Source organism: Ideonella margarita (assembly GCF_038066635.1).
Classification (GTDB): Bacteria; Pseudomonadota; Gammaproteobacteria; order Burkholderiales; family Burkholderiaceae_C; genus Ideonella; species Ideonella margarita.
The window spans coordinates 339,417-452,895 of the sequence record NZ_JBBUTI010000004.1 but is presented as its reverse complement, the minus strand read 5'-3'; the positions used below and the strand labels follow the sequence as shown (position 1 = coordinate 452,895).

The following is a 113,479-nucleotide window of genomic DNA, read 5'->3' as shown; positions in this document are numbered from 1 at the left end:
CTTGCCGTCGGCCACGGCCACGCGCTCACCGGCGCGCAAATCATCGAGGGACTTGCCGCTGAGCTTGCCGTAGCCCTCGAACTTCCGCACCGCGTAGTTCACGTCGCCGTTGTCGGCGCGGTAGGCCAGGCCCTTTTGCTCCAGCGTGCTGATGAGCGAGAGCATCTCCGGCACGTATTCGGTGGCACGCGGCTCGTGGTCAGGCGACTGGATGCCGATGGCGGCAACGTCAGCGCGCATGGCGGCGATCATCTCGTCCGTCAGGGCGCGGATCGACATGCCGCGCTCTACCGCCCGGCGAATGATCTTGTCGTCGATGTCGGTGATGTTGCGCACGTAGGTCAGCGGATAGCCGCTGGCACGCAGCCACCGTTGCACCACGTCGAACGCCATCATCATGCGCGCGTGCCCCATGTGGCACAGGTCGTAGATGGTCATGCCGCACACGTACATGCGGACATTGGCAGGATCGATCGGAGCGAACGGCTCCACGCGACGGTTCAGCGTGTTGTAGATGCGCAGGGTCATCAAGCAGGAAATCGGGAAAGGCGGGTGAGGCGCCCGAACCGGCTCAAGCCGTGTCCAGGGCGGATCCGCTGGTAGAAAGCGCAACTCCGGCACCGCAACATCCATGCGGCAGCAGTGCGGTGGCCGGGGTCGTTAGAATCGTTTGAGTATAGCGAAGGAGTTTGCCGACGTGATCCCTGCCCACCCCACCATGACCCTGACCCGCACCCTGCGTGCCACCGCTGCGGCCGCCCTGCTGGCCGCCGTTGCGCTGCACCCTGCCCTGGCGCAGAAGGTGCGCCTGAGCACCAGCGCCGGCGACATCGTCGTCGAGCTCGACAAGGAAAAGTCGCCCCGCACGGTCGACAACTTCGTCCAGTATGTGAAGGCCGGCCACTATGACGGCACGATCTTCCACCGCGTGATCGACAACTTCATGATCCAGGGTGGCGGCATGAAGGCCGACATGACCGAGAAGCAGACGCGCGCACCCATCCCCCTGGAAAGCCGCAACGGCCTGCAGAACGTGCGCGGCACGATCGCGATGGCCCGCACGAACATCCCTGACTCGGCCACCTCGCAATTTTTCATCAACGTGAAGGACAACGCCTTCCTGGACGCCGGCCCCGGCAAAGACGGCTATGCCGTGTTTGGCAAGGTGGTCAGCGGCATGGAGGTCGTTGACCAGATCAAGGCGACACCCGTTGCCACCAAGGGCCCCCACCAGAACGTACCGGTGCAGCCCATCCTCATCAAAAAAGCCTCGCTGGAGAACTGAAAAAATGACCAAGACTGTTGAACTGACCACCAGCGCCGGTGTGATCCGCATCGAACTCGACGACGTGAAGGCGCCGATCTCGGTGGCGAACTTCCTGTCTTATGTGAACAAGGGCCACTATGACGGCACCGTGTTCCACCGCGTGATCAAGAACTTCATGATCCAGGGCGGCGGCATGACGGCCGACATGAGCCAGAAGCCGACCGACGCTGAAATCAAGAACGAAGCCAACAACGGCCTGAAGAACGACAAGTACACCCTGGCCATGGCGCGCACCAACGCGCCGCACTCGGCCACGGCGCAGTTCTTCATCAACACCAAGGACAACGGCTTCCTGAACCACACCGGCGAAAACGCGTCGGGCTGGGGCTACGCCGTGTTCGGCAAGGTGGTGGCTGGCACCGAGATCGTTGATGCCATCGAGAAGGTGCGCACGGGCCGCAAGGGCTTCCATGATGACGTGCCGGTCGACGCCGTGACCATCGAGAAGGCTGTCGAGATTGCCTGATCAGGCACCGACGGACGGCGCAGCCACGCTGCTGCGCCTGCCTGCGGGCATGCAACGTCTGGAGTTCATCTCTGACCTCCACCTGAGCCCCGAACTGCCGCGCACCTGCGCGGCTTTTTTCGCTTGGCTGGAGCAGAGTGACGCCGATGCCCTGTTCATCCTCGGCGATCTGTTCGAGGTATGGGTGGGCGACGATATGCTCAGCCAGGCCTTCGAGCAGGAGTGCGCCGCAAGGATGGCGCAGGCAGCCCGCCGGCGCCCGCTGCATGTGATGCATGGCAACCGCGACTTCCTGCTCGGCGACGCCTTCATGGCCGCCACAGGATGCGTCAGCCTGAATGACCCGACGCTGCTCGTCAGCGACTTCGGAAAGGTGCTGCTCACCCATGGCGACGCCTTGTGCACCGACGACACCGCCTACCAGGCGTTCCGGGCGCAGGTACGCACCCCGGCCTGGCAAACCGCCTGGTTGGCGCGGCCATTGCCCGAGCGCCTGATGATCGCGGCGCAGATGCGCGCCGCCAGCCAGGAGCACCAGCAAGGCCAGGCACCCGCCGACTGGGCCGACGTGAACCCCGTGCTGGCCCAGGCGTGGCTGGCGAAAGCGCAGTGCACGACCCTGCTGCACGGCCACACCCATCGCCCCTGCCATGAGCATCGCCCTGAAGGCTGGGAGCGACTGGTGCTGAGCGACTGGGACCTCGACCAGGCGCACAGCGTTGCGCCGCGCGGCGACGTGCTGAGCTGGTCGGCAGGCGGGTGGCAACGCCGCCCCTGCACGGCACCGGGCTGACCTGACCTGCATGGCCCTCATCGACTGGTTTGTGCGCTGGCGCGAGCGCCGGCAACTGGCGCGGCACGCCATTCCGGATGAACTCTGGGCCCTGGTGACCGGCGCCTACCCGTTCCTGATTTCAGACGCAGCCGACCCTGCTGCCAGCGCACTCCGCCGGCTCGTCAGCCTGTTCCTCGCCCGCAAGGAATTCATTGGCGCGCAGGGCCTGGTGGTGGACGACACCATGGCCGTGGTGATTGCCGCACAAGCCTGCCTGCCCATCCTGCACCGACCGGAAGGTTTGGCGGCCTACGACGGCTTCATCGGCATCGTGGTCCACCCCGACGAGGTGGTGGCCCGCCGCGAAGACATCGACGATGACGGCGTCGTGCATGAGTGGGACGAACACCTGACCGGCGAGGCCATGCAGGGCGGGCCGCTCATGCTGGCCTGGTCAGACGTGGCCCAGGCAGGCAGCCTGGCTGAAGAGGCTTACAACGTCGTGATCCACGAATTCGCGCACATCATCGACATGGCTGATGGCGAGGCGGATGGCGTTCCTCCGCTGCCAGGAACTGCCTCACGCGCGGCCTGGCTGGCCGTGATCGAGCCGGCCTTCGACGATTTCTGCCGCCGCGTGGACAACGGCGAAAGCACCGTGATTGACCCGTACGGGGCCGAGGCGCCTGAGGAGTTCTTTGCCGTGGCCTGCGAAGCATTTTTCACCGCGCCGCAAGCGATGCGTGCCGAGTTGCCTGCACTGTATGGCCTGCTCAGCGACTACTTCCGGCAGGATCCTGCGAGCGCAGGTCGAGGCTGACGCTGGATCCGCATTTTCCGATCACCCACGAAAAAAGGGGCGCTTGAAGCGCCCCTTTTGCTTGAGATGGGGCGGCTAGCTGCCGCCCTGCAGCCTCAAAGCGCCGCGGCTTCCGCCTTGGGCTTGTCGCCACTCTTGCCCGAGGGCTGGATGTCGAGCGTCGTGTTGCCGTCGGCATCCAGGTCCACCGTCAGGCGACCACCATCCACCAGGCGACCGAACAGCAGCTCGTCGGCCAGCGCACGACGGATCGTGTCCTGGATCAGACGCTGCATCGGGCGAGCGCCCATCAGCGGATCGAATCCCTTCTTGCCCAGGTGCTTGCGCAAGGTGTCGGTGAAGGTGACCTCGACCTTCTTCTCGGACAGCTGCTGCTCGAGTTGCAACAGGAACTTGTCCACCACCCGCAGGATGATGTCTTCATCCAGCGACCGGAAGTTCACGATGGCATCCAGGCGGTTGCGGAATTCCGGCGTGAACAGGCGCTTGATGTCACCCATTTCATCGCCCTGCTCACGCCGGGTGGTGAAGCCGATCGTCGACTTCTGCATGGTCTCGGCACCCGCGTTCGTCGTCATGATGATGATGACGTTGCGGAAGTCGGCCTTGCGCCCGTTGTTGTCGGTCAGCGTGCCGTGGTCCATCACCTGGAGCAGCACATTGAAGACGTCCGGATGGGCCTTCTCGATTTCGTCCAGCAGCAGCACGCAATGCGGCTTCTTGGTGACGGCCTCGGTCAGCAGACCACCCTGGTCGAAGCCCACATAGCCCGGGGGCGCGCCGATGAGGCGGCTCACGGCATGGCGCTCCATGTACTCCGACATGTCGAAGCGGATCAACTCGATGCCCAGGATGTATGCCAGTTGCTTGGCCACTTCCGTCTTGCCCACGCCCGTCGGGCCGCTGAACAGGAAGCCGCCGATCGGCTTGTCTGCCTTGCCCAGGCCGGATCGGGCCATCTTGATGGCTGCAGCCAGCACGTCAACGGCAGGATCCTGACCGAAGACAACCGCCTTCAGATCACGCTCCAGCGTCTTGAGCTTGCCCCGGTCGTCGCTCGACACGCTGGCCGGCGGGATGCGGGCAATCTTCGCCACGATGTCTTCGACCTCGTTGCGGGTGATGGTCTTCTTCTGCTTGCTCTTGGGCAGGATGCGCTGGGCAGCACCGGCCTCATCGATCACGTCGATGGCCTTGTCGGGCAGATGACGGTCATTGATGAACTTGGCTGACAGCTCGGCAGCCGCCTGCAGGGCACCCAATGCGTACTTCACGTTGTGGTGCTCTTCGAAGCGCGACTTCAGGCCCTTGAGGATTTCCACGGTCTGCTCGACCGAAGGCTCAGGCACGTCGACCTTCTGGAAGCGCCGCGACAGGGCCGCGTCCTTCTCGAAGATGCCACGGTACTCCTGGAACGTGGTCGCACCCAGGCACTTCATGGCGCCGCTCGACAGGGCCGGCTTGAGCAGATTGCTCGCGTCCAGGGTGCCGCCCGAGGCCGCACCGGCACCGATCAGCGTGTGGATCTCGTCGATGAACAGGATCGACTTCGGGCTTTCCTTCAGCTGCTTCAGCACGCCCTTGAGCCGTTGCTCGAAGTCACCGCGGTACTTGGTGCCTGCCAGCAGCGCACCCATGTCGAGCGCGAACACGGTGGCGTCGGCCAGCACTTCGGGCACGTCACCCTGGGTGATGCGCCATGCCAGGCCTTCCGCGATGGCGGTCTTGCCCACACCGGCCTCGCCAACCAGCAACGGGTTGTTCTTGCGACGGCGGCAGAGCACCTGGATGACGCGCTCGACTTCGTGATCGCGGCCGATCAGCGGGTCGATCTTGCCTTCCTTGGCCAGCACGTTCAGGTTGGAAGTGAACTGGTCGAGCGGCGAGCCCTTGGCGTCACCACCCTCTTCCTTCTCGCCCTCACCGGAGCCGCCACCACCACCTTCATTGCTGCCCTTGGCAGGCTCGGGTGGATCAGACTTCTTGATGCCGTGCGCGATGTAGTTCACGACGTCCAGGCGAGTCACGCCCTGCTGGTGCAGGTAATAGACCGCGTGGGAATCCTTTTCGCCGAAGATCGCGACCAGCACGTTGGCGCCGGTCACTTCCTTCTTGCCGCCGCCCGTGGACTGCACATGCATGATCGCGCGCTGGATCACGCGCTGGAAACCCAGCGTGGGCTGGGTGTCCACCTCTTCGGTGCCACCCACGGTGGGCGTGTTCTCGCGGATGAAGCCGGTCAGGCTCTTGCGCAAGTCGTCAATGTTCGCGGCACAGGCCCGCAACACTTCGGCGGCAGACGGGTTGTCCAGCAGGGCCAGCAACAGGTGCTCGACGGTGATGAACTCGTGACGCTGCTGGCGTGCCTCGACAAACGCCATGTGCAGACTGACTTCCAATTCCTGAGCAATCATGCGGCCTCCATAATGCATTGAAGCGGGTGTCCGGCACGTCGCGCCGCGGCGAGTACCAGTTCGACTTTAGTTGCGGCAACGTCCTTGCTGAAGACGCCGCAGACGGCTCGACCGTCGTGGTGGATCTTCAACATGATTTGGGTTGCTGCGTCGATATCAAGTCGAAAATATTCCTGCAGCACCATCACCACGAATTCCATCGGCGTGAAGTCGTCATTGAGCATCACAACCTGGTACATCCGGGGCGGCTTGGTGCGTGCAGCCTTGCGTTCAGCCACCACCGAACCTTGCCCGTTGTCAGGCTTGCTGATCACGGGTTGATCGGGTGGGGGCGTCGGTCGTTTCGAAGGCATGAATTCAGTATAGCCAGTTGGGATTCCCTGCACACTTGACGCCCATGGTGCCCCGGTTCAGACATGGGGCATGCTGCGAAAAGCGATCCCAAGGACCATGATTTGTACCGATTTTCGCTTTTGGAAAGTACCGCCCCATTTGTAGCATTGACACGGCAAAACACAGGAAACCAGAATACGCCTCATAAGCCGGATACCGGCATCAGGAGAGGACTGAAATGGAAATGATCGGCACTGTGAAGTGGTTCAATGACGCCAAGGGCTTCGGGTTCATCAACCCGGACAACGACGCAAGCGACGTCTTCGCGCACTTCTCGGCCATCCAGATGGACGGGTTCAAGACCTTGAAGGAAGGCGAACGCGTGAAGTTCGAGCTGGTGGAAGGCCCCAAGGGCAAGCTGGCACAGAACATCCGCACCGCTGATGTGGAGGTCTCCCGCGAAACAGAGAAGTAAGTGTGACGGGGTCTGTCATCCCCCGTGCAAAGCAAAAAGCCCGCAATTGCGGGCTTTTTGCTTTGGCGATGGGTTTTTTTCGTTTCGCCCTTTGCCTTTTGTCTTGCGCATCAGCACGCAAGCGCTGGCCCCACATCAAGCCTCACATCTGGTCGACCATCACCTGCCCGAACCCGGAGCACGACACCTGCACCGCCCCATCCATCAGGCGGGCGAAGTCATAGGTGACACGCTTGGTTTCGATGGCGGCCTCCAGCGAACGGAGGATCAAGTCAGCGGCTTCGGTCCAGCCCATGTGGCGCAACATCATCTCGGCTGACAGGATGCTGGAGCCCGGGTTGACATAGTCCTTGCCAGCATAGCGCGGCGCGGTGCCGTGGGTCGACTCGAAACAGGCCACTGAATCCGACATGTTGGCACCGGGCGCGATGCCGATGCCGCCGACCTGCGCTGCCAGTGCATCCGAGAGGTAGTCGCCATTCAGGTTCAGCGTGGCCACCACCGAGTACTCCGCCGGCCGCATCAGGATCTGCTGCAGGAACGCATCGGTGATCGCGTCCTTGATCACGATGTCCTTGCCGGTGCGCGGATGATTCAGGCGCATCCACGGCCCGCCGTCGATCGGCTCGGCGCCGAACTCACGCGCGGCCAGCGCATAGCCCCAGTCCCGGAAGCTGCCTTCCGTGAACTTCATGATGTTGCCCTTGTGGACGATCGTCACGTTCGGCTTGTCATGGTCGATGGCGTACTGGATGGCCTTGCGCACCAGGCGCTCGGTGCCTTCGCGCGACACCGGCTTGATGCCGATGCCCGACGTGTCCGGGAAGCGGATCTTGTTGGAGCCCAGCTCGTTCTGCAGGAAAGCGATCAGCTTGCGGGCCTGCTCACTGCCCGCGGCGTACTCGATGCCCGCGTAGATGTCTTCCGAGTTCTCGCGGAAGATCACCATGTTGGTCTTCTCGGGCTCCTTCAGGGGCGAAGGCACACCCTTGAAATACTGCACCGGCCGCAGGCACACGTACAGATCCAGCTCCTGGCGCAGCGTGACATTGAGTGAGCGGATGCCGCCGCCCACCGGCGTGGTCAGCGGCCCCTTGATGGACACGAGGTAGTTGCGCAGCACCTGCACGGTCTCGTCAGGCAACCAGACGTCGGGTCCGTAGAGGCGCGTGGCTTTCTCGCCGGCAAACACCTCCATCCACTGGATCTGCCGCTCACCGCGATAAGCCTTGGCGACCGCGGCATCCACCACCTTGATCATGACCGGCGTGACATCCACACCCACGCCGTCGCCCTCGATGTACGGAATGATGGGACGGGCCGGAACGTTGAGCGAAAAGTCAGCGTTGGCGGTGATCGGTTGACCACCTTCGGGCACATCGATGTGCTGGTACATGCAGTAGGACTCCAAGCGTCTGTCTGACGCGGTTCGCCGAAGCAGAAATTCTAGTTCAGCGTGGGAGTGCAACTGAGGCGTGACTCACCGCTCAAGCACCCGGGTCAGCTCAGGCAATAGTCGATCAGCTTGACCCACAGGCCATGCCCGAGCGCCCAGGCCGAAGCCCCCGCCAGCGCAGCGCCGGAAACACGCACCGCCAGGCTGACGATGCGCGCGTCCAGTTGCCGGCCGCGTCCGCCCAGGCGCAGCCACAAGGCCGGCGCCAACCCCAGCGCGATCGATGAGGCCAGCGCAAAGACGGCCATGACGGCCGCGCCGCCCCAGGGCCCATTGGCCAGAGCCGCCACCATCAAGGCCGATTGCAGCAGGCCGCAGGGCCATGCCCACCAGACGGCGCCCACCGCGGTGGCGCGGGTCGGGCCGTTCATGCGTTGCCAGCCGCCCTGCCCGCTGGCGCGCGGCGTTTGCCGGCCCAGCGATTCCAGCCATTCCGGTTGTCGCCCCTGCCACAACAGCCACAGCCCCAGCGCCAGGGCTGCCAGATGAGCCAGCGTCCAGAGTGGGCGCAGCGCGGGTGTCCAGGCGCCCAGCCAGGCCAGCGCACTCACGCTGGAAGCCACCACGGCACCTGCAGCCGTGTACCCCAGCAAGCGCCCGAGGTGAAAGCCCGCCCAGGCACCCGCCGGGCGCCCGCTGCCGCAAGCCGCCACGGCCGCCGCGCTGGGGCCACTGCACATGGCCACGCAATGCACGGAGCCAGCCAAGCCCATCAACAGGGCGCTCAAAAGCAAAGCGAAGTTCACCCTCAGATGATGCGCGAAAAACGCTCCCGAACACGGTCGGCCTGCAAATGCCGGTCAAAGCACATGGCGATGGCGCGCACGAAGAACCACCCCGCTGCCGTGATCTGGATAGCGCCCGGAGTCACCGTCACCAGACCCATGTCAACGTACGGCTGCAGCTGCGAGAGCTCATTGCGGAAGTACTCGTTGAAGCTGATCAGGTGCGCCAGCTCGATCGATTCGAACTCCAGCCGACCCTGGCACATCAGCGCCATGATCACGGCACGGCGAAGCAGGTCATCACGCGTCAATGCCAAGCCGCGCACCACGGCAAACTGGCCTTGGCGGATGGCGTCGTAATACTCGGGCAGCGTCTTCGCGTTCTGGCTGTAGGTGGCGCCCATGCGGCCGATCGACGACACGCCCAGCCCGATCAGATCGCAATCAGGCTGCGTGCTGTAGCCCTGGAAGTTGCGATGCAGCCGCCCTTGCCGCTTGGCCGCCGCCAGTGAATCGGTGGACAGCGCAAAGTGGTCCATGCCGATGTAGGTGTAGCCGTGGCCCAGGAAGCCACCGATGGCGCCCGACAGCATGCTGATGCGGTGCTCAGGGGGCGGCAGCTGGCTGCCATCAATGCGCCGCTGCGGCTTGAAGCGCGAGGGCAGATGCGCATAGGCATACAGCGCGATGCGGTCAGGCCGCCACTCGCCGATCTGGTTGATGGTGCGGGCGAAGGTCTCGGGCGTCTGCTTCGGCAGGCCGTAGATCAGATCGACATTGATCGACTCGAACCCCAGTTCGCGGGCGCACACCATCAGGCTCTGGATGCTCTCGGGCGACTGCACCCGGTGCACGGCCTTCTGCACCTCGGGGTCCAGGTCCTGCACGCCGAAACTCAAGCGATTGAAGCCGAGCTGCCGCAGGTGCGCCAGGCGTTGCGGGTCAGCGGTGCGCGGGTCGACCTCGATCGACACCTCGGCCCCCGGGGCGAGCCGGAAGCTCTTCTGCAGGAACGCCATCACCCGGCTGAGCTCGGCGTCACTCAGGAAGGTGGGCGAGCCACCACCGAAGTGCAGCTGCGACACGTTCTGCACGCCGCCCAGCGCCTGTGCATGCAGGGCCACTTCGGCCTCCAGCACATCGAGGTATTCGGTGGCGCGCTCATGGTGTTTGGTGATCACCTTGTTGCAGGCGCAGTAGTAGCACACCGATTCGCAGAACGGGATGTGCACATAGATGGACAGCGGCTTCTTGCCGCCCACCATGGCGCCCTCGGCCCGCTGGTGCAGAGCGCCCAGGTAATCGGCCGGACCAAACGCCTCCACGAAGCGATCAGCGGTCGGGTAAGAGGTGTAGCGCGGGCCCGGCACGTCGAAACGTTGCAGCAGGTCCACTGGCAGCGGCGTGGCCGCTTCAAGGATGTGATTTGCCATGGCCGTGATGGTGCCAAAGCACACTGCAGCGGCCTTGATCTGGCTCAAGGGTGCGGCGCGGCGCCCGTCCAAGAATGGCGCATCGATTGAGGAAGATCATGCTGCCCACCTGCTCCCCGCACGACCTGTCATGCCCTTCGGCCCCTGAGGCCGCGCACGCCATAATGAAAGCCATGACCACCGACACCCAGCGCGTGAAGGCCGACGCCTTCAAGGTCGCCTGCTCCAGCTGCAACTTGCGTGAACTGTGCCTGCCCGTCGGGCTGGCCAGCCCCGACCTGGAGAAGCTCGACAGCCTGGTGGCCAACCGCCGCACCGTGGCGCGCGGCGACACCCTCTTCCGCTCGGGCGACGAGTTCCAGTCTCTCTACGCCGTGCGCACCGGCTTCTTCAAGACCTGCGTGTCGTCCGAAGACGGGCGCGACCAGGTCACCGGCTTCCAGATGGCGGGCGAGTTGCTGGGCCTGGACGGCATCAGCAATGACCGCCACTCCTGCGACGCAGTGGCACTGGAAGACTCCCAGGTGTGCGTGATTCCGTACAGCCAGCTGGAAGAGCTGTCGCGCGAGTTCACCGACCTGCAGCACCAGTTCCACAAGATCATGAGCCGCGAGATCGTTCGCGACCACGGCGTGATGCTGCTGCTGGGCAGCATGCGCGCCGAGGAACGACTGGCTGCCTTCCTGCTGAACCTGACGCAGCGGCTGCAGGCCCGGGGGTTCTCGGCCTCTTCATTGATCCTGCGGATGACGCGCGAGGAAATCGGCAGCTACCTGGGCCTCAAGCTCGAAACGGTAAGCCGCACGTTCTCGAAGTTCCAGGAAGAGGGCCTGCTGGAGGTGAAGCAGCGCCAGATCCGCATCGTCGACCAGGCTGGCCTGCAGCAACTGGTGAACGGGGCTGGCGGCGCCTGCTGAACGCGGATTCCGGTGGGCTCCATCGGAGCCAACCCACCATGAACAAGGGCCGCATCGAGCGGCCCTTTTTTGTTTCAGCTCAGGCGCTGTGCCCGGGGCCGGTCAGCGGCTCGTCGAAGTGGTCAGCGGGCATGGTCAGCAGCAACTGCGACAAGGCCCCTGAGGTGGCGATCACGGCCCAGAAGACGAAGAACGAGACGCTGTAGACGGCCTTCGGCGACCACTCGATGGCAGCACCGCCAAACCACATCAGCGTGCCCGGATCAACCACCGAGAACACCAGCATTTCAAGCACCCCTGCCATCAGGAAAGCCGGCCAGAGGATGCCGACGGTGCGGACGCTGAACGGTGTCTTCGGGGTGCTCATGGTGTTCTCCTGAAGGACTAGGGCTTGGGCGTAGCGGCGTGGTTGCGGGCCTGCATGGCGGGTGTGTTGCCGTCGGCACCGTCCTTGATGTTGACGGTGACGCTCGGGTCGTCGCGGTCCAGTACCGGGTCAGCCCCGCGCACTGCGATGACCGCCGTGGTCAGGCTGGCACACACCACCACCACGGGCCCGCCCACCACCAGCCACATCATCGGATGGCGGAACCACGCCTTGCCACTTTGGGCCGGCGCAGCAGGGCTTGCAACAGGGGAAATCTCGGAGGTCGACATGCTGTGTTCCTGCGTCCGCTCAGCGCGGCACGATGAAGGTTGATTTTTCGCTCAGGGTGATGGCGGATGGCGCCCCCTCCCCTGGCACACGTTCGATCTGGAAATGGATCGGGTGGGCACCGGCGCCGGCCTGCTGGCTCGATTCATACGGCACCTGCACCGACACCGTGATCCACCGCGCCTCGGCCGGCAAGACCTCCACCACCTCAGGCACACCCACCAGCTTGATGCCGGTCAAGCCGTCGACATGGATGCGGTAGTGCTGCACGCGCTCGGCGGCGTTCATGATCTGCAGGCGGTAAACGTTCTCGATGCGCCCATCCTCCACCTGCCTGGCCAGCGAGGCGCGGTCACGCACCACGTCCACGCGGAAAGGATCACGCAGCGCAATGCTGGCCACGAAGGCACCGCAGATGATGGCGAGGATGGCCGTGTAGATCAGCACCCGCGGGCGCAGCACCCGCTTGAGGATCTGCTGTTTGTCGAGATGCTGGGACAGGCTGTTCTGGGTGGCGTAACGGATCAGGCCGGGTTGATAACCCATCTTGTCCATGATGCCGTCGCACACGTCAATGCAGGCGGCACAGCCGATGCACTCGTACTGCAGGCCCTTGCGGATGTCGATGCCGGTCGGGCAGACCTGCACGCACAGGCCGCAGTCGATGCACGAACCCAGACCCAGTTGCGCCGGGTCAGCCTTCTTGGAGCGCGGGCCACGCGGGTCGCCCCGCTCGCTGTCGTAGCTGATGATCAGGGTGTCGTGGTCGAACATCACGCTCTGGAAGCGCGCGTACGGGCACATGTACTTGCAGACCTGCTCACGCATGTAGCCGGCGTTGCCGTAGGTGGCAAAGCCGTAGAACAGCACCCAGAACCATTCCCACGGCCCGAAGCCGAGCGTCATCGCCTCGGCGGCCAGCGTCTTGATGGGCGTGAAGTAGCCAACGAAGGTGAAACCGGTCCAGAGGCCGAACAGGATCCAGACCGATTGCTTGGCCGTCTTGCGCCAGAGCTTCTCCAGCGTCCACGGGCCTTCGTCGAGGCGCATGCGCTGGGCGCGGTCGCCCTCGATGCGCTGCTCGAACCACATGTAGATCTCGGTGTACACCGTCTGCGGGCAGGCGAAGCCGCACCACAGGCGCCCTGCCACGGCCGTGAACAGGAACAGCGCGTACGCCGAGATCATCAGCAGACCCGACAGGTAGATCAGGTCTTGCGGGTAGAGCACCAGACCGAAGATGTAGAACCGGCGCGAAGCCAGGTCAAACAGCACGGCCTGGCGGTCGTTCCAGACCAGCCAAGGCAGGCCGTAGAACACCAGTTGGGTGATCCACACCAGGGCCCATCGCCAGGTGGCGAACAGGCCGGTGACGGCACGCGCGTAGATCTTCTTCTGTTTCTGATAGAGCGAGACCACGGTCCCGGACTTGTCCGCGTCGTCAGTGACGGCGGCGGCGTTGGATGCAGGCGTGGTCTCACTCATACAGATTCATCAGATCACTGCGCAGCGACCTTGGTGGCCTGGCTCAGGTTCCAGACATAGGCGGTCAGCACCTTCAGCTGCTCCGGCGTGAAGCGGTGGCCTTGCGGCGGCATCACGTTGGTCTTGCCGTTGTTGACCATGGCCACGATGGCGGGTTCACCCCAGCCGTGCAGCCAGACCTTGTCGGTCAGGTTCGGGGCGCCCATCAGCGGGTTGCCCTTGCCGTCTGCACCGTGGCAGGCCGCGCACGCCGCGAACTTGGCCTTGCCCAATTGGGCCGCGACCGAGTTGTGCGGGCTGTCCGACAGGCTCAGCACATAGTTGGCCACGTTGCGCACATCTTCCGAGGTGCCCACTGCAGCAGCCATCGGAGGCATGACGCCCTGGCGACCTTCCTTGATGGTCTTCTCGATGTACTCGGGGCCGGAGCCGCCCAGCCAGTCACTGTCGGCCAGGTTCGGGAAGCCCTTGCTGCCGCGTGCGTCAGCGCCGTGGCACTGGGCGCAGTTGTTAACGTAGAGGCGCTCACCGATGGCCATGGCCTGCGGGTTCTTGGCCATCTGCTCGGCGCTCAGGTTGGCGAAGCCGGCGTAGACGGGCGCCATGGCGGCCGCTGCCTTCTCGTTCTCACCCTTGAGCTGCCCCACAGCCGACCACTTCAAGGTGCCTTCGCTGGCACCCAGGCCCGGGTACAGCGACAGGTAGATCGCCGCGAACACGATGGTCAGGATGAACAAGCCCATCCACCAGCGCGGCAGCGGGTTGTTCATCTCCTTCAAGTCTTCGTCCCACACGTGGCCGGTGGTGTTGTCATCGGCCATCTTGACGCGCTTGCTGGCCACCGCCAGCACGAACACGCAGAAGGCCAGGCCGCCGATGACGATGCCCGCCACGAACAGCGACCAGCCATTGCTGAAAAAGTCACTCATGTCATTTACTCCTTGAGCGGGGGGCACCAGAAGGCGCAACCCGCCGTGTCTCATGGGCGATCGGAGGTTCCGACGGGCGCATCGTCGTCCAGGAACGGCACCTGGGCGGCGTCATCGAAGAAGTCCTTGCGCTTGCGGCTCCAGGTCCAGAGCATCAGCCCCAGAAAGAGCACCAGCGAAACCAGCGTCACGACGCTGCGCATCACGTTGATGTCGAAGTCCATCGAAAACTCCTGATCTCTCACTTGCGGGCCGTGCCCAGCACCTGCAGGTAGGCGATGACGGCTTCAATTTCCGTCTTGCCCTTCACCGCGTCGCCCGCCTGGGCGATCTCGTCGTCGGTGTAGGGCACGCCCACCATGCGCAGGGCCTTCATCTTGTCGCCCATGTCAGCCGGGTTCACCTGGTTGGCCAGCAGCCAGGGGTAAGCAGGCATGTTCGACTCGGGCACAACGTCACGCGGGTTGTTCAGGTGAACACGGTGCCATTCGTCAGAGTAGCGGCCGCCCACCCGGTGCAGGTCAGGGCCGGTGCGCTTGGAGCCCCACTGGAACGGGTGGTCGTAGACGAATTCACCAGCCACCGAGTACGGGCCGTAGCGCAGCGTTTCTGCACGGAACGGACGCACCATCTGCGAGTGGCAGCCGTAGCAGCCTTCGCGCACGTAGATGTCGCGGCCAGCCAGCTGCAGCGCGGTGTAGGGCTTGAGGCCTTCCACCGGTTGCGTCGTCGAGCGCTGGAAGAACAGGGGCACGATCTCGACCATGCCGCCGAAGGCGATCGTGATCAGGATCAGCACGATCATCAGGAAGTTGCTGGTCTCGATCCTCTCGTGACCACTGGGCTTGCGGTTGTCAGCCATGTTGTTTTACTCCTCGATCAGGCGTGAGCGACCACAGCAGGGATCGCCTGTTGCGTCGTCTTGCCGTTGACAATCGTCATGAACGTGTTCCAGCCCATGATCAACATGCCGCCCAGGTAGAGCGCGCCACCCAGCACACGGATCACGTAGAACGGATAGGTCGCCTTCACGCTTTCAACAAAGCTGTAGACCAGGGTGCCGTCCGGGTTCACCGCACGCCACATCAGACCCTGCATCACACCGGCAATCCACATCGCGGCGATGTAGAGCACGATGCCGATGGTGGCCACCCAGAAGTGCAGCTCGATGGCGCGGACGCTGAACATTTCCTTGCGGCCGAACATGCGCGGGATCAGGTAATACAGCGCGCCGATCGACACCATGCCCACCCAGCCCAGGGCGCCGGAGTGCACGTGGCCCACGGTCCAGTCGGTGTAGTGCGACAGGGCATTCACCGTCTTGATGGACATCATCGGACCCTCGAAGGTCGACATGCCGTAGAACGACAGCGAGACGATCAGGAACTTCAGGATCGGGTCGTCACGCAGCTTGTGCCAGGCACCCGACAAGGTCATGATGCCGTTGATCATGCCGCCCCAGCTCGGCGCCAGCAGCACCAGCGAGAACACCATGCCCACGCTCTGTGCCCAGTCAGGCAGCGCGGTGTAGTGCAGGTGGTGGGGGCCCGCCCACATGTAGGTGAAGATCAGGGCCCAGAAGTGGACGATCGACAGGCGATACGAGTACACCGGACGCTCGGCCTGCTTGGGGATGTAGTAGTACATGATCCCCAGGAAGCCGGCGGTCAGGAAGAAGCCCACCGCGTTGTGGCCGTACCACCACTGCACCATCGCGTCTTGCACGCCGGCGTACACCGAGTAGCTCTTGGTCAGGCTGACCGGCACAGCCGCGCTGTTGACGATGTGCAGCAGGGCCACGGCCAGGATGAAGGCACCGAAGAACCAGTTGGCCACGTAGATATGGCGGATCTTGCGGGTACCGATCGTGCCGAAGAACACGACGGCGTAAGACACCCAGGTGACGGCGATCAGCAGGTCAATCGGCCATTCCAGCTCGGCGTATTCCTTGCCCGAGGTGTAGCCCAGCGGCAGCGTGATGACCGCCGCGATGATCACCAGGTTCCAGCCAATGAAGGTGAACCAGGCCAGGGCCGGCGCGAACAGGCGCGTCTGGCAGGTGCGTTGCACCACGTGATAGCTGGTGGCGAACAGCACGCAGCCGCCAAAAGCAAAGATCACCGCGTTCGTGTGCAGCGGGCGCAGACGACCATAGGTGAGGTACGGGATGCCGAAATTCAGCTCGGGCCATGCCAGTTGGGAAGCAATGATCACCCCCACCAACATGCCGACGATGCCGTACACCACTGCCGCTACTGCGAACAGGCGTACGACGCTGTCGTGATAGGCCGGTTGTGCCGGCGCGGAACTACTTGCCATCGAAGGCCTCCTTCTTCTTGGAACTTGCTAACTGGGATTGTTCGGGAACCAACACCGCCGCTGATTGATCGACGTCAACGGCGTCACCCGGTTGTTGCAGAATTCGCTCACCTTCCCGCTCGAGATCGTCGAACTGGCCCCGGTTCAGGGCCCAGCCGAAGACGCCGATGATCATCAAGACCAGCACGGCTGAAAGCGGGATAAGCAGATAAAGAATGTCCATGGTGCGGCCTGCTGATCAACGGGCCAGCCGCATGGCGTTGGCAACCACCAGCAGCGAACTCAGTGCCATGCCCAGGCCGGCAGCCCAGGGCGGCAGATAACCGGCCAGCGCCAACGGGATGCAGGCCGCGTTGTAAACGGCAGCCCAAATCAGGTTCTGGCGAATCACGTTCAACGTGCGGCGCGCCAGTTGCACAGCCACCACAACATCCTGCAAGCGGTTCGACACCACGACCGCGTCGGCATGCGCCCGCGACACCAGCGCGCCCTGCCCCATCGCAAACGACACATCGGCCAGGGCCAGCACCGGCGCGTCATTCACGCCGTCGCCGACCATGCCCACGCGCTCACCGCGGGCCTGCGCTTGTGCAATCGCACAACGCTTGTCGTCTGGTGTGGCGTGGCCTAGGTAGTCCGACAGGCCGAGGCGTTGCGCCATGCTGGCCGCACGCGCCGGGCTGTCACCCGACAGCAAGCCCAGGGTCAGGCCGGCAGCCTTCAGACCGGCCACGGCGGTGACGGCGTCGGCGCGCAGTTGCTCATCCGCTTCAAAGCGCCAACGCGGCTGGCCTGCCGGGCCGAACCAGGTGACCAGTGCAGCGCCGCTGTCGGCCGTGTGTTCCTCGGCGCTATCCAGCGTCGATGTGACCTGCCCGGCACCCTGCACCCAGGCGAGTGAGCCCAGTCGCCAGGCCGTGCCGTCTGGCGCCACAGCCTCCAGGCCTTGGCCCGGCAACTCGTTCACGTCACGCCACACCCAGGCGCTGGCGCCGTCTTCATCGACGAGCAAGTCACTCTGAGCCACGGCCTGTGAAAGCGGATGGCGAGACCACCCTGCCAGCACCTTCGCGGCCGCCAAGGCGCCTGGCACCGGCGCGGCGTTGGTGGCCGCCAGCGTGTCCACCACCTGCTGCAGCATCGGGCGGTCTTCGGTCAGCGTGCCGGTCTTGTCGAGGTAGAGGCGCTTCAGGCCGGCCAGCGCCTCCAGCGCGTCCATGCGTTGCAGCATCACCCCGCGGCGCGCGAGTGCGCCGGTGGCTGCCACCAACGCGGCCGGCGCTGCCAGCGAGAGTGCGCACGGGCAGGTGACGATGAGCACCGACACGGCCACCCACACCGCCCGCGACGGATCAATCACCGACCAGACAGCGGCCGCACCCGCGGCCAGCAGCAACACGGCCCACAGGAACGGCCCCGCCCACCGGTCAGCCCGCCGTGCCCAGGCGGGGCGCTGGGTGAGTGCGTCGCGCATCAGGCTGACGATGGCCGCGTACCGCGTATCGGCGCCCACCTGCTCGACCAGCATGCACACGGGCGCGCCCACGTTCGCGCTGCCGCCCACCAGGTTGTCGCCGGATTGTTTGAGCACCGGACGCGATTCCCCGGTCAATACCGACTCATCGACCTGCGTCTGGCCTGCCGTCAGGCGGCCATCGGCCGGAAACGCCATGCCCAGCGCCACCTGCACCACATCGCCCCGGCGCAGGCGCTGCACGCTCACCAGCTCGGTCTGACCATCGGCGCCGAGGCGCAGCGCGGTTTCAGGCATGCCGGACACCGACTTTTCCAGCGCTTCCGCAGCGCGATGGCGGGCCGTCAGCTCGAGGAACCGTCCGCCCAGCAGAAAACTGACGAACATCGTGAACGAGTCGAAGTACACCTCGTGGCCAAACGGCCCCTGCGGATCAAAGGTGGCACCGGAGCTGGCGACGAAGGTCACGGCCAGGCCGATGGCCACCGGCACATCCATGCTGATGCGGCGCGCCTGAACGCTGTGCCAAGCCCCGCCAAAGAACGGGCCTGCGGCAAACAGCAGTGCCGGCAAAGAGACCAGCCAGCTGCCCCAGTTGAGCAACTGGCGCAAGTCTGGTGCGAGGCTGCCGTCGGTGGCCACGTAGCTCGGCGTGGCGAACATCATCACCTGCATGGCGCAGAAGCTGGCGACGAACAGGCGCCAGAGTGCGGTGCGGCGCTCCTTGCGGCGCAGCTCGCGGGCTTCGGCGGCGGCATCGGGCACGGCGTCGTAGCCGGCACCGCGCACGGCACGCACCAGCGCCGAGACCCGCGTGCGCGCCGGGTCCCAGGTGATCTGCGCCCGGTGGCCTGCGGCGCTGACCTGCACATCGAGCACGCCGTCAACCTTGGCCACGGCGGTCTCGATCAAGCCGGCACAGGCGGCACAGACCATGCCGCCGATCTGGAAAGAGGATTGCCCTCGGCGCTCACCACCGGCAAACTCGGTCCAGCGCGTGAAGCGCTGCATCTCCACCGGATCGTCTAGAACGTCCAGTTCGGAGCCTGCCTGCGGCAAAACGTCGGAGCTTGTTATCGTGGCGGTCATGGGATCGAACAACTGCCGACACGGTGCTCGGCAACTTCTTCCGATAATCTAGCCTGAACCCCGGGTTAACGACATGACATTTATCAAGACCAAGACCCTTCGCCGCCTACTCGGCGTCGCTTTGATGGCACTCGGTGTTCACCTCGTGGCCGAGGCCCAGGACGCCCCGCAGCGCCTGCCCGTCATCACCCTGCAGGCCGGCATGCACAACATCTCGGCGCAGTTGGCCAAGACACCGGAGCAGCGCCAGATCGGCCTGATGTTCCGCAAGGAGATGGCCAGCCACGAAGGCATGCTCTTCGCGTTTGAAGTGCCTGCCACCCAGTGCTTCTGGATGAAGAACACGCTGCTGCCGCTCTCGGCGGCCTTCGTGGCCGACGACGGCACCATCGTCAACATCGAAGACATGGCACCACAAACCGAAGCCTCGCACTGCTCGAAGAAGCCCGTGCGCTTCGTGCTGGAAATGAACCAGGGCTGGTTCGCCAAGCGCGGGTTGAAGGCGGGCAGCAGGCTCACCGGGCCCGCGTTTTCGGGCTGACTTCTCCAGCCCGGCGCGGCACGGCTCAGGCCGCCAGCGTGATCGTGAACCGCAGGCCGTCCACGTCCGGCCTTGACGCCACGACGATCTGACCACCCAGGCGCTGCACCACCTCACGGGCGATGGTCAGGCCCAGGCCCGTACCCCCGTCGTTGCGCAGATCCGCCCGATCACCGCGCCAGAAGGGCTCGAACAGGCGGCCAAGCTGATCCTGCGGCACGCCCGGCCCGTTGTCCTGCACGATGATCTGCGCGCCGCCTTCCGGCAGGCTGCTCACCCGCACCTCGATCAGGTTACCGCCGTAGAGGCAGGCGTTGTCCAGCAGGTTGTTCACCACCTCGCCCAGCCACAGCGCATGCGCTCGGGCCAGCACCGGCTGATCGGGCGCGTCCAGCGTCATCGTTCGGCCCTGCTTCAGGCTCTGCAGCACCATCGGCTCAGCGGCCTCGCGCAGCAAGGGCACCACATCCAGCGTCTGTTGTTCGGCGTCCACGGCCAGCGCCGTTTCCGAACGCGCCAGGCTGAGCAACTGCCCGATCAGGCGGCTCAGGCGGTCGGTCGATCGCCCCAACTGAGACAACAGCGGGCGCCAATGGCCGTCAGGCATGCCCGGTGAGGCGGCCAGCTCCTGGCTCAGCGTCTGCGCAAGCACGCGGATGCCCGCCACCGGTGTGCGCAGCTGGTGGGCCGCATCAGCCACGAAGCGTCGCTGCAACAAGATGGCCTGCTCCATTTCGGCCAGCAGCAGGTTGATGCGGTCGATCAGCGGGGCGGCCTCCTTGGGCACATTGCCCATCGGCAAGGGCCGCCAATCCTGGGTATCACGCCGGGCCACCTGCGATGCCACCTCCCGCAGGGGTTGCAGGCCACGGCGAATTGCCCAGCCAATCAAGCCGAAGGTGACGCTGCCCAGTGCCAGGGCGGGCAGCACGATGGAGAGCTGCAGGTCGCGCATCAGGGCCTGCCGCTTGCGGCGCGTCTCGACCACCACGATGGACACGCTGCGGTCCAGCATCGGCGAGGTCACCGAAAACACCACGCCGCGAACGGGCTCGGCATCAAAGTTGGCATCAAACACGCGCGGCTGCTCGAAGCTCTGCTGCCGCAACTCCGTGTCCGGCAGCGGCACCCGCGCATCGCCCGCCAGCGCATTGCCGTCGGCGTCGACCATGACGAAGCCGTTGCGGTCCTCGCGGTCCCAGGTCAGGATCTCCATCGTCTGACGACTCAGATCGAGCAAGGGCCCGCGGTCAGACCAGGTCAGCTTGGCTGCCAGCGCACTGACCTCGTCCTGCAAGCCGCGATCAAAGGCCAGGTTGGCGCTGGTCTTGGCGAGCGAGTACGAGCCGATCACCGCTGCCAGCAGCCCGACCAGCCAGCTCCACAGCAGCGGCCGCAGCAACTGGCTGCGCACGCTCGGCCCGCTGCGCGGCACCTGCATGCTCATTCGGAGAGGTCCGCGGACGCGCCCACGTCACTGGCCTCCATCACGTAGCCGAAGCCACGCACGGTGCGGATCACCACGCCCAGCTCGCCGAAACGCTTGCGCAGGCGGTGCACATACACCTCGACCGAATTGCCGCTGAAGTCAGACTCCCAGGTCGAAAGCTTGGCCACGATCGCGTCCTTGGCCACGACGCGGCCGGCCTTCTGCATCAGCATTTCGGTCAGGGCCAGCTCACGCGGGCTGAGTGCCACGCGCTCTCCGGCGTGCAGCAACTCCTTGTGAGTCAGGTCGAGCGTCAGGCCGCCCAGCACCAGGGTTTCGTCGATGCGGCCTTCAGACCGGCGCTTCAGTGCGCGGATGCGCGCCAGCAACTCGGGCAGATCGAAGGGTTTGACGAGGTAGTCGTCGGCGCCGGCATCGAGGCCACGCACGCGGTCGTTCAATTCATCGCGGGCGGTCAGCAGCAGCACCGGCATGCGCGCCCCGCGGGAGCGCCAGTGCCGCAGCACTTCCATGCCGTCGCGGCGGGGCAGACCCAGGTCGAGGATGCAGAGGTCGTACTGCACCAGCAAGCCCTCGCCCATCGCGCGCTCGCCGTCGCTCAGCACATCGACCTGCCAGCCTTCGCGCTCAAGGCCGCGCGCCACGCCCAGGCTCAGCGCCGGGTCATCTTCCACCAGCAAGATACGCATGCCCCACCCGTTGTCCAACTGCCAAAACGGGAGAGCGTACCAAACAAAAAGGCCGGCGCTGGGCCGGCCTTCTGAGTCAGGGCAAGAACCCGTCTCAGGCGAAGTTGGCTTCGGCGAAGGACCAGTTGACCAGCGAGGTCAGGAAGGTCTCGACGAACTTCGGACGCAGGTTGCGGAAGTCCACGTAGTAGGCGTGTTCCCACACGTCGATGGTCAGCAGGGCCTTGTCGCCCGTCGTCAGCGGGGTGCCGGCGGCGCCCATGTTGACGATGTCGACCGAGCCGTCGGCCTTCTTCACCAGCCAGGTCCAGCCGGAACCGAAGTTGCCGACGGCGCTCTTGGTGAAGGCTTCCTTGAAGGCAGCGTACGAGCCCCACTTGGCGTTGATGGCGTCAGCCAGGGCGCCGGTAGGCTCACCGCCGCCGTCCTTCTTCAGGCAGCTCCAGAAGAACGTGTGGTTCCAGATCTGGGCAGCGTTGTTGTAGACCGGGCCGGTCGAGGCCTTGACCACGGCTTCAAGGTCCTTGCCAGCGAACTCGGTGCCTTCAACCAGGTTGTTCAGGTTCACGACGTAAGCGTTGTGGTGCTTGCCGTGGTGGTATTCCAGGGTCTCGCGGCTCATGTGCGGAGCGAGGTCGTCGAGGCCGAACGGCAGCGAAGGCAGGGTGTATGCCATGGGAAGTCCTTTCAGGGGTGGTTCAACGAATGGGGCGCATTGTAGGCACGCCCATCTATTCCAGCCGCGCCGAGGGGCTTGGCCCGTTCAGCGTCACATCATCAACTTGCACCTGGGCGTGGCCGTCTGCCCACACCGCGCGCAGGCCTTGGCCCGGCGTCAGGCCGGCGGCCGACACGCGCGGCAAGCCGTCCGCATCCTCCATCCAGGCGTAGCCCCGCGCCAGCACCTGGCGGGGGTCGAGCGCCTGCAGCCTGGCGGCCTGCCGGGCCAGGCGCGTATCGGCTGCCAAACGCTGGCGCGTGCCGGCGCGCACCAGCCGCTCGCCCTGCAGCTGCAAACGCTGCTGCGCCCGGCTTACCGCCGTACGCAAGGCCGCTTCATGGCGCTGCGCCAGCAGGTCGAGGCGGGATGCCTGCAGGCGCACCGCCTGTGCCGGCCGCTGCAGCCGCAGCGACACGGTGTCGAGACGCTGCGCTGCCGCGTCCAGCCGCTGGGCCACGCGCCGCTGCAGATGGGCGGCGCGTTGCTGCAGCCCGCTGAGCAGATCATCACGCGAGGGCGTGGCGAGTTCAGCCGCAGCCGTGGGGGTGGCGGCGCGCAGATCCGCGGCCAGGTCGGCCAGCGTGATATCGGTTTCATGGCCCACGCCACACACCACCGGCAGATCGGAGTCAGCCACGGCGCGCACCACGCGTTCATCATTGAAAGCCCAGAGGTCTTCCAGCGAGCCACCACCGCGGCACAGCAGGATCATCTCTGCGCCCGGCACGCGGTTGGCCGCCTGCATCGCGGCAACGATGGCGGGCGGCGCCTCGGCGCCCTGCACCAGGGTCGGGCACAGCACCAGCGAGACATGCGGCGCACGCCGGCGGAAGCTCGTCAACACATCGTGCAAGGCCGCGCCCGACGCCGAGGTGACCAAGGCCACCCGCTGTGGCACGGCGGGCAAGGGGCGCTTGCGCTCAACCGCGAACAGCCCCATCGCTTCGAGACGGGCCTTCAGCTTGAGGAATTCTTCGTAGAGGGAGCCGGCGCCCACGCGCTGCATCGACTCCACCACCATCTGCAGCTCACCGCGCGCCTCGTACACGGCCAAGCGGCCACGCACATCGACCTGCTGGCCGTCGCGCGGCTGAAAGTCGAGCATCTGGGCCGAGCGGCGGAACATGGCGCAGCGCAGACCGGCAGCCGCGCCGTTCGCATCCTTGAGCGTGAAATAGACGTGACCGCTGGCGGCCCGGGTGAGGCCCGACAACTCGCCGCGCACCGTGACGGACGCAAACCGCGCCGCCAGGGCGTCACTGACCGCCAGCAGCAGCGAGCTTACCGACCAGGCCGGCGCGCCTGAACGGGCATTGAAGCCGTTTGCGCTCATCCGGCGCCCCCTTTTCGCACCAAATCACCGGGCGTCAGCGAGCTTGCTGACGAATGATATCCACGGTTGCAACTTGTCACGCAACAGCCCTCCCGACGGCCTTGAAAAGGCGCGCCTTCGGTGCAAGTCTTTGATTTATAAAGAAAAACAGGCGCTTCATTTTTAGGCAATCTGTTGGCGCGCCCGTAAAACACGGGTCGCAGCCCTCGTTTTGGGCACTTACCCACAAAGTTATCCACAGAAATTGTGGATGGTTCAGTGGGGCCGGTCGGTGTGGTGGCGCAAGCTCGCAACAACACGCAGATCAGGCTGCACATTGGGGACATAATCCGCGCGTCTTGACCCTGCCCGGCCGTTGGCCAGAGGACTTCTTGCTGTCGATCATACAAGCCGCTGGCTGGCCAATCTGGCCCCTCATCCTGTGTTCGGTGGCCGCTGTGGCCGTGATACTCGAACGTGCCCTGGCCTTGCGCCGCCCCAAGATCGCACCGGAAGGGCTCGTCGATGAGGTCATCACGGTGTGCCGCCAAGGCGTGCCGTCCAGCGACATGCTGAAGAAGCTGATCGACAACTCGCAGCTCGGCGAAGTGTTGGCATCCGGCCTGAAGCTGGCGGCCGTGGATCCGCGGGTGAACGAAGCCACGCTGCGCCAGGCGTTCGAGCTGGCGGGCCGCGTGGCCGCCCACCGGCTTGAGCGGTACCTCAATGCACTGGCAACGGTGGCCTCGGCGGCCCCGCTGCTGGGCTTGCTCGGCACCGTCATCGGCATGATCGAGATCTTCGGCTCGCAAGGCGGCAGCAGCACGGCCGGCAACCCGGCGCAGCTGGCGCAGGGCATCTCCATCGCGCTGTACAACACGGCGTTCGGCCTGATGGTGGCCATTCCCTCGCTGATGGCTCACCGCTACTTCCGTGGCTTGGTCAACGACTACCTCCACGACCTGGAAACGGGCGCTGAGCGACTGCTGCAGCACCTCGTGCGCACACCGCTGCGCGCCGCCTGAACACCCTGGTCCGACATGAACTTCCGTCGTCCGACCACCGATGAGCCGGAGATCAACCTGATCCCCTTCATCGACGTGCTGCTGGTGGTGCTCATCTTCCTGATGCTCTCCACGACCTACTCCAAGTTCACGGAGTTGCAGGTCAACCTGCCCGTGGCGAATGCCGAAGCGACCAAAGACCGCCCGGCTGAAATCATCGTCAGCGTGTCGGCCGAGGGCCGCTACGTGATCGACCGGCAGGCGGTGGAAGGCCGCAGCGTCGACACCCTCGCAGCTGCCCTGCGCACAGCCGCAGCCGACCGGAAAGATCCGTTCATCATCATTTCCGCGGATGCGACCGCCGCTCACCAATCGGTGATCAACGTGCTGGACGCGGCCCGCCGCGCAGGCCTGGCCCGGGTGACGTTCGCTGCACGCAGCGGCCAGGGCGACAGCGGCAACGCACCATGAGCCTGGGGGCCTGGCTCTCTGCATCGCTGCAAAGGGCCTGGTGGCAAAGCCGGCCCGGCGTGCTGGCGCAGGTACTGCGGCCGCTCTCGTGGCTCTACATCGCCCTGGCTGGTTTTGACCGCTGGCGTTGGCAGCGACATGCCACCGCCAGCCTGCCGGTGCCCGTGGTGGTGGTGGGCAACCTCATCGTGGGCGGTGCCGGCAAAACGCCCACCACACTCGCCCTGCTGCAGGCGCTTCAAGCGCGTGGTTGGCAGCCTGGGGTGGTGTCGCGCGGCTATGGCCGGCAAACCAAGGGCCCCTGCGCCGTGAGCCGAGACACGCCGGCCACCGAATGTGGCGACGAGCCCTTGCTGATCCATCTGCGCAGCGGCGTGCCCGTGCAGGTAGGCTCCGACCGCGCCGAGGCTGCCCGCCTGCTGCTGGCGCAAGACCCGAGCATCAACATCATCGTCTCGGACGACGGCTTGCAACACTGGCGCCTGCACCGCGACCTGCAGATCATCGTGTTCGATGACCGAGGCGCCGGCAACGGCCTCTGCCTGCCTGCAGGCCCGTTGCGCCAGCCTTTGCCGGCGGAGCTGCCGCCGAACAGCCTGCTGCTCTACAACGCCCGCGCCGCCAGCACCACCCTGCCCGGCCCGGTGGCTGCTCGCACGCTGGCGGGCGCAGTGCTGTTGAGCGACTGGTGGGCGGGCCGGCCCGCCGACATGCCGCTGCTGAATCAACTCGCCGAGGCCTCGCGCCAGCAACCCGTGCTGGCCGCAGCGGGCCTGGCCGAGCCCGAACGCTTCTTCCGCATGCTGGAGGCAGCAGGCGTGCGCCTGCGTCGGCTGCCGCTCGCCGATCACGCGGAGCTGCCCGGCGCGCCTTGGCCGGCCGATGAAGCGGACGTGCTGATCACCGAAAAAGACGCCGTGAAGCTGCGCCCGGGCCAGCCGGGCACCACCGGCCCGACGCGCATCTGGGTGGTGGCGCTAGACTTCGCCCTCCCCGATGTTTTTTACCAGGCGCTCGACCGCGCCCTGCAACCTTTTCCCCGAGCCCGCCATGACCATTGACCACCGCCTGATCGACCTGCTGGTGTGCCCCGTCTGCAAGGGCGCCCTGACGTTGCGCCGCGACGAGCAGGCGCTGCCGGTTGAGCTGATCTGCCCGGCCGATCGCCTGGGCTTTCCGCTGCGCGACGGCATTGCCGTGATGCTGGAGAACGAAGCCCGCGTGCTGCCTGCCGAGGAGCAGGTGTGAGCTTTCATGTGTTGATTCCGGCGCGGCTGGCCTCCAGCCGCCTGCCTGACAAACCGCTGGCTGATCTCGGCGGCAAGCCGATGGTGGTGCGGGTGGCTGAGCGCGTGGCCGGTGCCGGTGCGTTGAGCGTGACCGTGGCCACCGACCATGAGCGCATTGCCTCGGCCTGTGAGGCCCATGGCGTTCGGGTGGTGATGACCCGCGTCGACCATGCAAACGGCAGCGACCGCCTGGCCGAAGCCTGCAGCCTGCTGAGGCTCGATGGCGACGACATCGTGGTGAACGTGCAAGGCGACGAGCCGCTGATCGACCCCGCATTGGTCAGCGCCTGCGCTGAGCTGCTGCAGGCGCGCCCGGAATGCAAGGTGGCCACCGCCGCCCACGAGATTCACGACGTCGTCGACTTCGCCAACCCCAATGTGGTGAAGGTGGTGACCGACGCTCTGGGCCGCGCGCTGTATTTCAGCCGAGCCCCCCTGCCCTGGTGGCGCGACGGCTCGCAGCCTGGCCAGCCGGCGCTGCCGCAAGGCCATGCGCTGCGCCACATCGGCCTGTATGCCTACCGCGCCGGCTTCCTGCGCAGCTTCCCGACGCTGGCGCAATCGCCGCTGGAACACATCGAGGCGCTGGAGCAATTGCGCGTGCTGTGGCACGGCGAGCGCATCGCCGTGTACCGCGCGGAATCAGCGCCCGCGGCCGGTGTGGATACGCCTGAAGATCTGGCCCGCGTTCGCCGGATTTTCACAGGGTAAGCCCCGCCGTTCACAGCCCGGGCCGTCAGGCTCGTGCAGGGATGGGCGTGCTATCCTCAAAGCAAACATGAGCGCAGGTTTTCCCGCCTGCGCCGGCTGCTTTTTGCAGCCAGCAAGAATCATCATTCGAGAGGCAATTTCATGCGACTGATCCTGTTGGGCGCGCCCGGCGCCGGCAAAGGAACCCAAGCCAGCTTCATCTGCCAGAAGTACGGCATTCCGCAAATTTCGACCGGCGACATGCTGCGCGCCGCTGTCAAGGCTGGCACCGAAATGGGCCTGGCCGCCAAGAAGATCATGGACGCTGGCGGCTTGGTCAGCGACGAGATCATCATCGGCCTGGTGAAGGAACGCATCACCCAGGCGGACTGCGCGAACGGTTTCCTGTTCGACGGTTTCCCGCGCACCATTCCGCAAGCCGACGCCATGAAGGCCGCCGGCGTAAAGCTGGATCTGGTGCTGGAAATCGACGTGCCTGACACCGCGATCATTGAGCGCATGAGCGGCCGCCGCGTGCATGTGGCCTCGGGCCGCACCTACCACGTCAAGTTCAACCCGCCGAAGGTGGCTGGCCAGGACGACGTGACGGGTGAAGAGCTCATCCAGCGCAAGGACGACGAAGAAGCAACCGTGCGCACCCGCCTCGAGGTGTACCAGGCGCAAACCCGTCCGCTGGTGGACTACTACGGCGAATGGGCCGCAACCGGTGACGCACAGGCACCCCGCTATCGCAAGATTTCGGGCCTGGGCACGGTGGAAGAAATCACCGGCCGCGCGCTGGAAGCCCTGACCAGCTGATCGCTTGCCTGGCACAGGCACCTTCGGGTGCTGCGCCAAAACCCCAACGGGCCGCCAGTGTGCGGCCCGTTGGCGTTTTGGCGGCCTGCCTGCATGCGGCCCACCTGCATCGGGCCAGCCACCGTTTTCCCGGGTGCAGGCCGTGCTCAACTTGACGCACAATTGACGTTTACGTCAACGTCAACCGCAGCGCCACCAGGCCCACGAGGCCGGCGCGCAGCTCAAGGAGAAACAACATGGACATCGCAGGCAAGGTTTTCATCGTCACCGGCGGCGCCAGCGGCCTGGGTGAAGGCACGGCACGCATGCTGACCGCCAACGGCGCCAAGGTGGTGATCGCCGACTTGCAGGCCGACAAGGGCGCAGCCCTGGCGGCTGAGCTGGGCGGCGTCTTCGTGCGCTGCGACGTGAGCCAGGAAGCCGACGGCCGCGCCGTGGTGGCCGCCGCCACCGGACTGGGCAAGCTGATGGGCCTGGTGAACTGCGCCGGCATCGCCCCGGCCGTGAAAACCGTGGGCAAGGAAGGCGCGCATCCGCTGGACACCTTCACCAAGGTCATCACGGTGAACCTGGTGGGCAGCTTCAACATGATTCGCCTGGCCTCCGAAGCCATGTGCAAGAACGAGCCGGAAGCCACAGGCGAGCGCGGCGTGATGATCAGCACGGCCAGCGTCGCGGCCTATGACGGCCAGATCGGCCAAGCCGCTTATGCCGCCAGCAAGGGCGGCGTGGTGGGCATGACGCTGCCGATCGCCCGTGACCTGGCGCGCAACGGCATCCGCAACATGACCATTGCTCCGGGCATCTTCGGCACGCCGATGCTGTTCGGCATGCCGCAGGAAGTGCAGGACGCACTGGCCGCCAATGTGCCCTTCCCCAGCCGCCTGGGGACCCCGGCTGACTATGCAAAGCTGGTGCACCAGATCATCACCAACGAGATGCTGAACGGCGAAGTCATTCGTCTCGATGGCGCCATTCGCCTGGCACCGCGCTGAGTCTTTCTGCGCCAAACATCAACGGGCCTTCGGGCCCGTTTTTTTTCGAGGTCATCGTCGTACTGCGTGGTCAGCAGACATGAAAAAAGCCCCGAGGCTTGCACCTCGGGGCTTCAGGACTTCAGTTCAGATCAGGAGATCAGAACTTCTTGTCGTAGCTGACCGACAGCTTGACCGAGCGTGCCGGGGTGTAGCTCAGAACACGGCCGTAGGTCGGCAGGATCGAGCTGGAGTCACCGTCGGTTTCGTGCACTTCTTCAACCGCCTGGGCGATCTGCGAATTGAACACGTTGAACACTTCAACACGCAGAGCCAGACCCTTGATGGTGTCGGGCTTGTACGTCAGGCTGGCGTCCAGGCGACGGTCCCAAGGCAGGTTGCCTGCGGTACCACGAGGCGACGGCGAGGTCACACCATTGACCGTGCAGTAACGATAGGCAGAGCCGTAGCTCAGCTGGTAATCGTCAAAGCTCTGGCTCTGGCCATCAGGATAGTTGCCGATACAGTTACGCGGACGGCCCGAAGCCAGCAGCAGGTTGGCACCCACCGTGAATTCCGGGGTGATGTCGTACGTGCCGAAGGCCTTGATCTGGTGACGACGATCGCCTGGCAGGTAGCCGTAAGCGCCTTGCATCAGCTCAGGGTGGTCCCAGGTCTGGGTGGCAGCCACGTCGGTCTGAGCCACGTCAGACAGGGTCTGGCCTTCGGTGTTGCCCTTGTTCTTGGCGTACGTGTAGGTCACCTTGCCATACCAGCCGTTCTTCAACGGGTGCTCGGCGTACAGGTCCAAGGCGGCGTAAGTACGCTTGGCCTTGTCGAAGCCCAACTGCTCCTTGGTCAGGTGCACCTTGGTGTAGTTGCCCTTGCCCGAGTAGTCGATCAGGAAGTCGTTGGCGACGCCCGGGTTGAAGGACGCGCAACCGAAGCCACCCCAGTTCGTCGTGTCGATCTTGTTATCGACAGCGTACTGGTCAAAAGCACGCGGATCGCACAAGTCGTCGATGGTCGAGTTCAGGCGACGGTAGGTCAGGCGTGCACCCACCACCAGTTCGTCAGACAGCGCCTTGTCGAGGCCCAGGCTGATTTCGTCCTGGCTGCTCGGCTTCATGTCCTTGGCAGACACGGTGTTCGCGTCCTTGGCTTGGCCGTATTCGTTGTTCGACGAGTACGGATCACCCAGGTTCACGCGGCCGATCGGGGCGCCGTTGGCGTCCACGCCGGTGTACACGAAGAACTGGCGGGTGAAGGTCGATCGGCTGGCGCCGCGGACTGCCAAGTGGGTCGGGATCTGCACTGCGTAACGACCAGCGCTACCGTAGACCTTGGTCGACGAATCACCAGCGACGTCCCACGAGAAGGCCAGACGCGGATTGATCTGGTTCTTCATCTCCAGGAAGGTCTCGCCGTCACCGTTCTTGTTGGCGTACTGCTCATTGCGCAGGCCAGCGGTGACTGCCAGGTTCTTGGTGATCTGCCACTTGTCTTCAATGTACTGGGCCGACTGGTCCGAGTAGGCATTGGTGACCGTGTTGAAGATCTGCTCGCGGCCATAGTAGTAGCGGCCACCAGACACCAGTGCACCTGCGGCGCCGACGGACGTCTTCATGCCGGTCGGGATCAGACCTGCGGAAGTCGTCGAGGCGTAAACATACACGCCGTTGCCAGCGTAGTACTCACCAGCATTGGTCGAGGCCAGCTTCACGCGGTCGATACCACCACGGATGCTGTGGTCGCCCAGGCGGTATTCCAGGTCCAGACGCTGGGCCTTGACCGTGTCTTCAGCACCGGCGCCGAGCACGCGCGTGCCAAACGGAATCGGGTACACATTCTTGTACGTGAAGCCCGGGTACACGGCGGTACCGGAGGCGCTCACCTGACGGATCTGCGAGTTGACGTCAACACCAGCGTAGTTGTTGATGTGCGGCGTCTTGCTCTTGCCGACCAGAGCCGTCAAGGTCAGGTCGTCGGTCAGGTAGCTGGTGTACTTCAGGATCTGGCTCGAGGCACCCACGCCATTGTTATGGTCAGGTTGGTTCGTGAACAGACCGGTCGACGTCACCACGCCATTGCGGGCGTCGTTGGCATAGCTGTAGCCAGACAGCTTGTCGGTTTGCGCGTAGCGGTCACCGATCAGGGTCAGCTCCAGGCGGTTGTCCGACGTGATGTTCCAGTCGAACTTGCCCAGGTAACGGGTGGTGGTGTCGTCCTTGTCAGACCAGCCAGCGGTGGCGGTGTTCAGGCCTTCAACCGAGTTCACCAGGGTGCCCGAGGTCGTGTTCAGCTTTTCAGCTGCCACGAACATGAACAACTGGTCCTTGATCAGCGGGCCGCCAACGTAGGCGCCAATGCTGGTCGAGTCAGCCGAGTTGCCGGTACGGCGGCGGAACAGCTTGCCATCGGTGTCTTCATTGCCCGGTGCGCCAGTGACCGGGTAGTAGATGTCACGCGACTTCGCACGCAGTGCGTTCGGCGTCAGGCTGAAGTTGAAGCCAGCTTCCCATTCGTTGGTGCCGCTCTTGGTGGTGATGTTCACCACGCCGCCGATGGATCGGCCGAATTCAGCACCGAAACCACCGGTCAGCACCTGGGCCTGGCCCACGGCGCCGAAAGGCAGTTCCGACGAACCCAGCTGGTTCAGCGGGTTGGTAACGGGGAAACCGTTGATGTAGTACGAGTTTTCCGAAGGAGCGCCGCCACCGATGCTGGCACCACCCGAATAACGGGGGTCAGCACGCGTGGTGTTCGGAGCCAGCTGGATGATGGCGTCGACATTACGGGCGATCGGCAGTGCAGCCAGTTGCTTCGAAGTGAAGGTCGAGCCATTGTTGCTCGAGGACACGTCGATCTTGGCAACCTTGCCAACGACCTGCACGGTCTGGGTGCCACCGACGGCAGCAGCGGCGAAGATGGCTTCGCTACCCTGGCCAATCAGCACGTCGATGTTGTCAGCGGTGCTGACGACAGCGCCGTTGCGCAGCACGGTGACCTTGTAGGTACCGGTCGGCAGCGAGGTGGCGGTGAAGCGACCGGAGGCGTCCGGCGTCAGGGTGCGCTTGGCACCGGTGGCGGTGTTTTCAACCACAACGGTGGTACCGGCCACGGCTTGCACCGTACCGAAGATGTTGCCCGTCGCGTTGGACTGCGCATAGCCAGCGCTCGATGCCACGCACAGGCCGACGGCCACGGCGATGGCGGAATGACGCCAGATGCTGGTCGTAGTGTTGTTAGCCACTCAGTTCTCTCCAGAAAGGTTGATCGATAGACCCAGTTCCGTAGCAAGGCACATGCCGGTCTTGTGAAGCCTTGATGAACCCACTACGAAAACGTGTGAAAACATTGTGCGGGACTCGCACCCGCCCCCCATAGTAGGGAAACCCTTTTTGAGGTGCCCGCGACACGAACTGTTGCTAATTCGCAAAAGTTCCCTGACCCATCGAATCAATTTTCTGAGCCGCTGGAGAGTCGGTTCAGGGCATGAAAAAAGACCCGGCACGCCTATGACGCCCGGGTCTTTGCGGCACTCAGCAGTGCCCTGTTTTTCAGCGGTGTCAGTGCCAGCCGATGAGCACGTCGCGGCCCTCCACCACCAGTTGCACCTTCATGCCAAAAGGCATGGTCACCTTGGTGTCGACATGGCCAAACGGCAGGCCCGTGAGGATCGGCGTCTTGGTGACCGTACGCAGGTGCGCCAGCATGCCCTTGAGGTCGTAGCCGCGGTCCAGCAGCGACTTTTTCCAGTCGGTGATGCCGCCCAGCAGCACGGCCTTCTGCTGGTCCAGCACGCCGGCCTGGTGGAGTTGCAGCAGCATGCGCTCAACGCGGTACGGGTGCTCGTTCACGTCCTCGACGAACAGCAGACCGCCCTTCACTTTTGGCCAGTGCGGCGTGCCCAGCAGCGACGTCAATACCGTCAGATTGCCACCCCACAAGACGCCCTTGGCCTGCAGGCCGTCATGGCCTTCAGCGGTGCGAAAACCCACCGCTTCCAGTTCCCCCGTCATGGCTTCTGCAAAACAATCCGGCGTCACTTCGTCCAGCGTCTCACGGCCGAAGTCGTCGGCCGCCAAGGGGCCGCACCAACTCTGTGCGCCGGTGTGCGCCAACAGGCCCATCTGCAGGGCGGTCAGATCGCTGTAGCCCACCCAACGCGTGCCCTGCTCCACGCTGCGCGCCAACAGTTTCCAGTCGATGCGGTCAAGCAAGCGGGTGAGGCCGTAGCCGCCCCGGCTGGCCAGTGCCACGTCGGGCGCCTGTTTGGCGACTCGGTGGATGGCAGCGAGGCGCGTGTCATCGTCACCACCAAATCGCTGGTGCTTGGCCAGCGCAGCCTCGTCGATGTTCACATCAAAGCCCAGCGCCTTGAGGCGACGCGCCGCCAGCTTCAACGGGCCGACTTGCAGCAGCACGCCAGAGGGCGTGAACAGGGTGAGGGACAACGCGCTCATGGGCGACTCCGTGACATCAGAGAGGTAGGTCGGGGTGATGCGGCAACTCCATCGCATCACCGGCGGGAATGTGATCGTCATGCCCGCAGGCGTGCGCTGATGAGCCGGGCAAGGTCCCGGGCACCAAACCAGGGATCACGACTGGCTCAACGGATGAGCCCAGCGACGCTTTCATGGCATCGCGCTCGGCTTTTTTCTGGGCGCGGCGCTCGGCAAAGAAGTCGCGCAGCACCTGGCCGCAGGCGTCTTCCATCAGGCCGCCCTGCACCAAGGTATGGTGATTCAGCTGGGCTTGCGCGAAGAGATCAACCACCGAGCCAGCCGAACCGGTCTTGGCATCGCGGGCACCAAACACCACGCGCTTGAAGCGTGCGTGCAACAGGGCCATGGCGCACATGGCGCAGGGCTCCAGGGTGACGAACAGCTCGCAGTCGGGCAGCCGGTAGTTCTCGAGCAACTGGGCGGCGTGGCGCAGGGCCACGAGCTCGGCGTGGGCGGTGGGGTCGTGGGTGGTGATCGGGCGGTTGTAGCCGGTGGCGATCACCTGCCCTGCCCGCATGATGACGGCACCGACAGGCACCTCACCGATGAGCCAGGCGTTCTGCGCCTGGCTCAGGGCCAGACGCATCGCGGCCTCGTCCTGGGGCGACCATGTCTGCGTCATCACACCCTCGGCGTCATTCCCACTCGATGGTGGCGGGCGGCTTGCTCGAGACGTCGTAGGTCACGCGGTTGATGCCGCGCACTTCATTGATGATGCGGCCCGACACGCGCTTGAGCAGGCTGTACGGCAGCTCGGCCCAGTCGGCAGTCATGAAGTCGCTGGTCTGCACCGCGCGCAGCGCCACCACGTAGTCGTAGGTGCGGCCGTCGCCCATCACGCCCACGCTCTTCACCGGCAGGAACACCGTGAAGGCCTGGCTGGTCAGGTCGTACCAGCTCTTGCCGGTGGCCGGGTCAATGGTGGCACGCAGCTCTTCGATGAAGATGGCGTCAGCGCGCTGCAGCAGCAGGGCGAACTCGGGCTTCACTTCGCCCAGGATGCGCACGCCCAGGCCCGGGCCCGGGAACGGGTGGCGATAGACCATGTCGGGTGGCAGCCCCAGGGCCACACCCAGCTCACGCACTTCGTCCTTGAACAGCTCGCGCAGCGGCTCGAGCAGCTTCAGACCCAGCTGTTCCGGCAGGCCACCCACGTTGTGGTGGCTCTTGATGGTCGTGGCCTTCTTGGTCTTGGTGCCACCGCTCTCCACCACGTCCGGGTAGATGGTGCCCTGGGCCAGCCACTTGGCGCCCTTCACATCGGCGCCTGCGGCCTTCAGCTTCGCGGCCTCGGCCTTGAACACCTCCACGAATTCGCGGCCGATGATCTTGCGCTTCTGTTCGGGGTCGGTCACGCCTTGCAGGTGGCCCAGGAACTGGGCGCTGGCGTCCACGTGGACCACCTTGGCTTGCAGCCGGCCGGCGAACATTTCCATGACCATCTTGCCTTCGTTCAGGCGCAGCAGGCCGTGATCGACGAACACGCAGGTCAGCTGGTCGCCAATGGCGCGGTGGATCAGCGCAGCTGCCACCGACGAATCAACGCCACCGCTCAAGCCCAGGATGACTTCCTCATCGCCCACCTGCTCGCGGATGCGGGCCACGGCTTCCTCAATGTAATTGCCCATGATCCAGTCGCCCTGGCAACCGGCGATCTCGCGAGCGAAACGCGTCAGCATCGCGGCGCCCTGCACCGTGTGGGTGACTTCCGGGTGAAACTGGACGGCGTAGTAGCCCTTGTCCTCGTTGGCCATGCCCGCGATCGGGCAGCTCGGGGTCGAGGCCAGCAGCTTGAAGCCTTCGGGCAGGCGGGTGACCTTGTCACCATGGCTCATCCACACCTTGAGCATGCCGTGGCCTTCAGGCGTGCTGAAGTCTTCGATGCCATCCAGCAGGCGGGTATGGCCATGGGCCCGCACCTCGGCGTAGCCGAACTCGCGGGAATCGCTCCACGACACTTCGCCACCCAGCTGCACGGCCATCGTCTGCATGCCGTAGCAGATGCCCAGCACGGGCACACCCAGGTCCCACACGGCCTGCGGCGCGCGCAGCTGGTGGTCTTCGTAGGTGCTGGCGTGGCTGCCCGACAGGATGATGCCCTTGGGCGCGAAGCTGCGGATGAACTCGTCGGAGACGTCGTTCGGATGGATCTCGCAGAACACATGCGCTTCACGCACGCGACGCGCGATCAGCTGGGTGACTTGCGAGCCGAAATCGAGGATCAGGATCTTGTCATGCATGGTGAGCACTCAGGCAGTTGCGCCGCCAGCGGGCGCAGAAGTCGAGGAAGAAGATTCGCGGCGGAAATGCCGCACGGCCAGCACGGTGGCCACGGCCTGCAAGGCCGCACAGAGAAAGAACGGCGCACCGATGCGCCAGTCGCCCTTGGGCAGGTGCGACACCACACCGAGCAGCGCAGCGCCCAGCACCGGAGCGAAAACGGCCGTCAGGCTGTTGAGCGAGGCCACGGCGCCCATGGTGCGCCCCTGGGAATGTTCATCAGCGGCGTTCGAGACGATGGTCTGGATCGCCGTTGTGGCCATGTAGCCAAACAGGTTCAGCACCACCACCGCATACATCATCCAGCCCTCGGTGGCTGCGCCCCACAGGCCATAGCAGATGGCCGACGACACCAGGCCCATCAGCGCGATGCGTTGCGGGCTGATGTGCTTGAGCGCAATGCGGATCAAACCGCCCTGCACCAGCACCGACATGACACCGACAGCGAACAGCGACCAGCCGTTTTCCTTCGGGCCCCAGCCGAACTTGAAGCCGGTGTAGAGCACCCAGGTGGTGTGCATGACGAATTGCGCCAGGCTGGCCAGCCCGATGACGGCGACGAGCGAGCCGACGCCTTGCAAGCCGGTGAGTTGCTTCAGCGACGCCACCGGATTGACCTTGCGCCAGTTGATGGCTGCACTGCGGCGCTCCACCGGCAGCGATTCCGGCAACACGAACACACCGTAGGCGGCGTTCAGCACCGCCAGCCCGCCCGCCACGTAGAACGGCAGATGCAGGTCAATCGCGCCGAGCAAGCCGCCCATCACCGGCCCGAGCACAAAGCCCATGCCGAACATGGCGCCCAGCATGCCGAAGCGCTTGGCGCGCTCCTCAGGCGTGGAGATGTCAGCCACGTAGGCCTGCGCCACCGCGGCATTCGCCTGCAGCGCACCACTGACCAGCCGCACCGCCACCAGCATCCACAAGGCCGTGGCCAGGCCCGTGACCAGGAAGCTCAAGGCCAGCCCGGTGAAACCCATCAACAGCACGGGCCGCCGGCCATAGCGGTCAGACAGCGCACCCAGCACCGGCGAGCCAAAGAAGTTGGCGAAGCCGAAGGCAAAGGTGACCACGCCGTACCAGAACGCATGCTCGGCCTGGTTGCCGGTGAACGTGCCCACCAGCGGGGGCAGCACCGGGATGATCAGGCCGATGGCGATCATGTCGATCAGCACGGTGATCATGATGAACGGCATGGCGGCTTCGCGACGGCGAGGGGTCAAGCCAGGGTCAGGCAAGGTCATCGAAGGGGGTGCCCCAAGCTTCAGAAATGTCGGCGCCCGGACAGTGCCGGGCGCCGCGGGTGGTGAACCGGAGAGATCACTCCATCCGGTAGTTCGGTGCTTCCTTGGTGATCTGCACGTCGTGGACGTGGCTCTCACGGATGCCGGCCGACGTGATCTCGACAAACTCGGCGCGTTCGCGCATTTCGTCGATCGTGGCGCAACCGCAGTAGCCCATCGACGCCTTCAGGCCACCAGCCATCTGGTAGACGATGGAGATCATCGAGCCCTTGTAAGGCACGCGACCTTCAATGCCTTCGGGCACCAGCTTGTCGGCGTTCGGGTTGGCGGCTTCGTCGTTCTCCTGGAAGTAACGATCGGCCGAGCCTGCCTTCATCGCGCCGATCGAGCCCATGCCGCGGTAGCCCTTGTAGCTGCGACCCTGGTACAGGAACACCTCGCCCGGCGATTCTTCGGTGCCGGCGAACATGCCGCCCATCATCACCGAGCTGGCGCCTGCGGCGATCGCCTTGGCGATGTCACCGGAGTAGCGGATGCCGCCGTCAGCGATCAGCGGCACGCCGGTGCCCAGCAGCGCGGTGGCGACGTTGTCGATCGCCGTGACCTGGGGCACGCCCACGCCGGCCACGATGCGGGTGGTGCAGATGGAGCCCGGGCCAATGCCGACCTTCACGCCGTCGGCGCCGGCTTCAGCCAGTGCCAGCGCAGCTGCGCCGGTGGCGATGTTGCCGCCGATGACGTCGACCTGCGGATAGTTGCGCTTGACCCAGCGCACGCGCTCGATCACGCCCGACGAGTGGCCGTGGGCGGTGTCCACCACCAGGGCGTCCACGCCGGCAGCCACCAGCAGCTCGACGCGCTCTTCGGTGCCCTCACCCACGCCGACCGCCGCACCCACGCGCAGCTTGCCGTGTGCATCACGGGCGGCGTTGGGGAAGCTGGTCTGCTTGGTGATGTCCTTGACGGTGAACAGGCCGCGCAGTTCGTCGGCGGCGTTCAGCACCAGGACGCGCTCCAGCTTGTGCTGGTGCATCAGGCCCTTGGCTTCAGCCAGCGAAGCGCCTTCCTTGACGGTGATCAGGCGCTCACGCGTGGTCATGATGTCGCGGACGGGGGCGTCGAGACGGGTCTCGAAGCGCAGGTCACGGCCGGTGACGATGCCCACCACCCGGCCGTTTTCAACGACGGGGAAGCCGGAAATGCCGTGCTGACGAGACAGCTCGATCACATCACGCACCCGGGCGCCGGGGGCGATGGTGATCGGGTCTTTCAGCAAGCCGGATTCGTAGCGCTTGACGCGCGCCACTTCGGCAGCCTGCTGCTTGGCCGTGAGGTTCTTGTGGACGATCCCCATGCCGCCTTCCTGTGCGATCGCGATCGCCAGGCGGGCCTCAGTCACCGTGTCCATGGCCGCTGAAACCAGCGGCAGGTTCAACACGATGTTGCGGGAAAGACGGGTGCTCAGCGACGTGTCGCGAGGCAGGACTTGAGAGAATGCAGGGACCAACAACACATCGTCGAAGGTCAGCGCTTTGCCGAGTAGGCGCATGTGGAAAGCTCCAGACGCAAAAGTCGATTATACGGAACAAGCGACCGACCTGTCGCAAGGGCACACACTTCTTGCCACCCTGCCCGCCTGCCCGGGGCTAAACTATCCGCGCAACTATCCAGCTCCCAGCCATGAAGCCGACCCGCCTGACCCTGCTCGCCCTCACCCTGACGCTCGCCGCTGGCCTGGGCCATGCGCAAGCCATCTGGAAGTGGAAGGACAAGGACGGACGCATCCAGATCAGTGACCGCGCACCACCGAATGACGTTCCGGCCCGCGACATCCTGAGCCAGCCGGCCGGCACATCCAGCAAGGCCGCTGCCGCCGCACCGGCACCTGTAGCCGATGCGACCAAGGCGGCGCCAGCAGCGCCTGCCGCCTCCGGCGTCGACAGTGCCCTGGAAAAGAAGCGCAAACAAGATGCTGCCGACAAGGCCAGCCAACTGGCCGCTGCACAAGCCGCAGACAAGGCCCGCGTGGCCGCTGCCAAGGCAGAAAACTGCAGCCGCGCTCGCGGGCACATGGCGGCGCTGGAGAGCGGTCAGCGCATGTCACGCATGAACGCGAATGGTGAGCGCGAATTCCTGGACGACCAGGCCCGGGCCGCTGAATCTGCGCGCACGCGCCAGATGATGGACAGCAATTGCCAGTAACGGCCAGCCGCCCGGGCACTGCTGCTGCCCGGCGCGCTCAAGCCTTGTTCTTGCGGTAGCGCTGGCGCCGCGCTTCCTTCGGGTCCACCTTCAACGGCCGGTAGATTTCCACCCGGTCGTGGGGCCGCAGCAGCGTGTCCAGCGGCCGCAGCTTCATCCAGATGCCCACCGTCACCTGATCGACCGAGCCCAGGCCATGCCGGGCCAGCAGCCCGCTCGCATTCAGCGCGTCCATGGCCGTGCTGCCGGGAGGCAGGCTCAGCTCCACCATGTCCAGCTCACGCGGGCCGGCACTGTAGGCCACGATCACGGGCAAGGGGCGCGGGTTGTCAACGGGGGCCATGCACTTGCTCCGCGCGGGTCACGAACGAATCGACAAAGGTGTTGGCCACACGGTCAAACACGGGGCTGAGCACGGCTTCAAGCGGGCGGCTGGAAAACGCGTACCGCAGATCAAACTCGATCTTGCACGCCGTGGCCGTGCCATCGCCGCCCGGCTTGCTCAACGGCAGAAACTGCCAGGAGCCCTCCAGCATCGAAAAAGGGCCATCGACCAGCTTCATCAACAAGGAGCGATCAGGCACATGCACGTTGCGGGTGGTGAAGGCGTGCCGCACGCCCGCGTAAGACAGGTGAATGCGCGCAGTCACACCGTCGTCGTGCTGGGTGACAACTTCGGTGCGATCGCACCAAGGCAGGAAGCTCGGGTAGGCCGGCACATCAGTGACCAGGCGGTACATCTCGGCGGGCGTGTACCAGAGCAGAACAGACTTCTTGACGTGCTTCATACAATGCAGTCATTTTAGGGGCCGCCGTCATACTGCGTCGGCCCGCATCGCCAAGAGCCCATGTCCGCAAACATCGCCGAAAACCGCCGCGCCCGCTTTGAGTACCACATCGAGGAACAGTTCGAGGCGGGTGTGGTGCTGTCTGGCTGGGAGGTCAAGTCCATCCGGGCCGGCCAGGTCCAGCTGACCGACGGCTACGTGACGATCCGCGACGGCGAGCTGTTCCTGATCGGCTGCCGCATCAATGCGCTGCGCTCGGCCTCCACCCACGTGAGCCCGGAAGCCGACCGCACCAAGAAGCTGCTGATGCACAAGGACCAGATCAAGCGTCTGGTCGGCAAGGTTGAGCAGCGCGGCTTCACGCTGGTGCCGCTGAACCTGCACTACAAGGGTGGCCGGGTGAAGGCGGAAATCGCGCTGGCCAAGGGCAAGGCCCAGCACGACAAGCGCGAAACCGAGAAGCAACGCGACTGGGACCGCGAAAAGGGCCGCCTGATGCGCCACAAGGTGTCGGGCCCGGGCAAGGATTGAGCATGACGCCCGCCGGGCTGTACCCGCCGATCGAGCCTTTTGACACCGGCACCCTGCAGGTGGATGACATCCACACGCTGTACTGGGAGCGGTGCGGCAACCCGGACGGCATCCCGGTGGTGTTTCTGCACGGCGGGCCCGGCGCGGGCATCTCGCCCACCAGCCGCCGCTTCTTTGATCCAGCGCGCTATCACATCGTCCTGCTGGACCAGCGGGGCGCAGGCCAATCGACGCCGCTGGGTGAATGCCGCAACAACACCACAGACCTGCTGATCGACGACATCGAACAGCTGCGCATGCAGTTCGGCATCTCGCAGTGGCTGGTGTTCGGCGGCTCCTGGGGCTCGACCCTGTCGCTGGCCTATGCCCAGGCGCACCCTGATCGCTGCCTCGGCCTGGTGCTGCGCGGGATCTGGCTGGGCACCCGTGAAGAGATCGACTGGTGGCTCTACGGCATCCGCAACTTCTTCCCGCGGGAATGGCAGGCCTTTGCCGACCAGGTGCCGCCCGAGGAACGCAACGATTTGCTGGCCGCCTACCAGCGGCAACTGCACAGCCCTGACGCCCTGGTGATGCGCAGCGCTGCCCGTGCCTGGAGCCGTTACGAAGGCTCCTGCCTGCAACTGCGGCCGGAGCCCGCAACCGCGGACGCGTTCTCTCAAGACGCCATGGCCATCGCCGTCGGGCGGCTGGAAGCGCATTACTTCAGCCACGAAGCGTTCCTGTCGCCGGGGCAATTGCTGGCCAACATGCACCGCATCGCCCACCTGCCCGGCTTCATCGTGCATGGGCGCTACGACGTGATCTGCCCGGTGCGCTATGCGCATGATCTGGCCGACCAATGGCCCGGCGTGACGCTCGAGGTGGTGGCCGACGCCGGTCACACCTCCATGGAGCCAGGTATCGCCGAGGCGCTGGTGCGCGCCACCGATCGCTTCGCCCGCCTTCGCCACTTCCGCTGAGCAGGCCGTTCCCTCCGAACGCGTGACAAGGTTCACGCAAGCAGCGTCCAACTGGGGCCATGAGGCAGCGCCCCAGGCTCCACCACGCATTACCGGCTTAACCGATCGGTACATGGGTCGATATACCGGCAGCGTGATGGTTGGCAGGCCGTATCGGCAGCCGCGTCAACGCCTAGCATTGACCGGAGACCGCTGCCCATGCGATCTGACCCTCGTTTGTCGACGCCCTGGCTTGCCATTGGCCCAGGCCGCTTTGCGAAGCTCGCAGGTGGCTGGCTGCTGGTCGCCGCTGGCGTCTGGGCGGGCGGCGCGACGGGCCTGGCCCTCGGAGCCCTCGGCGCCGCGCTGCTGACCTCGCTGCAGGCGCAGGCCGCGGCCAACGCCGCCACCGACGATGCTGCGCCCGCGCTTTCGTTTCCTGCGCCATCCACGCCTGCGCCGGCCCCTGTCGCCCCTCTGCCGCCCGCAGAGCCCGAGAGCGGCACCCGCCTGATGGCGCAAGCCGTGGTGCCCGTCTGGCGCAACCAGATGGACGCCACCATGGTGACCGGGGAGACCGGCATGGCCACCTTGATGGTCGGCACCACCGCCATTGCAGATGCCTTGTGGACGATGTCCGAACAGCTGGAAAAGGCCGCGGCCGACACAGGCCCCGATGCGTCACCAGCCCAGGCTGCCCAGGCCGCGCAATGGCAGACCGACGCCTTGATGTTGCGTGACCTGCTCGACCAGTTGCTGACGCATTGCCAGTACGGCGATCGCCAGACCCAGATGATCCAGATCCTGGCGACCGACATGGACCGATTCACGGCCGAGTTGCCCGGCTTTGCCACCGCCACCGAGGACGACGCCACCCAATGGCTGGCCCGGCTGGAGAACAGCTACACCACGGACGAACAGCGCGCCCAGCACAACGGCGAAGCCGTCGTGGCGAGCACTTGCACCGTCGATTTCTTCTGAGGCCGGCCACGCGCGCCGACCGAGACAACACATCAAGGAGTGACCACCCATGAGCAAAACCGTGATGATCATCGATGACTCCGGCAGCTTCCGGACCATCGTCAAGCTGGCCCTGCAGAAGGCCGGCTACACCGTGGTCGAGGCCTGTGACGGCCAGGACGCACTGCAGAAGCTGGAAGGCCAGAAGCTGAACCTGGTGGTCTGCGACGTGAACATGCCCAACATGGACGGCATCACGTTCGTGAAGCACCTGAAGGCCTCGCCGGCCCACAAGTTCCTGCCCGTGATCATGTTGACCACCGAGTCGCAGGAAGCCAAGAAGGCCGAAGGCCGCGCCGCGGGCGCACGTGCCTGGATCACCAAGCCTTTCCAGCCGTCCCAACTGGTGGACGCCGTCAGTCGCCTGTGCGTCTGACCAGACAGATCAAGACAGACAAGGCAAGCGAGCAATCCCATGAGCAAGACTGTGATGCTGGTAGATGATTCGGCGACGGTGCGGCAGATCATGCGCGTCGCCATGGAGCGCAGCGGCTATTCCGTGATCGAAGCCGCTGACGGCGAAGCAGCGCTGGAGCTGCTCGACGGCCGTCGCCTGAGCGTGGTGGTCTGCGACGTGGCCATGCCGCGTCTCGACGGTCTGTCGTTCCTCAAGGCGATGCGCGCGAAGCAGGATTACCGCTTCACGCCGGTCGTGATGCTGACCACCGAATCGCGCCCGGAGCGCAAGCAGGAAGGCCGCGAAAACGGCGCCCAGGCCTGGGCCACCAAGCCCTGCCCGCCCTCCCAGTTGATGGACATCATCAAGCGGCTGGCCGTATGAGCGAGACCATGGCCCCGCGCATCGGCCCGGAGTTCACCATCGTGCACGCCGCCGCCCACCGCGAAACGCTGCTGGCTGCCCTGGGCACCTGCCCGGGTGACCTGACGCTGGCGCTGGACGACGTGATGGAAGTGGACAGCAGCGCCGTGCAGTTGCTGCTGGCACTGCGCCGCACGCTGCAGGAGCGAGGCCACCAGTTGCGGCTGACATCGATCAGCCGCCCCGTGCATGACGTGCTGGCGTTGTATCGCCTGCAGTGGCTGGCCGACTGAGCCACCGGGAGACCCACCTTGTCCTACCAAGACGACGACGCAGAGATCATTGCCGCAGCGCGGGAAGGCTTCCTTGAGGAAGCCAGCGACATGCTGCGCCAGTTCGAGCAGGCGCTGCTCGTCATGGAAACCGACCCGAAGGACACGGAGAACCTCAACGCCGCTTTCCGCGCGGCACACACCATCAAGGGCACTGCGGGGCTGTTTGGCTTCACCGCGGTGGTCAGCTTCACCCACAACGTTGAAAGCGTGATGGAAGCGCTGCGCAGCGGGCAGATCGCCGCCAGCGAAAACCTGACCGCCCTGCTCCTGCAGAGCCGAGACCAGATGGGCCGGCTGCTGGACGAGGTGGTGAGCGGTGCCGCAGATCCCGACGTGGCCGCCACCAGCCAGCAACTGGGCGCCGACCTGGCAGCCTTGCTGCAACCCGCATCGGCAAGCGCTGCCGCCACGCCGGTGAATGTCACCGCTGACCGCGACAGCGAAGTCGCCAGCGCCAACGCCGTACCTGCCGACATCGAACCCGTCTGGCACATCGCACTGCGCTTCCATGTGGATGCGCTGCGCAATGGCCTGGATCCGCTGGCCTTCATCCGCTACCTCGGTCTGGTCGGCGAGCTGCGCGACGTTCGCACCTGGTGCGAACAGGTGCCTGAGTTGCTGGAGCTGGACGCGGAGTCATGCCACCTCGGCTTCGATCTGCGCCTGCACACCGCAGCCCAGCGCGACACCATCGCCAGCGTGTTCGAGTTCGCCGAGAGCGACTGCGACATCCACATCCTGGCGCCAGACGCCTCGGCCGCCGACTACCTCACGATGGTCGAGGCCTGCAATGCCGACGACGCTGGCCGGGAACGCCATCGCGCCTGCCTCGAAGGCATGGGCGTGAATCTGGCCGACGCGCCGCCTGACGCGGATGCTGCTGCAACGCTGGCCGTGGCCGCCCAGGCTGGCACCTCGGTGGCGACCGCCCCTGCCGCTGGCCCTTCGCATGAGCCTGTCGAGGCCGTGGCGCTCGAGCGCCGCGAAACCACTGAACGCCGCGCACCCGACAACGGCCGCCGCGGCACGGACGCACGCTTCATACGCGTGCGGGCTGACAAGCTGGACCGCCTGATCGACCTGATCGGCGAGCTGGTGATTGCCAGCTCCGGCGCCCAGCTGGCCGCCCAGCATGAGCGCGCACCGCGCGTGCTGGAAGCCACCTTGCGCATCCACGACCTGGTGCAGGAAGCCCGCGACGGCGCGCTGGGCCTGCGCATGGTGCCGATCGGCGAAACCTTCACCCGCTTCCAGCGCGTGGTGCGCGATGTGTCGAAAGCGCTGGGCAAGGATGTGGAGCTGCAGATCACCGGTGGCGATACCGAGCTCGACAAGAGCATGGTCGAAACCATCGCCGACCCGCTGATGCACCTGGTGCGCAACAGCCTGGACCACGGCATCGAACCCGCGGAAGAACGACTGCGCGCCGGCAAGCCGGCCCAGGGCCGTCTGGCGCTGCATGCGTACCACGAGTCGGGCGCGATCATGATCGAGGTGTCCGATGACGGCCGTGGTCTGAACCGCGACCGCATCCTGGCCAAGGCGATCGAGCGCGGCCTGGTTGGCGCAGACCAGCACCTGAACGACAACGAGATCCATCAGCTCATCTGCCACCCAGGCTTCTCGACCGCCGATCAGGTGACCGACATTTCCGGCCGCGGCGTGGGCATGGACGTGGTCAAGCGCAACATCGAGGCCCTGCGTGGCCAGATGCTGCTGGCCAGCGAAATGGGCCACGGCACGACCACGCAGATCCGGCTGCCACTGACGCTGGCCATCATCGACGGCTTCCTGTGTGAAGTCAGTGGCGTGCACTATGTGGTGCCGCTGGAGATGGTCGTCGAGTGCATCGAAACGCCGATCGAATACCGCACCGACCCTGCGCGCGTCAGCGGCTATTTCGACCTGCGTGGCGACGTGCTGCCCTACCTCGACCTGGCCCGCTACTTCGGCAGGGCATCCGCCCACGCCGGCCGACGCAGCCTGCTGCTGGTGCGCGCCGGTGTCAGCACCATCGGCCTGATCGTGGACCGCCTCGAAGGCGAGCACCAGACCGTCATCAAACCCCTGGCCCCGATGTTCAAGGACCTGCCCGGCATCGCCGGCTCGACCATCCTTGGCAGTGGCGAGGTGGCCCTGATTCTTGATGTACCCGCACTGGTGAACCAGTGCATCCGATCCAGCCACCAGCAGCGCAAGCAGGCCGATGGCGCCTACACCCGCGATTGATTCCCCGCGATTGACCCCCAGGAGCATCCCATGCTGAGCAATCTCTTCGGCGCAGAACAGCGCCACATCAATGAACAGCAACAACGCGCGCTGTCCGAGATCGCACGCGTGCTGGCCGCGGCCGTCGCGGGCGACACCACCCAACGGGCCTCCAGCACCGCCATGCAGGGCGCTGACCCAACCATCTGCAAGCACCTCAACCGCCTGCTGGAGCAGGTCGGTCTGATCGACCGCGAAGTGCAGCGCGTGACGGCCGAGCATGCCGCCGGCGACATCGATGCGGTCATCGACACCGGCCTGTTCGACCATGGCTTCGCCTTGACGGCCGGCCGGGTCAACACCCTGGTCACCTCGCACATCGACACCAAGAAGCTCGCGCTGGCGGTGTTCGACGAATTCAGCCGCGGCAACTTCAGCGCCAATGTGCAGAAGCTGCCGGGCAAGAAGGCCTTCATCAACCACACCATCGAGAGCGTGCGTGCCAACCTGGTGGGCCTGGTTGAAGAGGTCAAGCGCGTCAGCACGGCGCATGAAACCGGTGACATCGACATCACGCTGAACGAGGCCCTGTTCCAGGGCGACTTCCGCACGATGGCCCAGGGCGTGAATGACCTGGTGGCCGCGCACATCAATGTGAAGAAGGCCGCGATGGCGGTGTTCGACGAATTCGGCCGCGGCAATTTCGACGCGACGCTGGCGCAACTGCCGGGCAAGAAGGCCTTCATCAACCGCACGATCGAATCGGTGCGCGGCAACCTCACCGGACTGATCGGCGAGATGAACCGCATGGCCATCGAGCATGAGCGCGGCGAGATCGATGCGTTCATCGACCCGGCCAAGTTCCAGGGTGATTTCGGCACCATGGCGCAAGGCGTCAACGAGATGGTGGCCGCGCATATCCGCGTGAAGAAGCAGGCCATGTCCGTCATCGACGAAATGGGCCGTGGCAACTTCGACGTGGAGATGGAGCAGCTGCCAGGCAAGAAGGCCTTCATCAACGACACCATCGAGCGGGTCCGCAACCTGTTCAAGACCATCGACCACCAGCGCATGGAAGCCACCCGTGTGCGCCAGGCGCTGGACGAGGTCAATGCCAGCGTGATGATTGCCGACGCCAACGGCTTCATCCGCTACTGCAACAAGAGCGTGCTGGGCATGCTGAAGGCAGCGGAGGGCGACCTGCGTCGTGACCTGCCCAACTTCTCGACCGACAAGGTGCTGGACAGCAACTTCGACGACTTCCACAAGAACCCGGCCCACCAGCGCAACATGCTGGGCATGATCCGCGGCACCCACCGCGCCGAGATCAAGGTCGGTGGCCGCACCTTCAACCTGACGGCCACCCCGGTACTCGACAGCGCGGGTGTGCGCACCGGCACGGTGGTCGAGTGGCTGGACCGCACGGCGGAAGTCAGCGTGGTCAACGAAGTGGCTGGCATCGTGAATGCCGCCTCGCAGGGCCAGTTCGACAACCGCGTCAACCTGGACGACAAGACCGGCTTCTTCCTCACGCTGTCTGAAGGCATCAACAACCTGCTGGGTGCCACCGAGCGCAACCTGAGCGAGGTGAGCGACGTGCTGAGTGAAGTGGCCGCAGGCAACCTCACGCGGCGCATCGACGGCAGCTACGACGGCATCTTCGGCCAGCTGCAGACCGACGTGAACAAGATGATCTCGCAGCTCGTGGAAACGATCAGCGATGTGAGCGCCGCGGCGCAGCAGCTGAACTCGGCCGCAGGGCAGGTGTCGGCCACGTCACAGGCGCTGTCGCAGGCCGCGTCGTCGCAGGCTGCCGGCGTGGAAGAAACCACGGCGTCGCTGCAGGAGATGGCCGCGTCGATCCGCCAGAACTCCGACTCCGCCACCGTGACCGACGGCATGGCCACCAAGGCCGCGACCGAAGCCGTTGAAGGCGGTGCAGCGGTGAGCAAGACGGTCGAGGCGATGAAGCAGATCGCCACCAAGATTTCCATCATCGACGACATCGCCTACCAGACCAACCTGCTGGCCCTGAACGCGGCCATCGAGGCAGCGCGGGCCGGTGAGCACGGCAAGGGCTTCGCGGTGGTGGCAGCCGAGGTGCGCAAGCTGGCTGAGCGCAGCCAGGTGGCCGCCCAGGAAATTGGCGAACTGGCGGGCAGCAGCGTGCAGATGGCCGAGCGCGCAGGCGCCCTGCTCTCGCAGATGGTGCCGTCGATCAACAAGACCAGCGAGCTGGTCCAGGAGATCGCTGCAGCATCGGGTGAACAGGCCGGCAGCGTCAGCCAGATCAACAACGCGATGAACCACCTCAACAGCAACACCCAGCAGAACGCCTCCGCCTCGGAAGAGCTGTCGGCCACGGCCGAGGAGATGTCGGCACAGGCGGGCCAGCTGCAGGAAATGATGCGCTTCTTCCGCATTGACGGCGAGCCGAGCTACGGCGGGCAAGGTGGCGGCAGCAGCCGCGCCTCGCGACAGGCATCGGCCTCGGCCGTGCGTCCGCGTCCGGCCCTGAAGTCCGACGGCATGATGCGCCTGCCTTCGCGTTCGCTGGATACCGACAACGGCCCGGCCGCACGCAACGGCAGCAGCTTCGGCCGCGGCCAGGGCCAGATCGATGAATCCAGCTTCGGGCGCTTCTGAGCCAGCGCAGCCACGATGAACCAAACCATCCACCACGCCCTGGCTCAGCGTGCGGCTGAGCCGGACCCGTCGCAGGAGCGCAGGCAACTGCTGCGCTTTGCGCTCGGCGATGCGCTGTACGCCGTGCCGATCGAAGCCGTGCGCGAAATTCTGCAGGTGGTCAGCCTGACCGAGGTGCCGATGATGCCGCGCTTCGTGCGCGGCGTGATGAACCTGCGCGGCTCGGTGGTGCCGGTGTTCGACCTCAGCCAGCGGCTGAGCTTGCCGCGCACCGAGATTGGTCGCCGCTCCTGCATCGTGATCGTGGAAACCCACAACGCCGACGGCCAGAACCAGCGCCACGGCGTGCTGGTGGACGCCGTGCACGAGGTGCTGGAGCTGTGTGCCGATGACGTAGCGCCTGCACCGTCGATCGGCACGCGGGTCTCGCCGCAATTCATCGGTGGCATCGCACGGGTACACGGCCAGAGCGTTGAGTTGCTGGACCTGACCCGCATCTTCGACGAGACGGAACTGCATCGCCTGGTGGGCGAGCACTGCGACCAATCGCGGTGGCTGCATTGACCCCGCCGCTCCTCTGCCCTGTGCCTCGTCGGACGCCGTCATGAACCTGTCGCAACACAGCTTTGTCGCTGTCACGGATTTTTTCCATGCCCAGTCCGGCATCCGCCTCGGGCCAGACAAGCTGGCCCTGGTGCAGGGCCGCCTGCAACGCCTGGCCAACGAGGCGGGTCACACCGATCTCGACACCTATGTGGGCTGGGCCCTGTCGTCTTCTGCGGCAGACGAGCAGGTGCGGCTGGTCGACCGGCTGACCACCAACGAAACCTATTTCTTCCGCGAACCCGAGCACTTCCAGTACCTCGGCGCTCACCTGGAAACCTGGAAGGGCCCCGGCGCCTTCCGCGTCTGGAGCGGTGCCAGCTCCTCGGGCGAAGAGGCCTACAGCATCGCCATGGTGCTGCGCGACCGCCTGCAGCAGCGGCCGTGGCAGGTGGTGGGCACGGATCTGTCCACCAGCGTGGTCGACACGGCCAACAAGGGTCTGTATCCGCTGAGCCGTGCTGAGGGCATCCCCGAGTACTACCGCAAGCGCTACTGCCTGCGTGGCCACGGCGACTATGCGCAGCACATGCTGATGGCGCGAGAGCTGCGTGACCACGTCCACTTCCAGACCGCGAACCTGCTGGAGCAGCTGCCCGAGATCGGTGAGTTCCAGGTGATCTTCCTGCGCAATGTGCTGATCTATTTCGATGTGCCATCCAAGCGCGAAATCGTCTCGCGCGTGATGAAGAAACTGGCGCCTGGTGGCCTGCTGTTTTCCGGTCACTCGGAATCGCTGGTGAACCTGAGCCTGCCGCTCAAGACCCTGCAACCCGCGGTGTACACCCATGCCTGATCGCGGCTGGACCGGTCCTCGCGAGCTGAACCTGATGCCCGGAGAGCTGTTCTTCGGCGCGGGCGTGCCCAGCCTGCGCACCTTGATCGGCTCTTGTGTGGCAGTCACGCTGTGGAACCCGAGGCACCGCATCGGCGGCATGTGCCACTACCTGCTGCCCAACCGCCAACGCCCCGCCAATGAGCCGCGCGACGGCAAGTTCGGTGACGAGGCCATCGGCATGCTGGTGGATGCCCTCAAGCGCGCCGGCACCAAACCCGCGGACTTTGAAGCCCACCTGTATGGCGGCGCCGACACCATGCCCGAGCTGGAGCGCACCAACCGCAACATCGGTGAGCGCAACATCGAGATGGGCTGGTCCCTGATCGATCAGTTCGGCTTCAGCCTGGTCGGCGTGGACGTGGGCGACAACGTGCCCCGCATCGTCCGGATGAGCCTGATCGACGGCACGGTGGAAATGCGCCGCGGCCAACCCATCGGTTGATGGCCTGAAACCACGAGTACCCCACGCATGCCCAACAACAAGATCAAGGTGATGCTGGTGGACGACTCCGCTGTCGTGCGCACCCACCTGTCCAACCTGATGACGGCGGCCGGCTTCGAGGTCATCGCCACCGCCTCGGACCCGCTGTTTGCCTGGCCCAAGATGCAGACCCAGTGGCCCGACGTGCTGGTGCTGGATGTGGAAATGCCGCGCATGGACGGCATCTCCTTCCTCAGGCAGGTGATGGCGCACCGCCCCACCCCGGTGGTGATGTGCTCGACGCTGACGCTGGTGGGCTGTGAAACCACCTTGCAGGCGCTGGCCGCCGGCGCCGTGAGCTTCGTGACAAAGCCGACGCAAGGGCTGCGAGATTTTCTGGGCGACGGTGGCAACGGGTTGGTGGACGCCGTGCGCGCCGCCGCCAAGGCCAACCTGCGGGCCATGCCGGTGAACAGCGGCGCCCCTGCACTGTCCAAGGTCGCGGGCCTGCCCGGTGCACCCGGCCTGCCCAATGCGGTGAATGCACCCGGCAGCCGACTGCTCCCACCCGTACCCGGCTCACCGGCCGCACTCGCAGCGCGCCAGATGCCCATGCCCGCAGCCACCGGCGCCATGGCGGCCACCACCGACAAGGTCATCGCACTCGGCCTGTCGACCGGCGGGGTGCAGACCATGGAAGCCTTGCTCACCCAGCTGCCGCGCACGACGCCCGGCATCGTGCTGGTGCAGCACATGCCCGAGCAGTTCACCGCCTCACTGGCGGCGCGCCTGAACGGCCTGTGCGAGATGGACGTGGCCGAAGCGCGCGACGGCGACCGCGTATTGCCGGGGCGTGTGCTGATTGCTCCGGGCGGCAAGCACATGCGGCTGGAGCGCAGCGGCGCGCAATACCTGGTGAAGGTGGCCGACGGACCGCTGGTGAACCGGCACAAGCCCTCGGTGGACGTGTTGTTCAAGTCGGTGGCGCAAAGCGTCGGCCGCAATGCCGTGGGCATCCTGCTCACGGGCATGGGTGACGACGGCGCCCGGGGCCTGCTGGAGATGAAACAGGCCGGTGCCCAGACCGCGGCCCAGGACGAGGCCAGCAGCGTGGTGTGGGGCATGCCCGCCGAGGCCATCAAGCTGGGCGCCGCAGGCCGCGTGCTGGGCCTGCAGCAGATGCCCGCCTGGCTGGCCAAGGCGGCCGTTACTGGCTGAGGCTGACCTTCTGGCGGACGTTCGGGCTGAAGTTCAACCCGCCGTCAAGGCGTCCAGCCCCCGGCCCAGGTCGGCGATCAGGTCGTTCACGTTTTCCAGGCCGATGCACAAGCGCACCAGCACGCCGGCATACGGCTGCGGCAACTGGCGCATGGCTTGAGCCTGGTAAGGCACGGCCAGGCTGACCGCGCCGCCCCAGCTCCAGCCGATGCGGAAGTATTCGAGCTGCTCGACGAAGGCATCCACCGCCGCAGCGCTGAAGCGCGGGTCGATCTCCAGCGTCAGCAAGCCCGCCGCTGCATGGCAGGTGGCAGCCCAATGCGCATGGCCGGGTGAATCAGGCAGCGCCGGGTGCAGCACGCGACGCACGGCTGCATGCTGCTGCGCCCACACGGCAATCTGGCGGGCCGCCGCATCTTGCGCGTGGTAGCGCAAGGCCACGGTCGGCAAGGCGCGCAGCACCGCTTCCACGTCGTTCGCACCCACGCCCAGGCCCAGGCGGCTGTGGGTCCAGGCCAGGCGCTCATGCAAGGCGTCGTCAAGGCAGGCCACCGAGCCCATCAGCACGTCACCGCCGCCTGAGGGGTACTTGGTCAGCGCATGCACCGTCAGGTCCACGCCCACGCCTTGCGGCATGGCAAACGGGTTGAACGCCAGGCCGGCGCCCCACGTGTTGTCGAGGGCGATCAGCGCCTGCGGTGCGTGGGCACGCACGCAGCGGATCAGGCCCTCCAGATCCGGAAACTCCATGCTCACCGAGCCCGGCGCTTCCAGCCACACCAACTTCACCTCCGGCGTCAGCTTGGCCGCCAGCGTGGCCACATCCAGCGGGTCATACACGTCGTGTGCAATGCCCCAGCGCGCCAGCTCGTGACGGCTGAAATCCTTGTTCGGCCAGTACACGTTGTCGGGCAGCAGCACCGTGTCGCCCTGCCCCAGCAAGGCCATGTCGACCAGCGTGACCGCGCTCAGGCCGCTGGGCGCCAGCAGCACATGGCGCGCATGTTCCAGCGTCGCCAGGCGGGCTTCCAACGTGTAGGTGGTGGGCGTGCCGTGCAGCCCGTAGGTGTAGGCGCTCTTGTCGACCCAGCGGCGCGCGCGCAGCGCAGCCATGTTCGGGAAGTAGACAGTCGATGCCTTGGCCACCGGCACCACCGGCGATTCGAAATCAGCCGGGGCGGTGTACGGGTGGTGAATCAGGCGGGTGGCGGTGTGGTCATCGTCTTGCATGACCACGGTTGTATCACCGCCACCGCAGCCTCAGATCGGCTCGCCGATCAAATCGTGGCCGTCGACCGACACGATGCGGGCGCGGGCAAACTCACCCACACGCAGCTGCGTCGAGGCCTTGGCCGGCGGCAGCAGGCGCACGGTACCGTCGATCTCGGGCGCGTCTGCGTAGGTGCGGGCCACGCCACCACGGCGGCCCAGCGCAGGCGCGCTGTCCACCAGCACCTGCATCGTGGCGCCCACACGGCGCTGCAGGCGGGCGATCGACACCTGCTCGGCCACCTCCATGAAGCGGGCGCGGCGCTCTTCACGCAGCTCGTCAGGCAGGGCACCCGGCAGCTCATTGGCGGTGGCGCCATTCACCGGCGAGTAGGCGAAGCAGCCCGCGCGGTCGATCTGCGCTTCCTTCAGGAAGTCGAGCAGGTAGCTGAACTCTTCTTCGGTTTCACCGGGGAAGCCGGCGATGAAGGTCGAGCGGATGACGATGTCCGGGCAAAGCTCGCGCCAGCGCAGGATGCGCTCGAGGTTCTTCTCGCCGCTGGCCGGGCGCTTCATGCGCTTGAGCACATCGGGGTGCGCATGCTGGAACGGCACGTCCAGATACGGCAGCACCAGGCCTTCGGCCATGAGAGGAATGATCTCGTCGACGTGCGGATACGGGTAGACGTAATGCAGCCGTACCCAGGCGCCGTGCTGGCGAGCCAGTTCACCCAGCTTGGCCGTCAGGTCGAGCATGCGGGTCTTGACCGGCGCGCCGTCCCAGAAGCCGGTGCGGTACTTCACGTCCACGCCGTAGGCAGACGTATCCTGGCTGACCACCAGCAATTCCTTGACGCCGCCTTCGAACAGCGCGCGGGCTTCGCTCAACACATCACCCACCGGGCGCGAGACCAGGTCGCCGCGCATGCTCGGGATGATGCAGAAGGTGCAGCGGTGGTTGCAGCCTTCGCTGATCTTCAGATAAGCGTAGTGCCGCGGCGTGAGCTTGATGCCGGCGGCCGGCACCAGGTCGATGAACGGATCATGCGGCTTGGGCACGTGGGTGTGCACCGCGTCCATCACTTCCTGGGTGGCGTGCGGGCCGGTGACAGCCAGCACCTTCGGGTGCACGGCACGAACCATGTTTTCACCGCTGTCAGCCTGGCGTGCGCCAAGGCAGCCGGTGACGATCACCTTGCCGTTTTCAGCCAGGGCTTCACCGATGGTGTCCAGGCTTTCCTTGACGGCATCGTCGATGAAGCCGCAGGTGTTGACAATCACCAGATCGGCGCCCTGGTAGGTCTTGCTGGTCTTGTAACCCTCGGCGGACAGTTGGGTCAGGATCAGCTCGGAGTCGGTCAGGGCCTTCGGGCAGCCGAGGCTGACAAACCCGATGGTGGGTGCGGTGTGGTCGGAACTCATGGGCCCGATTGTCGCAAACCCGACCGGACATTGCCCGGCTCAGTCACCCAAGTCGGGCCTGGTTCGACCTTTCCGGGCGTTTTGTGGCGCTTATTTTTGTGCTGGCGGCACCGGGAAGGCCGGGAACAAGCCGCCAGCCTGCTTCTGCACCTGCTCCTGCATCTGCACGAACAGGTTCTTCGACTGCTCCAGATAGTTGCCCATCAGGCCCTGCATCACCGGGGCCTGGCCGCTCATGAACTGCGCCCACATCTCTGGGGTGAAGGCGGCCGGGTCATACAGGCCGCGCGCCTGCTCGGTCAGGCGGCCCTGCATGTCGACGAAGGTCTGCAGGTTCTTCTCAAGGTACGAGCCCATCATGCCCTGCATCGCATGGCCGTAGAAACGGATGATCTGCGAGAGCATCTGCGACGAGAACATCGGCATGCCGCCGCTTTCCTCTTCCAGGATGATCTGCAGCAGGATGCTGCGGGTCAGGTCGTCGCCCGTCTTGGCGTCGCGCACCTCGAACTCCATGCCTTCCAGCACCATCGCCTTCACATCGGCCAGCGTGATGTAGGTGCTGGCCAGGGTGTCATAGAGGCGCCGGTTCGGATACTTCTTCAAGACGCGCAAGGCCGGCGTGCCCTCGGTGTCGGGGCGGGTGTCAGCGGCAGCAGCGCGGCGGGAAGTGGGCATTGAAGGTGGGCTCCGGAAACAGAATTGTGCAAGTGCACAAAGATTCTACGAGGCCACCACAAAGCGCCATCCCGGGAATGCACTGTCAGGGTGATTGCCGGTGAATTTCAGCCAGGAAATGAAAAAAGCCCGGAAGATCTGAGACCTTCCGGGCTTTCCTACCAGTCGAACCAAGCTGGGCTTGATCCTGAATTTGGTAGGCGCGATTGGATTCGAACCAACGACCCCCACCATGTCAAGGTGGTGCTCTAACCAACTGAGCTACGCGCCTGTCGTTTGCTGAAGCTAGCAGTTTAGCATGGTTTTCCAACGGCCCGCAAGCCTTTTGGATTCGATTGTTTACTTTCTACGTACGTGCCGGACGCCAGCGATGCGCGCGACCACCTTCATCACCTGCTGCAAGCGGGATGCATCGGCCACTTCCACGGTGAACGTCATCCAGGCCGTCTTGCCATGGCTGTCACGCACCGACTGGGTGTGCACGCCCGTCACGTTCATGCGCTCCTTGGTGAACACCTCACTGATGTCGCGCAGCAGGCCCTGGCGGTCGCCCGCCTCGATCACCACGTCCACCGGGTAGGCGGCTTCGCTGCCCTTGGCCGGCTCACCCCAGGTGACTGGAATCACCCGCTCGGGCAGGCGCTCGGCCATGTGCCGGAAGTTCTGGCAATCGCGGCGATGCACCGCCACACCCTTGCCGCGCGTCACGAACCCGCCAATGGCGTCAGGCGGTGCCGGGCGGCAGCAACGCGCCAGGTTGGTGAGCAGGCTTTCCACGCCCACCACCAGCACCCCACCGCGGGTGCCGGTGGCATCTGCACGCGACGGCCGCAGGAAGGGCACATCCTCGTCCACCTCGGGCTCGGGCGGGCGCAGCAGCTGCTCGATGTTGCGCAGCGAATATTCGTCCTTGCCCACCACCTCGAACAAGGCATCGGCATGCTTGAAGCCGAGTTGCCCCGCCAGGTCGTCGAGCTTCATGGCCGTGCGGCCCTCGCGCTGCAGCAGCTTTTCAACGGACTCGCGGCCCTTGGCGATGGTTTCCACCTGCGCCTGGCCGTTGAACCAGCCGCGCACCTTGGCCCGCGCCCTCGGGCTCTTCAGGAACCCCAGTTCCTGGTTGAGCCAGTCCAGCGAGGGCCCGCCCTCCTTCAGCGTGATCACCTCCACCGTCTGCCCGTTGGCCAGCGGCGTGGACAGCGGCACCATCACGCCGTCGACCTTCGCGCCGCGGCAACGGTGGCCGACATCGGTGTGCAGCGAATACGCGAAGTCGATCGGCGTGGCACCGGCCGTCAGCTCGATCACCGCCGCCTGCGGGGTGAACACATAGATGCGGTCATCGAACGACGGCGCGCCCGTCTCGCTGCCCTGCCCGCCCTGGCCCGCGAAATCACGCTCCCAGGCCAGCAACTGGCGCAGCACGGCCTTGCGGGCCTCGGCCACGCGCTCTTCGAAGTCACCATCGGCGGCGACACCGGCATAGCCCTTGGCGCCCGCTTCCTTGTAGGCCCAGTGCGCGGCAACGCCGTATTCGGCATGCTCATGCATGGCCTGGGTGCGGATCTGCACCTCCACCGGCCGGTCGTCATCGCCCAGCACCACGGTGTGCAGGGATCGATAGCCATTCGCCTTCGGCCGGGCGATGTAGTCGTCAAACTCACCGGACACAGCCCGGAAGCGCTCATGCACCCGGCTGAGCGCGCTGTAGCAGGCGGGCACATCGGCCACCACCACTCGCAAGGCGCGCACGTCCATCACCCGCGCAAAATCGAGTTGCTTGCCCTGCATCTTCTTCCAGATGCTGTAAAGGTGCTTCGGCCGCCCGGTCACCAGCGCGGCCACGCCATGGGCCTGCAGATCGGCGCTGAGCTGCTGCTGCACGGCCAGCATGCCGGCCTCCCGCTCGACACGCTTTTCAGCCAGCAAGCCTGCGATGCGCTTGTACTCGTCGGGCTGCAGGAAGCGGAAGGCCAGGTCTTCCATTTCCCACTTGATCTGCCAGATGCCGAGGCGATTGGCCAGCGGCGCAAACACCTGCCGTGATTCAGACGCCAGCGCCGCCGGACACGGCGTTTTCGAGGCCGCATACCAGCGCAGCGTCTGCAGCCGCGAAGCCAGACGCAGCAGCACCACGCGCAGATCGCGCGAGAAGGCCAGCAGCATCTTGCGCACGCGCTCGGTCTGCTGGGCTTGCTGGTCTTCCTCGATCTGCGCCTCTCGGGCTGCACGCTGAATCTGCACCAGCTTGCGCGTGAGGGTCACCAGGCTGGCGTAGGACGGCCCGAACGCTTTCTCGACCACATCTTCCGGGCGCTGCAGAAAGTCTGCGGCGTACACCAGGTACGCCGCAGCCTGCAGGTTGGGCGCGCCGCCGATGTGCTTGAGGATGTCGGCCACGCCTTGTGCATGGCCATAACCGTCTTCACCGGTGTCCAGCGGCCGGCCCGACAACAGCGGCTCGGAGAACGCGCGGGCGCGTTCCAGTGCCGTGGCGGCGTCGGGTTGCTGCGTGGCCGGCAAGGCGCCGGCAGCAGCACGTGCGCCGGGCAGCGCAGGGCTGCCCATGTCGGCAGCCAATGCAACGATGGGGGCTGCCTCAAGCGCCGTCTGGCTGGTCTGGCTCTTCATGCCACCCCGAGAAACGCGCGCACCACGCTCACCTGGTCTTCGTGCACAAGGGTCGGCGCATGGCCCACACCGGCGAACTCGACCAGCCTGGCGCACGGGCCGCGCTGGGTCATCTGTGCCGCGGTCTCGGCGGACAGCAAATCAGAGTCACCGCCGCGCAGCAGCAAGGTCGGCAGCTTCAGGCTGTCCCAGGCCATCCATAACGCAGCTTCGCCCGCTGCGGCAATCTCGGGCGTGACCGCCCGGAACGGCACGCCGATGGCCGGGTCGTAGTGGCTCTTGAAGGCGTCGCCGTCACGCACCAGTTGGGGCCGCGTCAGGGCCAGCCACTCTTCCGGCGTGTGCGGGCCGAAGCCCTTGGAAATCTCCCACAGTCCATCGGCAGCGGCCTGCTCAGTGGGCCAGCGCACCGGCATCCCCACGTACTGGCCGATGCGCTGCAGCGATGCGTATTCAATCTTCGGGCCGACATCATTCAGCACCAGGCTGCGCAGCGGTGAGCCCGGCAGCGATGCCAGCCCCAAGCCAATCAAGCCGCCCATCGATGTGCCCACCCAATGCACCTCGGGCGCATTGATGCGGGCCAGCAGCGTGACCATGTCAGCCACGTAGGCAGGAATGGCGTAGCCCGTCGGGTCACTCAGCCAGCTCGACTGGCCGCGCCCCACCACGTCGGGGCAGACCACGCGGAAGTGCGGCGCCAGCGACTGGGCCAGTACATCGAAGTCCCGGCCTTGGCGCGTCAGGCCATGCACGCACACCACGACGCGCGGGTTGGCCGGATCGCCCCACTCGGTCACGGCCATGCGGTGCAGACCGCGCGCCCCAAGGCATTGCACATGGGACTGGCGAGGAGAGTTCAGCGTGTGGGGCATGGTGGGCTCACAAAACAGCTAGGGGCATGCAAGCATTCTTCAAGGCTCGCTCCCGGATAATCACTTTAGCAACCCCTCAGGAGATTTCGGCATGCTCAAAGGAAAAACTGCATTGGTCACCGGGTCCACCAGCGGCATCGGGCTTGGCATGGCCAAGGCCCTGGCCGCCCAAGGTGCGAACGTGATGCTCAATGGTTTCGGCGACCACCAAGCGGCCATCGCCGAAGTGCAGGCGGCTGCCACCGGTGGCAGCGTGGCCTACCACGGTGCCGACATGAGCAAGGCGGCCGAGATCGAGGACATGGTGCGGGCCTGCGAAGCGCGCTTCGGCCGCATCGACGTGCTCGTCAACAACGCGGGCATCCAGCATGTGGCGCCGGTCGATGAATTCCCGGTCGACAAGTGGGACGCCATCATCGCCATCAACCTGAGCTCGGTGTTCCACGCCACGCGCGCCGCCCTGCCGGGCATGAAGGCCCGCGGCTGGGGCCGCGTGCTGAACATCGCGTCGGTGCACGGCCTGGTGGCCTCGGCCAACAAGAGCGCCTATGTGGCCGCCAAGCACGGCGTGGTGGGCTTCACCAAGACCGCCGCGCTGGAAACCGCCACCACCGGCGTCACCGTGAACGCCATCTGCCCGGGCTGGGTCTTGACCCCGCTGGTGCAGAAGCAGGTGGACGCCCGCGCCGTGGCCGAAGGCGTGAGCGTGGAAGAAGCGCAGCGCCGCCTGCTGGCCGAGAAGGAACCGTCGCTGCAGTTCACCACGCCGGAAGAGCTGGCCGCGCTGGCCGTCTTCCTGTGCTCGCCCGCCGGCAACAACATCCGCGGCACCGCCATCAACATGGATGGCGGCTGGGTGGCGCAGTGATGCTGCGCTGAGCAGCTGAGTTACTTCAGCTGCACGCTGCCACTGACCGTGGTGGTGACGGTACCCTTGCCGGCCTCCACCGGCATGGGCACGCCATCGGCCATCGGGGCTGCGGCCAGCATGGCCTTGGCGCGGAAGCTCGGCTGCACCGATTCCACGCTGGCGTCGCTGTTCACGCTGACCTCGCGCAATTCGAACCCGGCGTAGCCGAACAGCTTGGCTTGGTCAGCGGCCCGTGCGCGAAAACGCGCGATGGCCTGGGCGGTCACGTCGGCTTCGAGCTTCTCGCGGGCCTCGCGTGACAAGCTGTAGCTGATCTGGCCGACCGTCATGCTGCCGAACTTGCCGCTGAGCTGGCTGATGGCGGCCATGTCGCGTCCTTCCACCAGCAATTCACCACGGCCTTGCCAGCCGGTGATCGTGCCCTTCTGCCCGTACCGCGGCGACACGCTCATGCCGTTGGTCTGCAACTCCACCTGGCCCGGCTTTGCCACCTTGCGGGCCTCCGCCAGTGCAGCGTCCAGGGCCTGCTTCAGCTGGCTTTGAACGGCCACCGGATCAGCGCCCTCGCGCGTGACTTGCAACTGCAGGCGCATCCAGTCTTGCGGCGCCTCTTGTGTGGCGGTGGCACTGAGTTGCAGCACGCCTTGCGGCACTACCTCAGCCGCGGTGGCGGCAGTGCCTGCAAAACCGGCCAACCCGAAGATCAGCGCAGAGCCAGCGCGGCGGCGAAGGGAAGAGTTCATGCGTGTGGCGTTGGTTGAGATCATGTGAAGAGAACGTCGCAGAGCGGATTCCGGCTGACAACCCCAAAGCGTGAATTCTGGGGGCAACAGATGTAACAGCGGGTCATTTTTCGAGCGCAAGTCCTTGTCCGGCCTTCACAATCCGTTGCTGTTACAAATTCAGGATCCGCCATGAACGCACCCGCCTCTGCCCGGCAAGACCGCATCGTCGTCGTTGACGATGACGCCCGTATCCGGGACTTGCTGCGTCGCTACCTGACGCAGGAAGGCTTCGATGTGCTGCTGGCTGAAGATGCCAAGGCGCTGAACCGCCTGCTGACGCGTGAAACGATCGACCTGATCGTGCTCGACCTGATGCTGCCCGGTGAAGACGGCCTGTCGATCTGCCGGCGCCTGCGCGCCGCCGGTGACACCACGCCCATCATCATGCTGACGGCCAAGGTCGAAGACGTCGACCGCATCGTCGGTCTGGAAGTGGGCGCCGACGATTACCTGCCCAAGCCGTTCAACCCGCGTGAACTGCTGGCCCGCATCCATGCCGTGCTGCGCCGCCGCCCGACGCAGGAAGCGCCTGGCGCCCCGGCCAAGGACGCACAGATCGTCAGCTTCGGCCCGTTCGAGTTTGATCTGTCGCTGCGCCGCCTGACCAAGGAAGGCGAGCAGATCACGCTGACCACCGGCGAGTTCTCGATGCTCAAGGCCCTGGTGCGCCACCCGCGCCAGCCGCTCAGCCGCGACAAGCTGGCCCAGCTGGCCCGTGGCCGTGAGTTCGAGCCCTTCGACCGCAGCCTGGACGTCCAGATTTCCCGCCTGCGCAAGATGCTGGAGCCGGATCCGGGCAACCCGCGCTACATTCAAACCGTCTGGGGTGTGGGCTACGTGTTTGTGCCCAGCGAAGCCGCCTGATCTTCCTGATTTCCTGCTGTACCCACCCCACGCATGGCTGCAAAAAAGCTGGCGGCCGTGAAGGCCCCGCCCCTGTCGCTCAATTTGTTCTGGCGCACCTTCGTGCTGCTGGCCATCTTGCTGGCAGGGGGCATCACCGCCTGGGTCATCACCCTGCGGCAACTCGAGTTCGAGCCGCGCGCCGTGCAAGCCGCCCAGCAGATCGCCAGCCTGGTGAACCTGTCGCGGGCCGCGCTGCGCTACTCCGACGGCATCAACCGCATCGCCGTGGTCAAGACCATGAGCGAGCAGGAAGCCGTGCGGGTGCTGCCGCGCGAGCCGGGCGACCAGTGGGAGCCCTTCGCCACTGACCGCTTCACGCGCCTCGTCACCAACGACCTGCGCAACCGCCTGGGTGAAGAAACACTGGTGGCCCGCAGCGTGAACGGCGTGCCGGCCCTGTGGGTGGGCTTCAACATCGGCCCTGACCCGTACTGGATGCAGGCTGAATATGCCCGGCTGCAAACCCTCACGCCGGGCACCTGGTTCGTGTGGGTGGGTGTGGCGCTCTTGGCCACCTTGCTGGGCTCGGCAGCGGTGGCGCGGCTCATCAACAAGCCGCTGAAGAACCTGTCGTTCGCCGCCAGCCGCATCCGCGAAGGTGAGTTTGATTCGCGACTGGACGAAACCACGATCACCAGCGAGATCCGCGCGGTGAACATCGGCTTCAACCGCATGGCCCGCGAGCTGGCCAAGGTGGAAGAAGAACGCGCCGTGATGCTGGCCGGCATCTCGCATGACCTGCGCACGCCGCTGGCCCGACTGCGACTGGAAGCCGAGATCAGCGTGAGCGACGACGAGGCCCGGCGCAACATGGCGATGGACATCGACCAGCTCGACGCCATCATCGACAAGTTCATGGATTACGCCCGCCCGGACGACACCCGCACGGTGCAGGTCGACGCGACCGCAGTGGTCGAGCGCGAAGCGGCGTCATTCCGCGACACCACGCAAATCCGCTTCAGCATCAAGCTGCCGCCGCATCTGATCGTGATGGGCGACGACACCGAACTGGGCCGCGTGTTCGCCAACCTGTTCGAGAACGCGCGCCGCTACGGCCGCAGCATCGAAACCGGCGTGGCGCGGGTCAGCATCAGCCATGTGGTGGCCGCCGATTCGGTGATCATCACCGTGCGTGACCACGGCCCCGGTGTGGCGCCCGAAAAGCTCGGTCAGCTCACCACGCCGTTTTTCCGTGGTGATGCGGCCCGCACGGCCGCCACCGGCGCCGGCCTGGGCCTGGCCATCGTGAAGAAGGCGCTGCAGCGCATTGATGCCGGGCTGGAGCTGGCGAATGCCCGCGACGGCGGGCTCATCGCGCACATCCGCTTGAAGCGCGGCTGATCAGCGCTTCAAGCCGGCCAGGTCAGCCTGCTGCCAGCAGGCACACCGCCCGCGTCTCGATCGATCGGCCCTCGCCCACCGGCCCCATCTTCTCGGCCGTCTTGGCCTTCACGTTGACGCGGCTGGGCTCGATGCCCAGGGCCTCGGCCACACGCAGCACCATGGCCGGAATGTGCGGCGCCATCTTCGGCGCCTGGGCCACGATGGTGCTGTCGACATTCACCACCAACCAGCCGGCGGCGCGCACGCGCTTGGCCGCTTCCTGCAGCAGCACGAAGGAGTCAGCGCCCTTGAACTCGACCGCGGTGTCGGGGAAGTGGCGGCCGATGTCGCCCAGGCCCGCACCACCCAGGATGGCGTCGGTGATGGCGTGCAGCAAGGCATCGGCGTCAGAGTGGCCGAGCAGGCCGTGGGTGTGCGGGATGGTGATGCCGCCCAGCACCAGCGGACGGCCGGTGACCAGCGCATGCGTGTCCCAGCCTTCGCCCACGCGCAGCGCGGGCAAGGCGGCCGCCGGGGAAGCGGTGGTGTTGCCAGTTTGATCGGGCAGGTTCATTCGTCACGCTCCATGCGCTGTGCGATGCGCCAGAGCACGCCGCTCGGGTCGGTCATCGTCATGTCGATCAGGCCCCAGGGCCGCTCTTGCGGGGCTTCCAGCTTGACGCCGTAGCGTGCCGCCACACCGGCCTTCTGCAGGTGGGCCCAGAACAGGCCGAGGTCATCGACCGTCAGGTGCATCATGAAGTTGTTGGCGTGCTGCGGCTGGTAGAAATCCTGCAGCAGGAAGGCGGTCTGGCCAAGGCGGTAGCCGGCGATGTCACCGTGCGCAAACTCCTGGACGAAGCCGATGTCGCTGTAGAACTGCTGCGACTGCGCGAAGTCTTTCGAGGGCACAAACGCGCGCACCTCGGCGCCGCGACGGGCCGTGGCCAGCATGCGCTCGGCCATCTGGAAGTCACCCGGGAAGGTCACCTTGAAGTTCTCGAACTCACCGCGCACCAGCTTGGGCTGGTGGCCCAGGGCTTCGATGGCGCTGGCTTCGTCGGTCACGTTGTCGCCGGCAAAGGCCAGCGCCGGAGCCAGCATGCCCAGGCGGAACATCTGCGGCGTCTGCGCGGCCCATTTGCCCGAGCGGTCGACGGTGGCGCTGACACGGCCGTCCGTCTCGCCCTTCAGCGTGTCGGCCAGCGGCAGGGCCAGCAGGCCGCCCACTTCGTCGTCGGCGCAGGCGTCGATCAGGCGGTCTACCCAGGCCGGGCGCAGCAGGCAGCGGGCGGCGTCGTGCACCAGCACCCAGTCATGGGGCTGGGCGCCACGGTTGCGCAACTCGGCGAGGCCATTGGCCACGGTTTCAGCGCGGGTGGCGCCGCCGACCTTGGCGCACCACAGGGTGTCGCCTTCCAGGCCGGGCAGCTCATCGGCGAATTGCTCGTCATCGGGGGCCAGCACCACCAGCGTGGCGGTGATGCGCGGCACGCGCGACAGCGCCGCCAGGGTATGCGCCACCAGCGGACGACCGGCCACCGGCTCGTACTGCTTGGGGTTGAAACTGCCTGCGCGGCTGCCCGTGCCGGCACACGGCACGAGCGCAAAACAACGGGGTTCGGCCCCGACGGTGTAGGTGGTCATTGCTCCGATTCTAAAATCGCCAGCTGTTGAACGCCCCCGAGCAAGTGCTCCGGGGCGTGTTGTCGTTTTGACTCCACTGCCCACGCTCATGCAACTGCCTGCCATCGCCCCCGGCAAACGCTTTACCCTGCCCCGCCCCATCGGCTCGGCCGACGCACTGCTGATTGCCCGCCACGCCCAGGCCCGACTGGCTCAGGGGCAGTGGCTGGCCATCATCACCGCCGACCCCGGCGACGCCACCCGCCTGGCCGATGAGCTGCCCTTCTTCGCCCCGGGCCTGCGCGTGGCCGTGTTCCCCGATTGGGAAACCCTGCCCTACGACAACTTCAGCCCGCACCAGGACTTGATCTCCGAGCGGCTGGCCACGCTCTGGCGCATCCACCAGGGCGAGGTCGACGTGGTGCTGATGCCCGCCACCACCGCCCTCACCCGGCTGGCGCCGCCGTCCTTTCTGGCCGGCACCACGTTCCAGTTCAAGCAGAAGAGCCGGCTCGATGAAGCCGCGCTGAAAAGCCAGCTCACCCTGGCCGGCTACACGCACGTCAGCCAGGTGGTGTCGCCGGGTGAATATGCCGTGCGCGGCGGCCTGATCGACCTCTTCCCGATGGGCTCGCTGGTGCCGTACCGCGTCGACCTGTTCGACGACGAGATCGACACCATCCGCACCTTCGACCCCGACAGCCAGCGCAGCCTGTACCCCGTGCCTTCGGTGCAACTGCTGCCGGGCCGCGAGTTTCCGATGGACGACGCGGCGCGCACGCTGTTCCGCCAGAACTGGCGCGCCAAACTCGACGGTGATCCGACCCGCTCACGCATCTACAAGGACCTGGGCAACGGCATCGCCACGGCCGGCATCGAGTACTACCTGCCGCTGTTCTTCGAGCAGACCGCCACCATCTTCGATTACCTCGGCGAGCGTGCCGGGCTGGTGCTGCACGGCGACATCGACGCCACCCTGCAGCGCTTCGCCGCCGACACCCGCGAGCGCCACCGCTTCCTGCAGCACGACCCGGACCGGCCCATCCTGCCGCCCGACGAGATCTACCTGAAGACCGACGAGTTCTTCATCCGCGCCAGCAACCTGGCCACCCTGGTGCTGCGCGGCAACGAGAGCGTGGACTGGGCCCGCCCGCTGCCCGACATCTCCGCCGACCGCGGCAGCACCGAGCCGCTGGCCGCGCTGGAAAAGCACCTGCGCACCACGCCGCACCGCGTGCTGCTGGTGGCGGAAAGCGACGGCCGGCGCGAGAGCCTGCTGGAGATGCTGCGCGACCACAAGATCGAGGTGCCGAGCGTGGCCACGCTGGCCGAGTTCGAGACGGGTACCGAGCGCGTGGCGATCACCGCGGCACCACTGTCGGCCGGCTTCTTCTGGCATGAGCCGGACGCGAAGATCAGCCTGCAGTTCCTGACCGAGACCGAGCTGTTCGCCAGCGCGCCCAGCACCCGCCGGCGCAACCGCAAGCAAGAGCAGATCAGCAACGTCGATGCGCTGATCAAGGACCTTTCAGAGCTGAAGGTAGGCGACCCCGTGGTGCATGCCGCGCACGGCATCGGCCGCTACCAGGGCCTGCTGCACATCGACCTGGGCGACGGCCCGAGCGAGTTCCTGCACCTGCAGTACGCCGATGCGGCCACGCTGTATGTGCCAGTGAGCCAGCTGCACCTGATCAGCCGCTACACCGGCGTGAGCGCCGACGAGGCACCACTGCACAAGCTGGGCTCCGGCCAGTGGGACAAGGCACGCCGCAAGGCCGCCGAACAGGTGCGCGACACCGCCGCCGAGCTGCTCAACCTGTATGCGCTGCGCGCCGCCCGCGAAGGCATGGCACACCGCTACTCGGCCCATGACTACGAAGCCTTTGCAGCCAGCTTCGGCTTCGAGGAAACCGCCGACCAGCGCGCGGCCATCCACGCCGTCATCCAGGACATGGTCAGCCCCAAGCCGATGGACCGGCTGGTGTGCGGCGACGTGGGTTTTGGCAAGACCGAGGTGGCCTTGCGCGCCGCGTTTGTCTCGGTGATCGGCGGCAAGCAGGTGGCCCTGCTGGCGCCCACCACGCTGCTGGCCGAGCAGCATTACCAGACCATCGTCGACCGCTTCGGCAAGTGGCCGGTGAAGGTGGCCGAGCTCAGCCGCTTCCGCACCGCCAAGGAAATCAAGGCCGCGCTGGAAGGCATCGCCAACGGCACCATCGACATCGTGGTGGGCACGCACAAGTTGCTGAGCAAGGACGTGCAGTTCAAGCGCCTGGGCCTGCTGGTGATCGACGAGGAACACCGTTTCGGCGTGCGCCACAAGGAAGCCATCAAGGCCATGCGCGCCGAGGTGGATGTGCTGACACTCACCGCCACGCCGATCCCGCGCACGCTGGGCATGGCACTGGAGGGCCTGCGTGACCTGAGCGTGATCGCCACCGCGCCGCAACGACGCCTGGCCATCAAGACCTTCGTGCGCAATGAAGGCAAGAGCGTCATCCGCGAAGCCGTGCTGCGAGAGCTCAAGCGCGGCGGCCAGTGCTATTTCCTGCACAACGAGGTCGAGACGATCGAGAACCGCCGCCAGGCGCTGCAGGAGCTGGTGCCGGAGGCGCGCATCGCCGTGGCCCACGGCCAGATGCCCGAGCGCGAGCTGGAACGCGTGATGCGCGACTTCACCGCCCAGCGCTTCAACGTGCTGCTGTGCTCGACCATCATCGAGACCGGCATTGACGTGCCAAGCGCCAACACCATCATCATGGCCCGCGCCGACAAGTTCGGCCTGGCCCAGCTGCACCAGCTGCGGGGCCGCGTGGGCCGCAGCCACCACCAGGCCTACGCCTACCTGCTGGTGCCCGATGTGGAAGGCCTGACCAAGCAGGCCGCGCAGCGGCTGGAGGCCATCCAGGAGATGGAAGAGCTGGGCTCCGGCTTCTACCTGGCGATGCACGACCTGGAAATTCGCGGCGCCGGCGAGGTGCTGGGCGACCACCAGAGCGGCAACATGATGGAGGTGGGTTTCCAGCTCTACAACGAGATGCTGAGCGAAGCCGTGCGGGCGCTGAAGAACGGCGAGGAGCCCGACCTGCTGAGCCCGAACTCGGCCGTGTTCGGCGCCACCACCGAGATCAACCTGCACAGCCCGGCGCTGCTGCCCGACGCCTACTGCGGCGACGTGCACACGCGCCTGAACCTGTACAAGCGCCTGGCCAGTGCCGACCGGCCCGAGACCCTCGACACCTTGCTGGAAGAGGTGACCGACCGCTTCGGCAAGCTGCCGGCGCAGGGCCAGACGCTCTTCGACACGCACCGCCTGCGCATCCAGGCCAAGGGCTACGGCGTGATGAAGATCGATGCCAATCCGAAGGTCATGAGCATCACCTTCAAGCCCAATCCGCCGGTGGATGCCATGCGCATCATCGAGCTGGTGCAGAAGAACCGGGTGATCAAGCTGGCGGGCAACGACAAGCTGCGCATCGAGCGCGAGATTGCCGACCCGCGTGAGCGTGCGCAGTATGTGCGCGACGTGCTGCGTTCGCTGGGGCAGCCGGGCGTGAAGTCAAAGGTCAGCTGAGGCGCCGCCCACCACCGGCAGCCGCACCCGAACCCGGGTGCCGCTGTCGGGCGCGGTGTCGAGCAGCACGCTGCCACCGTGCAGTGCCACCACCTCGCGCACGATGCACAGACCCAGGCCGAACCCCGGCTTGGCGCCTGAGGCATCGGCCCGGTAGAAGCGCTCGAAGGCGCGCGCACATTCGGCCATCGACATGCCGATGCCCTGGTCCGCCACTTCCAGCACCGCCTCGCTGGCGCCACCAGGCGTGGCCTCCACGCGAAGGCTCACCTGCACCGGGGTGCCGGGCTCTGAAAACGCCCAGGCATTGGCCACCAGGTGGCGCAGCATCAAGCCGACCTGCGAGGTGCAGCACATCACCGGCACCGGCGGTTCAGGCAACTCGAACACCACGGCGTCGCGGCCAGCGGGCGGCTTCAGCCGATCGGTCGATGCCTGCAGCAACGCGGTCAGGTCGTGCACCTGCTGCGCGCCGGGCACGCGGCCCATGGTTTCCAGCTCGGCCAGGTCGAGCATGTTGCGCAGCAGCGCATTCAGCTCCTGCGCCTTGTCGATGACCATCTGGTGCATCTGCACTCGCGCGTTCACGTCCATGTCCACGCGGCGCGCCAGCAACTGCGAATAGCCCAGGATGGAGGTCAGCGGCGTGCGGATCTCATGGGCGGCGTTGGCGATGAACTGGCTCTTGCTCTGCTCCAGGCGTACGGCCTGGGTCACATCGACCACCAGGAACACGCACTGCACGGCCTGGCCCACCACCTGGGAATGCGAGATTTCAAGCACCCGGATCTGCTCGTCCTGCAGGCCCATCGACACGCGCACCGGGCCCACCGAGGCGATGGCCGGGTCCGCCATCAGGTGGCGCAGCACATTGGCTGATTCCGGGCCTGACTGGCTGGCCACGCGATCGGCAAAGGCCGGCCGGGTCAGCGCCCGCAGCACCTCCAGCTCGCACATCAGCAGATTGGCCAGTGCCTCGTTGGCGAACACCACCTTGTCGTCGGCACCAAAGGCCAGAAAGCCTGCGGGTGTCGCCCGCAGCACCAGCTTGAGCTGCTCGGACTGCTGCTGGTAACCCATCACGGTGTCTTCCAGCAGCATCAGGCTCTGGTCGAGCTCGCGGGTCTTGTGGTCAAGCTCGGCGTCCAGCACTTCGCGCTGGCCGGTGTTCACCGCCACCGCGGCCGTCAACAAGGTGGTCAGCAGCAAGCCCAGCGCCGCCACCAGCGCCTCGCGCATCGAGGCATTGCCGGGCCAGAAGCCGGGCTCGGACAAGACCTCCAGCTGCCAGTGCCGGTCACCGAGCAGGAAGTCGAAGCGTTCGGTCAGCTCGGCCGCCTGGCCCCAGCCGTTGGGCAAGGCCGGCCGCGCGCGGAAGGTGGGCAGCCAGCTGGAAGGTGCGCTCACCGGCTTGCGCACGGTGTCATGCAAGACACGGGCAGGCTCGGTGGGGGTGACGTCAGACAAGCGGAATCGCACGCCCGCCAGGATGCCGTCGGCGCCTGGCTCCAGCAGGCCGCCAGGGTCGGGCCAGCTTTCATGGGCCGAGCGCATGGCCTCCGTCACGCTCAATCGGCCCCACAGCCGCTGGTCGCCGTGCTGCCCGACCGGGCTCACCAGCACGGTGTAGCCCTCCGGCCCGGCGATGGGCACGGTGGCCAGCATCTCGGCGCGAGGCGCCATCACGTTGAAGCTGTCGGCGATGGCGGCAGGCACTGGCGGCAGCGGCATGCCACTGGCGGCTGACTCGGCGCCAGACGACCAATGCAGCTGCACCAGCGCCGGCACCTGCATGCGCGTGAGTGACCAGACACGGTCGCGCGTGGCCTGGTCCGCCGGTGATTCAGACACGGCCTGCAGCAGTTGCAGGTGATGCTGCACGCGTGCGAGCCCGTCCTGCAACTCCTGGCTGATGTCGAGGGCGTGGGCGCGGAAGCGGGTCTGCACACGCTCGGTATCCCACTGCAGGGCCCAGGCCACCGCAACCGTGGTCAAGGCCAGTCCGACCACCGCCGTGCCGAGCACGCGCCAGCGCCGGCCGTGGCGCCAAGGCAGCGGCAAGAGCACCAGCAACACCAGCGGCGTCACCAGCATCATCATCAGGAACGCACCACCCAAGCCCGACAGCCACCAGGCGGGCCAGGCCGACACGGGCAGCCCTTCACCCAGGGCGGCCGCAGGCAAGCCCAGGGTGGTGAAACCGGCACTGCCCAGCGCTGCCACACCGGCCAGCGCCCGCCATTCAGCCAAGCCCAGAAAGCGCGACGGCAGCCGCACGCGGCGGGCCAGCAGCCGCGCCGTGAGCCCGGCGATCCAGCTGGTACCAGCCGCTGATCCCAGTGGCCAGGCCAGCGCCCACAGCCAGGCCCAGGCGGGGGCCGGCGTCTCCGGCCCGACGGCCGCCGCAGCCCAGAACGCCAGGGTAGCCTCGCCCAGCAGAACGCCCACAAACACGGCCAACCATGCCGGCCGGCCCCAGGTGATGACGCACGCCACGGCCAGGCCCAGCGTCGGCGTCATGTGCAGCACCGCGCCCCAGGCCCCGGCCTGCAACGCCGCAGACAGCCAGACCGCCAGGGCACACAGCGCCGCCACCGCGGCCAGTGCCAGGCCGGCCCTCAAGCGCTCACGCCACGACGGCGGCGCCTCCTGGCTGTCGCCATCAGGCGCCGCCTCGTCAGGCAGCTCCATGCGGAAGGGGCCGAACTCTTCGATCATCGTCTGCTCATCGGCGTCCGGGTCAGGCCGCCGCCAGCGCCGGCGGCTCTGCGGTGGTCCCATCGCGCCGCAGCCAGACCGTGAAGGTGGAACCCACCCCCAGCTCGCTGCTCACGTCAATGCGCCCGCCCATGCGCTCCACCAGCTCCTTCACGATGACCAGGCCCAGGCCGGTGCCCACGATGGGGCCTTGCGGATCAGCCCGGAAGAAGTGCGTGAAGAGTTGATTGACGTGCTCCGGGCTGATGCCCAGACCACTGTCGCGCACTCGCACCGCGCACCAGCCGGCCGGCACGGCGTCCGACGTGCTGTCGATGACCAGCGCCACATCGCCGCCAGCGGGCGAATACTTCACCGCGTTCGACAGCAGGTTGATCAGCACCTGCTCCAGCCTCGCGCCGTGGCCGTGCACCTGCAGCAGCTCGTCGTCGCTGGTCTGGGTCAGGACGCGCTTGTCGCCGGGCAGGCGCATCAGCTTCATCGCCCGGTTGGCGACCTCACCGATGCTGACCGGCCCCAGCGGCATGGCTGCCGGGCCTTGTGCCTCCAGCTTGCTCAGCTCCAGCAGATCACCCAGCAAGGTGTTCAGGCGGATGGCCTGGCGGTGCACCGTGTCCAGCATCTCCCGGGCTTGTTCACGCGGGTAGTCGCGCACCAGCAGCAACTCGGCAAAGCCGCGGATGCTGCCCATCGGCGCACGCATTTCATGGGCGGCATTGGCCAAGAAGCGGGTCTTCATGCGGCTGAGTTCCAGCTCGCTGGTCACGTCGCGGAAGAACAGCAGTGCCTCGCCACTGGCCAGCTCGGCGGAAGCCGCGTTCACCTCGACCAGGCGGCGCACGGGCCGGTGCAGCTCCAGCAGGCAGCGGTCACCCGGCTCAGGCAAGGCCGGTGCCGCTTCAGGCTTCACGCACTGGGCCTGGATGTGCGCCCACAGCGCTGGCAGGGCCTGGCCCATGCTGTCGGCGGCGCGCAAGCCTGTGAGTGCCTCCAGCGCCGGGCTGAACACATGCACCCGGCCGTTGGCATGCACACCCAGCGTGCCGATGGGCAAGTGGCGGAACACCCGGTCCAGCTCGGCCACCCGGGCGCGTTCGGCCTGGCGGGACTCCACCATGGCCGTCACGTCACGCTGCATACCCACGTAATGCGTGACCGTGCCGGTGAGCGGCTCGGTCATCGGCACCAGGTCCAGGCGGTTCCAGAACATCTCGCCGCACTTGCGAAAGTTCTTCACCTCGACGGTGATGGCCTCGCGCGCCAGCAGTGCGCGGCGCAGGGCCGTCAGGCCCGGCTGGTCGGTTTCATCGTTCTGCAGGAAGGCGCACGACCGCCCGATGGCCTCTTCCGCGGTGTAGCCCGTGGTTTCCTGGAAGCCGGCGTTCACGTAGACGATCGGCATCTTGGGCAAGGTGGCGTCGCAGATGACCACACTCACCAGCGCGTCGTTCAGGGCGGTTTCCTTGATCATGCGCAGGCGGGTGTCGGCGTAGCGGCGGGTGATGTTCACCAGCTCGCCGTGAATCACCACCGCCTCGATCGCGCCCTGCACCACCGACACGGTGTGGCGGTGCAGGCGCACCTCGAACCAGGCGATGCAGCCATCGGCCAGCAGCAGCGGCCACTCATGCCGCGACGCCGAGAGTCGCCCCTGCAGCAGGGGCAGCAGTTGTTCATCGCAAGTGCTGCGCGCCGATGGCGAGCACAGTGCGCTCAGGCGTTCGCCCGCCATGTCAGAGGTCGACACGCCAAACACAGGGTCCCAGGGGCCATTGACGGTCGTCAACCGGCCCCCCGAGTTCATCTCGAAACTCAAGCTGGCGGCAGCCGCAGGTCGCGGCCGTCGTGCGCGGCTGTCTGCGCGGGTGTCTGCACGGGTATCACCAGGCGCCCGCATGGCCTGCCAGACGATCAGGCTCTGGCTGTGGTTGGCCGGCTTGGCGCCTGTCAGCCCACCCGGGCGGCACTGCACTCGCCAGGTCTGTTCATGGCCCGACCTGTCGGGCAGCGAGGCTTGCAGGTCGCCCAGCACTTCCGCGTGGGTCAGGGCCAGCAGCTGCAACACGCTCCAGGGGCTCAGGCCTGCCCGCAGCCATGTCGATGGCCCGGTCGGGTCTTCCAGGGTCAGGCCCAGGGCCGCCTCGAACGCCGCATCGGCGAACTGGAGCGTGACCATGCCGTCGTCGCGCCGGACATGCAGCAACGCGCTCATCATCGGCCCGGTGGGGGCCTCTTCAGGCAGTGCGGTGCCGTGCTCATCCACTGCAACGTCAGTGCATCGCAGCAGCAGCATGCCGCCATGCATGGTGTGAATCCAGATGCTGACCCACGAGCGGGCGGGCTGGCCGGCAGCCAGGCTGGATGGCGCGCGGGCGCGGTGGAAAGCCCCGCGAGCCACATGGCCCAGCAGCAGGTGCCGGTCATCCTCGGGCATGTGGGCCATCGCGACCAGCAAGGTGGCTGGCACCTCGGACGGCGCGCTGGCCCCCAGTGCGGCCAGTGCAGAGGCACTGGCGTATCGCAGCTCGCCAGTGCTGGCGCAGATGGCCAATCGAACGTCGGTCGCAGCCCGGGTCTCCGCCTCAAGGGCAGACAGGAACGTGGCGTCCCCGAGGGGCAAGGCGATCATGGGTTGGAAACTCCGGGCACAGCAGAGGGCTGACTGGTTATCGACCACCCGTCAGGCATGTTGAGAGTGTGTCCGTGCCAGCCAGGCGGCAAGCGCTCAAACGGTGGGCTTCCCGCCCTCAAATCCCCGGAGACTGAGGGGAGATCATGCGCGGCGGGCCAGAGCCGCCGCGTGGTGCGCCCACGCGGCGTCGAGGTAGCCCAGCAGACGCTCCACACCCACCGGTTTGCGCATGCGCGCCACGCCAGGCGGCAAGCCGCCGCGCGCCGCAATCTCGTCGTCACTCAGGCCCGACAGCACCAGCACGTCGATGTGCTGCCAGGCCGGCTCGGCGGCAATGGTGCGCACCAGGTGGAAGCCGTCAAACGGCTGCATCACGAGGTCGGTCACCACCAGATCGGGCCGATGGCGCTCCAGCAGGATCAGCGCCTGCGAGGCATCGGTGGCCAGGTGGCAGACGATGTTCGCACCGTGCGCCTCCAGCACCCGTTGCAGCCACATCGCCTGATCCGGATCATCTTCAGCCACCAGCACATGCAGCGCTTCGCGCAGCGGTGGCACCTCTGTTGTTTCGGACGACGCCATCGACGAGAGCGAACCGGGCGCCGCGCGCTCCACCGCATCACGCGCCAGCAAGGCGTCCACGGCCGCACGCTGGATGCGCCGATGCCCGCCGGGCGTAACCCACGCCGCCAGCTCGCCCCGCCCCACCATCTTCTGCACCGACGTGGTCGAGATGCCCAGCAGCCGCGCGGCTTGCTGGGTGGTCAGAACGTCGTTGGGGAGACTCGTGGGCATGTGAGCAGGCAATGGTCCGGGCAATCGGTGTTCCACCAGCTAGGTCCAGCGGCGCCAGGCGGCCAGCACGGCCAGCGCGTAGTCAGCGGTGGCGCGTGCATTGGGCGCGTGCTCGCGCACCGGCTTGCCGGCCGCGAAGGCCTCGGCCACGCGGATGTCGTTGCGAATGCCCGGCAGGATGCGGTCAGACCCGAATTGCTGAGCCAGGCTGTCGGTCACGCTGCGGTGCTGGCCGATGCGCGCGTCCTGCATCACCGGCAGGAAACCGAGCACCCGGAGGCGGTCATTGCCACCTCGGCTGGCCACGCGAAACAGCACCCGCGCCAGCTGCCGCACGCCCTCGCCCGCCAGAAAGTGCGGCACGAAGGGCACCAGCACGCGGTCTGCAGCGCAGAGGGCATTCAGCAGCAAGGCATCGAGCGACGGTGGGGTGTCGAGCACGACCACGTCGTACTGCGTCAGCAACTCTTCCTGCTGCAGCGCCGTCCACAGCACATGGTCTTGCTGCTGGCCGGAGCCGTGTTCGAACAGGGGGTCAGCCGGAATCAGGTGCAAGCCAGCCCAGGCACTGGGCACGATGGCCGCAGACAGGCTGTGACGCCCCGCCATGAAGCCGTGCACCGTGGGCCCGTTGCGCACGGCCGGCACACCCAGCCCGATGGCGCAATGGCCCTGGGTGTCGAGGTCGATCAGCAGCACGCGGTGGCCCTGCGCGGCCAATTCAGCCGACAGGTTCACCGACGTGGAGGTTTTGCCGCTGCCACCCTTGCGGTTGGTGACAGCCAGTACACGCGCCTTGGCCATGTCAGCAGTTCATTCAATACGCATGGACCGAAACGCAGCGATCCATCATTCCATCTCAGAAAAGCTCGATGGGCGGTCGCTCTTCCTGGGTCGCCACCTTCTGGCCGGTGACCGACTGGTGGGTGTGGCGCTGGCTGTTCATCACGTAGGCGGCCTTCTGCTCGGCCAGCAAGGCCAGCAAACCAGCGGTGCGCGGCGTGGCCACGGCTTTCCCCTGACCGGCGGCGATGGCATTGGCCTCGGTGGCGGCCAGATGCCCGCTCAGCGCATCGAGCGAGGCCTGCACCTGCCCCACCCGCTGGCGCAGCACATCCTGGAACTGGATCAGGCCCAGCGCTTCAGACAGGCCGTTGCGGATCGCCGTGTTGCCTTCGCCGATGCCGGTGTCGCCACGCAGGCGCTCAGCAGCTTCGGCGAAGCGGCCGTGCATCGCCTCGATGTCACCCAGCACGTCACGCATGCTGCGGGTACCGTGGTCACGCTCACCGGCCTTCTGCGCCTTCATCACTTCCTGGTCGATGCCCGAGGTGACGTTGTTGATGCGGTTGCCGATCTCCACGGCAGCCGATGCCGTCTGCGCGGCCAGCCGGCGCACTTCGCCAGCGACCACCGCAAAACCACGCCCGCTTTCGCCAGCGCGTGCGGCCTCGATCGAGGCATTGATGGCCAGGATGTTGGTGTGGCGCGCCACCTCGGCGATCACGTCCACCATCGGCCCGAGCCCGCGCACTTCCTGCAGACGCTTCACGCGCTCGGCGTTGCCCTCGAGCTCTTGCTCCTGGCGGTCAACGAACATTTGAAGGATGGCGCTGAGCTGGCGGTCCACCATGCGCTTTTCGTCCAGCACACCGGCCAGCTCACGCGCATTGGCGGTCGCCGCCTCGATCCGGTAGGTCTGCGCCTGCGAGGCGGCGTGCACCTGGTCGAGCGTGTCGACCACGCCCAGTACGTCGGTCTCGCATTGCTGCAAGGCGCCGTTGAGCTGCTCGCACATCAGATCAATGAAGGGCTCGGCGCCGTTCAGCTGCCCTGCCGTTTGCGCCAAGCCAGCTGCCCGCGCAGAGGCCGGACGCCACCAGCGCTGAAGCACCAGCGTGACAGCCACCGCCAGCGCGCCACCCAGGGCCGCCGCAGCCACAGGGCCCCAGCCGCCCAGCGGCAACACCGCTGCCGCACCCGCGGCCAGCGCCACGGCCAGCACGGGCGTCAGCCACGGTCCCAACGTTGCCCAGATGGTTCTTTCTCCGCCGGGCAAAGCCGGCACCAGGGGCGCGTCGGCTGGAGCCAGCGTTGAAGTTTGATAGCTCATGAGCTGAGCCTCAGGCACCAGGCAGCACTTGCTTGATGACGCCCACCAGATCAGGGCCCTTGACCGGCTTGACCAGCCAGCCCGCGGCCCCAGCCTTCTTGCCGGCGTCACGCATCGAGGCGTCGCCTTCGGTGGTCAGCGTGAGGATCGGCGTGAAGCGGAAGCCGGGCAAAGCCTTGACGTTCTTGATCAGCTCCAGGCCGCCCATGTTAGGCATGTTGATGTCGGTGATGATGAGGTCCGGCTTGGCGCCGCCCTTCAAGGCCGTCATGGCCTGCACGCCATCACCAGCGGTCAGAACAGCGAAGCCGCTCATCTCCAGATTCGACTTCAGGCTGCGCGTCATCGTCAGCGAGTCGTCTACCACCATGATGGTCTTGGCCACAGCAATTCCCTTTGTTTTGTTTAGCCCAGCGGGCACTCACCGACCACGCAGCACGGTTCGCAACCATGCCGCCAGCCATTCGTCATTCGGCCAGGCCGTCACTTCCGCATTGGCTGCCAGCAGCACCTGCAGGTTGGCAGGATGCACATGGCTGCATACCGAAAGATCCACCTTGCAGTCCTTGCGCTGCTGCGCCCAGGCCAGCAATGGTTCGGCGTCTTCCACAGTGATGACATCGGCAAAGACAGCCATTTTTTTACGGTAGTCGATCGGCATCAGAGCATTTCCTTCACGTTCAGCACCATCAAGACCGAACCGTCGCCCATCAGGGCCGAGCCGGAATATGACTTCAGGCCCGCCAGCACGCCGGCCAGCGGCTTGAGGATGATGTCGGCCGTCTCGCGGAACTCGTCCACCAGCAGGCCCACGGTCTCTTCGCCCACCCGCACGATCAGCACGGCCAGCTCGTCGCTCTCGTTGGCCAGCGGCGCTGCAGACAGCCCCAGCAGGCCGTTGAGCGACTTCAGCGGCACCACACGGTCGCGCAGCACGGTGGCCATGCTCTGCTTGATCTGGCGCACGCTGCTGCGCGGCACCCGCACGGTCTCCAGCACCATGTCCATCGGCACGCCGAACACCTGGCCATCGGTCTCGATGGTCATCACGTTGGTCACGGCCATCGACAGCGGCAGCGACAGGCGGATGCGCGTGCCCTTGCCCTTCTCGCTGTCGAGCGTGATGGCGCCATTGACCCGCTCGATCGCGGTGCGCACCACGTCCATGCCCACACCGCGGCCTGACAGATCAGACACGGTTTCGGCCGTGGAGAAGCCGGCGGCGAAGATCAGGTTGATGGCTTCGGCGTCGGTGATGCGTTCCAGCATCGCCTCGTCGATCACGCCCTTTTCGTAAGCCTTGCGCTTGATGACGTCGGGGTCGATGCCCTTGCCGTCGTCGCTGATCTCGATGACCACGCGGTCCGATTCCTGGCGCGCCACGATCTTCAGCGTGCCGATGGCCGGCTTGCCCGCCGCCTTGCGCACCTCGGGCATTTCCAGGCCGTGGTCGAGGCTGTTGCGCACGATGTGCACCAGCGGGTCACCCAGCGATTCGATGATGTTCTTGTCGGCGGCCGTGTCCTGGCCTTCCAGCACCAGGTTCACGTCCTTGCCCAGGCGGCGCGAGGTGTCGCGCACCAGCCGCGGAAAGCGCTGGAACACGAAGGACACCGGCATCATGCGGACCTGCATGATGGCGTCCTGCATCTCCTCGGAGATGCGGTTGATCACCGCGTACTGGGCCTTGATCTCGCGCGAGAGGTCACGCACGCCGAACACGGTTTCAGCCCGGTTGGCCAGGTAGGGAATGGCGTTCTTCGCCACCACCATCTCGCCGATCAGGTTCATCAGACGGTCGATCTTGACCTGGTCCACCTTCAGGCTGCGCGCGCTCTGCTGGTCTTCGCTTCGGCGGCCGAACTTGACGTCGCCGTCGACTGGCTCACCGCTGCGGCCGGCTGGCACACCGGGCACCACGTCGTCGGCACCGGCCGGCTCATCGTCAGCCTCCGTGTCGTCGTCTGCGGCGGCGGTGGTTGCGGCTGCAGATACAGCATTCGTTGGCTTGGCTGGCCAATCAGCTCCGTTACCGGCCCCGTTACCGGCCCCGTTACCGGACGTGGCCAGCACGGGCGCGGCGGCTGCCGGCACCACCGATGCTGCCACTGCAGCCAGCGGCTGGGCCTGCGTGGCCAGCATGCCTTCAGGGAAAGCGTCTTCCAGCCAGACCGCCAGCGGCGTGGCCGTCATGTCGGCCAGCGCGGCCTGCGCGGCGGCCTGCAGCGCAGACACCTCATTGCCACGGCCCACGGCGTGCAGGCATCCGTCCAGCACCTTGGCCGCGGCCTTGATGCGGCCGGCCAGCCACTTCGCGTCGTCGGGCAGCGAGAGGATTTCGCGCTGGGTTTCAACCAGGTTGTTCAAGGCCTCGGCGGCCACGCCCTGCAACTCGATGTGCGTGGCAGCGGCGGGCGCGGGCGCAGCCGTGGTCGCTTCAGCAACATCTGCCACCACACCAGGCTCAGCGCCATGGCCACCCGCATCCAGCATGGCGTCCATCACCGCCACCCAGTCGGGCGCCTGCAAGGTGTTGAGAGATTCGATCAGTGCACGCAGCGCGGGCTGGTTCACCGTGCGGCAGGCCAGCAGCGTCTGCATCCAGCGCAGCGCCGACGACAACCACAGCGTGGGGCTGGACAGCTCCAGCAAGGTGTCCACGGCCCGCTCCAGGCCCTGCAGGTCACCGGCGTCCAGCAAGGCCAGCGCGTCGGCGACAAAGTCTTCGTAGACCGGGCCGCCGTTCGGGTCGCCCTCGGGCTGCACCAGGCACCACGGGTTCACCGCGCTGATCAGGCGTTGTTCGGGCACATAGCGGTAATGCTCGTCCAGCTCGGAGGCTTCAGCGGTGCTGAGCAGCTGCATGTCGAGCATGCAGCGGAAGGCATCCAGCTCGGGCAGTGCCGGCCACGGGGCACGCGCTTTCAGGCCGCCCCACAACACGCCAGGCGTCTGCATGCCGCGGTGCAAGGGATCATCACCCTGGAAGAAACATTCTTCGTCGGGCTGGTAGTACACCCACCACAGCGAGCGGCCTTCATCAACCTCCCTGAAGGCTTCACGGCGCACGGCCTCGGGCACCTGCAGCACGGCCGCGGGCGTGAACACGGGCAGACTGCCACGTGCCGCCTCGTCGGGGTCTTCCGCGCCATCAGCGCCACCCTCGTCCGCCGTGTCGCCGATCAGGCTTCGCAGGGCGGCGGCCAGCTGCACGGCCGCATCGGCATGGGCCGAGCCGTTGTGCACGCCGTTCTCGATGTCATCGCACAGCATCCCGACGAAATCCATCGCGTCGAGCAGGCGGTCGGCCAGGGGCTGCGAATACGGCACCCGCCCGTGGCGGACAGCGTCCATCAAATCTTCACCCGCATGCAGCACGCGGGTCATCTCCGGGAACTCGAACAGCCCGCTGTTGCCTTTCAAGGTGTGCACCAGCCGGAACAGCTGGGTCATCAAGTCTTCGTCAGCCGGTGCGCGTTCGAGCTGCATCAGCATGTCGGCAATGCCCTGAAGCGCTTCTCGCGCTTCGGACAGGAACTGTTCGAGCAGCTCGTTCATTCTTCCTGGTCTCCGAGCAGCAGCGCGATGGGCGCCACCAGTTGTTCAGGCCTCGTGGGCTTGACCAAGTACAGGTTGGCCCCTGCCGCGTATGCGCGCTTTCGGTCGGCGGCAGAGGCCTCCGTCGACACCATGATCGCCGGCACTTGCGGCGCGTCCTGGTTGCGCAATTCACGCAGGAATCCGTAGCCATCCAGCTTGGGCATGTTGACGTCCACGATGTAGAGGTCGAAGTTCATTTGCAGCGCCTTTTCAAGCGCCTCCACCCCGTTGATGGCTTCCACCACCTCGTACCCTGCTTCTTGCAGGATTCGACGATGGTAGAGACGAACCGTGGCGGCATCATCGATGATCAGAATGCGTTTCATGGTCTTACTCTGCGGGCTTTTGGTAGACGATGGCCTCAGGGAACTTGCGAACCTTGTAGAGCGAGGAGATCCGGCTCATGGATTCAGAGTGCCCCAGACAGATGAAGCCGCCAGGCTTCAAGGCGTCGTAGAAGGTTTCGGCGGCGGACTTGCGGGACACGTCGTCGAAGTAGATGAGCAGGTTGCGGCAAAACACCACGTCGAAGTTCCGGTAGGGCCGCGTGTCTGCGCGGTCCGACAGGTTCACACGGGTGTACTCCACCGCGCCGCGCAGGTCGTCACAGATCTGGTAGCCCGCCGCCGTGCGCTTGAAGTACTTGGCGAGGTAGGGCTTGGGCAGCTGGCCCACCGAGCGGTCTGAATACAAACCACGCCGTGCCTGGTCCAGGATGTGGGTGTCGATGTCCGACGCCACGATCTCCACGTCGTACTGGTGGATGCCGGCCCACATTTCCAGCAGGCAGATGGCGATGGAGTACGGCTCCTCGCCCGAGGACGACGGCAGCACCCAGATGCGCAAGGGGCCGCTGTCCTTCTTGCGGGACACCAGCTCAGGCAGGATGGAATTGACCAGGCAGCGGAACTGGTACTCCTCGCGGAAGAAGTAGGTTTCGTTGACGGTCATCAGGTTCGTCAGCACCTGCAGCTCTTCGCCGGAAGCCTGGAAACGCAGCATCGTGAAGTAGCTGCGGAACTGGGCATTGCCGGTGTCGGCCATGCGCTCGAGCAGGCGCTTGTCGACGAAGTAGCGTTTGGTGTTGTCGAACTGGATACCGGTTTTCCGGTAGAAGAACTCCCGGAATTTCTGGAAGTCCTCATCGGTGATGACGGGATCGGCCATGTCGGGTCAGCCCTCCAGGATGCGCTTGATGGCCAGGTCGGCCGCAAACTGGATGTAGGGCTCCTTGTCGAAGCGGGTCTTCAGGCGAAGCAGCGGCTCCAGCGCGGTGCGCGAGCCGACTTCGCCCAGCAGATCCACCGCGGTGGCGCACACATTGACGTGGTCATCGTGCTCGATCACGTCGCTGAGCCACTGCTCGACGCTCGGGTGCTTCAGCGATTCGAGGATGTTCACCGCGAAGATGCGCATGTCGCTGTCTTCGTCGGCCAGCAGGCCACGCATGATGGGCGACACCGCATCGGGCAGCTGCTTCATCGCCTCGATGGCCTCGTTGCGCAACGCGGCGTCCTCGCTGCGCATGCAGGCCACCAGGCCGTACACCGCGGTGTTGTCGCCCAGCAGCACCAGGCTGGTCAGGATGACTTCGCGCACCGAGGTGTCAGCCTCGGTTTTCAGGTGCTCGACCAGGGCCTCCGAGCAGCCCGGGCAGTCGGCCAGGTCGCGTGCGGCCCAGCGACGCACTTCGGCGTTGCTGTCGGTCAGTTGTTTCAACAGCCCTGCGGCGTCCCTGTCGTGCTGTCTGCCAGAGTGCTCCGTGGTGACTGCGGTGGGGGGTTTTTTCAGAGCCATGTTGCGTCCTTGGGGGTTAACGCAGGGCCCAGGCCTTGACCTGGGCACTGATCTTGTCGAGCGGCAGCACCACCGAGGCGCCCCCGCGGCTCACGAGTTCGCCGGGCATGCCCCAGACGATCGCGGTCTCTTCAGACTCCGCCACGGTGCGACCACCGCGACGCTTGATTTCAGTGAAGGCGTCGGCGCCGTCATTGCCCATGCCGGTCAACATCACGGCATGCAGCTGGTCAGCCGCCACCACTTCCAGCGCGGTGCGGGCCATCAGCTCCACCGACGGGTGCCAGAGGTGTGCGGCGTTCTCGGGCTTGGGCAACACGGTGAGTACGCCGGCACGGCGGGTCACCACCATGTCGGCGCCGCCCTTGCCCACATACACATGGCCGCGTTCCACCGGCATCGGGCGTGAAGCCTCGACCACGGTGAGCGGGCAGATGTTGTCCAACCGCGCAGCAAACGGGCCGGTGAAGCTGGCCGGCATGTGCTGCACCACCAGCACCGGCCAAGGGAAGTCGGCCGGCAGGTCAGGCAGCACGGTTTCAAGGGCACGCGGCCCGCCGGTGGACACGCCGATCAACAGCAGGCCATCGCGGGTGCTGCGCACGGCCGAACGTTCGCGCGCACTGGCGGCATGGGCCTCGCGCTCTTCACGCAGGCGTTGCGCCAGCGACTGGGCCTTGGAAGGCTGGTCCGTGGAAGTGGCACGCAGCCCGGGCGCTGCCCTGGTTGCGGGCCTGGCTGCAGCCGTGCGGCCAAGCAGGCTGCCACGGGTACCCGGGCGTGCACGCATGGCGCCACGCACCTTGGTGAGCAGCTCGTCCTTGATCTGGTCGAGCGACAGCGAGATGGTGCCGCCGGGCTTGGCCACGTAGTCGATGGCGCCGAGGTTCAGCGCCTCGAAGGTCGCGAGTGCGCCCTTCTCGGTCAGCGAGCTCACCATCACCACCGGCACCGGCCGCTCCGCCATGATCAGCGACAGCGCCGTGATGCCGTCCATCTCCGGCATGTTGATGTCCAGGGTCACGACATCAGGCTGGAACTCGCGGTTCTGCTCGACCGCCTCCTGCCCGTTGCGTGCCTGGCGAATGACGAAATCACCCGCCGCCTGAAAAAGCAAGCTGAGTTGTCGGCGCATCAGCGCCGAGTCATCAACGATCAGAAGCTTGATCATGGCGGCTTGCTCAGGCGGCCATTTCAGACATGCTGGAGAGATCGTTGTCGGCCAGCAAGTGGGCCGGTTCGATCAACTGCAGCATGCGCTTCTGCTTCTCGAGGTTGGCCATGCGGGCCAGCAGCGTCGACTGCTCGGCCGACAACTGCGGTGCGGGCTCGATCGCCTGACGCGGCACCTTCAGCACCTCGGCCACCGCATCGACGATGAAGCCAGTGCGCACGCCGCGGATCAGGAACACCACGATGCGCTGGCCGTCGTTGCGGGCCACGGTGGGCAGCCCCAGGCGGCGGCGCAAGTCCACCACCGGCAGCACCGAGCCGCGCAGGTTGATCACGCCCTCGACCGATGCCGGTGCGCGCGGCACATGCGTCAGCACTTCGGGCACGCGCACGATTTCCTGCACGCTGTCGATGGGCACACCGAACTCCTCGGAGCCGAGGCGGAACACCACCACCTGCTCGTCGTCGCCGGTGCTGGCCTGGCGTTGCTGGCCACGGTCGGTGGCGGCTTCAGAGTTGTCCACGGCGTTCAAGGCCTCCTTGATGGCGTTGTGGCGGAACAGGTTGTGCGTCGAGATGATCGACACCAGACGCTTGCCACCATCGAGGCGGCAGATGTCGGTGATGTCGGCCATGTCGCCCTGGCGGGCCAGCAGCGACGGCATGGTTTCCACCTGCGGACGCGGCACGCGCAGCACTTCGTTGACGTTGTCGACCACGATGCCGACCGAGGCGCCCTGGACGGACACCACCACGATGCGGCTCTGCTCGTTCGAGGCCTGCGCGCTCAAGGCGAACATGCAGCGCAGCGAGACCAGCGGCAGCAGGCGCTGGCGCAGCGTCATCACGCCCAGCACATGCGGCTGGGCACGCGGCACCTGCACGATCTGCTCGGGCACCTGGACGATTTCCTGCACATCGGCAATGTCGATGGCGTATTCCTGACCGGCCACGTCGAAGCTCACCAGATGCAGCTCGTCGTCCACTGCGTCATCCAGCGACTGGCTGGTCAGGCCGCCGACGCCTGCCAGGCCGGCCGCACCACCACCACCCTGGCTCGCGGCCATCTCGGCCAGGTGCGCAAATTCCTGGGCGATGAGCCGCTCGAAATTCAGCACCATCACCATCGCGTGGCCACCGATGTCCTTGATGAGGCCGGAGAGCAGATCGCTGTCGATGGTGGCACTGATGCCGTCCACGCTCTCGATCTTGCTCTTGTCGACACCCACGACGCTGGCCACGCGGTCCACCACGAAGCCCATGGGCTGTCCGATGTCGATCACCACCGCGCGGGTCGTGTCGTCAGCTTCCTGATCGGCAAAACCCAGCACGCGGCGCAGCGAGACGATCGGCAGCACCTTGCCACGCAGGTTGGCCAGGCCTTCCAGCGTCGGCGGCGACAGCGGCACGCGCACCACGTCCGGCAGGCGGATGATTTCCTGCACCGGCGCCATCTCCACGGCAAACACTTCGTCGCCCGCCATGAAGGTCACGTACTGGCAGGTATCACTGGCCTGCCCATCACCGCTGGCGGCTGCCAGCTGGGCTTGTTCGTTCGCGGTTTCAAGGCTCATGGCCAAACTCCCTGCGCTCAGGCGCTTTGCAGCTCGTCAGCCAGCGAGGAGATTTCCTCGATGGCGGCTGCCAGTTCATCGGCGCCCTGCGACTGCTGACGCGCCGCGGCAGCGGCCTCGTCAGAGGCCTTGGCGGCTTCCTGTGCAGCGGAAGAAATCTGCTCGATGCCGCGCTTGACCTGCGCCACGGCAGCACCGATTTCATTGGCGGCCGACAGGATTTCCTTCGAGCCGGTTTCGACGGCCAGGATGTCGGCCTCGATGGCCACCAGGTTCTCGGTGGTGACGCGGGCCTTCTCCACTTCGGCCTGCGCGGTGGCGAGAATCTCGTCGAGGTCACGCCCCACCACGCCGATCTGGTCCTGCACGGCCTTCACCAGGTCCTTGATGCGGTCGGCGTTCTGGGCCGAGTCTTGTGCCAGGTTGCGGATGTCGGTGGCCACCACCACGAAGCCCTTGCCGTACTCGCCGGCGCGGGCGGCTTCGATGCTGCCGTTGACGGCCAGCATGTTGGTCTGGATGGAGACGGTGGTGATCGCGTCGACGATCTTGTCGATGCGGCGGCTGACCAGCGCCAGCTCCTTGATCTGGCGGATGCTGACCTTGCTGGCCTCGGCCGAGCCGGAAACATTGGCGATCAGCGAATCGACTGCGGCCTTGTTGGTGGCCAGCAGGCCGCGGATCGCGCCCACCTTTTCCACGCTCGCGGTGCCACGCGCCTGGGCGATCTGGGCACCGCGCTCAATCTGGGTGACAGCGGCAGCCGATTCCTCGGTGGCCGCCGACTGCACTTCCGAGCCTTTGCGGATCTGGTCGATGGCCGTCATGATCTGCGTACCCGAGCGGCTGATTTCCTGCACCGCACTCGACAGCTCCTCGGCGGAAGACGCCACGTCTTCCGCGCTCTTGGCCACGTCGGTGGAGTTCTTCAGGTCTTCGGCCAGGTCGGACAACGACTGGGCGGTCTGCTCGCAAGCCGCCAGCGCCTGTGATTGCTCAGCCACGGTGGAGGCGGCCTCTTCGGCAGCGGCCGATTGCTCATCGGCCGCGGCGGCGATGCTTTCGCTGCCCTTCAGGGCCTGCACGGCGGCGCTCGACGACTGCTGGGCACCAACGGCGATTTCACCCACGCCCTTGACGATCTCGATCGTGTCGGTGCGGATCTGCTCCAGCTGCTGGGTGATGACCTTGCCGTTTTCGACTTCCACTTCCACGGCCTTGGCTGATTCACCGATGCCGTCGGCAATCACCTTGACTTCGCTCTGGATCTGTCCGACCAGGTCTTGAATCTGTTTGGCGCTCTTTTCGCTGGTTTCAGCCAAGGTGCGCACTTCATCGGCCACCACCGCAAAACCCTTGCCGTGCTGGCCGGCGCGGGCAGCTTCAATGGCGGCGTTCAGGGCCAGCAGGTTGGTCTGGTCGGCGATGCGGGCCACGGCCTTGACGATGTCGCCGATGTTGGCGGCCTGCTTCTCCAGTTCGGCCACCATGTCCACCGAGGCGGCCTGGCGCTGGGCCGACACACCGACGTTGGTGATCAGCGTGCCGATCTCTGCGGTGGTCTTGCTCACCAGCGCCTGGGCGGTTTCAGCGCGGCTGCGGCTCAGGTCGGCGTTCTGCAACTGGCGCGCAATCGCACCTTCCACCTGCTTGAAAGCCGCCAGCGACTCCTGCGCTGCACCCGATGCTTCCTCGGCGCCCGTGGCGATCTGGTCAGACGCGCGCTTGAGCTCTTCAGCGGCCGATGCGGCTTCGCTGATGCCCGACGACATCTGGGCCGAGGCCGCGGCGATGCGCTCTGCGGCCTGCTGCTGCTTGGCCAGGGTGCGAGCGCGCTTGCGCTGCAACTCGGCATCACGCGAGGTGTTGCCATTGGAACGAACCGCCGGTGCGGTGGTGGCGGATACGGCTTTCTTGACAAGCGCCATGGTGATCTCCTTGAGGGCAGAGGCGCCAAACTCGCGGACTGCAGCCACCGGCCGACAGACAAAAAACGCGAACTGGCGAAGAGGTGTTGGCTAACGATCAGGCCGGCATGGCCTGGGCTTTCATGTCGAACAGCGGCACCCGACGAGGCACCGACTCCGGGCACTCAAGCGGCACACTGTAGGCAGCGTGAACTTGGGTAATCCCTTGCAGGAAGGGCCTATTGACCCCTCAATTCCCGACTTGGGCGAGTCAGCGCCGCGCCTGGGATTCGGTGATCAACCGCTCAACCACATCCAGCAGCTCCATCGGGCTGAAGGGCTTGGCCAGGTAGGCCTGGGCGCCGGTGGCCAGACCGGCTTCCATGTCGCTCTCGCGGTCGAGCGCGGTGAGCATCACGACGGGAATGTGTTTCAGGCGCTCGTCGGTGCGCAGCATCGAGGCCACGGTGAGGCCACTCATGCCGGGCATCATCACGTCGAGCAGGATCAGATCCGGCTTCTTCGACCAGGCCATCTCCAGGCCTTCCGGGCCGCTGCCGGCTTCCAGCACGTCGAAGCCCTCGAATTCCAGGGTCATCCGGATCAGCCGGCGGATGTCGGTTTGATCGTCAATCGTGAGCACGCGGCGCGACATGGGCATCCTTGGTGAAACTGTTTCCACCGTTTCGACCAATTCAGGCGGGAGTTAAATCCTGAAACGACAAAACGGTGGGCACAAATCCGCGTGAAGTGTCAGCACCGTCACCCGGGCGCTCTGGCGCTGGCGCGGGTGGCAGACACGGCCTCGGCGACAATCACGGCTTCCCGCATCTGATCTTCCGCGCCCGACCATGTCTGCCCACCCCCTGGCCCCCGGCCTCTTCGCCCGCGGCTTCACGCCGCCCCTGCCCTTGAGCCGTTTCAAGCTGGTGGCCTTCGACATGGACTCGACACTGATCAACATCGAGTGCATCGACGAGATTGCCGATGCCGCCGGCCGCAAGGCCGAGGTGGCCGCCATCACCGAAGCCGCGATGCGCGGCGAGATCACCGACTTCAAGGACAGCCTGCGTCGCCGCGTGGCCCTGCTCAAGGGCGTGCCCGAGCAGGCCCTGGCCGAGGTGTATGCCCGCAAGCTGCAGCTCAACCCCGGCGTAGACACCTTCGTGCGCGCCTGCCAGGCGGCTGGCCTGAAGACGCTGCTGGTGTCGGGCGGCTTCACCTATTTCAGTGACCGCGTGCGCAACCGCCTGAACCTCGACTTCGCCCGCTCCAACGTGCTCGAGATTGAAGACGGCGTGCTGACGGGCCGCCTGGTCGACTGCCCCTGGGGCGACATCGTCGACGGCGCGGAAAAACGTCGTCTGGTGCTGGAGGTCTGTGGCCTGATGGGCATCTCGCCCGAGCAGGCCATCGCCGTGGGCGACGGCGCGAATGACCTGCCGATGATGTCCGTGGCGGGCCTGTCGGTGGCCTATCACGCCAAGCCCGCCGTGCGGGAGCAGGCGATGGTCTCGATCGAGACCGGTGGCATGGACCGGCTGCTGGAGGTGCTGACTTAAGCACCACCGAAAAAATCATTTCCATCAATTGGCGGGCTTTGTGCCTCTACCTTGATGGCTACGCCTGAGCCCCTTGGCATCCAATCATGAGGCTCTTGCTCCTGCTCAGCACCCTGGCTACACCAGCCGGGTCGCTCGACTGATCGGCCAGGCCTCCACGTCTGAGGCTTGCCTGCCCCGCCCTGCCTTTGCGCGGGCGAGAGACGGCCTTCCGGACGCCCCGGATCCCAGTCACGTCCCGCCAGCTGTGCGGCGCGTGTCCCAGGAGCCTTCATGTCTCTCGTGATGAAAAACCGCGGCGCACAGCCCGCTGCTGAGTCCTACGTGCCTGTTGCCGCGGCCAGCCGCAACGTGAGCCGCGACGCCGACATCCATCGCAAGCGCGCCCGCACGGTCGCCAAGCAGCAGCAAGCCGCCGAGCGCGTGGCGGCCGCCTCCACCCAGCTGTCGGCCGGCATCAATGAAGCCGCCGCCGCAGCGGAAGAGCTCAAGCGCGCCTCCGACCAGATCGCCACGGGCGCTGAAGAAGCCGCCGGCGCCGCCCAGGAATCGCTGGCCGCCGTCAACCAGGTCAGTACCGCCATCGTGCGCCAGTTGAACGCCGCCAGCCTGGCGCGCAGCAAGGCCGAGGGCATGCAGGCCCTGGCCACCCGCATCAACGGCGAAGTGGGCGCCACCGTGACCAATGTGGGCGTGGCCGCCCGCCGCCAGACCGAATCCGTGAAGATGGTGGCCGAGCTTGAACGGCAGGCCGCCAACATCGGCGACATCGTCAAGGCCGTGGTCCGCATCGCCGACCAGACCAACCTGCTGGCCCTGAACGCTGCCATTGAAGCAGCCCGCGCCGGCCAGCACGGCAAGGGCTTTGCGGTGGTGGCCGACGAGGTGCGCACGCTGGCTGAAACCAGCGAAAAGAGCGCCAAACAGATTCAGGACCTGGTCGGACAGATCCAGGGCGAGGTCAAGGTGATCGCCGACGGCATCAACACCTCGGCCAGCTCCATCCAGGCGGAGGTCGACAAGAGCGGCGTGATCATCGAGCAGCTGGGCCGCATCGCCAGCGACGCCGCCGCCATCGTGGCCGGCGCCACCGAGATCGCCGCGGCCGCCCAGCAGTCGTCGGTCGCCTCTGACCAGGCCTTGAAGGGCGCCGAGCAGATCGCTGCCGCCGCCGCTGAGCAATCGGCTGCCTGCGAAGAAGCCGCCAAGACCGTGCAGGAGCAAAGCACCGCGCTGGCCCAGTGCGAGCAGACCGCCACCAGCCTGTCGGACGTGGCCGAAGAGTTGAAGAACTCGACAGACATTGCCAAGAGCGCCGAGGAAGTGGCCAGCTCGGCGGAAGAGCTGTCGAGCGCCGTGAGCGAGATCAACCGCTCGGCCGGCCAGATCATGATTGCGCTGGAGCAGATCCGCAAAGGCGCCCAGACCCAGTCGGCCGCCACCACCGAATCGGCCGCGGCCGTGACGCAGATCGAAAAAGGTGCCCAGCTCGCCGAGCAGCGCGCCGGCAACGGCCGTGAGCGCGCCGCCGCCATCCGCTCACTGATGGGTGACAACAAGACGCACGTCGACGGGCTGATCGCCAGCATCACGATGAGCGTGGATTCAACCCGCACCAGCATGCAGCAGATCAAGGAGCTGGAGCTGGTCAGCCGCCGCATCGACAAGGTGGTGGACGCCATCACCCAGGTCGCGATGCAGACGAACATGCTGGCCATCAATGGCAGCATCGAAGCGGCCCGCGCCGGTGAATACGGCAAGGGCTTCGTGGTGGTGGCCACCGACATCCGCAACCTGGCGCAAGACTCGGCCGGCAACGCCGACCGCATCAAGGACCTGGTGCGCAGCATTCAAGACCAGATCGCCCTGGTCGGCCGTGACCTGTTCGAGATCGCCGGCGCCGCCGCCGCGGAAGTCGACAAGACCCGCGCCATCACCAACAACCTGGTGTCGATGGAAACCGATGTGGCGGATGTGGAAGCCGGCAATGCGGAAGCAGCTTCGGCAGCCGTCGAGATCGTGGCGGCCCTGGCGCAGGTGAAGGTCGCCGTGGAGCAGGTGTCTGCCGCCGCGCAGCAGGCCGAGAAGTCGGCCGAGCAGGCTTCGGTGGCGGCCAAGCAGCAGTCTCAAGGCACCGACGAGCTGGCTGCCGCCATCGAGGAAATCGCCTCGCTCGCTGACGAGCTGCAAAGCAACTGAGGCGGCTCGGCCGAACCGCCATGAACCTCAGTGACCCTCCCGCCAGCGCCCTGCCCCCCGAGGCGGTGGAGCAGACCGCCGGCAGCCTGGCCCAGACCCTGCAGTTCGTGACCTTCAGCGTGGTGGACGAGATGTTCGCCGTGCCGATGGGCCCGGTGCAGGAAATCATCCGCGTGCCCGACGTGGCGCGCATGCCGCTGGCCCCGCCCGCCCTGCAAGGGCTGGCCAATTTGCGCGGCAAGGTGCTGCCCATCGTCAGCCTGCGGCACCTCTTTGGCTTGCCGGCCTGCGAGGCCGACGACGCCAGCCGCGCGCTGGTCATCCAGCTCGGCCTTCCCATCGGCTTCGTGGTTGACCGGGTGGCCAGTGTCATATCGGTGGAAGCGGGCCAGATGGCGCCCGCCAGCAGCATCGAATCGGTCATCAGCCAGGAATTCCTGACCGGCGTCATCCAGCGGCCGCAGGCCTCGGGTGAGGTGCAGCTGCTGCAGGTGCTTGATTTCGGCCTGCTGGCGCGCCAGCAGTTCGCGCGGCTGGCGGACGTCGGGAACGGCGATGCAGCCACTGGAGGTGCCCTGCAAGCGCTGGACGGCACGCCCGCCAGCAACGAAGCAGACACCGCCGACACCGATGAGCCCCGCCTGGTGAGCTTCACCGTGGCCGGCCAGGAATACGCGATCGACATTGCCAGCGTGCAGGAGATCGTGCAGTTGCCAGACAACATCATCGGCGTGCCGCGCTCGGCCAGCCATGTGCTAGGCCTGATGTCGCTGCGCCAGCGACTGCTGCCGCTGGTGAGCCTGCGCACGATCTTCGCGCTGCCGATGGATCAACTCGATGAGCACCACCGCGTGGTGGTGGTGGGCCTGCCCGGCGGCCACCGCGTCGGCCTGGTGACGGACACGGTGAAGGAAGTGCTGCGGGTGCCGCGCGACCAGACCGATGCCATGCCCGGCCTGCTGGCCCAGGACCAGGGCCTGCAGGAGTTCGAAGCCATCTGCCGCCTGGACGAAGGGCGCCGGCTGGTCTCCATCATCACGACCAGCAAGCTGCTCGGCCTGCGCGGCATCCAGGAAGCGCTGCATGCCCAGGGCGGATCAGCCACAGCTGCAGGCAGCGCCAGCACCGACACCCAGGCCGAAGGAGACAACACCGTGGACACGATCGACGACGACAGCCAGATGGTGATCTTCCGCCTCGGTGCGGAGGAGTTCGGCGTGCCCATCATGAGCGTGCAGGAGATCGTGCGCCTGCCGGAAACGCTGACGCATGTGCCGCGCTCTCCGCCCTGGGTGGAAGGCATGATCAACCTGCGTGGCGCAGTGCTGCCGGTGGTGGACCAGCGCGCGCGCTTCGGCCTGCCGCCAATCGAGCGCAACGAGCGCCAGCGCATCATGGTGTACCTGCTGCGCGGGGTGCGCACCGGCTTCATCGTGGACGCGGTGACCGACGTGCTGCGCGTGGCCCATCGCCTGATCGAGCCGGCCCCGTCGCTGAGCAGCGACCAGTCCGGCCTCATCAGCCAGGTGGCCAAGCTCGACGGCGACGGCCGATTGGTACTGCTGGTCGATCCGACCCGCCTGCTCGACGATGGTGAAGCCGGCGCCATCGGCGCACTGACGGCCACCTCGGCGGATGCCTCCTGCAGCGTCGCCTGACCATGACACGGGTGATGGTGGTCGACGACTCTGCGTTGATGCGCCGCCTGGTCGGTGGCGTGTTGACGGAGGCCGGATGCGAAGTCCACCTCGCCCGCAACGGGGCGGAAGCCCTGGTGGAGCTGGAACGCTGGGAGCCCGATGTCGTGACCCTCGACATCAACATGCCCGAGATGGACGGCCTGACCGCCCTGTCGCTGATGATGCAGACCCGCCCCACCCCGGTGGTGATGGTGTCGTCACTCACGGCCAAGGGCGCGATGGCCACACTGGAAGCCATGGCCATGGGCGCCGTGGACTTCATCGAGAAGCCCGGCGGCACGATGTCGGTCAGCCTGGGCGACATGGGCCCTGTGCTGGTGGCCAAGGTGAAGGCTGCGGCCCGCGCCAAGGTGCGCCGGCCGGTCAACCGCGCCACGCCGGAACGGCGCGCGACACAGGCATCGACGCGAACAGCGCCAGCAGCGGCCACCCGGGCTGCGCGTGACACCGCGCCCAACGCCCAACCTGCGGCAGCGCCCGCCTCCGCCGCCCAGCGGCTGAAGGCCGCCAGGGCCACCGCCCTGCTGCATTGCCCGGGCGTGGTGCTGGTGGGCGTGTCCACCGGCGGCCCGCGAACGCTGGAAGACATCCTGCCCCAGTTGCCCGCCAACTTCCCCTGGCCGGTGGTGGTGGCCCAGCACATGCCCAGCTACTTCACCAGTGCCTTTGCCGTGCGCATGAACGGCTTGTGCGCCCTGCGCGTGGCCGAGGTAGACGCGGTGAAGCCGCTGATGCCCGGCCACATCTACATCGGACGCGGCGGCACCGACATGATCCTGGCTGAGCGCCTGGGCCGCGTGGTCGTGATGCCGCAGGCCGAGAGCCCCACGCACCCGTGGCACCCGTCGGTCGATGTGATGGTGGACAGCGCACTCGACCTGCTGCCACCTGCCCGCATCATCGGCGTGCAGCTCACCGGCATGGGCTACGACGGCGCCGCGGCGATGACACGGCTGCACCAGCGCGGCGGCCGAACCCTGGCCGAATCGGAAGACACCGCCGTGGTGTTCGGCATGCCGGCCGAGTTGATCCAGCGCGGCGGCGCCGGTGTGGTGAAACCCTGCCACGAGGTGGCAGCCCAATTGACGGCCTGGATGCCCGCCCTGAGCTGGGCCAAGGCATGAACCACAACCCTGATCTGACCATCACGCCGGACGACCTCGCCCAGTTCAGCGCCTATTTCCACCGCCAGAGCGGCATCTGGTTTGACGACAGCAAGCGCTATTTCCTCGAAAAGCGCCTGCAAGACCGTATCCGCATCCAGCGCGCCCCCAATTTCGCCGGCTGGTTCCGGCAATTGCGCGGCGACACCCAGGGGCTGGAATTCCAGGCCGTGGTGAACGCGATGACGGTCAACGAAACCTATTTCTTCCGCGAGGCCTACCAGTTCGACTGCCTGGTCAACCACCTGATGAACGAGGTGCGGGCCCGCAAGGCCCCGGGCGAAACCATCCGGATCTGGTCGGTGCCCTCGTCCACGGGCGAAGAGCCGTACTCGATCGCGATCTACCTGCTGGAGCGCTGGCGCCACATCAACGAGGTGGACGTGGAGATCTTCTCCTCGGACATCGACACCCAGGTGCTGGCCGCCGCCCAGACGGGCGTTTATTCGCGCCGCTCGGTGGGGGAATTGCCGGCCAACCTGCTGCGCAAATACTTCAAACCAGTGGGCCAGGACGAATTCGAGATCAGCCGCGATCTGGTGGACGCGGTGGAATTCAGCCGGGTGAACCTGTGCAAACCGGCCGAGACGAAGAATTTCAGGAACATCGACATCGTGTTCTGCCGCAATCTGCTGATCTATTTCGATGACGAGTCGCGCGACACCGCGATGCAGGCCCTGCACGCCAGCCTGAACCCGCAGGGCTTCCTGTGTCTCGGGCATTCCGAGTCGATCGGTCACGGCCCCAAGGGCTTCGAGATGCGCCGTTTCCCCGAAGCGCTGGTCTACCAGAAGAAGGCTTGACCGCTCCGGCAGCCCGAACTGCGAGGAATTGGGCACAAATCGTCAATGAATTCGGCGCTTTCCCGCGGACAAGTAAAAGCCACAGTTAAGACCTGACCACATTGGCCGTTAACCGTGTGGTGGGAGCCGCCAAAACGGCTCCGGTTGGTGCTTCGCGCATCACACGACCCCAATTGCCTGAAGGACAGATGATGAAGAGCGTGTTTCTGGTGGACGATTCGGCCACGATGCTGATGAGCCTCAAGGGCACTCTGGAGATCAGCGGATTCAAGGTAGATACCGCCGGCGACGGCGAAGCTGCCCTGACGAAGTTGAAGTCCGGCCTGAAGCCCGACCTGATCATCACGGACATCAACATGCCGCGGATGGACGGGATCGCCCTGATCAAGGAAGCACGCAAGCTGCTGCGCTTCACGCCCATCCTGGCCCTGACCACCGAAAGCCAGCAGGGCAAGCGTGATGAAGCCAAGAAAAGCGGCGCCACAGGCTGGCTGGTGAAACCTGTCGGCGGTGCCGAACTGGTGAAAGTGATCAAGCAAGTGCTGCCTGGCGCGTGAGGGGTTCCATGCCTGATTCCCACCTCCCCAAGGACAAGGTGTCTCACCAACTTCGCAACCGCACGCTGATGTTGTGCGCCCTGGTCGCCGCGATGGCGGTGGCCCACTGGATCTGGCCGGCCTGGGTCGACATCGGGCATATCCTGGCGGTGGCTTTCGGGGTGATTGCGGGCTCCCTGGTGGGCACGCTGCAACCGCGCATGCGCATCGCGAAAACCGCCACGGCCACCGACGTCGTGGTGCAGGACATCAACACGCTGCAGCAGGCCTTCGGCGTGCTGAAGCAGCAAGTCACCTCCACCATCCAGACCTCGGAAACCGCGGTCATGTCGATGATGGACCGCATGAACCGGGTGCATGCCAACGCCATGGACCTGCAGACCCGGGTGATGCATGCGGTGGACCGCTCGCACAGCCTGTCGGCCGATTCGCTCAGCCGTGCCGGCGAGCATGGCGCCGCCGTGTCCAGCCTGGCCCAGCACCAGCAGGTGTTCGAGACCGAGCGCCAGCAAAGCCAGGAGCGTGTGCGCGCGGTGGCCGACAAGGTGCGCAAGCTCACCCCGCTGGCAGCCCTGATCGCCGACATCTCGCGGCAGACCAATCTGCTGGCCATCAATGCCTCGATCGAAGCCGCGCGCGCCGGTCAGGAAGGTGCCGGCTTCAAGGTGGTGGCCGCCGAGGTGCGCCGCCTCTCGACCCAGACGGCCGAAGCGGCCCGCCAGATCAGCGAAGGCATCACCGCTGCCGCCCAGACCATCGACGAGCAGGTGAAGTCAGCCCAGGACATGCAGGGTGCCAGCGCAGCCAAGCAACTGGGCGAAATCGCCGAACACATCCAGACCATGAGCGCCACGCTGGCGGACGTGGTGCCCTACCTCAGCACGCTCAGCACCGACATGGAAAGCGGCATGCAGACGGTGACGGTCGACATCATCGACACGCTGGGCGACATGCAGTTCCAGGACATCAACCGGCAGCTGCTGGAGCAGATCAACACGGCGCTGGGCAGCCTGTCCGACCACTTCTCGCAGCTTTATCGCCTGATTGGTGGCGACGCGCCGCCGCCGCCGGTGATGCTGGAAGAGTTGCTCGCGCTCTGGACACAGAACTACGTGATGCATTCGCAGCGGGTGGCTCACTCGCGCGGCCTCGGCCAGCCCGACCCCGAAGTGACCTGCGTCACCCAGGGCCCGCAGAGTACCGAAAAGCTGACCTTGGCCACTGCCAACGGCCCGCGCATCGAAATGTTCTGAAGCGGGCACGCATCCATGAGCACCATCCTGATCGCCGATGACTCGCCGACCATGCGTCGCAGCATCGAGATGTCCCTGACGCTGGCCGGCCACACCGTGGTGACGGCCGAAGACGGCCAGGCCGCGCTGGACCTGCTGAATGGCGGCTTGCGCCCTGACCTGCTGCTGACCGACATCATGATGCCGCGCCTGGACGGCCTGGCGCTGATTGCCGCGGCCAGGCAACTGCTGCGCTTCACCCCCATCGTGGCCCTGACCACCCAGGGCCAGCGTGGCCTGCGGGACCGCGCCAAGGCTGCGGGTGCCACCGCCTGGATGATCAAGCCGGTGGGTGGCAACGAGCTGCTCAAGCTGATCGCCGAATACCTCGGCAACACGGCGTCAGTTCGCTGAATCAGCACCCGACGCCGGCTCTCAAGCCGGGTCGTGCAGGGTCGATAACAAGGTATGAGCAATATCCTCGTCCTCGACCCGGTCCCCACACGGCGACGTGTGGTGGTTGATTTGCTGAACGCCGTGGGCTGGAAGGTCTTCGAGGCGGAACAGCCCTGGGAGGCCCTGGCCATCCTGAACGTCACCCCCATCCGGCTGCTCATCGTCAATGCCGGCGCGCAGAACGCGGCGGGCCTGGCGCTGGTGCATCACCTGCGCACGCGGGCCGACACCCGCCACATTCCCGCACTGCAACTCGGCTACGGCGTGACGGGCGACCCCGCCCATGAAGCCCACCGGGCCGGTGTGAACCACCGACTGGATTACGACGTGGGCGTGGCCGACCTGGTGCTCGGCATTGCCCTGCTGATGGGCCAGGACCCCGCCACGCGCGCCGTGCTGGCCGGCATGGCCCAGCCCGCCATCAGCCTGCAGGTGACGAGCATCTGGCAGGCGCAGATCGAACTGCTGGACGGCCCCAGCCTGACCCCCGGTGGCAGCTACGCCGCCCGCGAGGTGCTGGAACGCCTGCTGAGCGTGCGTGAAGACGACCTGGGCGCCGACGCCGCCCTGGCGCTCGCCGGCGTGCCGCACGCAGGCGCCCTGCTGCGCTCATGGGCCGGCCAGTACCTGCCCCAGCCCGCGATGCGGCTGGATCCGGGCTTCGAGCGGCTGATGGGGCGCTGCCTGGGGCATGCGCTCCACCACTGAGCCGTCATTGACGACTCCCTGAGGCTCAGCTCGACAGCTGGGCCCAGGTCTTGTCCAGCCGCTTCACCGACACCGGCTGCGGCGTGCGCAGCTCCTGCGCGAACAGGCTGATGCGCAGCTCTTCGAGTTGCCAGCGGAAGTCGTCCATGCGGGCATCGCCCTGCCCCTTCAGCTCGGCCAGCCGACGCAGGTAACGCGTCTCCAGCGGCCGCAGCTCGGCCAGGCGCTGGCTGTCACGGGCGGGGTCGGCGCGCAGCTTGTCGAGCCGCATCACCACGCCCTTGAGGTAGCGCGGATAGTGCTGCAGCTGCACATAGCTGGCGGCCAGCACGAAGCGCTTGGGCATCAGGCGCTGCAGCTGCGCGGCCAGGTCTTCGGCCACCTCCTTGGGCGGCTTGCTGTCCTTGATCTTGCGCTGGGCCGCCGCGAACTCCACCAGAATCACGCCGCACAGCCGCGCCACTTCCTGGGCGATCAGGTTCAGGCGGGTGCGGCCTTCCTCGATGCGCTTGTCGAAGGCGAACTTGTCTTGCGGCAGCGGGTCTTGCAGGAAGGCCCGGTCGAGCGCCACGTCGATGATCTGCTCACGGAGCTCTTCGGCCGTGCCCAGCGGCATGAAGGCCACCGCCATCTTGGTCAGCTCGGGAATGTTCTTCTCGAGGTACTTCAGCGGCTCCTTGATCTGCAGGGCCACCAGGCGGCGCAAACCGGCGCGGTGACGGGCTGCGGCCACGTCAGGTTCATCGAACACCTCGATCTCGACATGCGCGCCCTTGTCGATCAGCGCGGGGAAGCCGATCAGCGTCTGGCCTGCCTTGCGGATCTCCATCAGCTCGGGCAGCTCGGCAAACGTCCAGGCGGTGTAGCGGGCGGCGGGGGCATCAGCGGGCGGTGGCGCAGGCGCCCTCACGGCGGCGACGACGCCGCGACCGGAACCCGCCGCCTGGCCAGCGCCAGCCGCAGCCGGTGCTGGCACGGCGGGCGGTGCGGACATCTTCAGCGCGGCCAGGGCCTGGAACGCAGAGCGGGCCTGGCCACCCAGTTCGGCCTTCAAGGTGGCGAGTTGCCGGCCCATGCCCAGCTGGCGGCCATGCTCGTCCACCACTCGGAAGTTCATGAACAGGTGCGGCGGCAGCTGTTCCAGCTTGAAGTCGTTGCGCTGCACGGCGATCTGGGTGCGCTCACGCACCGCGCGCAGCATCACGTCCACCAGGTTGCCCTGGCCGAAATTGGCCATCTCGCAGAACTCAGCGGCCGCATCAGGCAGCGGCACCAGGCGTGAGCGCGGACGCTGGTGCAGCGTCTTGAACAGCGCCAGCACCTTGGCCGTCAACATGCCGGGCACCAGCCAATCGCAGCGGTCATCGCTGACCTGGTTCAGGGCGTAGATCGGCACGGTCACCGTGACGCCGTCCTTCGCGTCACCCGGCTCATGCAGGTAGGTGGCGGTGCAATCCACGCCGCCTAGGCGGATGGTCTTCGGGAAGGCCGATGAGGTGATGCCGGCGGCCTCGTGGCGCATCAGCTCTTCGCGGGTCAGGTGCAGCAACTTCGGCTGCTGGCGCTGGGCGTCGCGGTACCAGCGCTCGAACGTGGCGCCGCTAACCACCTCGCGCGGCAGCTGCTGGTCGTAGTAGGCAAAGATGAGCTCGTCGTCCACCAGCACGTCTTGCCGACGAGACTTGTGCTCCAGCTCCTGCACCTGCGCGATCATCTTGCGGTTGTGCGCCAGGAACGGCAGGCGCGTCTCCCACTCACCGTTCACCAGCGCTTCGCGAATGAAAATCTCGCGCGCGGCCGGCGCATCGATGTTGCCGAAGTTCACCCGCCGGTTGTTGTAGACGACGATGCCGTACAGCGTGGCGCGCTCCAGCGCGATGACCTCGGCGGCCTTCTTCTCCCAGTGCGGCTCCAGCAGCTGGGTTTTCAGCAAGTGGCCGGCGATCTGCGGAATCCACTGCGGGTCAATCGCAGCCAGGCCACGGCCAAACAGGCGCGTGGTGTCGACCAGCTCGGCCGCCACCAGCCATCGGCCCGGCTTCTTGCTCAGGTGGGCGCCGGGGTGGCGCCAGAACTTGATGCCGCGGGCGCCCAGGTACCAGTCTTCGTCGTCCGACTTGCAGCCCAGGTTGCCCAGCAGGCCGGCCAGCATGGCCAGGTGCACCTGGTCGTAGGTGGCGGGGCTGTTGTTCAGGCGCCAGCCATGTTCGGCCACCACCGTGTGCAGCTGCGAATGGATGTCGCGCCATTCGCGCACCCGGCGCGGGCTGACGAAGCTGTCGCGCAGCCGCTGCTCTTGCTGGCGGTTGCTCAGCTTGTGCGCGGCCGATTCCGGCGCAGGTGCCGCACCCGTGCGGCCACGCCCCTCCTCGATCCAGTGCCAGAGCTTGAGGTAGCCCATGAACTCGGAGCGCTCGTCGTCGAACTTCTTGTGCTTTTCGTCGGCGGCTTGCTGGGCTTCGAGGGGGCGGTCACGCACGTCCTGGCCGGTCAGGGCTGACGCGATGATCAGCACCTCGTTCAGGCTCTGGCGATCGCGCGCCTCGATGATCATGCGGCCCACGCGCGGGTCGAGCGGCAGCTTCGAGAGCTCCTTGCCGATCGGCGTGAGGTCGTTGTTGTCGTCCACCGCACCCAGCTCGCCCAGCAGGGCGTAACCGTCGGCAATGGCCTTCTTCGGCGGCGCTTCGAGGAAGGGGAAGTCCTCGACCTGCCCCAGGCCCAGCGCCTTCATGCGCAGGATGACCCCGGCCAGCGACGAGCGCAGGATTTCGGGGTCGGTGAAACGTGGCCGGCCGTTGAAATCCTTCTCGTCATAGAGCCGGATGCAGATGCCGTTCGAGACCCGGCCGCAACGGCCTGCACGCTGGTTGGCCGCCGCCTGGCTGATCGCCTCGATCTGCAGCTGCTCGACCTTGTTGCGGTAGCTGTAGCGCTTCACCCGGGCCAGGCCCGCGTCGATCACGTAGCGGATGCCCGGCACCGTCAGCGAGGTTTCGGCCACGTTGGTGGCCAGCACGATGCGGCGGCCGTTGCCGGCCTGGAAGACGCGGTCTTGCTCCTGCTGGCTCAGGCGGGCGAACAGCGGCAGGATTTCAGGCTGCGGGCCGTGGCGGTGCTGCTGGGCCAGGTGCTTGCGCAGGTGATCGGCGGCTTCGCGGATCTCGCGCTCGCCGGGCAGGAACACGAGGATGTCGCCGGGGCCTTCGCGCCAGAGCTCGTCCACCGCATCGGCGATGGCATCGTCCAGATCAAATTCGCGTGTTTCCTCGAACGAGCGCCAGCGCTGCTCCACCGGGAAGGTGCGGCCGCTGACCATGATGACCGGTGCCGGGCCCTGGCGCGATTCGAAGTGCCGGGCGAACCGGTCGGCATCGATCGTGGCCGAGGTGACGATGATCTTCAGGTCCGGCCGGCGCGGCAGGATCTGCCGCAGGTAGCCCAGCAGGAAGTCGATGTTGAGGCTGCGCTCATGCGCCTCGTCGATGATCAGCGTGTCGTAGGCCTTGAGCAGCGGGTCGGTCTGGGTTTCCGCCAGCAAGATGCCGTCGGTCATCAGTTTGACGCTGGCGCCGGGCTGCAGGCGATCCTGGAACCGCACCTTGTAGCCAACCACCTCGCCCAGCGGCGAGTTCAATTCTTCGGCAATGCGCTTGGCCACCGAGCTGGCCGCAATGCGGCGCGGCTGGGTGTGGCCGATCAGCCCGGAACCACCTGCGCCCCAGCCGCGGCCGAGGGCCAGCGCCAGTTTGGGCAGCTGCGTGGTTTTGCCCGAGCCGGTTTCACCGCAGACGATCACCACCTGATGCTGCTGGATGGCCTGGGCGATGTCATCCCGCCGCGCGCTGACAGGCAGGCTTTCGGGGAAGGTGATGGGCGGCACCGGCGTGGCCACCCGAGGCGGTCGGGCGGGCCGAGGCGGGCGGGCCGCGGGGCTGGCTTGGGACGAGCGGGCGGGGGCCGGCGGGGCGGGCGGTCGGGAGGCGGATTCAGTCACAGGGGCGCGATTATCGGCGTTTGGCCGGCCGGGCGTGCAGCCAGGCTGGGCGGGCCGAACGGCGCTGCCAGTGGTTCGCCCACAAACAGGCTCTGTGCCGGCCAAAACACGCTTTTCCAGTAGGCCTCGATCGCGGTGGCGCCTTGCAGGTAATGCAGCAACACCACCTGCGGATGCGGGAACTTCTGCAGGTGGTTGCACGGCTCGCTGACCGTGCCGTGGCTGGCGGTGGCGCCGGCCGCAATCCAGTCGGTCGCGGTGAATTGACCGGAGGTGCCGTCGAGCACGCCGCCGAACGAGGTGAGGTGGTCGGCCAGCGCCCCGTGGGCCCAGCGCAGTGATGCGGGGGGCTGCCAACGCACGGCACCGATCTGCAGCAGCACGGCGGGGTCGCCCGGCTGGCGCGCCAGTGCGGCTTCCGGGCCGTTGTGCACCGTGAGCCCCGTCTGGCCGACCGGCCCTGGCCGGGGGTAGAGCGCGCTGCGCACGTTGCGCGCGGCATCGGTGGTTTGCAAGTACCAGGCGCTGACGGCCGGCGCAAAACGGCGGCCCAGGGTGCCGTCGGCGGCCACGCCGCGGTCGATCATGGCGCGGGCCGCCGCCTCATCAGGGGCGGCCAGCAACATGCTCGGCCGCACGCCGAGGTCGGTGAACGGCGTGACGGTGGGCTGGTTGAACAAGGGCGATGGCTCGCCTTTGCCGCAGGTGGATTCGCACTGGGCAGGCCGAAAGCCGAGCGTGACCACCGAGGTGATCGAGTTGCACTGCACGGCAAAGGGCTGGCGCCAGGCCAGAGCCAGCGCCTGGATGTTCGGGCCGAAGTGGCCGGCGATGCGGGCGCGCAAGGTCTCGGCCTGGGCGGGCTCCAGCCGGGCCCGCACCGGCAGGCGCACATGCAGCACCTGGGCAGGAGCCAGCCCGCGCTGGCGCTGGTAGTGCTCACCGACGGCGACCGAATAGGCGTCGTCATCGTTGATGACCAGCCCGATCTGCGCAGCCTGGAGGCGACCCGAGATGCGCGGCACGGCCACGGCGGGCGCCGGCTGGCCGGGCGATGAGGCTGGGGGCATGGCGGCGGCAGGCGATGCTGACGGAGCCGGCGCATTTGGTGCTGGTGGCGTCAGCCCCTGGCCTTGGGCCTGCAGGCACAGCAAAAACAAGGTCGCGCACATCCACGCCGATATCGACCGCAACTTCGGCCCCGACCTCTCAAACCGGCCATCGGCCACCGCACCCATCGCTTGCATCGAGCCAGTGTACGCAGCCGCGCGGCGCGGCCTGCGCTGCGGCACAATCCGGGCCACATGATGGATCTCGTCTTCCCCCACACCTTCGTTCCGTGGTTTCGCTCGGTAGCGCCGCACATCCACGCCTACCGGGGCAAGACCTTCGTCGTGGGCATCGCCGGTGAGCTCATCGCCGCCGGCAAGCTCAACCACTTTGCACAAGACATGGCGATCCTGCACGCCATGGGCGTGCGACTGGTGCTGGTGCACGGTTTCCGTCCGCAGGTGAATGACCAGCTGACGGCCAAGGGCCATACCTCGCGCTTCTCGCATGGCCGACGCATCACCGACAGCGTGGCACTGGACTGCGCGCAGGAAGCCGCCGGCCAGCTGCGCTTCGAGATCGAGGCGGCCTTCTCGCAAGGTCTGCCGAACACGCCAATGGCCAACTCGACCGTGCGCGTCGTGTCGGGCAACTTCCTGACGGCGCGGCCGGTCGGCATCGTCGACGGCGTGGACTTTCTCTCCAGCGGCGTGGTGCGCAAGGTCGATGCCGGCGCGATCCGCCGCGCCATCGACATCGGCGCGCTGGTGCTGCTGTCGCCGTTCGGCTTCTCGCCCACCGGCGAGGCGTTCAACTTGTCGATGGAAGATGTGGCCACCGCCACCGCCATCGCCCTGCAGGCCGACAAGATGCTCTTTCTGACCGAGACGCCCGGCATCCGCGAGCATATCGACGATCCGGAAAGCGCCATCGATACCGAGCTGGCACTGGCCGACGCCCAGCGCCTGCTGGCCGCCCTGCCCGCCCCGACGCAGCCCACCGACCCGGCCTTCTACCTGAAGCACTGTGTTGAAGCCTGCCTGGGCGGCGTGGAGCGCTCACACATCCTGCCGTTCGCCACCGATGGTGCGCTGCTGATGGAGGTGTTCACCCACGACGGCATCGGCACCATGGTGGTCGACGAGAAGCTGGAAAGCCTGCGCGAAGCCACCTCCGACGACGTGGGCGGCGTGCTGCAGCTGATCGAGCCGTTCGAGCGCGACGGCACGCTGGTGAAGCGCGACCGCACGGAGATCGAGCGCGACATCGGCCTCTACACCGTCATCGAGCACGACGGCGTGATCTTCGGTTGCGCCGCGCTCTACCCCTATCCGGAAGCCAGGACGGCCGAAATGGCGGCCCTCACGGTATCCCCGCAGGTGCAGGGTCAAGGCGATGGTGACAAGATACTCAAGCGGGTTGAACAACGCGCCCGGGCCATGGGCCTGGACACCATGTTCGTGCTGACCACACGCACCATGCACTGGTTCATCAAGCGCGGTTTCCACCCGGTTGATCCGGACTGGCTGCCCGAAGCCCGCAAACGCAAATACAACTGGGACCGGCGCTCACAGGTGCTGGTCAAGAAGCTGGGTTGAGGCCCGGCGATCTCCCCTTTTTTCTCTCACCGCTCGACTTACGGAGCCACGCATGGCACGCACGATTTATTGCACCTTCCTGAAAAAAGAAGCCGAAGGCATGGACTTCGCCTTCTTTCCGGGTGAACTCGGCAAGCGCGTTTACGACAACATCAGCAAGGAAGGCTTCGAGCAATGGAAGAAGCACCAGACCATGCTGGTGAATGAAAACCGCCTGAATCTGGCCGACGCCCGTGCCCGTGAATACCTGATGCGCCAGATGGAACAGTTCCTGTTCGGCGCCGGCGGCGACCAGCCTGCCGGTTACGTGCCGCCCTCGGCCTGATCAACCCTGATCCCTCCGTCACCGGGCTGGCTTGCGCCTCGCCCGGCGTGAACGCGGATACGACAGAGCCCCGGACGCTGCCCGACAGCGCCGGGGCTTTGTTTTGGGTGGCCCTGCGGCGCACAGGGCCAGCCCACGACAACAAATGCGAACCATTCGCGTTCTCATGTAAACTCGCCGCACTGTTTTTCCAGTTCACGCCGGAGAGTTTTCATGCGCATCAACACCCGTTTCGCCCTGCTGGCCTTGCTGACCGCAGCGGGCTGGTCCAGCCAAGTTCAAGCCCAGGAAAAGGTGCTGAATCTGTATTCGGCCCGCCATTACCAGACCGACGAAAACCTGTATTCGAACTTCACCAAGGCCACCGGCATTCGCATCAACCGGGTTGATTCGGACGATGCCGGCATCCTGGCCCGCTTGAAGAGCGAAGGTGCTGCCAGCCCGGCCGACGTGGTGCTGCTGGTGGACGCCGCCCGCCTGTGGCGCGCCGAGGTGGACGGCCTGTTCCAGCCCGTGCAGAGCAAGGTACTCAGCCAGCGCATTCCGGCCACCCTGCGCAGCCGCGATGACGGCCAGGGCTCGCAGTGGTTCGGCTTTTCGACCCGGGCTCGCGTGGTGGTTTACAACAAGATGAGCGTGAAGCGCGAGGACGTCGATACCTACGAGAAACTCGCTGACCCGAAGAATGCCGGCAAGTTCTGCACGCGCTCGGGCTCGCACCCCTACAACCTGTCGCTGTTTGGCGCGATGACCGAGCACCTGGGCCCGGAAAAGACGGAAATCTGGCTGAAGGGCCTGGTCGACAACATGGCTCGCGCCCCCAAGGGCGGTGATACCGACCAGATCAAGGCTGTGGCCACGGGCGAATGCAAGATTGCCCTGACCAACAGCTATTACCTCGCCCGGATGATGCGCTCGGAGCGTGCGGATGACCGCGCCACCACCGAGAAACTGGGGGTGGTGATGCCCAATCAAGCCACCACCGGCACCCATGTGAACATTGCCGGCGGTGCTGTGGCCCGCCATGCCAAGAATCGTGCGGCTGCGGTGGAGTTTCTGGAGTATCTGGCCAGCGACGAAGCACAGGCCTATTTCGCCGGCGGCAATAACGAATGGCCCGTGGTGAAGTCGGTGAAGGTTCCGAATCCGGCGCTGGAGTCGTTTGGCACCTTCAAGACGGAAAGCGTGCCGGTTTCGGTGATTGGCATGAATCAGGTCAAGGTCCAGCAAATGCTTGACCGCGTCGGTTTCAAATAAGAAAAGTGAAGGTCTTGGATGGTCGGGGGATCGTGGGTTATCATCCGGCCGCCCTCCGGGTATTCAAATTGGAGATACCAAATGACCACGATCCAGGAACTGATGGCCCAGAAGGCCGCGCTTGAAAAGCAAATCGCCGAAGCACAACGCGCTGCGAAGTCAGACGCCATCACCAAGGTGAAGGCGTTGATGGCCGAATATGGCCTGACCGCTGCTGATCTCGCCGGCAAGGTTGCTGCGCCCAAGGCTGAAGGTGGCAAGAAGGTCGCCGCGAAGTATCGCGACCCCGCTACCGGCCAGACCTGGACCGGTCGTGGTCTGAAGCCGAAGTGGCTGCAGTCGGCGCTGGGTGCCGGCAAGTCGCTCGACGACTTCGCACTCTGACACCCACGGCACAGCGCCTGGGCCCCTCCGGGAGGTCATCGCCAAAGGCGGTGAGGAGGGCACAGGCCACCTGTGTAGCAAGAGGCAGCTTCGGCTGCCTTTTTCACGTCTGGGCGGCTTCAGCGCCGCGGTGAACTAGACTGTCGGCGTGATTCCAGCCGGCTTTATCCAAGAACTGTTGTCCCGCACCGACATAGTCGAGGTGGTGGGGCGCCATGTCGAGCTCAAAAAAGCCGGCATCAACCACAAGGGCCTGTGCCCCTTTCACGGCGAGAAATCGCCGAGCTTCATCGTCAGCCCGACGCGCCAGACCTATCACTGTTTTGGCTGCGGCGTTCACGGTGATGCCATCCGCTTTCTGACGGAACACCACGGCATGAGTTTTGTCGAGGCAGTCCGTGATTTGGCGCAATCCACGGGCTTGCAAGTGCCCGAGGAAGACATCAGCCCGGCCGAGCGTGCTGAAGCCGCACAACAACGGCAACACCAGCAAACCCTGACCGATGTGTTGCAAAAGGCTGCTGACCACTACAGGAAGTCACTGAAGGGCAGCCCGCGCGCGATTGATTACCTCAAGGGCCGCGGCCTGACCGGTGAAATTGCCTTGCGATTCGGGCTGGGATATGCCCCGGAAGGCTGGCGCACGCTGGCCGGTGTCTTTCCGCGTTATGACGACCCGCTGCTCGCTGAATCCGGCATGGTGATCGTGCAGGGTGACGAAGGCACGGAGCAGAAACGGTATGACCGTTTTCGTGACCGCATCATGTTCCCCATCCGCAACGTCAAGGGCGAAACCATCGCCTTCGGCGGGCGCGTGCTCGACAAGGGTGAACCGAAGTACCTCAACTCGCCGGAGACGCCGATTTTCGTCAAAGGCCGGGAGTTGTATGGCCTGTATGAATCACGCACCGGCCTGCGCGAAAAGGGCTACGCCCTGGTCACCGAGGGTTACATGGACGTGGTGGCGCTCGCGCAATTGGGTTTCCCCAATGCCGTGGCCACCTTGGGCACTGCCTGCACGGCCGAGCACGTGCACAAATTGCTGAGATTCACCGAGCAGGTGGTGTTCAGTTTTGACGGAGATGCCGCCGGCCGCCGTGCGGCAGGCCGGGCCCTGGAAGCCTCGCTGCCCCATGCCACCGACACGCGCAGTTTCAGATTCCTGTTCCTGCCCGCCGAACATGATCCGGACAGTTACGTCCGCGCGTTTGGCAGCGACGCGTTTGAAGGCTGCGTGCGCGATGCGGTGCCGCTGTCGCGGCAACTGATTGACCACGCCAGCGCTGATTGCGACCTGAACAGCGCCGAAGGCCGGTCCCGCATGCTGGCCCAGGCCCGCCCGCTGTGGGGCGCCCTGCCTGAGGGCACGCTGCGCCTGCAATTGCTGAGCGAGCTGGCACGTCTGGGCGGCCTGCCATCCGACGAGCTGGGGCGGCTGTGGCAGGCGCAGGCCAGCCGCGGTCAACGGCAGCAGAGTGGCGCGCCTCAAACGGCCGGCAACCAGCCCTGGGAAGGTCCGCCCGATGACGACCAGGCCCCCTGGCAAGGCAGCCCCGAAGGCGGCGACGGTGGCAGTGCCGGCGGCGCTGGCGGCGGCGGACGCAGCCACTTCCACCAGGCCTGGTCAGGCTCAGGCGGTGACGCCAAACGCAAGTTCAAGGGCGGACGCTGGAGCAAGGACGCCCCCCTGCCCCCGCAACCGCGCCGCACGGCCCCGAAGAGCCCGGAAGACCGCGTCGTGCAGATGCTGTTCGGTGAGCCCGCCTGGTGGGACCGCCTGCCAGGCATCGAGCACGAACTGCTGCATGACCTGCCAGCGCCTCACGGCCCGCTCGTGGCCTGGCTGGAGCGGGATCTGGCCGAGCACGGCCCCCGGACCTGGGCCGTGCTGAGTCTGGCCTTGAAAGCCGACGAATCACTCGATGCTGCACAGCGCCGTCTGGCCGATGGCGACGCCGACCCCGGCGCGACCTTCGATGACTTCAGGCGCGCCGTCGATGTGCTGCTCGACAAGGCCCTGACGGCCCGCAAGCAAGCCCTGCAAGCCAAGGCCGCGACGGAGCGCAGCGCCCTCGACGAATACCGCGAGCTGGACCGCCAATGGCGCGAGGTGAAGCTGCGCATGAGTGCGCCACGCAAGGAAGAAGACCGCTGACCGGGTGCCTGAACTGCGCAAAATTGCAGCAATTGAGGTATAATCCGATGCAACAGCGGCAAGAGTGACAGCAGCACCTCCGGACCCGGCCACCCACGACATGGGTTACATCGGCCAACCACCCCGCAAGGGCTGCAAGATTCAACGTTCACGCCAACTTGCCCTGCCCGATTGGCGCCCCGACACCGGCTGGCGCCCCGTTCGCCATGCGCTTCTTCACCCGATGCAAAAAATATTTCTTTGCGTTGCGTGTACTTGAAGTTCGCCTGAAACGGCCGAAATCGGGCAGTGAACCGACGCCATACAGACGCCACGCCATTCAAGGACCCGCATGACCGCGAAGAAGACTGCTGCAGCCAAGACACCCAAGGCCGCGACGGCCCCCGAGGCCGAAGACATCAAGAAGCCCCGTGCCAAGGCTGCAGCCAAGACCACCGCAGTCGAGTCCACCGACGACACCAAGCCCAAGCGCGGCCGCAAGCCCAAGGCTGAGACCACCGCCAAGAAGACCGCCAAGAAGGCCGAGGTCGTTGAAGACGATCTGGCCGACATCGAAGCCGATCTGGAAGGTGAAATCGAAGTTGAAGCCGAATCGGCCGATGTCGCTGACGTCGCCGAGGTGGGCGAAGACACCGCGGACAAGCCCAAGGCCAAGCCGCTGCGCATGAAGGTGTCGCGGGCCAAGGAACGTGCGCTGATGCGCGAGTTCGGCCTGGACGAAACCGCCCTGACCGAAGAGGAAGTCGCCAAGCGCCGCCAGGAGCTGAAGACCCTCATCAAGATGGGCAAGACGCGTGGCTACCTCACGCACCAGGAAATCAACGACCACTTGCCTGAAAAGCTGGTCAATGAAGAAATCCTGGAAGCCATCATCTCGATGCTCAATGACATGGGCATCGCCGTGTACGAGCAGGCACCGGATGCCGCCACGCTGCTGATTGCCGGTGGCGCCACCTCCACGGCCACCGAAGAAGAAGCCGAAGAAGCTGCGGAAGCCGCGCTCTCCACGGTCGACTCCGAATTCGGTCGCACCACCGACCCCGTCCGCATGTACATGCGTGAAATGGGCTCGGTCGAACTGCTGACCCGTGAAGGCGAAATCGAGATCGCCAAGCGCATCGAAGGTGGCCTGCAGGCCATGATGCTGGCCATCTCGGCCTCGCCGACGACCATCGCTGAAATCCTGTCGATGGCCGACAAGATCGCGGCCGGCGAAATGCAGATCTCCGAAGCGGTTGACGGTTTTGTCGCCGCCGACGAGGCCGACGACTACGTGGCCGAAGAAGACTTCGACGAATTCGACGAGGAAGACGACGACGACGGCAACGGCGGCTCCAAGGCCCTGACGAAGAAGCTCGAAGAGCTGAAGAACCAGGCCCTGGGCAAGTTTGCTGACCTGCGCACGCACTTCGACAAGATGCGCAAGGCCTTCGAGAAGGACGGCTACAAGTCGGCCACCTACAACAAGGCCCAGTCGTCGATCAGCGCTGACCTGATGACGATCCGTTTCACGGTCAAGACGATCGAGAAGCTGTGCGGCATCCTGCGCTCGCAGGTGGACGACGTGCGCCGCTATGAGCGCGAGATCCGCAAGATCGTGGTCGACAAGTGCGGCATGCCGCAAGACCAGTTCATCAAGAGCTTCCCGTCGAACTCGCTGAACCTGAAATGGGCCGAGAAGGAAATCGCGTCGGGCAAGCCCTTCAGCGCCATCATGGGCCGCAACCTGCCGGCGATCCAGGAACTGCAACAGCGCCTGATCGACCTGCAAGCCCGCGCCGTGGTGCCGGTCGATGACCTGAAAGACATCAACCGCCGCATGAACGAGGGCGAAAAGGCCTCGCGCGATGCGAAGAAGGAAATGATCGAGGCCAACCTGCGCCTGGTCATCTCGATCGCCAAGAAGTACACCAACCGCGGTCTGCAATTCCTCGACCTGATCCAGGAAGGCAACATCGGCCTGATGAAGGCGGTCGACAAGTTCGAATACCGTCGCGGCTACAAGTTCTCGACCTACGCGACTTGGTGGATCCGCCAGGCCATCACCCGCTCGATCGCCGACCAGGCCCGCACCATCCGCATCCCGGTTCACATGATCGAGACGATCAACAAGATGAACCGCATCTCGCGTCAGCATTTGCAGGAATTCGGCTTCGAGCCGGATGCTCCGACGCTGGCCGAGAAGATGGAGATGCCGGAAGACAAGATCCGTAAGATCATGAAGATCGCCAAGGAGCCGATCTCCATGGAAACGCCGATCGGTGACGATGACGACAGCCACCTGGGCGACTTCATCGAGGACACCAACAACACCGCGCCGATCGAGGCCGCCATGCAGGCTGGTCTGCGCGACGTGGTGAAGGACATCCTCGACAGCCTGACCCCGCGCGAAGCCAAGGTGCTGCGCATGCGCTTCGGCATCGAAATGTCCACCGACCACACGCTGGAAGAAGTGGGCAAGCAGTTCGACGTCACGCGTGAGCGCATCCGCCAGATTGAAGCCAAGGCGATCCGCAAGCTGAAGCATCCGAGCCGCTCGGACAAGCTGCGCACCTACCTCGACAACATCTAAACCCCGATCACGACGGCCCGCTTGCGGGCCGTTTCTCTTTTTCGGGGGCTTGCCGCCTTGGCGCTCAGGGCGACTCCTTCGTACACTGTTGCCAGCATGGCCACCATCAAGCGACGCTACGTCCTGTTTGCCGACCTGCGCGGCAGCACGGCACTCTACGAACACCTTGGCAACGCCCAGGCCACCACCGTGGTGACCCAGGTCATCCGCACGCTGGCGCGCTGGGTGCCCAGCTCGGGCGGTCAGCTGGTCAAGACACTCGGCGACGGCCTGATGGCGGTGTTCCCCAGCGCGTTGACTGCCGTCTCAGGTGCGGCGCAGATGCAGGAAGAGCTGGATCGCCAGAGCGTTGCCAACGCCGACAGCGGCAATGACACCCGTCGCATGCACCTGCAGATCGCCATCACCGCAGGCGAGGTGGTCGAGGTCGGCGGCGATTGTTTCGGCGACGCCGTGAACGTGGCCGCCCGGCTGCTTGACCATGCCGGCGACGGTGAATCGCTCATCAGCCGGAACGTGTTTGACGAGCTGCCCTGGGAAATCCAGTCGCGCTTCCGCCACCTCGACAAGGTGCGCCTGCGCGGGCGAATTGAAACCGTCGAGGTGTTTCTGCTCACGCCCAAGGGGGCCGACACCGCCGCCACCGAGCTGGAAAGCCGGGTCGACGCGATCGAGCCGGCCGGCCTGCAACTGGTGTGGCAAGACCGTGCCTTCCAGTGGGAGCGCCACCGCCTGCCCGTGATCATCGGCCGCAACGTGACGGCCGCGATGCGGGTGGACGACCCGCGCGTGTCGCGCACCCACGCACGCATCGACATGACGGGCGGCGCGCTGCAGGTCACCGACCTGAGCATCAATGGCACCTTCGTGCGCTTCGCGGGCGACGACGAGATCCTCAGCCTGCGTCGCGGATCCTGCACCCTGCACGGCTCGGGTGATCTGGGCCTGGGCGGCTCGCCCAATGACCCGCGCGTGGCCACGCTGCACTTTGACGTACTGGCTGGCAGCGACACCCGACCGATGCGACTGTTGGGCGCCGGCGACCTGATCGCCCGATAGCCTTCAAGGCTGATGCCCTTGGCCCACAATCAGGGCATGGCATTTCGCAAAGAACCCCAGCTCCCGCACGAGCACCCTCCCCGCACCGGCATCCTGCTGGCCAATCTCGGCACGCCGGACGCGCCCACGGCACCCGCGCTGCGCCGCTACCTCGGCGAATTCCTGAGCGATCCGCGCGTGATCGAGATTCCGGCGCTGGTCTGGAAGGTCATCCTGCACGGCATCATCCTGCGGGTGCGTCCGGCCAAGTCGGCCGCCAAGTACGCCACGGTCTGGATGGACGGCGGCTCGCCGCTGCTGGTCTGGACCAAACGCCAGGCCCAGTTGCTGCAGGGCTATCTGGGTGAACGTGGTGCGCAGGTGGTGGTGCGTCCGGCCATGCGCTACGGCAACCCGTCGATTCCGGAAGCGCTGGATGCGATGCGCGCTGAAGGCATCGAACGCGTGCTGGTGATGCCGGCCTACCCGCAGTACTCGGGCGCCACCACGGCCAGCACCTTCGACAAGGTCAGCGAATGGGGCCGCAAGGCACGCCGGCTGCCGGAATTCCGCTTCATCAACGAATACCACGACGACCCGGCGCACATTGCCGCGCTCGCCGCCAGCGTGCGCAAGCACTGGGCCGCCAACGGCCGCGGCAAGATGCTGGTGATGAGCTTCCACGGCATGCCCGAGCGCACGCTGCACCTGGGCGACCCCTACCACTGCCAGTGCCACAAGACGGCCCGGCTGCTGGCCGAGGCGCTGGAGCTGGAGCGCGGCGAATACAAGGTGACGTTCCAGAGCCGGTTCGGCAAGGCGAAGTGGCTGGAGCCATCGACCGAGCCCAGCCTGATCGCCCTTGGCCAGGCCGGCACACCGCGCGTCGACGTGATCTGCCCGGGCTTTGCAGCCGACTGCCTGGAGACCCTCGAAGAAATCAGCCAGGAAGCGCGCGAAGCATTCCTGCATGCGGGCGGCAAGGAGTTTCACTACATCCCCTGCCTGAACGATTCCGATGAGGGCATGCAGGCGCTGGCCACGGTGGCGCTGCGCCACCTGCAGGGCTGGCCGGTGTCTGCCGAAGACAACGCACGGTTGGCAGGTGAGCGGCGAGCAGCGCAGGAGCGAGCCAAGGCAATGGGCGCGCCGCGCTGATCGTCAGAGGGGCCTTGAGCCCCCTGCGTTGAGAACGAAAAAAAGCCGGCTCCAGGAGCCGGCTTTTTTGTTGGGTCTGACGTGTCAGGCCCGGGTCACCACATCAGGCTCGGTCGGCGGACGCAGCCAGCGCATCAGGCGCGGCAGCACCAGCACGCCCACGACGATCACCAGCAGAGCCACCGACACCGGGCGCTGCAGGAAGATGCCCCAGTGGCCCTCGCCGATCGACAGCGCGTTGCGCATCTGCGCCTCCGCCAAGGGGCCGAGGATCATGCCCACCACCACAGGCGCGGTCGGGAAGTCGAAGCGACGCATCACCACGCCCAGCAGGCCGATGGCATACAGCAGCACCAGGTCGAAGGCCGACTGGCGCATGCCGTACACACCCACCGTCGCGAAGATCAGGATGCCGGCATACAGCGGCGCCTTCGGAATCTTCAGCAACTTCACCCACAGGCCCACCAGCGGCAGGTTCAGCACCAGCAGCATGACGTTGCCGATGTAGAGCGAAGCGATCAGGGCCCAGACCAGCGCGCCGTTGGTATCGAACAGCTGCGGCCCCGGCTGGATGCCGTAGTTCTGGAACGCGCCCAGCAGAATGGCGGTGGTGTTCGACGTCGGGATGCCCAGCGTCAGCAGCGGAATCAGCGTGGCCGTGATGGCCGCGTTGTTGGCCGCCTCGGGGCCAGCCACACCTTCAATCGCGCCGGTCGTGCCGAACTCTTCCTTGTGATCGGACAGCTTCTTTTCGGTGGCATAGCTGAGGAAGGTCGGGATCTCGCTGCCGCCGGCCGGAATGGTGCCGAACGGAATGCCGATGAAGGTGGCGCGCAGCCAGGCGGGCACCGAACGGCGCCAGTCGTCGCGCGTCATGTGCACGCGGCTCATACGGTTCTGCGTCTCGACCGAGCGGCCTTCGTACAGCACGTTGTAGAGCGTTTCGCCCACGGCGAACAAGCCCACGGCGATCAGCACCACTTCCAGGCCGTCCATCAGCTCGGGCACACCACCGGTGTAGCGCGCCACGCCCGTGATCTGGTCGATGCCGACCAGGCCCAGGGCCAAACCAACGAACAGGGCCGTCAAGCCGCGCAGCGTGCTCTTGCCCAGCACCGCACTGACAGTGGTGAAGGCCAGCAGCATCAGCATGAAGTACTCGGGCGGGCCGAGCTTCACGGCGTAGTTCGCCACGAACGGCGCACAGAACGTGACCACGATGGTCGCGATCGTGCCGGCCACGAACGAGCCGATGGCCGCCGTGGCGAGGGCCGCACCGGCTCGGCCGTTCTTGGCCATCTTGTTGCCTTCCATGGCGGTGACCATGGAGCCGGATTCACCCGGCGTGTTCAACAGGATCGAGGTGGTGGAGCCACCGTACATCGCGCCGTAGTAGATGCCGGCGAAGAAGATCATCGACGCGGTCGGATCAACCTTCAGCGTGATCGGCAACAGCATCGCCACCGCCGTGGCCGGGCCGATGCCGGGCAACACGCCCACCGCCGTGCCGATGGTGCAACCCACCAGCGCCCAGAGCAGATTGACCGGCGTTCCCGCCGTCGCAAAGCCCTGCATCAAGAGATTCCAGATATCGATCACAACCACCCCGTCGACGTGATGCCGGGCAGACTGATCGCCAGCAATTGAGTAAACATCCAGTAGACCGGCGCAGCGATGCAGAAGCCGATCAGCGCGTCTTTCAGGATCGCAGCAGGCCGGATGCCGCGGCGTCCTTCAGCCCAGTGGAAGCCACGCACCGCG

The 113,479-nt window shown here is 66.0% G+C and carries 102 protein-coding genes and 1 tRNA gene (2 of these 103 only partly in view); 48 read left to right on the top strand and 55 right to left on the bottom strand.

Going from position 1 to position 113,479, the window contains the following annotated elements; all coding sequences use genetic code 11:
- Positions 1–528: the beginning of a cysteine--tRNA ligase gene (cysS, locus tag AACH00_RS07485; protein ID WP_341398452.1), read on the bottom strand. Its footprint begins 849 nt before the window's first position; 528 of the gene's 1,377 nt are visible here — the first part of the coding sequence; it begins with the start codon at positions 526–528; the stop codon falls past the left edge of the window.
- Between the two features lie 190 nt (positions 529–718).
- Here cysS and AACH00_RS07480 point away from each other — a divergent pair, with 190 nt between their 5' ends.
- The 4 genes from AACH00_RS07480 to AACH00_RS07465 are packed head-to-tail and all read left to right on the top strand — an operon-like array spanning position 719 to position 3,388.
- A complete protein-coding gene (locus AACH00_RS07480; RefSeq protein ID WP_341398475.1) occupies positions 719–1,285 on the top strand; it encodes a peptidylprolyl isomerase in 567 nt (188 codons plus the stop codon).
- A 4-nt stretch (positions 1,286–1,289) separates the two neighbouring features.
- The gene (locus AACH00_RS07475; protein ID WP_341398451.1) at positions 1,290–1,793 is read left to right on the top strand and encodes a peptidylprolyl isomerase; all 504 of its coding nucleotides are present in this window, start codon (positions 1,290–1,292) and stop codon (positions 1,791–1,793) included.
- Positions 1,786–2,586 (top strand): UDP-2,3-diacylglucosamine diphosphatase, encoded by an 801-nt coding sequence (locus AACH00_RS07470; RefSeq protein WP_341398450.1) that lies wholly within the window; start codon positions 1,786–1,788, stop codon positions 2,584–2,586. Before AACH00_RS07475 ends, AACH00_RS07470 begins: the two co-directional genes overlap by 8 nt.
- 10 nt (positions 2,587–2,596) lie before the next feature.
- Complete coding sequence (locus AACH00_RS07465; protein WP_341398449.1) at positions 2,597–3,388, top strand: M90 family metallopeptidase; 792 nt, start codon at positions 2,597–2,599, stop codon at positions 3,386–3,388.
- A 95-nt stretch (positions 3,389–3,483) separates the two neighbouring features.
- On the opposite strand, the gene clpA is transcribed toward AACH00_RS07465, so the two are convergent.
- Both clpA and clpS read right to left on the bottom strand, forming a co-directional pair.
- On the bottom strand, positions 3,484–5,802 hold the full coding sequence (clpA, locus tag AACH00_RS07460; RefSeq protein ID WP_341398448.1) for an ATP-dependent Clp protease ATP-binding subunit ClpA: 2,319 nt from the start codon (positions 5,800–5,802) through the stop codon (positions 3,484–3,486).
- The gene (gene clpS, locus AACH00_RS07455; RefSeq protein WP_341398447.1) at positions 5,799–6,155 is read right to left on the bottom strand and encodes an ATP-dependent Clp protease adapter ClpS; all 357 of its coding nucleotides are present in this window, start codon (positions 6,153–6,155) and stop codon (positions 5,799–5,801) included. Before clpS ends, clpA begins: the two co-directional genes overlap by 4 nt.
- Before the next feature lie 218 nt (positions 6,156–6,373).
- Between clpS and AACH00_RS07450 the strand changes: the two genes are divergently transcribed.
- On the top strand, positions 6,374–6,610 hold the full coding sequence (locus AACH00_RS07450; protein WP_423221908.1) for a cold-shock protein: 237 nt from the start codon (positions 6,374–6,376) through the stop codon (positions 6,608–6,610).
- Between the two features lie 142 nt (positions 6,611–6,752).
- Here AACH00_RS07450 and icd read toward each other — a convergent pair whose 3' ends face one another.
- The 3 genes from icd to hemN form a co-directional block, all read right to left on the bottom strand.
- Positions 6,753–8,006, bottom strand: a complete 1,254-nt coding sequence (gene icd / locus AACH00_RS07445) for an NADP-dependent isocitrate dehydrogenase (RefSeq protein WP_341398446.1) — start codon at positions 8,004–8,006, stop codon at positions 6,753–6,755.
- Between the two features lie 104 nt (positions 8,007–8,110).
- The gene (locus AACH00_RS07440; protein ID WP_341398445.1) at positions 8,111–8,812 is read right to left on the bottom strand and encodes a sulfite exporter TauE/SafE family protein; all 702 of its coding nucleotides are present in this window, start codon (positions 8,810–8,812) and stop codon (positions 8,111–8,113) included.
- 2 nt (positions 8,813–8,814) lie between these two features.
- Positions 8,815–10,224, bottom strand: a complete 1,410-nt coding sequence (gene hemN / locus AACH00_RS07435; protein WP_341398444.1) for an oxygen-independent coproporphyrinogen III oxidase — start codon at positions 10,222–10,224, stop codon at positions 8,815–8,817.
- Positions 10,225–10,397: 173 nt separating this feature from the next.
- Here hemN and fnr point away from each other — a divergent pair, with 173 nt between their 5' ends.
- Positions 10,398–11,141, top strand: coding sequence for a fumarate/nitrate reduction transcriptional regulator Fnr (gene fnr, locus AACH00_RS07430; protein WP_341398443.1), 744 nt, complete (start codon positions 10,398–10,400; stop codon positions 11,139–11,141).
- A 79-nt stretch (positions 11,142–11,220) separates the two neighbouring features.
- Here fnr and AACH00_RS07425 read toward each other — a convergent pair whose 3' ends face one another.
- The 9 genes from AACH00_RS07425 to AACH00_RS07385 are packed head-to-tail and all read right to left on the bottom strand — an operon-like array spanning position 11,221 to position 19,092.
- Positions 11,221–11,508, bottom strand: coding sequence for a hypothetical protein (locus AACH00_RS07425; RefSeq protein ID WP_341398442.1), 288 nt, complete (start codon positions 11,506–11,508; stop codon positions 11,221–11,223).
- Positions 11,509–11,525: 17 nt separating this feature from the next.
- Positions 11,526–11,798, bottom strand: a complete 273-nt coding sequence (locus tag AACH00_RS07420; RefSeq protein WP_341398441.1) for a nitrogen fixation protein FixH — start codon at positions 11,796–11,798, stop codon at positions 11,526–11,528.
- A 19-nt stretch (positions 11,799–11,817) separates the two neighbouring features.
- On the bottom strand, positions 11,818–13,281 hold the full coding sequence (gene ccoG / locus AACH00_RS07415; protein WP_341398440.1) for a cytochrome c oxidase accessory protein CcoG: 1,464 nt from the start codon (positions 13,279–13,281) through the stop codon (positions 11,818–11,820).
- A gap of 14 nt (positions 13,282–13,295) precedes the next feature.
- Positions 13,296–14,210 carry a cytochrome-c oxidase, cbb3-type subunit III gene (gene ccoP, locus AACH00_RS07410; protein WP_341398439.1) on the bottom strand — a complete coding sequence of 305 codons (915 nt, stop codon included), beginning with the start codon at positions 14,208–14,210 and terminating at the stop codon, positions 13,296–13,298.
- Positions 14,211–14,260: 50 nt separating this feature from the next.
- Complete coding sequence (locus AACH00_RS07405; protein WP_341398438.1) at positions 14,261–14,434, bottom strand: cbb3-type cytochrome oxidase subunit 3; 174 nt, start codon at positions 14,432–14,434, stop codon at positions 14,261–14,263.
- Positions 14,435–14,451: 17 nt separating this feature from the next.
- Positions 14,452–15,072, bottom strand: a complete 621-nt coding sequence (gene ccoO, locus AACH00_RS07400) for a cytochrome-c oxidase, cbb3-type subunit II (protein WP_341398437.1) — start codon at positions 15,070–15,072, stop codon at positions 14,452–14,454.
- A gap of 17 nt (positions 15,073–15,089) precedes the next feature.
- Positions 15,090–16,529 (bottom strand): cytochrome-c oxidase, cbb3-type subunit I, encoded by a 1,440-nt coding sequence (gene ccoN, locus AACH00_RS07395; protein WP_341398436.1) that lies wholly within the window; start codon positions 16,527–16,529, stop codon positions 15,090–15,092.
- Positions 16,519–16,752: a cbb3-type cytochrome oxidase assembly protein CcoS gene (gene ccoS, locus AACH00_RS07390; RefSeq protein WP_341398435.1), complete on the bottom strand. Its 234-nt coding sequence runs from the start codon at positions 16,750–16,752 to the stop codon at positions 16,519–16,521. Before ccoS ends, ccoN begins: the two co-directional genes overlap by 11 nt.
- Before the next feature lie 15 nt (positions 16,753–16,767).
- Complete coding sequence (locus AACH00_RS07385) at positions 16,768–19,092, bottom strand: heavy metal translocating P-type ATPase (protein WP_341398434.1); 2,325 nt, start codon at positions 19,090–19,092, stop codon at positions 16,768–16,770.
- 73 nt (positions 19,093–19,165) lie between these two features.
- Here AACH00_RS07385 and AACH00_RS07380 point away from each other — a divergent pair, with 73 nt between their 5' ends.
- Entirely contained in the window at positions 19,166–19,633 is a 468-nt protein-coding gene (locus tag AACH00_RS07380; RefSeq protein WP_423221907.1) for a DUF192 domain-containing protein, read from the top strand.
- Positions 19,634–19,658: 25 nt separating this feature from the next.
- Here the strand turns inward: AACH00_RS07380 and AACH00_RS07375 are convergent, their stop codons facing one another.
- The 4 genes from AACH00_RS07375 to xseA form a co-directional block, all read right to left on the bottom strand.
- Positions 19,659–21,080: a sensor histidine kinase gene (locus AACH00_RS07375; protein ID WP_341398432.1), complete on the bottom strand. Its 1,422-nt coding sequence runs from the start codon at positions 21,078–21,080 to the stop codon at positions 19,659–19,661.
- Positions 21,077–21,772: a response regulator gene (locus AACH00_RS07370; protein WP_341398431.1), complete on the bottom strand. Its 696-nt coding sequence runs from the start codon at positions 21,770–21,772 to the stop codon at positions 21,077–21,079. Before AACH00_RS07370 ends, AACH00_RS07375 begins: the two co-directional genes overlap by 4 nt.
- A gap of 94 nt (positions 21,773–21,866) precedes the next feature.
- On the bottom strand, positions 21,867–22,448 hold the full coding sequence (locus AACH00_RS07365; protein WP_341398430.1) for a superoxide dismutase: 582 nt from the start codon (positions 22,446–22,448) through the stop codon (positions 21,867–21,869).
- A 55-nt stretch (positions 22,449–22,503) separates the two neighbouring features.
- The gene (xseA, locus tag AACH00_RS07360) at positions 22,504–23,826 is read right to left on the bottom strand and encodes an exodeoxyribonuclease VII large subunit (RefSeq protein ID WP_341398429.1); all 1,323 of its coding nucleotides are present in this window, start codon (positions 23,824–23,826) and stop codon (positions 22,504–22,506) included.
- A gap of 371 nt (positions 23,827–24,197) precedes the next feature.
- Between xseA and AACH00_RS07355 the strand changes: the two genes are divergently transcribed.
- The 7 genes from AACH00_RS07355 to AACH00_RS07325 all read left to right on the top strand — a co-directional run bounded on the left by AACH00_RS07355 (position 24,198) and on the right by AACH00_RS07325 (position 29,073).
- Positions 24,198–24,830 (top strand): MotA/TolQ/ExbB proton channel family protein, encoded by a 633-nt coding sequence (locus tag AACH00_RS07355; protein WP_341398428.1) that lies wholly within the window; start codon positions 24,198–24,200, stop codon positions 24,828–24,830.
- A 15-nt stretch (positions 24,831–24,845) separates the two neighbouring features.
- Positions 24,846–25,280 carry an ExbD/TolR family protein gene (locus tag AACH00_RS07350; RefSeq protein WP_341398427.1) on the top strand — a complete coding sequence of 145 codons (435 nt, stop codon included), beginning with the start codon at positions 24,846–24,848 and terminating at the stop codon, positions 25,278–25,280.
- Entirely contained in the window at positions 25,277–26,341 is a 1,065-nt protein-coding gene (gene lpxK / locus AACH00_RS07345) for a tetraacyldisaccharide 4'-kinase (RefSeq protein WP_341398426.1), read from the top strand. The genes AACH00_RS07350 and lpxK overlap by 4 nt, the downstream gene beginning before the upstream one ends.
- Entirely contained in the window at positions 26,331–26,528 is a 198-nt protein-coding gene (locus AACH00_RS07340) for a Trm112 family protein (protein ID WP_423221906.1), read from the top strand. Before lpxK ends, AACH00_RS07340 begins: the two co-directional genes overlap by 11 nt.
- Complete coding sequence (gene kdsB / locus AACH00_RS07335; RefSeq protein WP_341398425.1) at positions 26,525–27,280, top strand: 3-deoxy-manno-octulosonate cytidylyltransferase; 756 nt, start codon at positions 26,525–26,527, stop codon at positions 27,278–27,280. The genes AACH00_RS07340 and kdsB overlap by 4 nt, the downstream gene beginning before the upstream one ends.
- 141 nt (positions 27,281–27,421) lie before the next feature.
- Positions 27,422–28,078 (top strand): adenylate kinase, encoded by a 657-nt coding sequence (gene adk / locus AACH00_RS07330; protein ID WP_341398424.1) that lies wholly within the window; start codon positions 27,422–27,424, stop codon positions 28,076–28,078.
- A gap of 236 nt (positions 28,079–28,314) precedes the next feature.
- Positions 28,315–29,073, top strand: coding sequence for a 3-hydroxyacyl-CoA dehydrogenase (locus AACH00_RS07325; RefSeq protein WP_341398423.1), 759 nt, complete (start codon positions 28,315–28,317; stop codon positions 29,071–29,073).
- Positions 29,074–29,212: 139 nt separating this feature from the next.
- Here AACH00_RS07325 and AACH00_RS07320 read toward each other — a convergent pair whose 3' ends face one another.
- The 6 genes from AACH00_RS07320 to guaB all read right to left on the bottom strand — a co-directional run bounded on the left by AACH00_RS07320 (position 29,213) and on the right by guaB (position 38,633).
- On the bottom strand, positions 29,213–32,305 hold the full coding sequence (locus AACH00_RS07320) for a TonB-dependent receptor (RefSeq protein WP_341398422.1): 3,093 nt from the start codon (positions 32,303–32,305) through the stop codon (positions 29,213–29,215).
- A gap of 316 nt (positions 32,306–32,621) precedes the next feature.
- On the bottom strand, positions 32,622–33,518 hold the full coding sequence (locus AACH00_RS07315; RefSeq protein WP_341398421.1) for an LD-carboxypeptidase: 897 nt from the start codon (positions 33,516–33,518) through the stop codon (positions 32,622–32,624).
- Positions 33,519–33,534: 16 nt separating this feature from the next.
- Positions 33,535–34,182 carry a tRNA adenosine(34) deaminase TadA gene (gene tadA / locus AACH00_RS07310; RefSeq protein WP_341398420.1) on the bottom strand — a complete coding sequence of 216 codons (648 nt, stop codon included), beginning with the start codon at positions 34,180–34,182 and terminating at the stop codon, positions 33,535–33,537.
- 13 nt (positions 34,183–34,195) lie between these two features.
- Positions 34,196–35,800 (bottom strand): glutamine-hydrolyzing GMP synthase, encoded by a 1,605-nt coding sequence (gene guaA, locus AACH00_RS07305; protein WP_341398419.1) that lies wholly within the window; start codon positions 35,798–35,800, stop codon positions 34,196–34,198.
- A gap of 9 nt (positions 35,801–35,809) precedes the next feature.
- Entirely contained in the window at positions 35,810–37,063 is a 1,254-nt protein-coding gene (locus AACH00_RS07300; RefSeq protein ID WP_341398418.1) for a TCR/Tet family MFS transporter, read from the bottom strand.
- Positions 37,064–37,160: 97 nt separating this feature from the next.
- Positions 37,161–38,633, bottom strand: coding sequence for an IMP dehydrogenase (gene guaB, locus AACH00_RS07295; protein WP_341398417.1), 1,473 nt, complete (start codon positions 38,631–38,633; stop codon positions 37,161–37,163).
- Between the two features lie 131 nt (positions 38,634–38,764).
- Between guaB and AACH00_RS07290 the strand changes: the two genes are divergently transcribed.
- Complete coding sequence (locus tag AACH00_RS07290; protein ID WP_341398416.1) at positions 38,765–39,286, top strand: DUF4124 domain-containing protein; 522 nt, start codon at positions 38,765–38,767, stop codon at positions 39,284–39,286.
- Between the two features lie 37 nt (positions 39,287–39,323).
- Here AACH00_RS07290 and AACH00_RS07285 read toward each other — a convergent pair whose 3' ends face one another.
- Both AACH00_RS07285 and AACH00_RS07280 read right to left on the bottom strand, forming a co-directional pair.
- Positions 39,324–39,629, bottom strand: coding sequence for an RnfH family protein (locus AACH00_RS07285; protein ID WP_341398415.1), 306 nt, complete (start codon positions 39,627–39,629; stop codon positions 39,324–39,326).
- Positions 39,616–40,074 carry a type II toxin-antitoxin system RatA family toxin gene (locus tag AACH00_RS07280; RefSeq protein WP_341398414.1) on the bottom strand — a complete coding sequence of 153 codons (459 nt, stop codon included), beginning with the start codon at positions 40,072–40,074 and terminating at the stop codon, positions 39,616–39,618. Before AACH00_RS07280 ends, AACH00_RS07285 begins: the two co-directional genes overlap by 14 nt.
- A 60-nt stretch (positions 40,075–40,134) precedes the next feature.
- On the opposite strand from AACH00_RS07280, the gene smpB reads away from it, so the two are divergent.
- The 12 genes from smpB (at position 40,135) to AACH00_RS07220 (ending at position 51,595) form a co-directional block, all read left to right on the top strand.
- Entirely contained in the window at positions 40,135–40,605 is a 471-nt protein-coding gene (gene smpB, locus AACH00_RS07275; RefSeq protein ID WP_341398413.1) for an SsrA-binding protein SmpB, read from the top strand.
- Positions 40,606–40,607: 2 nt separating this feature from the next.
- Positions 40,608–41,567, top strand: a complete 960-nt coding sequence (gene pip / locus AACH00_RS07270) for a prolyl aminopeptidase (RefSeq protein WP_341398412.1) — start codon at positions 40,608–40,610, stop codon at positions 41,565–41,567.
- Between the two features lie 198 nt (positions 41,568–41,765).
- Positions 41,766–42,527 (top strand): hypothetical protein, encoded by a 762-nt coding sequence (locus AACH00_RS07265; RefSeq protein WP_341398411.1) that lies wholly within the window; start codon positions 41,766–41,768, stop codon positions 42,525–42,527.
- A 49-nt stretch (positions 42,528–42,576) separates the two neighbouring features.
- The gene (locus tag AACH00_RS07260) at positions 42,577–42,942 is read left to right on the top strand and encodes a response regulator (protein ID WP_341398410.1); all 366 of its coding nucleotides are present in this window, start codon (positions 42,577–42,579) and stop codon (positions 42,940–42,942) included.
- A gap of 39 nt (positions 42,943–42,981) precedes the next feature.
- Complete coding sequence (locus AACH00_RS07255) at positions 42,982–43,347, top strand: response regulator (protein WP_341398409.1); 366 nt, start codon at positions 42,982–42,984, stop codon at positions 43,345–43,347.
- A complete protein-coding gene (locus AACH00_RS07250; protein ID WP_341398408.1) occupies positions 43,344–43,619 on the top strand; it encodes an STAS domain-containing protein in 276 nt (91 codons plus the stop codon). Before AACH00_RS07255 ends, AACH00_RS07250 begins: the two co-directional genes overlap by 4 nt.
- Before the next feature lie 18 nt (positions 43,620–43,637).
- Positions 43,638–45,890: a chemotaxis protein CheA gene (locus AACH00_RS07245; protein ID WP_341398407.1), complete on the top strand. Its 2,253-nt coding sequence runs from the start codon at positions 43,638–43,640 to the stop codon at positions 45,888–45,890.
- A 30-nt stretch (positions 45,891–45,920) separates the two neighbouring features.
- The gene (locus AACH00_RS07240) at positions 45,921–48,515 is read left to right on the top strand and encodes a methyl-accepting chemotaxis protein (RefSeq protein WP_341398406.1); all 2,595 of its coding nucleotides are present in this window, start codon (positions 45,921–45,923) and stop codon (positions 48,513–48,515) included.
- Between the two features lie 15 nt (positions 48,516–48,530).
- Positions 48,531–49,079: a chemotaxis protein CheW gene (locus AACH00_RS07235; RefSeq protein ID WP_341398405.1), complete on the top strand. Its 549-nt coding sequence runs from the start codon at positions 48,531–48,533 to the stop codon at positions 49,077–49,079.
- Positions 49,080–49,119: 40 nt separating this feature from the next.
- On the top strand, positions 49,120–49,914 hold the full coding sequence (locus tag AACH00_RS07230; RefSeq protein WP_341398404.1) for a CheR family methyltransferase: 795 nt from the start codon (positions 49,120–49,122) through the stop codon (positions 49,912–49,914).
- Positions 49,907–50,398 (top strand): chemotaxis protein CheD, encoded by a 492-nt coding sequence (locus AACH00_RS07225; RefSeq protein ID WP_341398403.1) that lies wholly within the window; start codon positions 49,907–49,909, stop codon positions 50,396–50,398. Before AACH00_RS07230 ends, AACH00_RS07225 begins: the two co-directional genes overlap by 8 nt.
- A gap of 27 nt (positions 50,399–50,425) precedes the next feature.
- Positions 50,426–51,595 (top strand): protein-glutamate methylesterase/protein-glutamine glutaminase, encoded by a 1,170-nt coding sequence (locus AACH00_RS07220; protein WP_341398402.1) that lies wholly within the window; start codon positions 50,426–50,428, stop codon positions 51,593–51,595.
- 33 nt (positions 51,596–51,628) lie between these two features.
- Here AACH00_RS07220 and AACH00_RS07215 read toward each other — a convergent pair whose 3' ends face one another.
- The 6 genes from AACH00_RS07215 to AACH00_RS07190 form a co-directional block, all read right to left on the bottom strand.
- Positions 51,629–52,825 carry a PLP-dependent transferase gene (locus AACH00_RS07215; protein ID WP_341398401.1) on the bottom strand — a complete coding sequence of 399 codons (1,197 nt, stop codon included), beginning with the start codon at positions 52,823–52,825 and terminating at the stop codon, positions 51,629–51,631.
- Between the two features lie 30 nt (positions 52,826–52,855).
- Positions 52,856–54,226: a 30S ribosomal protein S12 methylthiotransferase RimO gene (rimO, locus tag AACH00_RS07210; protein WP_341398400.1), complete on the bottom strand. Its 1,371-nt coding sequence runs from the start codon at positions 54,224–54,226 to the stop codon at positions 52,856–52,858.
- A 90-nt stretch (positions 54,227–54,316) separates the two neighbouring features.
- On the bottom strand, positions 54,317–54,904 hold the full coding sequence (phaR, locus tag AACH00_RS07205; RefSeq protein ID WP_341398399.1) for a polyhydroxyalkanoate synthesis repressor PhaR: 588 nt from the start codon (positions 54,902–54,904) through the stop codon (positions 54,317–54,319).
- A 194-nt stretch (positions 54,905–55,098) separates the two neighbouring features.
- A tRNA-Val gene (locus AACH00_RS07200) sits at positions 55,099–55,175 on the bottom strand.
- A 68-nt stretch (positions 55,176–55,243) separates the two neighbouring features.
- Complete coding sequence (locus AACH00_RS07195) at positions 55,244–57,535, bottom strand: RelA/SpoT family protein (protein ID WP_341398398.1); 2,292 nt, start codon at positions 57,533–57,535, stop codon at positions 55,244–55,246.
- Positions 57,532–58,410 (bottom strand): alpha/beta fold hydrolase, encoded by an 879-nt coding sequence (locus AACH00_RS07190; protein WP_341398397.1) that lies wholly within the window; start codon positions 58,408–58,410, stop codon positions 57,532–57,534. The genes AACH00_RS07195 and AACH00_RS07190 overlap by 4 nt, the downstream gene beginning before the upstream one ends.
- Positions 58,411–58,501: 91 nt before the next feature.
- Here AACH00_RS07190 and AACH00_RS07185 point away from each other — a divergent pair, with 91 nt between their 5' ends.
- Positions 58,502–59,278, top strand: a complete 777-nt coding sequence (locus AACH00_RS07185; protein ID WP_341398396.1) for a 3-hydroxybutyrate dehydrogenase — start codon at positions 58,502–58,504, stop codon at positions 59,276–59,278.
- A gap of 20 nt (positions 59,279–59,298) precedes the next feature.
- Here the strand turns inward: AACH00_RS07185 and AACH00_RS07180 are convergent, their stop codons facing one another.
- Positions 59,299–60,024: an SIMPL domain-containing protein gene (locus AACH00_RS07180; RefSeq protein WP_341398395.1), complete on the bottom strand. Its 726-nt coding sequence runs from the start codon at positions 60,022–60,024 to the stop codon at positions 59,299–59,301.
- Positions 60,025–60,195: 171 nt separating this feature from the next.
- Between AACH00_RS07180 and ompR the strand changes: the two genes are divergently transcribed.
- A complete protein-coding gene (gene ompR, locus AACH00_RS07175; RefSeq protein WP_341398394.1) occupies positions 60,196–60,930 on the top strand; it encodes an osmolarity response regulator transcription factor OmpR in 735 nt (244 codons plus the stop codon).
- A gap of 33 nt (positions 60,931–60,963) precedes the next feature.
- Positions 60,964–62,313 carry a sensor histidine kinase gene (locus AACH00_RS07170; protein ID WP_341398393.1) on the top strand — a complete coding sequence of 450 codons (1,350 nt, stop codon included), beginning with the start codon at positions 60,964–60,966 and terminating at the stop codon, positions 62,311–62,313.
- Between the two features lie 22 nt (positions 62,314–62,335).
- Here the strand turns inward: AACH00_RS07170 and ispF are convergent, their stop codons facing one another.
- Positions 62,336–62,869: a 2-C-methyl-D-erythritol 2,4-cyclodiphosphate synthase gene (ispF, locus tag AACH00_RS07165; protein ID WP_341398392.1), complete on the bottom strand. Its 534-nt coding sequence runs from the start codon at positions 62,867–62,869 to the stop codon at positions 62,336–62,338.
- Positions 62,866–63,942 carry a 2-C-methyl-D-erythritol 4-phosphate cytidylyltransferase gene (ispD, locus tag AACH00_RS07155; RefSeq protein ID WP_423221905.1) on the bottom strand — a complete coding sequence of 359 codons (1,077 nt, stop codon included), beginning with the start codon at positions 63,940–63,942 and terminating at the stop codon, positions 62,866–62,868. Before ispD ends, ispF begins: the two co-directional genes overlap by 4 nt.
- An 88-nt stretch (positions 63,943–64,030) precedes the next feature.
- Between ispD and mfd the strand changes: the two genes are divergently transcribed.
- On the top strand, positions 64,031–67,495 hold the full coding sequence (gene mfd, locus AACH00_RS07150) for a transcription-repair coupling factor (RefSeq protein ID WP_341398391.1): 3,465 nt from the start codon (positions 64,031–64,033) through the stop codon (positions 67,493–67,495).
- Here mfd and AACH00_RS07145 read toward each other — a convergent pair.
- The 15 genes from AACH00_RS07145 to AACH00_RS07075 all read right to left on the bottom strand — a co-directional run bounded on the left by AACH00_RS07145 (position 67,481) and on the right by AACH00_RS07075 (position 86,459).
- Complete coding sequence (locus AACH00_RS07145) at positions 67,481–70,276, bottom strand: sensor histidine kinase (protein WP_341398390.1); 2,796 nt, start codon at positions 70,274–70,276, stop codon at positions 67,481–67,483. The genes mfd and AACH00_RS07145 overlap by 15 nt on opposite strands.
- Entirely contained in the window at positions 70,236–72,842 is a 2,607-nt protein-coding gene (locus AACH00_RS07140) for a sensor histidine kinase (protein ID WP_341398389.1), read from the bottom strand. The genes AACH00_RS07145 and AACH00_RS07140 overlap by 41 nt, the downstream gene beginning before the upstream one ends.
- Before the next feature lie 144 nt (positions 72,843–72,986).
- Entirely contained in the window at positions 72,987–73,640 is a 654-nt protein-coding gene (locus tag AACH00_RS07135) for a response regulator (RefSeq protein WP_341398388.1), read from the bottom strand.
- A gap of 39 nt (positions 73,641–73,679) precedes the next feature.
- Positions 73,680–74,444 (bottom strand): ParA family protein, encoded by a 765-nt coding sequence (locus tag AACH00_RS07130; RefSeq protein ID WP_341398387.1) that lies wholly within the window; start codon positions 74,442–74,444, stop codon positions 73,680–73,682.
- A gap of 55 nt (positions 74,445–74,499) precedes the next feature.
- Entirely contained in the window at positions 74,500–75,753 is a 1,254-nt protein-coding gene (locus AACH00_RS07125) for a methyl-accepting chemotaxis protein (protein ID WP_341398386.1), read from the bottom strand.
- Positions 75,754–75,763: 10 nt separating this feature from the next.
- Entirely contained in the window at positions 75,764–76,138 is a 375-nt protein-coding gene (locus AACH00_RS07120) for a response regulator (RefSeq protein ID WP_341398385.1), read from the bottom strand.
- 36 nt (positions 76,139–76,174) lie between these two features.
- A complete protein-coding gene (locus AACH00_RS07115) occupies positions 76,175–76,414 on the bottom strand; it encodes a hypothetical protein (RefSeq protein WP_341398384.1) in 240 nt (79 codons plus the stop codon).
- A complete protein-coding gene (locus AACH00_RS07110; RefSeq protein WP_341398383.1) occupies positions 76,414–79,311 on the bottom strand; it encodes a chemotaxis protein CheA in 2,898 nt (965 codons plus the stop codon). The genes AACH00_RS07115 and AACH00_RS07110 overlap by 1 nt, the downstream gene beginning before the upstream one ends.
- Positions 79,308–79,679: a response regulator gene (locus AACH00_RS07105; RefSeq protein ID WP_341398382.1), complete on the bottom strand. Its 372-nt coding sequence runs from the start codon at positions 79,677–79,679 to the stop codon at positions 79,308–79,310. Before AACH00_RS07105 ends, AACH00_RS07110 begins: the two co-directional genes overlap by 4 nt.
- A 4-nt stretch (positions 79,680–79,683) precedes the next feature.
- Positions 79,684–80,520: a CheR family methyltransferase gene (locus AACH00_RS07100; protein ID WP_341398381.1), complete on the bottom strand. Its 837-nt coding sequence runs from the start codon at positions 80,518–80,520 to the stop codon at positions 79,684–79,686.
- A 6-nt stretch (positions 80,521–80,526) separates the two neighbouring features.
- Entirely contained in the window at positions 80,527–81,072 is a 546-nt protein-coding gene (locus AACH00_RS07095) for a HEAT repeat domain-containing protein (RefSeq protein WP_341398380.1), read from the bottom strand.
- Positions 81,073–81,166: 94 nt separating this feature from the next.
- Positions 81,167–82,321, bottom strand: a complete 1,155-nt coding sequence (gene cheB, locus AACH00_RS07090; RefSeq protein WP_341398379.1) for a chemotaxis-specific protein-glutamate methyltransferase CheB — start codon at positions 82,319–82,321, stop codon at positions 81,167–81,169.
- Between the two features lie 10 nt (positions 82,322–82,331).
- Positions 82,332–83,897 (bottom strand): chemotaxis protein CheW, encoded by a 1,566-nt coding sequence (locus tag AACH00_RS07085; protein ID WP_341398378.1) that lies wholly within the window; start codon positions 83,895–83,897, stop codon positions 82,332–82,334.
- A gap of 17 nt (positions 83,898–83,914) precedes the next feature.
- A complete protein-coding gene (locus AACH00_RS07080; protein WP_341398377.1) occupies positions 83,915–85,825 on the bottom strand; it encodes a methyl-accepting chemotaxis protein in 1,911 nt (636 codons plus the stop codon).
- Positions 85,826–86,075: 250 nt separating this feature from the next.
- Positions 86,076–86,459 carry a response regulator transcription factor gene (locus AACH00_RS07075; protein ID WP_341398376.1) on the bottom strand — a complete coding sequence of 128 codons (384 nt, stop codon included), beginning with the start codon at positions 86,457–86,459 and terminating at the stop codon, positions 86,076–86,078.
- A gap of 196 nt (positions 86,460–86,655) precedes the next feature.
- On the opposite strand from AACH00_RS07075, the gene serB reads away from it, so the two are divergent.
- From serB to AACH00_RS07030, 9 genes are all read left to right on the top strand, one after another.
- A complete protein-coding gene (gene serB / locus AACH00_RS07070) occupies positions 86,656–87,366 on the top strand; it encodes a phosphoserine phosphatase SerB (RefSeq protein ID WP_341398375.1) in 711 nt (236 codons plus the stop codon).
- A 273-nt stretch (positions 87,367–87,639) separates the two neighbouring features.
- Positions 87,640–89,565 (top strand): methyl-accepting chemotaxis protein, encoded by a 1,926-nt coding sequence (locus AACH00_RS07065; RefSeq protein ID WP_341398374.1) that lies wholly within the window; start codon positions 87,640–87,642, stop codon positions 89,563–89,565.
- A gap of 20 nt (positions 89,566–89,585) precedes the next feature.
- Positions 89,586–91,223 carry a chemotaxis protein CheW gene (locus AACH00_RS07060; RefSeq protein ID WP_341398373.1) on the top strand — a complete coding sequence of 546 codons (1,638 nt, stop codon included), beginning with the start codon at positions 89,586–89,588 and terminating at the stop codon, positions 91,221–91,223.
- Positions 91,224–91,237: 14 nt separating this feature from the next.
- Positions 91,238–92,389: a chemotaxis-specific protein-glutamate methyltransferase CheB gene (cheB, locus tag AACH00_RS07055; protein WP_341398372.1), complete on the top strand. Its 1,152-nt coding sequence runs from the start codon at positions 91,238–91,240 to the stop codon at positions 92,387–92,389.
- Entirely contained in the window at positions 92,386–93,231 is an 846-nt protein-coding gene (locus AACH00_RS07050; RefSeq protein ID WP_341398371.1) for a CheR family methyltransferase, read from the top strand. Before cheB (AACH00_RS07055) ends, AACH00_RS07050 begins: the two co-directional genes overlap by 4 nt.
- Before the next feature lie 188 nt (positions 93,232–93,419).
- Entirely contained in the window at positions 93,420–93,788 is a 369-nt protein-coding gene (locus AACH00_RS07045; protein ID WP_341398471.1) for a response regulator, read from the top strand.
- An 8-nt stretch (positions 93,789–93,796) separates the two neighbouring features.
- Entirely contained in the window at positions 93,797–95,041 is a 1,245-nt protein-coding gene (locus tag AACH00_RS07040) for a methyl-accepting chemotaxis protein (RefSeq protein WP_341398370.1), read from the top strand.
- 15 nt (positions 95,042–95,056) lie between these two features.
- Positions 95,057–95,434, top strand: a complete 378-nt coding sequence (locus tag AACH00_RS07035; protein ID WP_341398369.1) for a response regulator — start codon at positions 95,057–95,059, stop codon at positions 95,432–95,434.
- Between the two features lie 54 nt (positions 95,435–95,488).
- Positions 95,489–96,184 carry a response regulator gene (locus AACH00_RS07030; RefSeq protein ID WP_341398368.1) on the top strand — a complete coding sequence of 232 codons (696 nt, stop codon included), beginning with the start codon at positions 95,489–95,491 and terminating at the stop codon, positions 96,182–96,184.
- A 25-nt stretch (positions 96,185–96,209) separates the two neighbouring features.
- Here AACH00_RS07030 and hrpA read toward each other — a convergent pair whose 3' ends face one another.
- Both hrpA and AACH00_RS07020 read right to left on the bottom strand, forming a co-directional pair.
- Positions 96,210–100,067, bottom strand: a complete 3,858-nt coding sequence (hrpA, locus tag AACH00_RS07025) for an ATP-dependent RNA helicase HrpA (RefSeq protein ID WP_341398367.1) — start codon at positions 100,065–100,067, stop codon at positions 96,210–96,212.
- 110 nt (positions 100,068–100,177) lie between these two features.
- Positions 100,178–101,251 carry a TIGR03790 family protein gene (locus tag AACH00_RS07020; RefSeq protein ID WP_341398366.1) on the bottom strand — a complete coding sequence of 358 codons (1,074 nt, stop codon included), beginning with the start codon at positions 101,249–101,251 and terminating at the stop codon, positions 100,178–100,180.
- 237 nt (positions 101,252–101,488) lie between these two features.
- On the opposite strand from AACH00_RS07020, the gene argA reads away from it, so the two are divergent.
- The 8 genes from argA (at position 101,489) to hemH (ending at position 111,718) form a co-directional block, all read left to right on the top strand.
- Positions 101,489–102,829, top strand: a complete 1,341-nt coding sequence (gene argA / locus AACH00_RS07015) for an amino-acid N-acetyltransferase (RefSeq protein ID WP_341398470.1) — start codon at positions 101,489–101,491, stop codon at positions 102,827–102,829.
- 52 nt (positions 102,830–102,881) lie between these two features.
- Positions 102,882–103,154 (top strand): oxidative damage protection protein, encoded by a 273-nt coding sequence (locus tag AACH00_RS07010; protein WP_341398365.1) that lies wholly within the window; start codon positions 102,882–102,884, stop codon positions 103,152–103,154.
- Positions 103,155–103,367: 213 nt separating this feature from the next.
- Positions 103,368–104,411 (top strand): extracellular solute-binding protein, encoded by a 1,044-nt coding sequence (locus AACH00_RS07005; protein ID WP_341398364.1) that lies wholly within the window; start codon positions 103,368–103,370, stop codon positions 104,409–104,411.
- A gap of 81 nt (positions 104,412–104,492) precedes the next feature.
- Positions 104,493–104,795 carry an H-NS histone family protein gene (locus AACH00_RS07000; RefSeq protein ID WP_341398363.1) on the top strand — a complete coding sequence of 101 codons (303 nt, stop codon included), beginning with the start codon at positions 104,493–104,495 and terminating at the stop codon, positions 104,793–104,795.
- A 178-nt stretch (positions 104,796–104,973) separates the two neighbouring features.
- Positions 104,974–106,950, top strand: a complete 1,977-nt coding sequence (dnaG, locus tag AACH00_RS06995) for a DNA primase (protein WP_341398362.1) — start codon at positions 104,974–104,976, stop codon at positions 106,948–106,950.
- A 331-nt stretch (positions 106,951–107,281) separates the two neighbouring features.
- Entirely contained in the window at positions 107,282–109,522 is a 2,241-nt protein-coding gene (gene rpoD / locus AACH00_RS06990; protein WP_341398361.1) for an RNA polymerase sigma factor RpoD, read from the top strand.
- A 96-nt stretch (positions 109,523–109,618) separates the two neighbouring features.
- Positions 109,619–110,581 (top strand): adenylate/guanylate cyclase domain-containing protein, encoded by a 963-nt coding sequence (locus AACH00_RS06985; protein ID WP_341398360.1) that lies wholly within the window; start codon positions 109,619–109,621, stop codon positions 110,579–110,581.
- 36 nt (positions 110,582–110,617) lie between these two features.
- On the top strand, positions 110,618–111,718 hold the full coding sequence (hemH, locus tag AACH00_RS06980) for a ferrochelatase (RefSeq protein ID WP_341398359.1): 1,101 nt from the start codon (positions 110,618–110,620) through the stop codon (positions 111,716–111,718).
- 84 nt (positions 111,719–111,802) lie between these two features.
- Here hemH and AACH00_RS06975 read toward each other — a convergent pair whose 3' ends face one another.
- Together AACH00_RS06975 and AACH00_RS06970 are read right to left on the bottom strand one after the other, a co-directional pair.
- Positions 111,803–113,293, bottom strand: coding sequence for a tripartite tricarboxylate transporter permease (locus AACH00_RS06975; protein ID WP_341398358.1), 1,491 nt, complete (start codon positions 113,291–113,293; stop codon positions 111,803–111,805).
- A 20-nt stretch (positions 113,294–113,313) separates the two neighbouring features.
- On the bottom strand, positions 113,314–113,479 hold the 3' end of the coding sequence (locus AACH00_RS06970) for a tripartite tricarboxylate transporter TctB family protein (RefSeq protein ID WP_341398357.1). Its footprint extends 329 nt past the window's final position; the window shows 166 of its 495 coding nt (coding positions 330–495); its start codon lies off the right edge, out of view; its stop codon occupies positions 113,314–113,316.

What these genes read in the sequence shown, in the direction of transcription:
- AACH00_RS07480 (WP_341398475.1), top strand. Translation starts at nt 719, where the DNA reads ATGACCCTGACCCGCACCCTGCGTGCCACCGCTGCGGCCGCCCTGCTG.
- AACH00_RS07475 (WP_341398451.1), top strand. Translation starts at nt 1,290, where the DNA reads ATGACCAAGACTGTTGAACTGACCACCAGCGCCGGTGTGATCCGCATC.
- AACH00_RS07465 (WP_341398449.1), top strand. Translation starts at nt 2,597, where the DNA reads ATGGCCCTCATCGACTGGTTTGTGCGCTGGCGCGAGCGCCGGCAACTG.
- clpA (WP_341398448.1), bottom strand. Translation starts at nt 5,802, where the DNA reads ATGATTGCTCAGGAATTGGAAGTCAGTCTGCACATGGCGTTTGTCGAG.
- clpS (WP_341398447.1), bottom strand. Translation starts at nt 6,155, where the DNA reads ATGCCTTCGAAACGACCGACGCCCCCACCCGATCAACCCGTGATCAGC.
- AACH00_RS07450 (WP_423221908.1), top strand. Translation starts at nt 6,374, where the DNA reads ATGGAAATGATCGGCACTGTGAAGTGGTTCAATGACGCCAAGGGCTTC.
- icd (WP_341398446.1), bottom strand. Translation starts at nt 8,006, where the DNA reads ATGTACCAGCACATCGATGTGCCCGAAGGTGGTCAACCGATCACCGCC.
- hemN (WP_341398444.1), bottom strand. Translation starts at nt 10,224, where the DNA reads ATGGCAAATCACATCCTTGAAGCGGCCACGCCGCTGCCAGTGGACCTG.
- fnr (WP_341398443.1), top strand. Translation starts at nt 10,398, where the DNA reads ATGACCACCGACACCCAGCGCGTGAAGGCCGACGCCTTCAAGGTCGCC.
- AACH00_RS07425 (WP_341398442.1), bottom strand. Translation starts at nt 11,508, where the DNA reads ATGAGCACCCCGAAGACACCGTTCAGCGTCCGCACCGTCGGCATCCTC.
- AACH00_RS07420 (WP_341398441.1), bottom strand. Translation starts at nt 11,798, where the DNA reads ATGTCGACCTCCGAGATTTCCCCTGTTGCAAGCCCTGCTGCGCCGGCC.
- ccoG (WP_341398440.1), bottom strand. Translation starts at nt 13,281, where the DNA reads ATGAGTGAGACCACGCCTGCATCCAACGCCGCCGCCGTCACTGACGAC.
- ccoP (WP_341398439.1), bottom strand. Translation starts at nt 14,210, where the DNA reads ATGAGTGACTTTTTCAGCAATGGCTGGTCGCTGTTCGTGGCGGGCATC.
- AACH00_RS07405 (WP_341398438.1), bottom strand. Translation starts at nt 14,434, where the DNA reads ATGGACTTCGACATCAACGTGATGCGCAGCGTCGTGACGCTGGTTTCG.
- ccoO (WP_341398437.1), bottom strand. Translation starts at nt 15,072, where the DNA reads ATGGCTGACAACCGCAAGCCCAGTGGTCACGAGAGGATCGAGACCAGC.
- ccoN (WP_341398436.1), bottom strand. Translation starts at nt 16,529, where the DNA reads ATGGCAAGTAGTTCCGCGCCGGCACAACCGGCCTATCACGACAGCGTC.
- ccoS (WP_341398435.1), bottom strand. Translation starts at nt 16,752, where the DNA reads ATGGACATTCTTTATCTGCTTATCCCGCTTTCAGCCGTGCTGGTCTTG.
- AACH00_RS07385 (WP_341398434.1), bottom strand. Translation starts at nt 19,092, where the DNA reads ATGACCGCCACGATAACAAGCTCCGACGTTTTGCCGCAGGCAGGCTCC.
- AACH00_RS07380 (WP_423221907.1), top strand. Translation starts at nt 19,166, where the DNA reads ATGACATTTATCAAGACCAAGACCCTTCGCCGCCTACTCGGCGTCGCT.
- AACH00_RS07375 (WP_341398432.1), bottom strand. Translation starts at nt 21,080, where the DNA reads ATGAGCATGCAGGTGCCGCGCAGCGGGCCGAGCGTGCGCAGCCAGTTG.
- AACH00_RS07370 (WP_341398431.1), bottom strand. Translation starts at nt 21,772, where the DNA reads ATGCGTATCTTGCTGGTGGAAGATGACCCGGCGCTGAGCCTGGGCGTG.
- AACH00_RS07365 (WP_341398430.1), bottom strand. Translation starts at nt 22,448, where the DNA reads ATGGCATACACCCTGCCTTCGCTGCCGTTCGGCCTCGACGACCTCGCT.
- xseA (WP_341398429.1), bottom strand. Translation starts at nt 23,826, where the DNA reads ATGAGCGCAAACGGCTTCAATGCCCGTTCAGGCGCGCCGGCCTGGTCG.
- AACH00_RS07350 (WP_341398427.1), top strand. Translation starts at nt 24,846, where the DNA reads ATGAACTTCCGTCGTCCGACCACCGATGAGCCGGAGATCAACCTGATC.
- lpxK (WP_341398426.1), top strand. Translation starts at nt 25,277, where the DNA reads ATGAGCCTGGGGGCCTGGCTCTCTGCATCGCTGCAAAGGGCCTGGTGG.
- AACH00_RS07340 (WP_423221906.1), top strand. Translation starts at nt 26,331, where the DNA reads ATGACCATTGACCACCGCCTGATCGACCTGCTGGTGTGCCCCGTCTGC.
- adk (WP_341398424.1), top strand. Translation starts at nt 27,422, where the DNA reads ATGCGACTGATCCTGTTGGGCGCGCCCGGCGCCGGCAAAGGAACCCAA.
- AACH00_RS07325 (WP_341398423.1), top strand. Translation starts at nt 28,315, where the DNA reads ATGGACATCGCAGGCAAGGTTTTCATCGTCACCGGCGGCGCCAGCGGC.
- AACH00_RS07315 (WP_341398421.1), bottom strand. Translation starts at nt 33,518, where the DNA reads ATGAGCGCGTTGTCCCTCACCCTGTTCACGCCCTCTGGCGTGCTGCTG.
- tadA (WP_341398420.1), bottom strand. Translation starts at nt 34,182, where the DNA reads ATGACGCAGACATGGTCGCCCCAGGACGAGGCCGCGATGCGTCTGGCC.
- guaA (WP_341398419.1), bottom strand. Translation starts at nt 35,800, where the DNA reads ATGCATGACAAGATCCTGATCCTCGATTTCGGCTCGCAAGTCACCCAG.
- guaB (WP_341398417.1), bottom strand. Translation starts at nt 38,633, where the DNA reads ATGCGCCTACTCGGCAAAGCGCTGACCTTCGACGATGTGTTGTTGGTC.
- AACH00_RS07290 (WP_341398416.1), top strand. Translation starts at nt 38,765, where the DNA reads ATGAAGCCGACCCGCCTGACCCTGCTCGCCCTCACCCTGACGCTCGCC.
- AACH00_RS07285 (WP_341398415.1), bottom strand. Translation starts at nt 39,629, where the DNA reads ATGGCCCCCGTTGACAACCCGCGCCCCTTGCCCGTGATCGTGGCCTAC.
- AACH00_RS07280 (WP_341398414.1), bottom strand. Translation starts at nt 40,074, where the DNA reads ATGAAGCACGTCAAGAAGTCTGTTCTGCTCTGGTACACGCCCGCCGAG.
- smpB (WP_341398413.1), top strand. Translation starts at nt 40,135, where the DNA reads ATGTCCGCAAACATCGCCGAAAACCGCCGCGCCCGCTTTGAGTACCAC.
- pip (WP_341398412.1), top strand. Translation starts at nt 40,608, where the DNA reads ATGACGCCCGCCGGGCTGTACCCGCCGATCGAGCCTTTTGACACCGGC.
- AACH00_RS07265 (WP_341398411.1), top strand. Translation starts at nt 41,766, where the DNA reads ATGCGATCTGACCCTCGTTTGTCGACGCCCTGGCTTGCCATTGGCCCA.
- AACH00_RS07260 (WP_341398410.1), top strand. Translation starts at nt 42,577, where the DNA reads ATGAGCAAAACCGTGATGATCATCGATGACTCCGGCAGCTTCCGGACC.
- AACH00_RS07255 (WP_341398409.1), top strand. Translation starts at nt 42,982, where the DNA reads ATGAGCAAGACTGTGATGCTGGTAGATGATTCGGCGACGGTGCGGCAG.
- AACH00_RS07250 (WP_341398408.1), top strand. Translation starts at nt 43,344, where the DNA reads ATGAGCGAGACCATGGCCCCGCGCATCGGCCCGGAGTTCACCATCGTG.
- AACH00_RS07240 (WP_341398406.1), top strand. Translation starts at nt 45,921, where the DNA reads ATGCTGAGCAATCTCTTCGGCGCAGAACAGCGCCACATCAATGAACAG.
- AACH00_RS07235 (WP_341398405.1), top strand. Translation starts at nt 48,531, where the DNA reads ATGAACCAAACCATCCACCACGCCCTGGCTCAGCGTGCGGCTGAGCCG.
- AACH00_RS07230 (WP_341398404.1), top strand. Translation starts at nt 49,120, where the DNA reads ATGAACCTGTCGCAACACAGCTTTGTCGCTGTCACGGATTTTTTCCAT.
- AACH00_RS07225 (WP_341398403.1), top strand. Translation starts at nt 49,907, where the DNA reads ATGCCTGATCGCGGCTGGACCGGTCCTCGCGAGCTGAACCTGATGCCC.
- AACH00_RS07220 (WP_341398402.1), top strand. Translation starts at nt 50,426, where the DNA reads ATGCCCAACAACAAGATCAAGGTGATGCTGGTGGACGACTCCGCTGTC.
- AACH00_RS07215 (WP_341398401.1), bottom strand. Translation starts at nt 52,825, where the DNA reads ATGCAAGACGATGACCACACCGCCACCCGCCTGATTCACCACCCGTAC.
- rimO (WP_341398400.1), bottom strand. Translation starts at nt 54,226, where the DNA reads ATGAGTTCCGACCACACCGCACCCACCATCGGGTTTGTCAGCCTCGGC.
- phaR (WP_341398399.1), bottom strand. Translation starts at nt 54,904, where the DNA reads ATGCCCACTTCCCGCCGCGCTGCTGCCGCTGACACCCGCCCCGACACC.
- AACH00_RS07195 (WP_341398398.1), bottom strand. Translation starts at nt 57,535, where the DNA reads ATGAAGAGCCAGACCAGCCAGACGGCGCTTGAGGCAGCCCCCATCGTT.
- AACH00_RS07190 (WP_341398397.1), bottom strand. Translation starts at nt 58,410, where the DNA reads ATGCCCCACACGCTGAACTCTCCTCGCCAGTCCCATGTGCAATGCCTT.
- AACH00_RS07185 (WP_341398396.1), top strand. Translation starts at nt 58,502, where the DNA reads ATGCTCAAAGGAAAAACTGCATTGGTCACCGGGTCCACCAGCGGCATC.
- AACH00_RS07180 (WP_341398395.1), bottom strand. Translation starts at nt 60,024, where the DNA reads ATGAACTCTTCCCTTCGCCGCCGCGCTGGCTCTGCGCTGATCTTCGGG.
- ompR (WP_341398394.1), top strand. Translation starts at nt 60,196, where the DNA reads ATGAACGCACCCGCCTCTGCCCGGCAAGACCGCATCGTCGTCGTTGAC.
- AACH00_RS07170 (WP_341398393.1), top strand. Translation starts at nt 60,964, where the DNA reads ATGGCTGCAAAAAAGCTGGCGGCCGTGAAGGCCCCGCCCCTGTCGCTC.
- ispF (WP_341398392.1), bottom strand. Translation starts at nt 62,869, where the DNA reads ATGAACCTGCCCGATCAAACTGGCAACACCACCGCTTCCCCGGCGGCC.
- ispD (WP_423221905.1), bottom strand. Translation starts at nt 63,942, where the DNA reads ATGACCACCTACACCGTCGGGGCCGAACCCCGTTGTTTTGCGCTCGTG.
- mfd (WP_341398391.1), top strand. Translation starts at nt 64,031, where the DNA reads ATGCAACTGCCTGCCATCGCCCCCGGCAAACGCTTTACCCTGCCCCGC.
- AACH00_RS07145 (WP_341398390.1), bottom strand. Translation starts at nt 70,276, where the DNA reads ATGGGACCACCGCAGAGCCGCCGGCGCTGGCGGCGGCCTGACCCGGAC.
- AACH00_RS07140 (WP_341398389.1), bottom strand. Translation starts at nt 72,842, where the DNA reads ATGATCGCCTTGCCCCTCGGGGACGCCACGTTCCTGTCTGCCCTTGAG.
- AACH00_RS07135 (WP_341398388.1), bottom strand. Translation starts at nt 73,640, where the DNA reads ATGCCCACGAGTCTCCCCAACGACGTTCTGACCACCCAGCAAGCCGCG.
- AACH00_RS07130 (WP_341398387.1), bottom strand. Translation starts at nt 74,444, where the DNA reads ATGGCCAAGGCGCGTGTACTGGCTGTCACCAACCGCAAGGGTGGCAGC.
- AACH00_RS07125 (WP_341398386.1), bottom strand. Translation starts at nt 75,753, where the DNA reads ATGAGCTATCAAACTTCAACGCTGGCTCCAGCCGACGCGCCCCTGGTG.
- AACH00_RS07115 (WP_341398384.1), bottom strand. Translation starts at nt 76,414, where the DNA reads ATGCCGATCGACTACCGTAAAAAAATGGCTGTCTTTGCCGATGTCATC.
- AACH00_RS07110 (WP_341398383.1), bottom strand. Translation starts at nt 79,311, where the DNA reads ATGAACGAGCTGCTCGAACAGTTCCTGTCCGAAGCGCGAGAAGCGCTT.
- AACH00_RS07105 (WP_341398382.1), bottom strand. Translation starts at nt 79,679, where the DNA reads ATGAAACGCATTCTGATCATCGATGATGCCGCCACGGTTCGTCTCTAC.
- AACH00_RS07100 (WP_341398381.1), bottom strand. Translation starts at nt 80,520, where the DNA reads ATGGCCGATCCCGTCATCACCGATGAGGACTTCCAGAAATTCCGGGAG.
- cheB (WP_341398379.1), bottom strand. Translation starts at nt 82,321, where the DNA reads ATGATCAAGCTTCTGATCGTTGATGACTCGGCGCTGATGCGCCGACAA.
- AACH00_RS07085 (WP_341398378.1), bottom strand. Translation starts at nt 83,897, where the DNA reads ATGAGCCTTGAAACCGCGAACGAACAAGCCCAGCTGGCAGCCGCCAGC.
- AACH00_RS07080 (WP_341398377.1), bottom strand. Translation starts at nt 85,825, where the DNA reads ATGGCGCTTGTCAAGAAAGCCGTATCCGCCACCACCGCACCGGCGGTT.
- AACH00_RS07075 (WP_341398376.1), bottom strand. Translation starts at nt 86,459, where the DNA reads ATGTCGCGCCGCGTGCTCACGATTGACGATCAAACCGACATCCGCCGG.
- serB (WP_341398375.1), top strand. Translation starts at nt 86,656, where the DNA reads ATGTCTGCCCACCCCCTGGCCCCCGGCCTCTTCGCCCGCGGCTTCACG.
- AACH00_RS07065 (WP_341398374.1), top strand. Translation starts at nt 87,640, where the DNA reads ATGTCTCTCGTGATGAAAAACCGCGGCGCACAGCCCGCTGCTGAGTCC.
- AACH00_RS07060 (WP_341398373.1), top strand. Translation starts at nt 89,586, where the DNA reads ATGAACCTCAGTGACCCTCCCGCCAGCGCCCTGCCCCCCGAGGCGGTG.
- cheB (WP_341398372.1), top strand. Translation starts at nt 91,238, where the DNA reads ATGGTGGTCGACGACTCTGCGTTGATGCGCCGCCTGGTCGGTGGCGTG.
- AACH00_RS07050 (WP_341398371.1), top strand. Translation starts at nt 92,386, where the DNA reads ATGAACCACAACCCTGATCTGACCATCACGCCGGACGACCTCGCCCAG.
- AACH00_RS07045 (WP_341398471.1), top strand. Translation starts at nt 93,420, where the DNA reads ATGATGAAGAGCGTGTTTCTGGTGGACGATTCGGCCACGATGCTGATG.
- AACH00_RS07040 (WP_341398370.1), top strand. Translation starts at nt 93,797, where the DNA reads ATGCCTGATTCCCACCTCCCCAAGGACAAGGTGTCTCACCAACTTCGC.
- AACH00_RS07035 (WP_341398369.1), top strand. Translation starts at nt 95,057, where the DNA reads ATGAGCACCATCCTGATCGCCGATGACTCGCCGACCATGCGTCGCAGC.
- AACH00_RS07030 (WP_341398368.1), top strand. Translation starts at nt 95,489, where the DNA reads ATGAGCAATATCCTCGTCCTCGACCCGGTCCCCACACGGCGACGTGTG.
- AACH00_RS07020 (WP_341398366.1), bottom strand. Translation starts at nt 101,251, where the DNA reads ATGCCCCCAGCCTCATCGCCCGGCCAGCCGGCGCCCGCCGTGGCCGTG.
- argA (WP_341398470.1), top strand. Translation starts at nt 101,489, where the DNA reads ATGGATCTCGTCTTCCCCCACACCTTCGTTCCGTGGTTTCGCTCGGTA.
- AACH00_RS07010 (WP_341398365.1), top strand. Translation starts at nt 102,882, where the DNA reads ATGGCACGCACGATTTATTGCACCTTCCTGAAAAAAGAAGCCGAAGGC.
- AACH00_RS07005 (WP_341398364.1), top strand. Translation starts at nt 103,368, where the DNA reads ATGCGCATCAACACCCGTTTCGCCCTGCTGGCCTTGCTGACCGCAGCG.
- AACH00_RS07000 (WP_341398363.1), top strand. Translation starts at nt 104,493, where the DNA reads ATGACCACGATCCAGGAACTGATGGCCCAGAAGGCCGCGCTTGAAAAG.
- rpoD (WP_341398361.1), top strand. Translation starts at nt 107,282, where the DNA reads ATGACCGCGAAGAAGACTGCTGCAGCCAAGACACCCAAGGCCGCGACG.
- AACH00_RS06985 (WP_341398360.1), top strand. Translation starts at nt 109,619, where the DNA reads ATGGCCACCATCAAGCGACGCTACGTCCTGTTTGCCGACCTGCGCGGC.
- hemH (WP_341398359.1), top strand. Translation starts at nt 110,618, where the DNA reads ATGGCATTTCGCAAAGAACCCCAGCTCCCGCACGAGCACCCTCCCCGC.
- AACH00_RS06975 (WP_341398358.1), bottom strand. Translation starts at nt 113,293, where the DNA reads ATGCAGGGCTTTGCGACGGCGGGAACGCCGGTCAATCTGCTCTGGGCG.